Raw genomic sequence first — 115,343 nt, 5'->3', positions numbered from 1 at the left:
GTGGCTGGACACGCTGACGGCGGCGCAGGGCGAGACCTACGACCGCGAGTTCGCCAACATCGCGCGCCTCGCGCACGGCAAGGTCTTCTCCGTCGTCGCCCAGGTCCGGGCCACCACCCGCAACTCGCTGGTCCGTGACCTCGCCGAGGACGCCAACACCACCGTCCTGGACCACATCAAGGTGCTGGAGGCCACCGGGCTCGTCGACTACGACGCGATCGCCCGCGACGCCGCCTCGGCGAGCGCCCCGCCCCTCACCAACTCCCCCACACCGCCGACCCCGTTGAACGACCCCGGCTCCCCCGTCCCGGTGACCCCCTCGCCCGTCCCGTCACGACCGGACCCGTCACCGACCTACACCCTGCCGCCGGCCGCCAACGGCCCGGTGGACGACGGCTGAGCGGAACGGCCGCGGCCGCACCCCACGACGACCGCGCCCGCCCTTCGTCCGCCCTCGCCCTCCCCCGTCCGCGCCCGCCCACGCCCCCGGGTCCTGGCAATTGCGGACCGCGACGGCGAACAAACGGAAGAGAGCGGGCACCTTCCCCGCGGATTACGGACATCGCCCGGTGCGGCCCGGGGCCTGCGCATAGAAACGCGCCATGCTCTGGGTCCTCTTCCTCCTGCTGGCCTGGGCCGCCGCCGGCGTGTCCTGTGCCCGACTCTGTCTCACCTCGCTGCGCGCGGCGGCGGCCGACTCCGACGTCCACGCCGACCACGCCGACCACGCCGACCACGCCCACCACTGCCACCGGCTCACGCTGTACGAGGCCGCGTTCCTGTCCGGCGGCCCGGCCCGCGTCGCCGACCTCACCCTGGTCTCCATGGCCGGCCACCGCAGACTCCTGCTCGCGCACACCGGGTGGGTGACCGTGGTGGACCCGGACGGACGGGACGACATCGAGCGCTCCGTGATCGGCGCGATAGGCCCCGGCGGACAGTCCCGGATAGCGCCCGTACGACGGACCGCCGCGACCGCCGACTCCGTCCGCCGCCTCTCCGACCGGCTCGTCGCGGCGGGCCTGGCCGTGCCCGACGCCGCGCGCACGGGCATGGCCGACGCGGTCACCCAGGTACGGGGTGCCGCGCTGGGCGTCTGCGGACTCGGGGCACTGGCGTTGATGCTGCCCTCGCAGGGGTTCGAGGAGCACCGGGTGCTGGTCGCGCTGTGGTTCGCGTTGCCGCTGGTGCTGACGCTCAGCTGCCTGGTCATCGCACGGGTCGAGCGGCACCCGGGTACCCGCTGGGCGACACCGGAGGGGATGCGGGTGCTGCGGACCGTCGCCGGCCGGGGCGGTGGCGACCTGGCGGAACTCGTCTCCGTGGCCGTCTGGGGCGTGGGGGCGGTGGGATCTCCGGAACTGCGGGCGGCGTTCGAGCAGCGATAGCGACCGAGCAGCGACAGCGATAGCGATAGCGATAGCGACCGCGACACTCCCCGACAGTCCTTTACATTCGCCCTATTTAACGCCAAACATCCCTTTGTCGCTGTCGTGCTTCGGAGGGATTCGCCATGCGGGCTGCCGTTCTCTACGGGACCGTCGGGGCGGTGGTGCTGAGTGGCCTCGGTGCCGCGCCCGCCGAGGGGGACATGAGCCGAACGGCGGCGGAGTCGGTCGCCGTCGCGGCCGCGCGGGCCGCCGACGAGGGCATCCGGTTCGGGAAGTGCCCGGTGGCGGAGGGGCTGCCGGACGGCGTGCGGTGCGGGACGGTCAAGGTGCCGCTCGACTACGCGCGGCCCGACGGCCGGCAGATCTCACTGACCGTCAGCCGCGTCGAGGCCAAGGGCAAGGACGCCAAGGGGAGGAAGGTCGCCCGGCAGGGCGCGCTCGTGTTCAACCCGGGCGGACCCGGCGCCTCCGGAATGTACTTCCCCCTCGTCGGCTACCTCCCGGACTGGAAGCGCGTCGGCGCCGCCTACGACCTCGTCGGCTACGCCCCGCGCGGAGTCGGCCGCTCGGCACCGCTGTCCTGCCAGGACCCGAAGCGCCTGCACCGGGGGCCCGCCCCCGCGCCGACGCACCCCTCGGAGTCGTACAAGAAGGAACGCGTCGCGCGCGCCAAGGCCTACGCGCGGGACTGCGCGCGGCGGGGCGGGAGCGCGCTGCGGCACTACCACTCCCTCAACAACGCCCGTGACCTGGACGTCCTGCGGGCCGCGCTCGGCGAACCACGGCTGACGTTCATGGGGGCGTCGTACGGGACGTACTTCGGGGCGCTGTACGCCGCCCTGTTCCCCTCGCACGTACGCCGGATGGTGTTCGACTCGGTCGTGAACCCGGCGCCCGAGCAGATCTGGTACCGCAACAACCTCGACCAGTCCGCCGCGTTCGAGGGGCGCTGGGCGGACTTCCGGGCCTGGGCCGCCCGGCACCACCGGGTCTACGGGCTGGGCGACACCCCGGACCAGGTGCTGCGGAGCTACGAGCGGGCGGCGGCCCGGCTGGCCGCCCGACCCGCCGGCGGCACGGTGGGCCCGGGCCAGCTGCAGGGCGCGTTCCTCCAGGCCGCGTACTACGACGACCACTGGCCGCAGCGCGCCCTGGCGCTCTCCGCGTATCTGAAGGGCGACCCGAAGCCGCTGGTCCGGATCGCCGGTCCGTCCCCGGAGGCCGCCGTCGAGCAGGAGAACGCCAAAGCCGTCTACACGGCCGTCGAGTGCAACGACGCGCCCTGGCCGACGCGGTGGAGGGACTGGGACCGCGACAACACCCGGCTCGCCCGGACCGCGCCCTTCGAGACGTGGGACAACGTGTGGACGAACCTGCCCTGCGCCTACTGGAGCGGCCCGCGGCAACGGCCGCTCGACGTGCGGACCGGGCCCGGTGAGCTGCCGCCGACGCTGATCCTGGCGGCCGAGCGGGACGCGGCGGCACCCTACGACGGGGCGATCGAGCTGCACCGGCGGCTCTCGGGGGCGGTCCTGGTGACCGAGCGGGACGCGGGGAACCACGGGGTGGCGGGTGGGACGAACAGGTGCGTCAACGGATACCTGGAGGCGTACCTGTTGGAGGGGCGGGTGCCGGAGCGGCGGGCCGCGTGCGCGGGGCGGCCGGAGCCGAGGCCCGGCACTGCGCGATCAGGTCCCGCCGGGTCCCGCAGTCAGGCGGCTGCGGCGGCGGCCCGTCTTGGTTGATCGCGCAGTTCTCCCCGCGCCCCTCTGAGCCGCTTACGCCAGGCCCGCCACCAGCTCGGCCACCGACTTGCGGCGGCCCGTGTAGAACGGGACCTCCTCGCGGACGTGCATCCGGGCCTCCGAGGCACGCAGGTGCCGCATGAGGTCGACGATGCGGTACAGCTCGTCGGCCTCGAAGGCGAGGATCCACTCGTAGTCGCCGAGCGAGAAGGAGGCGACCGTGTTGGCCCGGACGTCGGGGTAGCCGCGGGCCATCTTGCCGTGGTCGGCGAGCATGCGGCGGCGGTCCTCGTCGGGCAGCAGGTACCAGTCGTAGGAGCGCACGAAGGGGTAGACGCTGACGTAGTCGCGGGGCGTCTCGTCGGCGAGGAACGCCGGGATGTGCGAGCGGTTGAACTCGGCGGGGCGGTGCAGCGCCATGTTCGACCACACCGGGGTGAGCGCGCGGCCCAGCCGGGTGCGGCGGAAGAGGTTGTACGCCTCCTGGAGCTGGTCGGCGGTCTCGGCGTGCCACCAGATCATGACGTCGGCGTCGGCGCGCAGACCCGACACGTCGTACGTACCGCGGATGGTCACGTCCTTGGCGGCGAGCTGGTCGAACAGCTCCTGGACCTCGTCGGCGTAACCGGCGCGGTCCTCCGGCAGTACGTCCTTCAGCTTGAAGACGGACCACAGCGTGTAACGGATGACCTCGTTGAGGTCCTTGGCCAGCTTGCCCTTGTTCGGGATGCGGCCGGACTCGGTGGTGGGGGCGTCGTCGCTCATGGCTCTCATTCTCCCGCTCCGCCGTGGAGGCTCTGCACCGGGTGGGCGGTGAGATGCCGCACCGCGCGCAGGTCACCGTGGATCTGGTCGACCGCGGCGGCGGCGCTCGCGACGCACGCCGGGATGCCGACGCCGTCGTAGGCGGCGCCGCAGACCGCGAGGCCCGGCAGTTTGCCGAGGTGCTCGCGGAGGCGGGCCACGCGCGCGTGGTGGCCGACCGGGTACTGGGGCAGGCCGTCGTCCCAGCGGGTGACGCGGGTCTCCAGGGGGGCGGCGGTCAGACCGGTGGCCTCGCGCAGGTCGGTTCTCGACACCTCCACCAGGTGGGCGTCGTCGTGCTCCAGGATCGCCGTCTCGCCGTACCGGCCGACCGACGTGCGCAGGACCAGCAGGTCCGGGTTCTCGTCGGCGATCCAGCCCCATTTCTGGGACGCGAACGTGGACGCCTTGATGGTGCGGCCGTCGACCGGCGGCACCAGGAACCCGCTGCCCTCGGGGAGGGTGACGTCGGCGCGGCGGTAGGCGAGGGTGACCAGGGCCATCGAGGCGTATTCGACGGCCGCGAGCTCGGTGGCGGCCGCGGGCGCCTCGGCCCGCAGCAGGCCGGCGGCGGCCGGGGCGGGGACGGCCACGACGACGGCGTCGGCGTGCAGGACCCGGGGGACCGCATCCCCGGCGCCCCCGCCGCCTCCGGCGACGACGCGCCAGCCGCCCGAGGCCGGGCGGCGCAGTTCCGTGACGGGGGTGCGGGTGAGGATCTCGGCGCCGCGCGCCCGCACCGACTCGGCGACGGCGAGCGGCAGTTGCCCCACGCCGCCCTCGATGCCCATGAACACCGGCCCCGTCTGCTGAGCGGCGGCCGCCCGCTGCTGGATGCCCCGGACGGCCTCGGTGAGGGAGGTGTGGGTCCGCGCGACCTCGAAGAGCTGCGGGACGGCCGAGCGCATCGAGATGCGGTACGCGTCACCGGCGTAGACCCCGCCGAGCAGCGGCTCCACCAGGCGGTCGACGACCTCGCGGCCGAGGCGTGCGGCCACGTACTCCCCCACCGCCACGTCGTCGCCGATCTCGGTGCGCGGCAGGTCGGCGTCGCGCTCGATGCGGGCCAGGCCCTCGTCGGACAGAACCCCGGCCAGGGCGGACGCGGTGCCGGGGACACCCATGACGTGTCCCTTGGGCATGGGCCGCAGGGCGCCCCGGGTCCACAGGGAGGCGGTGGCGGTGGCGGGCGGCTGGAGCCGGTCGGCGAGGCCGACCTCCCGGGCGAGGGCGACCGCCTCGGGCCGGCGGGCCAGGATCGACTCGGCGCCGAAGTCGACGCGGGCACCCGCGATCTCGCCCGGCAGCAGCTTGCCGCCGACCCGGTCCGAGGCCTCCAGGACGGTCACTCTCGCGCCCCGGTTCAGCAGTCCGTGCGCGGCGGCCAACCCCGCGACACCGGCCCCGATGACGACGACATGCCCGGCGTCGCGCCCGGCCTCCGTACCCGATCCGCTCATGGTTCCACCCTCTCAGACGTCACTGACAGTCATGGCGCCGGTCCCGCCCGCCCGGCGGCTCGGCCGTGGCCCGGCCGAGTCCCGACCGTGACCGCTTCGCGACTGCCTCCGCCCAACGTTCCGGTCCGCTCCGGCGTCAAAGGACCGTCAGCACGACAGACAGGCATTTCTCGACGCCCGGGGGGCACACAGCAATGGCCGACACACGCGTACGACGTTCCCGGCGGCCCGCAGGGGCCCTGGCGGCCCTGTTCCTCGCCGCCGCCCTGACGGTCACGGGCTGCACCGCTCGCGACTCCGGGGCCGACTCGGCCAAGAGCGGCACGAGCGACCGCAGCATGGCCCGGCAGGAGGGCGCCCTCGCCGACCAGAGCGGCAACAGCGACTCCTCCGGCGGGGGCAAGAACTCCGACGCGCCGCCGAGCGTCAGCCCGAGCCACATCATCCGCACCGCCACCCTGACCGTGCGGGTCAAGGACGTGCCGAAGGCCCTGGACGAGGCCCGCACCGCCGTCGAGGGCGTGGGCGGCTTCGTCGGCAGCGAGTCCACCACCCGGGACGGCAAGGACCGCGAGCGCACCCGGGTCGTCCTGCGGGTGCCCGCCGAGAAGTACGAGGAGGTCCTGACCGAGCTGGAGGGCACCGGCAAGCTGATCGAGCGGAAGACGAAGGCCGAGGACGTCACGGACCAGGTCGTCGACGTGGAGAGCCGCATCAAGACGCAGCGGGCGAGTGTGGCCCGCATCCGGGAGCTGATGGACCGGGCGACCAAGCTCGGCGACGTGGTCACCCTGGAGGGCGAGCTGAGCACGCGTCAGGCCGACCTGGAGTCCCTGCTCGCCCAGCAGAAGTCCCTGAAGGACCGCACCAGCCTGGCCACGATCACGCTCACCCTGTCCGAGACCGCGGTGAAGAAGGCTCCCGTGGACGACGACCCCGGCTTCGCGGACGCGCTCTCGGGCGGCTGGAACGCGTTCGTCGCCGTCTTCCGCTGGCTGGCCATGGCCCTCGCCGCGGTCCTCCCCTTCGCGGTGACGACGGCCGTGGTGCTGCTCGTGTGGTACCGCCTCACCCGCTCCCGCCGGCCCGCGCGGGCGACGGCGACGGCGGGAGCGGCCGCGTCGCTCCCGGCCGCCGGGCCGGACGAGAAGGAGCAGCGGGAGCCGGAGTCGCGGGAGGAGGGGCAGGGGCGGCAGGAGCGGGAGTGACGCCAGCCCGGCGGACGGCCCCCCGTAGCGTGTCCCCATGAACACGAGCCGCGCTGAAGCACGTTCGAGGGAACGCCTGGTGATCGTCGGGGGCGACGCGGCGGGCATGTCCGCCGCGTCGCAGGCCCGCCGGATGAAGGGCCCCGACGCCCTGGAGATCGTGGCGTTCGAGCGGGGCCACTTCACCTCCTTCTCGGCCTGCGGCATCCCCTACTGGGTGGGCGGCGACGTCCCCGAGCGGGACCACCTCATCGCCCGCTCGCCCGAGGAGCACCGGGCCCGGGACATCGACCTGCGGATGCGTACGGAGGTCGTGGAGATCGACGTCGAGGGCGCCAGCGTCCGTGCGCGGGACCTCGACGCGGGCACCGAGTCCTGGACCGCTTACGACAAGCTGGTCATCGCGACCGGCGCGCGCCCCATCCGCCCCGACCTGCCCGGCGTCGACGCGGCCGGGGTGCACGGTGTGCAGACCCTGGACGACGGCCAGGCCCTGTTGGACACGCTGACCGCGACGGAGGGCCGTCGCGCGGTGGTGGTCGGCGCGGGATACATCGGCGTGGAGATGGCCGAGGCGCTCATCAACCGGGGCTACGAGGTCACGGTCGTCAACCGCGGCAAGGAGCCGATGTCCACGCTGGACCCGGACATGGGCCGGCTGGTGCACAAGGCCATGGAGGGCATGGGCATCACCATGGTCGACGACGCCGAGGTCACCGCCCTGCGGACCGGCGACGACGGCCGCGTCCGCGCGGTCGCCACCGACGACGCCGAGTACCCGGCGGACGTGGTGGTGCTGGGCATCGGCGTCCGCCCGGAGACGGAGCTGGCGCGCGCGGCGGGGCTGCCCTTGGGCGACCACGGCGGCCTGCTCACCGATCTCGCGATGCGCGTGCGGGGCCACGCGAACATCTGGGCCGGCGGCGACTGCGTCGAGGTCCTCGACCTGGTCTCGGGCCGCGAGCGGCACATCCCGCTCGGCACCCACGCCAACAAGCACGGCCAGATCATCGGCGCCAACGTCGGCGGCGGCTACGCCACGTTCCCCGGTGTCGTCGGCACCGCCGTCAGCAAGGTCTGCGACCTGGAGATCGCCCGCACCGGCCTGCGCGAGAAGGACGCCGACCGGGCCGGCCTGCAGTACGTCACCGTCACCATCGAGTCCACGAGCCGCGCGGGCTACTACCCCGGCGCCGCCCCCATGACCGTGAAGATGCTCGCGGAGCGCCGTACCGGCCGTCTCCTCGGCGTCCAGATCGTCGGCCGGGAGGGCGCGGGCAAGCGTGTCGACATCGCGGCGGTGGCCCTCACCGCCGGCATGACGGTGGAACAGATGACCGCCCTCGACCTCGGCTACGCCCCACCCTTCTCCCCGGTCTGGGACCCGATCCTGGTGGCGGCGAGAAAGGCGACGGCAGCGGTGAGGTCGGGCGCTTCCTGAGCCGGGCGCCTGTCAACCCAGGGGCGCGGCCTCCAGGGGCGCGGGGAACCGCGCGACCAGCCACGACGCACCCGCACCCGCACCCGGCGAGGCACAGCACCCCCACGGCGCTCCCCCGGCGCTCCCCGTCACACGGCTGACGTACCGGTGATCCGATCGATGGCCTGCCGAGCCTGCTCCGTCGGCGGCCGCGAGGGCAGCGAGGACACCGACGCGGCTGACGGCATCGCGGACGTCACCGCGGGCGGCGTCGTAGGCGCGGCGGTCGGCTTCGCGTGGGCCGCCGCCGGCCGCGCCGACCGCAACCGGTGGCTCACGGCCTCGTCCAGGGTCACCGGCCGCTGCATCCGCGCGGCCAGCCGCCCCGCCTCCTGGCCGAGCGCGGCCACGTCCTCCCAGGGCAGCCGCACCACCAACGAGATCTCGGCCTCTCCATCCGGGGTGGCGTGCATCGCCGGGGCAACTCGGTCGTTCATCGCCTGTTCCTCACGTAGATACGTAGATCCGCGGTTGAGAAGTCATACGCACCACCCGCCCCGTACGTTCACCGGCCACCGACCCGCCTGATTCCGGCCCCGTATCGCGGGCACAAGTCCGGTGTGGTCATCCCCGTCCATGACGTGAACCCCGTGCGCCGCACGCCCTACGTGACCTACGCACTCATCGCCGCGAACGTCTTCGTCTTCGTCTTCATGCCGGGACTCGCCGGCTCCGTGCCGGGCGACAGCGCGGCGGTCCGGCTGTGCCACACACAGGCGTTCCTGGAGCAGTACGCGGCGATACCCCAGGAGTTGATCCGCCATCAGCTGCCGCGGCTGGTGCCCACCGGCGAACTCGCCCCGTCGGGCGGCTGCGCGCTGGGCCCGCCGGGCTACGACAAGTCGCCCGCGCTGTCCGTCCTCACCGCGCTGTTCCTGCACGGCGGCTGGCTGCACCTGCTGGGCAACATGCTGTTCCTGCTGATCTTCGGCAACAACATCGAGGACCGGCTGGGGCACGTACGGTTCGCGCTGTTCTACGCGGCCTGCGGGTACGCGGCGTCGTACGGCTACGCGTTCCTCAACGCCGACTCCGGGGAGCCCCTGATCGGCGCGTCCGGGGCGATCGCCGGCGTCCTCGGGGCGTATCTCGTCCTCTACCCGAAGGCCAGGGTCTGGATCCTCGTCCCGTTCCTGCTCTTCCTGCCGCTGAGACTGCCCGCCTGGCTGGTGCTGGGCTCCTGGTTCGTGCTCCAGGCCGTCTACTCGTCCGACGACGGCGTCTCCGACGTCGGCACGGTCGCGTACGCGGCCCACCTCGTCGGCTTCGTCGCCGGCATGCTCCTCGCCTGGCCCCTGCGCCCCGGCACCCCACCCCCACCCGAACCACGCGGCCTGCTGTTCGGCAGACGGGCGCGGGCGGGGTGGTGACCGGGAGCGTCTACCGCGCGGTCTGCGTGTGGACGTACTCCACGAGCCGGGTCAGGGCGTCCGGGTCGGTGCTGGGCATGACGCCGTGGCCGAGGTTGAAGACATGGCCCTCCAGACCGGCGGCGGAGTCGAGGACCTCGCGGGTCTTGGTCTCGACGGCCTGCGTGCCGGCGAACAGGACGGTCGGGTCGAGGTTGCCCTGGAGCGCCTTGCCTGGGCCGACGCGGCGCGCGGCCTCGTCGAGCGGGACGCGCCAGTCGACGCCGACGACGTCCGCGCCGGCCTCGCCCATGAGGCCCAGCAGCTCACCGGTGCCGACGCCGAAGTGGATGCGGGGGACGCCGTACCCGGCGACGGCGTCGAAGACCTTCGCGGAGGCGGGCAGCACCGAGCGGCGGTAGTCCGCGGGGGCCAGCGCTCCGGCCCAGGAGTCGAAGAGCTGGACGGCGGAGGCGCCCGCCTCGATCTGCACCTTGAGGAACGCGGACGTGATCCCGGCGAGGCGGTCGAGCAGGTCGGCCCAGAGCTCGGGGTCGCCGTACATCATCGCCTTGGCGTTCTCGTACGTGCGGGACGGGCCGCCCTCGACGAGGTAGCTGGCGAGGGTGAAGGGGGCGCCGGCGAAGCCGATGAGGGGGGTCTCGCCGAGTTCGGCGGTGAGCAGCCCGATGGCCTCGGTGACGTAGGAGACGTCGTCGGGGGTCAGGTCGCGCAGTTGGGCGAGGTCGGCGCGGCTGCGGATCGGCTTCTCGACGACGGGTCCGACGCCGGGCTTGATGTCGAGGTCGATGCCGATGGCCTTGAGCGGGACGACGATGTCGCTGAAGTAGATCGCCGCGTCCACCCGGTGCCGGCGGACCGGCTGGAGGGTGATCTCGGTGACCAGCTCGGGCCGCATGCACGACTCCAGCATGGGGATGCCCTCGCGCGCCTTCAGGTACTCGGGGAGCGAGCGCCCGGCCTGCCGCATGAACCACACCGGTGTGTGCGGCACGGGCTCGCGCCTGCACGCCTTCAGGAAGGCTGAGTTGTACGTGGCGGTCGGCTGGTGGCCCGAGGGGCTGGCGTTGGCACTCACGAGGCAAAGTCTCCCACGCCCACTTGACAGCGACGGCCCGGGTCGGGGACGGCCGGGGCCCGCGCCCTCCGGGGTCGGCTCCCGCGGCCGTCGGCGGGGCCCGCGTTCGCTCAGCGCGATCCGACCGTGACCCAGCGCACGGGTGTCTTGCCCTCCGCAGGGGCCCCGTTCCCCTTAATGTTCCGGCATGGCTGCGGCTCAGGGACGACTGTCGGACGGCGCTGGCGGGATGGACGACGCGAAGGAGGGGGAGCGCGATGCGAGGGAGACGGCACCGCTGCCGTTCCGCTCCGCCGTCGAAGCGCTGAAAGCCACACGGCTGCGGCCGGAGATCGAGATCGAGGCCACCAAGCCGCCCCAGCGGCTCGCCCCGTACGCGTACGCCCTGGAGGCCGCGGTCGTCGAGGGCGACGAGGATCTGGCCGACGGCCGGCTGGTGCTGCTGCACGACCCGGCGGGACACGACGCGTGGCAGGGCACGTTCCGGCTGGTGACGCTGGTCCGGGCGGAGCTGGAGCCCGAGATGGCGGCGGATCCGCTGCTGCCGGAGGTGTGCTGGTCGTGGCTGACCGGCGCGCTGCAGACCCGGGGGCTGTCGTACGGGGAGCCGAGCGGGACGGTGACGCGGGCCGGCTCGCACTACTTCGGCGGGCTGGCGTCGCGGCCGGCCGCGTCACAGATCGAGATCCGGGCGTCGTGGACCCCGCGCGAGGTCCTGGGCGGGGTTCCCGACACCGCCGCGCACCTCGCCTCGTGGTGCGACCTGCTCGCCCAGATCGCGGGCCTGCCGCCGGCGGTCGACCCCGGGGACGCGGCGGTGGTGTCGCTGCCGCAGCGGCGGGGGCCGCAGTCCCGCTGACCCCTCCCCCTGAAGGACCGTGTTCGTGAAGGACCGTGCTCGCCGAGCACGGTCCTTTTCACGTGCGAGCCACCACGCCGATCTCAACCATCTCTTTGTCGATACGGCCACTTTCGGCCGCGTATCGACATGATGCGACACCGTTCGATCTTCGAATGATCGAAGATTTGTCCGAATTGAACGTATTGTTACTCACCAAATCGTGATCATTCTCTAAAGGAGCAGAGGTTTGGTGCCGAAGACCTCTGTGACCTTGAAAGCACGGTTCGTCCCGGCTTCGACCCCACGAGCCCAGCGAGCCGGCCCCCGTCCCGCACCCAGGAGGCCTGGTGTCCGTTCTCCTCGAGCAGCCCGCAAGCCTGGTCGCCTACCGTCCGAACAAGCCGACCGCGATGGTGGTGGTGGCGGATCCCCGGGTCCGGTCCACCGTGACCCGCCACCTGTGGGCCCTCGGGGTCCGCGACGTGATCGAGGCCTCGTCCATCGCCGAGGCCCGTCCCCGCGTCGGCAACCCCCGTGACATCTGCGTCGCAGACGTCCACCTGCCGGACGGTTCCGGCCTCACCCTCCTCTCCGAGACCCGCGCGGCGGGGTGGCCCAACGGCCTCGCCCTCTCCGCCGCCGACGACATCGGCGCCGTACGCAACGCCCTCGCGGGCGGTGTGAAGGGATACGTCGTCACCGGCACCCGTACCAACATCGGGCTGCCCACCCGCCCCGGCGCCGCCCCCATCGGCTCCGCCGCCCGTATGCACCGCCGCCCCCCGGGCGCCCCGAGCCACCCGGGCGGCTACCGGGAACTGTCCGGCCGCGAGGTCGAGGTACTGCGCCTCGTCGCGGAGGGACAGTCGAACAAAGCGATCGGCGTCTCCATGGGCCTGTCCGCGCTCACGGTCAAGAGCCACTTGGCCCGAATCGCACGCAAGCTCGGCACCGGCGACCGCGCCGGAATGGTGGCGGTGGCCCTGCGCACCGGGATCATCCACTGACGCCCGGGAGGCCGGGACAGCGAAGAGGCCGGGATCGTCCCGGCGCGTCCGGCCTCTCCCGGTTCGCCGGGAACATTCACTGACACGTGTGACACGTGACTGGTTTACGACCCCACAAGGCCCGTCGGCGGAACGTTCCGTCGGCGGGCCATGTCCATACACGGATACCCTTGACAGGTGACCGACGCCCAAGAGACCGCAGCAGACAGGACCCTGCGAACCACCGGAGGCGCCCCTCCGGACGACGGCGGATCCTCTGAAGCGGGGGCGCCGATCCCTTTGCTGGAGCCGAGGGACGGCATTCCGGCCGTGATCGCCGACGAGTCCTCGCTCGCCGCGGTGATCGCCGCCTTCGCCGCCGGCTCCGGCCCCGTCGCCGTGGACGCCGAACGCGCGTCCGGCTACCGCTACGGTCAGCGGGCCTATCTGGTGCAGCTGCGCCGTGAGGGCGCCGGCACCGCGCTCATCGACCCCGTCGCCTGCCCCGACCTCTCCGGCCTCGGCGAGGCGCTCTCCGGCGTGGAGTGGGTGCTGCACGCGGCCACCCAGGATCTGCCCTGTCTGCGCGAGATAGACATGGTGCCGACGCGGATCTTCGACACCGAGCTGGCCGGACGCCTCGCCGGGTTCCCCCGGGTCGGCCTCGGCGCCATGGTCGAGGGCGTCCTCGGCTACGTGCTGGAGAAGGGCCACTCCGCGGTCGACTGGTCCACCCGCCCGCTGCCCGAGCCGTGGCTGCGCTACGCCGCGCTCGACGTGGAGCTCCTGGTGGACCTGCGGGACGCCCTCGAGAAGGAGCTGGACCGGCAGGGGAAGCTGGAGTGGGCGCGGCAGGAGTTCGACGCGATCGCGTCCGCGCCGCCCGCCGAACCGCGCAAGGACCCCTGGCGGCGTACGTCCGGGATGCACAAGGTGCGGCGGCGCCGGCAGATGGCGGTCGTGCGGGAGATGTGGGAGGCGCGGGACCGGATCGCGCAGCGGCGCGACGTGTCACCGGGCAAGGTGCTGAGCGACGCGGCGATCGTGGAGGCGGCGCTGGCCCTGCCGGTCAACGCGCACGCGCTGGCCGCGCTGACCGGGTTCGGCCACCGGATGGGACGGCGGCAGCTGGAACAGTGGCAGGCCGCGGTGGACCGGGCCAGGGCCCTGCCGGACTCCGCGCTGCCGGCGCACGGGCAGCCGATGACGGGGCCGCCGCCGCCGAAGGCGTGGGCCGACAAGGATCCGGCGGCGGCGGCACGGCTGTCCGCGGCGCGGGCGGGGGTGAGCGCTCTCGCCGAGCAGCTCGCCATGCCTCAGGAGAACCTGATCACGCCGGACACGGTGCGGCGGCTGTGCTGGGAGCCGCCGGTCACGGCCGACGCCGAGTCGATCTCCGCGGCGCTGGCCGGGTACGGGGCTCGGGCCTGGCAGGTGGAGCTGGTGACGCCGGTGTTGGTGGGGGCGATGCGGGCGGTGGCGAAGGTCAAGGGCGCCTAGTCGCCAGAGGGGCTGGTCAGTGCGGGCGGGTGCGGGTTGTGTGTGGTTGCTCGCGCAGTTCCCCGCGCCCCTGAAAAGCCTGCCGTTCCCTGCGGCGAGTAGGCGCCCTCACTTCGTCGCTCCCCTCGTGAAGCCGTTGTAGATGAATCTCTGGAGCAGCAGGAAGGCGATCAGGGTCGGCAGGATCACCAGGATCGCTCCTGCCGAGATCGTCTCCCAGTGGGCTCCGAAGGGGCCCTTGAAGCGGAAGAGGGACGTGGAGATGACGCCGCGGTCGTCGGAGGGCAGGTAGAGGAAGGGGATGTAGAAGTCGTTGTAGACGGTGATCCCCTTGACGATGACGACCGTGGCGACCGCCGGTCTGAGCAGCGGGAAGATGATCTTCCGGTAGATCGTGAAGGCGTTGGCGCCGTCCAGCCGGGCGGCCTCGTCGAGGGAGACCGGGATCGATCGCACGAACTGCAGGAAGATGTAGATCGAGACGATGTCGGTGCCCATGTAGAGCGCGATCGGCGCCCAGAGGGTGTCGAACATGCCGAAGCTGTCGACGATCTGGAAGGTCGCGACCTGGGTGGTGACGCCGGGGACGAGCGTGGCGACGAGGAAGAGGGCGACCACCAGTTTCCGGAAGCGGAAGGTGAAGCGGTCGATCGCGTAGGCCGCCATCGAGCCGATGAGGACCGTTCCGGTGATGGCGAAGAACAGGATGAAGGCCGTGTTGCCGAAGGCGGTGAGCATCTCGCCGTCGCGGAACGCCGTCGCGTAGTTCTCGAAGTTCAGGAGGCTGTCCGGCAGTGTGAGGGCGCCGCTGTCGTCCGCCATCTCCCGTTCGGTCTTGAGCGAGGTCAGCAGGACCACGAGCAGCGGCAGCAGCACCACGACCGACGCGCCGACCAGGGACAGATAGGTGAGCGTGCGGGCGACTCGCCCACGGGTCACCGGGGTGGGGGTCGTCAGCGTCGTCATACGAGGTCCACCCTGTCGTCGGGGACCAGTCGGCGTTGCAGCCACGTCACCGCCAGGATGATCAGCAGCAGGACGACCGCGGCGGCGGACGCGAGGCCCGTCTTGTTGAACTGGAAGGCGAGCTTCACGGTCTGGATCACGAAGGTCTCGGTGCCGGTGGCGCCGCCCGTCATGATGTACGGGATCTCGAAGACCGAGAGCGAGCCGGAGATCGAGAGGATCACGCTCAGGCTCAGGACGGGCCGGATGCCGGGCGCGATGATGTAGCGGAACCGGTGCCAGCGGTTCGCGCCGTCGAGTTCGGCCGCCTCGTACAACTCCCCCGGGATCGACTGGATCGCGCCGAGGAAGAGCACGAAGTTCAGGCCCATGTAGCGCCAGACCGAGACGCCGGCGAGGGAGACGTTCGCGGAGGTCTCCGTGCCGAGCCAGGCGCGGTCCGACTCGTGGCCGAACAGGGCGAGGACCGAGTCGAGGGTGCCGCCGTCCTGGAAGAAGTAGAGGAAGACGAAGCCGATGGCGACGCCGTTGATCAGGTACGGGAAGAAGAGGATGCCCTTGAAGAGGTTCCGGAAGCGGAGGTTGAAGCTGAGGACGGTCGCGAAGTAGAGGGCGAGCGCGATCTGCACGGCCGACGCGGCCAGGTAGTACCCGCTGACGAAGAAGACCCGGAACAGCTCGGGGCGGGTGAAGATCTCGACGTAGTTGTCCGTGCCGGTGTAGCTCAGCTCGGGGCTGACGCCGTCCCAGTCGGTGAAGCTGTACGCCAGCATGTTGGCGACCGGCGCGTAGGTGAAGGTGATCAGCAGGGCCAGCGGGACGGCCAGGAAGAGCCAGGGGGTGAGCCCGCGCCACAGGCGCACCCCGCGAGGGGCGCGCCGTGGCGTGGGAGGCCGGGGCGCGGCCGTCGAGGGCCGCGCCACCTTCTCCGTCGCGTGCGAGGGGGATGTCGTACGCGCGTGGGGCATCAGGACCCCACGGTCTTCGCTGCCTCGGTCCAGCGCTTGCCGAGGTCGTCGAGGAAGTCGTCGATGTCGCCGTCCTTGGCGCCCCGGGCGATGTCGACCAGCTCCTGGCGGTAGGCGGGCGCGTTGATGCCGACCTCCGAGGCGTTGTCGATCTCCTTGACCTTCGCGCCCTCGGCGTCGTCGAGTTCGATGAGTTCGACGCCCTTCTCCTCGTACGGCTTCAGGACCTCGGGCAGGGGGGCGTCCTTGAGCGTGGAGATCGAGAGGTTGTCCTGCGCGTAGCCCGACTTGTCGGTGAACCAGTCGACCCAGGCGCGCGCCGCCTCCTTGTGCTTGGAGTGGATGCTGACGGCCTGGTTGTAGTCGGGGTTGACGGTCGCGCAGGCCTTGCCGTCGACGCGGGCGGGGAACGGCATGAAACCGATGTCGTCGGGGTCGGCGCCGGCCTTCTCGGCGGCCTGCCGGAACTGGATGACCGCCCAACTGCCCAGCCAGGCCGTCGCGATCTCGCCCTTCGCCAACTGCGGCTTGGAGTTCTCCCAGTTGGTGGTCGTCGGGTCCTTCTCGATCAGCTTCTGGTGCACGATGTCGTACAACAGCTGGTCGGCGACGCGCAGTTCGCCGTCCTCGCCCCACGGGTTGCCCTCGGCGAGCCGGGTGGTGGCCTCGGTGTCGCAGCTGACCGAGCCGTTCACGGCGGTCCACTGGCTCAGCGGCCACTGGGCGGCGAAGTTGGTGTAGTACGGGACCGCGTCGGTCTTGGACTTGATGGCCTTCAGCGCGGTGAGGAACTCCGCCGGGGTGGTGGGCCAGTCGGTGACGCCGGCCTCGGCCCAGATCCGCTTGTTGTAGAGGAAGCCGGGGGCCGCGCCCATCGGGCTCTGGCCGTAGACCTTGCCGTCGACGGCGGTGAAGTCGGTGAAGCGGTACTTCTGGCTCAGCTCCTTCTGGGTGCCGAGCGAGGCGAAGAACTTCGGGTAGTCGTTCTTCTTGATGACGGCCGGGATCATGAGCACGTCGCCGTAGTTGTCCGTGTTCATCCGGATCTTGACTTCGGCCTCGTAGTCGGTGATCGCGTCGAACTTCACCTTCACCTTCGGATAGGTCTTGTTGAAGACGTCGGCGTACTTCTGCATCGTGCCGTCCTGCACGATGTCCGTCCGGTGGGTGAGGACCGTGATGGATCCGGACACCTGCGCCGGGTCGTCGGCCGCCTCGGCGTCGGCGCCCTTGGAGCTTCCGCCGCCGCCGGTGCAGCCCGACGCGAGAAGCGCGGCCGCCAGCAGTGTTCCGGTGAGCGTCTTCCGGTGGTTCATGTGCACCAGCTCCGTTCGGGACGGACGAGCACGGGTGGGATGGATGGTGGATGGCTGGTTCGGCACTCTGGCAGCCGTTCACTGAACCGGTAAAGTCCCTATTTCGCCAAGGCTGCCGAAAGATTTCGCGATCGTGTCGGACCACTGACTGGACCGGTTTAGGAGTGCGCATGCTGGACGCCACACCGCTCACCGAGGGCTGGATCCTCCGGCACGAGCGGGGACCGCTCGCCGCCGTGGTGCCCGGGTGCGTGCACACCGATCTGCTGGCGGCCGGGCTGATCCCCGACCCCTTCCTCGGGCGGAACGAGGACGAGGTGGCGTGGGTGGGGCGCCGGGAGTGGACGTACGAGGTCGAGCTGCCCGGGGGCGCGGCCGGCGGGCACGACCAGACCGATCTGGTCTTCGACGGGCTCGACACCGCCGCCGAGATCCGGCTCGACGGCCGACTGCTCGGCTCGGTACGGAACATGCACCGCTCGTACCGCTTCGACATCACCGGGACGAGCGGTCTGCTCTCGGTGCGCTTCGCCTCCGCGTACGCCGAGGCCGAGGCGGTGCGGAGACGGCTCGGCGACCGGCCGAACGCCTATCCGGAACCGTTCCAGTTCATCAGGAAGATGGCGTGCTCCTTCGGCTGGGACTGGGGGCCGACTCTCGTGACCGCCGGGATCTGGCGGCCCGTTCGGCTGGAGAGGTGGTCCACGGCCCGGATCGCCCGCGTACGGCCGCTGGTGACCGTCGAGGGGACGACGGGGCGGGTGGAGCTGCTCGTCGACGTGGAGCGGGCGGCCGTCGAGGCGGGGCTGCGGCTTCAGGCCCGGGTGGCCGGGGTCACCGCGGCCGCGGAGGTCGAGGGGACGAGCGGCACGGTCCGGCTGGAGGTGCCGGGCGTGGAGCTATGGTGGCCGCGCGGCTACGGTGAACAGCCCCTGTACGAGGTGGAGTTGACCCTGTACGGCGAGGGCGACGCGCTCGATGTGTGGCGTCGGCGGGTGGGGTTCCGGACCGTGGAGCTGGACCGGGGCGCCGACGAGCACGGGACCGGGTTCACCCTCGCGGTCAACGGGGAGCGGCTGTTCGCGCGCGGGGTGAACTGGATCCCGGACGACGTGTTCCCCTCCCGCGTCACCCGCGAGCGGTACCGGGAGCGGCTGCGCCAGGCGGCCGGGGCCGGGGTCGATCTCGTCCGGATCTGGGGCGGCGGGATCTATGAGAGCGAGGACTTCTACGACGTCTGCGACGAGCTGGGGCTGCTGGTCTGGCAGGACTTCCCGTTCGCGTGCGCGGCCTACCCGGAGGAACAGCCGCTGCGGGGCGAGGTGGAGGCCGAGGCGCGGGAGAACGTCGTCCGGCTGATGCCGCATCCGTCGCTGGTGCTGTGGAACGGCAACAACGAGAACCTGTGGGGGTTCCGGGACTGGGGCTGGGAGGAGCGGCTCGCCGGGGAGTCGTGGGGCGAGGGGTACTACCTGGGGCTGCTGCCGCGGGTGGTCGCGGAGCTGGACCCGACCCGGCCGTACACGGCGGGCAGTCCGTGGTCGGGGTCGTGGGACCGGCATCCGAACGACCCCGCGCACGGCACGCACCACTCCTGGGAGGTGTGGAACCGGGAGGACTACGCGGAGTACCGGGCGAACGTGCCGCGGTTCGTCGCCGAGTTCGGTTGGCAGGCGCCGCCCGCGTACGCGACCCTGCGGCGGGCGCTGCCCGGTGAGGAACTCGCGCCCGACTCCCCCGGCATGCTGCACCACCAGAAGGCCGAGGACGGCAACGGGAAGCTGGAGCGGGGGCTCGCGCGTCATTTCGTCGTGCCGGACGGGGACTTCGACCGCTGGCACTATCTGACGCAGGTCAACCAGGCACGGGCGATCGCCGCCGGGATCGAGCACTGGCGTTCGCACTGGCCGGTGTGCGCGGGCACGGTCGTGTGGCAGCTCAACGACTGCTGGCCGGTGACCTCGTGGGCGGCGGTCGACGGGGACGGCCGGGAGAAGCCGCTCTACCACGAGCTGCGCCGGCTGTACGCGGACCGGCTGCTGACGCTGCAAGTCCGGCGAGAGGGGCTGGTGTTGGCCGTCGTGAACCAGGCGGGTGAGCCCTGGGTCCCGGGTGGGCTGCGGTTGCGGCGGATGTCCGTGGAGGGGGTCGTCGTCGCCGAGGTGGCGGTGGAGGTGTCCGCCGGCGCGCGTACGGTGGCCGAGGTGCGGGTGCCGCGTGAGGTGGAGCCCGTGGGCGCGAAGGAGTTCCTGGTGGCCGACGGGCGGGACGGGATGGGGCCGCTGCGGGCGGTGTACTTCCCGGTGTCGGATCGTGAAGTGCCTTATCCGGTACCGGAGTTCGAGGTCGAGGTCGGGCCGGGTGCGGTGACCGTGACGGCGCGGACGCTGGTGCGGGACCTGCTGCTGCAGGCGGACCGGCTGGGGCCGGCGGCGCGGGCCGACACCGGGTTGGTCACCCTGCTGCCGGGTGAGCGGGTGACGATCGGCGTGGACGGGCTGGAGGGCGTGCCGGACGTGGAGGACGTGCGACGAGTGCTGTACTGCGTGGAGCCCGCCCGGTGAGCGCCTCACCGACTCCGCCACCGCCCTCGCCGTCGGGTCCGTCTTCGTCGTCGGGTCCGGTTCCGCCGTCGGGTCCGGCTTCGATCCCGCGCGTGACCATCAAGGACGTCGCCGCGCTGGCCGGGGTGTCCAAGGGGGCGGTGTCGCTCGCGTTCAACCGGAAGCCGGGGCTGGCCGACGCCACACGGGACCGGATCTTCGCGGCGGCACGGCAGCTCGGGTGGGCGCCGAACCTGGCGGCGCGGTCGTTGTCGAGTCAGCGGGTCGACGTGGTGGGGCTGGCGATCTGCCGGCCCGCCCGGCAGCTCGGGCTCGAACCGTTCTACATGGAGTTCATCTCCGGCGTGGAGAGCGTGCTGACCGAGCGGTCCTGTTCCCTGCTGCTGCGGCTGGTGCGGACCCTGGAGGAGGAGGTGGGGCTCCAGGACGCGTGGTGGCGGGGGCGGCAGGTCAGTGGGTCGATCCTCGTCGACTTCCGCGCGGACGATCCGAGAGTGGCCGCGGTGGGGCGGCTGGGGGTGCCGGTGGTGGCCGTCGGGCATCCGTCGCTGACCGGCGGGCTCACGTCCGTGTGGACGGACGACGCGACCGCCGTGACGGAGGCGGTGCGGTATCTGGCGGCGCTGGGGCATCGGCGGATCGCCCGGGTGGGGGGCGCTGCCGCGCTGGGGCACACGGCCATTCGTACGGCGGCGTTCGATCAGGTGGCGCGGGAGTTGCGGCTGGCCGGGGCGTGGCAGGTGGCGACCGATTTCTCGGGCGAGGCGGGGGCGCGGGCGACACGGTCGCTGCTGACCGGGGCGCGGGGTGACCGTCCTACGGCGATCGTCTACGACAACGACATCATGGCGGTGGCGGGGTTGTCGGTGGCGGCGGAGATGGGGGTGCGGGTGCCGGAGGAGGTGTCGTTGCTGGCGTGGGACGACTCGCAGTTGTGCCGGTTGACGCGGCCGACGTTGTCCGCGATGAGTCATGACGTGTACGGGTTCGGGGCGGATGTGGGGCGGACGTTGTTCGGGGTGATCGCGGGGGACGGTGAGGTCGGGGTGTCGCATCCGGTGGCCACGCCTGTGCTGGTTCCGAGAGGGTCCACTGCGACTGCTCCTTGAGGACCGTGGCGGACTGCGGGTTGGTTTCGACTGGTCGCCCCCACGCGGCGGAGCCGCATATCAGACACAGCCTCGCGCCCCTGAGGGCGATGCATGTAACCGGCGGTAACATGGGGAACGCGTGTGACCTTCGCCGCTCCCTCGCCCAGGGGTGGGCAGCACTGTTACTCGCAAGTAGCATGGGCCTGAGCGCGCGCTCAGCGGTTGCGCGTCGCAGCAGTGCCGTCCCGCACCTCTGGAGGAGAGCCATCGTGCCTCGTACCGTCAAGGAAGTCGTCTTCGTCGACGGCGTCCGCACCCCGTTCGGCAAGGCGGGCCCGAAGGGCATCTACCACGAGACCCGCGCCGACGACCTCGTCGTGAAGGCGATCCGGGAGCTGCTGCGCCGCAACCCCGGCCTGGAGCCCGCGAAGATCGACGAGGTCGCCATCGCCGCGACCACGCAGATCGGTGACCAGGGCCTCACCATCGGCCGCACGGCCGGCATCCTCGCCGGTCTGCCGCAGTCGGTGCCCGGTTACTCCATCGACCGGATGTGCGCCGGCGCCCTGACCGCCGTCACCTCGGTCGCCGGTTCCGTCGCCTTCGGCGCGTACGACGTCGCCATCGCCGGCGGTGTCGAGCACATGGGCCGCCACCCGATGGGTGAGGGCGTCGACCCGAACCCGCGGTTCGTCAGCGAGAAGCTGGTCGACGAGTCCGCCCTGTTCATGGGCATGACCGCCGAGAACCTGCACGACCGCTACCCGACGATCACCAAGCAGCGCGCCGACGAGTATGCCGTGCGCTCCCAGGAGAAGGCCGCCAAGGCGTACGCCAACGGCAAGATCCAGGCCGACCTGGTACCGATCTCGGTGCGCCGCACCAACGCCGAGGCCGGCGAGACGGGCTGGGGCCTGGTCACCGCCGACGAGCCGATGCGGCCGGGGACGACCCTGGAGAACCTGTCGGGCCTCAAGACCCCCTTCCGCGTGCACGGCCGGGTCACCGCCGGTAACGCGGCCGGGCTGAACGACGGCGCCACCGCCTCGCTCATCGCGTCCGAGGACTTCGCCCGCGAGAACGACCTCCCGGTGAAGATGCGCCTCGTCTCGTACTCCTTCGCGGGTGTCGAGCCGGAGGTCATGGGCTACGGCCCGATCCCGGCGACCGAGAAGGCGCTCGCCCAGGCGGGCCTGTCGATCTCCGACATCGGCCTGTTCGAGATCAACGAGGCCTTCGCCGTCCAGGTGCTCGCCTTCCTGGAGCACTACGGCATCGCCGACGACGACGCGCGCGTCAACCAGTACGGCGGCGCCATCGCCTTCGGTCACCCGCTGGCCTCCTCGGGCGTGCGTCTGATGACGCAGCTCGCCCGCCAGTTCGAGGAGCAGCCGGAGGTCCGCTACGGCCTCACCACCATGTGCGTCGGCTTCGGCATGGGCGCCACCGTCATCTGGGAGAACCCGCACCACAAGGACGCCGGAGGCGACAAGTGAGCACCACCGCTGAGCTTCTCAAGGGCGCGGCCGAGCTGTTCCCCGACGAGGTCGTGACGTCCGCGCACGTACGCCACCTCGACCTGCCGTTCGGCGCCGGGCGCTTCGCGCTCATCACGCTGGACAACGGCTTCGACCACACCAAGCCGACCACCTTCGGCCCGGCGTCGCTGGCGAACCTGAACACCGCCATCGACCAGGTCGAGAAGGAGGCCGCGGCCGGCGAGATCGTCGGTGTCGGTGTCACGGGCAAGCCGTTCATCTTCGCCGTCGGCGCCGACCTCAAGGGCGTCGAGCTGCTGAAGAACCACGACGACGCGCTCGCCATCGGCAAGGGCGGCCACGAGGTCTTCAAGCGGCTGTCCGCGCTCGCCGTCCCCACCTTCGCGTACTACAACGGTGCCGCGATGGGCGGTGGCGTCGAGGTCGGTCTGCACTGCTCCTACCGGACCGTCTCCGCGGCCCTCCCGGCGTTCTCGCTCCCCGAGGTCTTCCTGGGCCTGGTCCCGGGCTGGGGCGGCTGCACGATCCTGCCCAACCTGATCGGTGCGGACAAGGCCGTCTCGGTGATCATCGAGAACAGCCTCAACCAGAACAAGCAGCTCAAGGGCAAGCAGGTCTACGAGCTCGGGATCGCCGACGCGCTCTTCGAGGGCGCCGACTTCCTGGAGCAGTCGCTGCTCTGGACGGCGTCCGTCCTCAAGGGCGAGATCGTCGTCGACCGCCCGGTGATCGACCGCGGTGAGGCCTGGGACCAGGCCGTCGCCAAGGGCCGGTTCATCGCCGACAGCAAGGTGCACGGCGCGGCCCCGGCCGCCTACCGCGCGCTGGACATCATCGCCGCCTCGAAGAACGGCGACCTCCAGCAGGGCTTCGACGCCGAGGACGTCGCCCTCGCCGACCTGATCATGGGTGGCGAGCTGCGTGCCGGGATCTACGCCTTCAACCTGGTGCAGAAGCGCGGCAAGCGCCCCGCCGGTGCCCCGGACAAGAACCTGGCCCGCCCGGTCACCAAGGTCGGCGTCGTCGGCGCCGGTCTGATGGCCTCCCAGCTCGCGCTGCTCTTCCTGCGTCGCCTGGAGGTGCCGGTCGTACTGACCGACATCGACCAGGAGCGCGTCGACAAGGGTGTGGGCTACGTCCACGCCGAGATCGACAAGCTGCTGCTCAAGGGCCGGATCAACCAGGACAAGGCCAACCGCCTCAAGGCGCTGGTCACCGGTGTGTTGGACAAGGCTGAGGGCTTCTCCGACGCCGACTTCGTCATCGAGGCCGTCTTCGAGGAGATCGGCGTCAAGCAGCAGGTGTTCGCGGAGGTCGAGGCGGTCGCCCCGGCGCACGCGATCCTCGCCACCAACACCTCCTCGCTGTCGGTGACCGAGATGGCGTCGAAGCTGAAGAACCCCGAGCGGGTCGTGGGCTTCCACTTCTTCAACCCGGTCGCGATCCTGCCGCTGCTGGAGATCGTCCGGGGCGAGCAGACCGACGACGCCTCGCTGGCCACGGCCTTCGCCGTCGCCAAGAAGCTGAAGAAGACCGCGGTGCTGGTGAAGGACGCCCCGGCGTTCGTCGTCAACCGCATCCTCACCCGCTTCATGGGCGAGATCCAGAACGTCATCGACGAGGGCACGCCGGTCGAGGTCGCGGAGAAGGCGGTGGAGCCCCTGGGCCTGCCGATGTCTCCCCTCGTCCTGCTGGAGCTGGTCGGTCCCGCGATCGGTCTGCACGTCTCGGAGACCCTCAACCGGGCCTTCCCGGACCGCTTCACCGTCTCCGAGAACCTCGCCGCGGTCGTCAAGGCCGGCAAGCGCGGCTTCTACGTCTACGACTCCGGCAAGCCGGAGCTGGACCCCGAGGTCGCCGCGCTCCTCAAGCAGGGCGACTCCGTCCTGTCCGAGGAGCAGGTGCGGGCCCGGGTGCTCGACGCCGTCGCCCAGGAGATCGGGCTCATGCTCGACGAGGGTGTGGTCGCCGAGGCACAGGACATCGACCTCTGCCTGATCACGGGCGCCGGCTGGCCCTTCCACCTGGGCGGCATCACGCCGTACCTGGACCGCGAGGGTGTCAGCGAGCGCGTCAACGGCAAGAAGTTCCTGGAGGCCGGGGTGGCTTCGGTCCCCGCGTGACCGTATGAACCTCAAGAGGGCCTCCGCCTGCGGGCGGGGGCCCTCTTGACGTGGTCGCCCCGGCAGACGCGCAGGCGCACACGCACCGTCAGACAGCGACCGCCGGCGCCAACGCCAGTCCCGCCTCGTCGTTCTGCCGGGCCACGCGCAACGCGCCCCCCGCGTCGATCACCCCGAGCACGACCCGCCCGTACGCGTCACGGGCCAACGCCGGCGTCCCCACGCAGCGCTCACGGGTCGGCGACCACCACACCCCGGCCTGCTCGTTCTCGGTGCCGCAGGCGGCCAGCAGGACCCGTCCCTCGACGTCGCGACGGGCCAGCACCGTGCAGTCGTACCCGTCGAGCGGCACCCGCAGCACGGCCACCGGGCCCTCCGTCGGAGCCCCGCCCAGCGGGATCACCCCGCCGCCCGGCCGATGGGCGACGACGCCACCGGTCGCCGGGTCGGTCCAGTAGTACGTCGCCCGGTCCGGCGCGGTCTCCAGACCCACCGCGCTGCCGCGGGCCACCGACAACGGGACGGTGGGCTCCTGGGCGAAGGCCCCGTCGGGCTTCTCCTGCGTCCAGCGCATGATGAGGTCCTGACCACCGACCAGTGCCTCGACGCGCCCGGACGCGTACGCGACCACGGCCACCGGGTCCCGCACCAGGCTGCCCTTGAGGTCGGTCCACGCGCTCCACTTGCCGCCCGCCAGCTCCCGGCGCAGCATCACGCCGCCCCCGGCGTTGCGCGCGAAGACATGCACGTTTCCGCCGGCGCTCACCGCGCCGACGGGCATCCCGAAGCGCGCCGCCTTGGTGGCGTCCTTGTGCGGATTGCCCAGCGAACGCCACTCGGTGACCGGTCGGCCGGTCTGGTACTGGATGGCGTGCACGACGTCCACGGCGGGCGGGCCGTCGCCCTTGGCGACCTCACGGCGGCCGAGGAAGTGCACATAGGTGTTCGCGCCCTGCACGACGTGGAGGTCGGTCAGCCCCGCCACGGGGAAGAGGTCCGGACCGGCCCACTCGGCGCCGCCGGGCCGCGTCTGCGTCCAGCGCAACAGGCCCGCACGCGCGCGGGCGTACGCGGTGAGCCTGCCGTCCTTGCCGAGGACGAGCCAGGAGCCGGCGAGCGTGGTCTCGGCCCGGTGCCGCCCGCTCCCGCCGTCCGCCGCGCTGCCGGCCGCCGCCCCCTGAGCCGCGGTGCGCCCGGATCTGGTCCGCATGACGTGACCTGCCCTTTCCGCTGGTGCTCGGCGCGGCTCCCCGCCCGCCTCCGCGCACGGGACACGGAAGGCCGAGCGGGCCCCATCATAAGATGAACGTTTCACCCACCCGGCGGGACCACCGGGCCGGACCGCCCGGCGTGCGACCCTGTCCCCCATGGACGCTCCCCTGCTCGTGATCGTCGACGCCGCCAACGTCATCGGCTCCGTCCCCGACGGCTGGTGGCGCGACCGGCGCGGCGCGGCGGAACGCCTGCGCGACCGCCTGGCCCGCGACGGGGTCCCCGGCCTCGACGGGCCCGTCGAGCTGGTGATGGTGGTCGAGGGCGCGGCCCGGGGCGTGGAGCCGGTCCCCGGCGTACGGGTCGAGCCCGCACCCCGCAGCGGTGACGACCGCATCGTGGAACTCGTCACCGAGGAGGCTCCCGACCGCCCCTGCCTCGTGGTCACCGCCGACCGTGAACTACGGCGCAGGGTGGGCGAGTTGGGCGCCGAGGTGACCGGACCACGGACGGTGCGCGGCAGTTCGTGAACTGCCGCGCACCGTCCGGCGGCCGGCCTCAACCGCGCTGGTGCGCGGCCCCGCGAGGCAGCAGCAGGGCGAGCGCGAAGGGCACGAGGAGGAGGGCGGTCATCCACCAGAACGTGGCGGTGAACGCGGATCCGTCGAACTCCTCGCCCGACTCCGACAGCAGTTGCAGACTCACCGCGGCCATGGCCCCGCCCAACGCGCCCCCGACGCGCTGCGCGACGGCGCTGATCGTGGTGATGTGCGGGATCGCCTCGCGCGGCAGATCGCTCTTGTAGAGGGCGGCCGCCAACGGGATGGAGATGGAGGCGAGACCCGCGCCGCGCAGCACCAGCGCCGCGCCGAGCAGCAGGTCGTCGGGGCGCGTGCCGGAGAGGGCGAAGGGAAGGGTGCCCACGGTGGTGAGCACCAGACCCCACAGCACCATCGGCCGGGCGCCGAACCGATCGGTCAGCGAGCCGATGAAGAGCGCCGCCACCCCCATACCGGCGCCCTGGGGCGCGAGGAGCGTACCGGCGGCCGTCGCACTGAGGCCGACGATCTGCTGGTAGTAGAGGGGGACGAGGAAGAGCAGGCCGTACAGCAGGAACCCCACGACGAAGATGAGCACGACGGCGATCGAGAATCCTCTGTTGCCGAAGAGGGTCAGATCGATCAGGGCTCGCTCCCGGTTCCGCAGGGCGTGTCCGGCATACGCGGCCGTGAGAAGGACCCCCAGGAGCACGAGCCCCGCGTCCATGGCGACGCCGAGGGCGCCGGTGGACCCCTCGGCGCCGGCGATCTCGGCGAGGCCGTACACGAGCGCGGCGAGACCGGGGGTGACGAGGAACAGCCCCTTCACGTCGAGGCGCGCGGCGCGGTCCCCGATGTCCCGCGGCAGCACGACGACGGCGGCGCCCAGGGCGATGAGGAGCAGGGGCAGCTGCCCGAAGTAGAGCCATCTCCAACTGGCCGCGTCGATGACCGCGCCGCCCGCGATGGGGCCGAGGACCGGCGCGAGCGTGGAGGGCACGGCGATGGCGCTGAACGCCCGGCCGGCCCGCTCCGGTCCGGCCGCACGGGTCAGTACGACCGTGGCGACCGTCCCGATCAGGCCGCCGGAGAACCCCTGGAGCACCCGGAAGAAAATGAGACTCGCGGGCGACCAGGCGAGACCGCACAGCACCACGGACGCCAGAAAGGCGAGCAGCGACCAGAGCCATACCCTCCTGGCGCCGAACCGGTCGACCGCGTGTCCGGAGACCGGGATGGCCGCGCAGGTGGCCAGGAGATAGGCGCCGGTGACCCATTGCACGGCCTGTGCCGACGCCGAGAATTCCGTGCCGATCGCGTCGATGGCCACGACCATGAGGGTGCCGTCGATCGCGGCCACGACGGTTCCCAGCACGACGACGCACCCGAGCGCCGTCAGACCGGCTTCCTTCCGTGCCGTGGCGACGCCCTTCGAGGTGAGTTCCGGCGCCATGGTGTCTTGCATTCCTTTCCGTGGGGTCACGGTCGCGCGGGACGAAGGGGCGTCAGTCGACGGTGAGAACGAGCTTTCCGTGCCCGTGGCCGCTCTCCAGGTCCCGGTGCGCGTCGGCGGCCCGGTCTAGCGGATAGGCATTGCGGATGTGCAGGCGAATCTTGCCCTGCTCGTAGATCTCGATGAGTTCCAACAGTCGCTCGACCGACCGGCCGGGACCCAGAGCCGGCACACCGAGCTCCTCTGCGGCCTCGTCGGAGATCATGGTCCGGATGCGGTTCTTGTCCTTGACCAACTCGACGGAGGCACGGAGGGCCTCGGGGCCGGCGTTGTCCATCGCGGCGTCCACGCCGTCAGGAGCGAGGGCCCTGACCCGCTCGACGAGCCCCTCCCCGTAGGTCACGGGGACGGCGCCGATGGACCGCAGGTAATCGTGGTTGGCTTCGCTCGCGGTGCCGATGACGGTGTCGGCGCCCCAGGCCAGGGCCAGTTGGACCGCGAACGTGCCGAGGGCGCCGGCCGCCGCGTGGATCAGCACCGTGTCGCCGGGCCCCACCTTCATCTCCCGCAGGCACAGATGGGCGCCCTGGCCGTTGGCGGAGAACCCGCCGGCGATGTCCCAGGGCATGCCGGCCGGCTTGTGCACGATCTGGTCGGCGGGTGCCACGACGTACTCGGCGTAGGAGCCGAGCGTCGTGTACCCGAGGACCTCGGAACCCTCGGGTAAGCCGGTGACGCCCTCACCCACCCGGTCGACGACCCCGGCGAACTCGTTGCCGGGGACGACCGGGAAGCCGAGGTCGACGGAGGGGGGCGCCCACCCCTGCCGGATGCCGGCGTCGAAGTGCTGGACACCGGCCGCCTTCACGCGCACACGCACCTGGCCCGGGCCGGCGTGGGGCTCGTCGAGATCGGTGAGCGTCAGGACCTCGGGCCCGCCGAACGAGTACAACGCCGCTGCCTTCACGGGGATCACTTCACCTTCACCGGTCACGGAGATCAGCCGGACGGCCGACACAGGGAAGTCTCGAACCTCAACTGCTCTTGAGGTCAAGTGCCCTGATTCGCTCTCCCCTCCGGGTCAGGGGGTGCCGCGTCCCGGCCCCCCGACCTCGCCCGCCGGCGTCTCCTCGTGACGTGCGAGCCGGCTGTGTGTGCGGCCGTAGACGAAGTAGACGACGATGCCGAGGGCCATCCAGGCGGCGAAGCGGAGCCAGGTCTCGGTGGGCAGGTTGAGCATCAGCCACAGCGAGGCGCACACCGAGAGGATCGGGACGAGCGGCACCCACGGGGTGCGGAACGCCCGGTGCAGGTCGGGGCGGGTCCGGCGGAGGATGACGACGCCGATCGCGACGACCACGAACGCGAACAGCGTGCCGATGTTCACCAGTTCGGCCAGCTCGCTCAGCGGGGTGAAGCCCGCGACGATCGCGATGATCACCCCGAGCAGGATGGTCGGCCGGTGCGGGGTCTTGAACCGGGGGTGGACGTGGGAGAAGAAACGCGGCAGCAGTCCGTCGCGGCTCATCGCGAAGAACACCCGGGTCTGGCCGAGCAGCAGGATCATGCACACGGTCGTCAGACCGACGGCGGCGCCGAAGCTGATGAAGCCCGCGAACCACGGATGCCCGGTGGCCTTGAAGGCGTCGGCGAGCGGCGCGGTCACGGACAGGTCGGTGTAGTGCTGCATGCCGGTGACGACGATCGAGACCGCCACGTACAGCGTGGTGCAGATCAGGAGGGAGCCGAGGATGCCGCGGGGCATGTCGCGCTGCGGGTTCCGCGTCTCCTCGGCGGCCGTGGCGACGACGTCGAAGCCGATGAACGCGAAGAAGACGACGGAGGCGGCCGTGAAGATGCCCATCACGCCGAAGTTGGCGGGCGCCCAGCCGAACATCAGCTGGATCAGCGGGGACTGGAGGCTGTCACCCGCCGGCACCTCCTGCGCCTTCGGGATGAACGGGTCGTAGTTGTCGGCGGTGACGAAGAAGGCGCCCGCGATGATCACGGTGAGGACGACCGTCACCTTGATGGCGACGACGACCGAGGTGACCCGCGCGGAGAGCTTGGTGCCGGCCACCAGGATGGCGGTGAGGACCAGGACGAGCAGGGCGGCGAGGATGTCGAAGCCGAAGCCGTCGGCCCCGTCCCGCGTGCCGAGCGCGGCGGGCAGGTCCCAGCCCGCGTTGTCCATCAGCGAGTGGATGTAGCCGGACCAGCCGACGGCCACCACCGCCGTCCCCAGCGCGAACTCCAGCACCAGGTCCCAGCCGATGATCCAGGCGGGCAGCTCCCCGAGGGAGGCATAGCTGAAGGTGTACGCGGATCCGGCGACCGGGACCGTGGACGCGAACTCCGCGTAGCAGAGGGCGGCGAGCGCGCAGACGACGCCGGCCACGACGAAGGCGAGGGCCACGGCGGGACCGGCGTTGTTCTTGGCCACCGTGCCGGTGAGGACGAAGATGCCGGTGCCGATGATGACACCGACGCCGAAGACCGTCAGATCCAGCGCGGACAAGGATTTCTTGAGCGCGTGCTCGGGCTCCTCGGTATCAAGGATGGACTGCTCGACCTTCTTGGTCCGGAAGAGTGTGCTGCTCACGGGCGTACCTCCCACGCTGGGCGTCCTCGACATGATGGAGAGGGGGCGATGGGGGTCCCCTCGGTCGAGCGAAGCCGAGACTGGGGGAGCGTTTGCCCGGACGGGAGCGGTTTCACGCGAATGGGCCGGTATCACCACCGTAAAGAATGGCGACACCGGCCCGAACGGCCCACAGGGATACGTCAGTCGCGCGCGGGTTCCGCCTCGGCGGTGGCGTCGCCGAACCGGCCGTCGAGCTTGGAGACCAGCCCGGTGACCTGACGGGCGATGTCGGGCGCGGTGAGCCCGATCTCGGCCAGGACCTCGGCGCGGGTGGCGTGGTCGAGGAAGCGCGGCGGGATGCCGAAGTCACGCAGCGGGAGGTCCACCCCGGCGTCCCGCAGCGCCTGGGCGACGGCCGAGCCGACGCCGCCGACGCGGGAGTTGTCCTCGACGGTGACGACGACGCGGTGCTTGTCCGCGAGCGGCGCCATGTGCTCGTCGACGGGCTTGACCCAGCGGGGGTCGACGACGGTCGTGGTGATGCCCTGCTTGTCGAGCAGGTCGGCGATCTCCAGGCACATCGGCGCGAGGGCGCCGACGGAGACGAGGAGCACGTCCGGGGTGTCGGTGCCGGGCTCGCGCAGCACGTCCATGCCGCCGACCCGGCGCAGGGCGGGCACGGCGGGGCCGACGGCGCCCTTGGAGAAGCGCACCACGGTCGGCGCGTCGGTGACCTCGACGGCCTCGCGCAGCTGGGCGCGGACCTGGTCGGCGTCGCGCGGGGCGGCCAGCCGGAGCCCCGGGACGACCTGGAGGATCGACATGTCCCACATGCCGTTGTGCGAGGCGCCGTCGGTGCCGGTGACACCGGCCCGGTCCAGGACGAACGTCACACCGCACTTGTGCAGGGCGACGTCCATCAGGACCTGGTCGAAGGCCCGGTTGAGGAAGGTGGCGTACACCGCGAAGACGGGGTGCAGACCGCCGGTGGCGAGGCCCGCCGCCGAGACCGCGCCGTGCTGCTCGGCGATGCCGACGTCGTAGACCCGCTCGGGGAAGGCCTTGGCGAACCGGTCGAGCCCGACCGGCTGGAGCATGGCCGCCGTGATGGCGACGATGTCCTCGCGCTCCTTGCCGAGCTTCACCATCTCCTCGCCGAAGACGGAGGTCCAGTCGGCGCCGGAGGAGGCGATGGGCAGACCCGTGTCCGGGTGGATCTTGCCGACGGCGTGGAAGCGGTCGGCCTCGTCCTGGAGGGCGGGCTGGTAGCCGCGGCCCTTCTCGGTGAGGCAGTGCACGATGACCGGTCCGCCGAAGCGCTTGGCGCGGGCGAGCGCGGACTCCAGGGCCTCGATGTCGTGCCCGTCGATCGGGCCGACGTACTTGAGGCCGAGGTCCTCGAACATGCCCTGCGGGGCGATGAAGTCCTTCAGCCCCTTCTTGGCGCCGTGCAGCGTCTCGTAGAGCGGCCGGCCGACGACCGGGGTGCGCTCCAGCAGGTCCTTGCCGCGGGCGAGGAACCGCTCGTAGCCGTCGGTGGTCCGCAGCGTGGCGAGGTGGTTGGCGAGGCCGCCGATGGTCGGCGCGTACGAGCGCTCGTTGTCGTTGACGACGATGACCAGCGGGCGGTCCTTGGCGTCGGCGATGTTGTTGAGCGCCTCCCAGGCCATACCGCCGGTCAGCGCGCCGTCGCCGATGACCGCGACCACGTGGTCGTCGCGTTTCAGCACCTGGTTGGCCTTGGCGAGGCCGTCGGCCCAGCCCAGTACGGTGGAGGCGTGGCTGTTCTCGATGACGTCGTGCTCGGACTCACCTTGCGAGGGGTAGCCGGACAGGCCGCCCTTCATCTTCAGCCTGGAGAAGTCCTGGCGGCCGGTCAGCAGCTTGTGGACGTAGGACTGGTGGCCCGTGTCCCACAGCACCTTGTCCTTGGGCGAGTCGAAGACCCGGTGCAGGGCGATGGTGAGCTCGACCACGCCGAGGTTCGGGCCGAGGTGGCCGCCGGTCTTCGACACCGCCTCCACGAGGAAGGTCCGGATCTCCTCCGCCAGCTGGTCCAACTCCTCCAAGCTGAGCCGGTCCAGATCGCGCGGTCCCCTGATGCGGGTCAGCAGCGGCACCCGTGCCTCCTTGCGATAGTGCTGTTCGAGCGTTACCGGGCTCGACGAAGTCTAATCTTCCGCGCACCGGGCCGACGGCCGGGCGGTCGAGTCCCGTGTCACGCGAATGGCCGTAAACCATCCTGCGCAGACGTACCCGTACGAAACGTCCGACAACAAGCGGAAGTGCCCGGCACCTTGGAGGCACCGGGCACATCAGCGCCCTGAAGGGGCGCGGGGAACTGCGCGACCAGCCACGACGGACCAGCACTCGCGGGCCCACCGCACCCCGACGGCGTCTAGGCGCGGCCGGCGGCCTTCTGGCTCCGCCGGCTGACGGAGTCGATGACGACCGCACCCAACAGCACCGCACCCGTGATCATGTACTGGATCGACGTGTTCATGTTCAGCAGGTCGAGACCCGTCTGAATCGACTGGATCACCAGCATGCCCAGCAGCGCCGACCACACCGACCCGCGCCCACCGAAGAGGCTGGTGCCACCGATGACCGCCGCGGCGATCGCGAGCATCAGCGTGTTGCCGCCACCGGCGGACAGCGTCGCACTCGCGGTCTGGCCGGCGAAGAACATGCCGCCGACCGCCGCGAAGCCACCGGAGATGGCGAACACGGTGATCCGGATCATCGGCACGTTGATACCGGCACGGCGGGCGGCCTCGATGCCGCCGCCGACCGCGAACACCTGACGGCCGTAGGTCGTGCGGCGCAGGACGAAGTCCACGATCACCAGCGCCGCGAGGAAGATCACCAGCGCGTTCGAGACACCGGACGCGTTGTTGAGCACGGCGGCGGCGGCGAAGGAGACGAGGGCGAGCGCGCCGACACGCAGCAGGATCTCGCTGGTCGGCCGGAACGGCACACCCGCGGCCCGACGACGGCGCTGCTCGTTGAGGTTGCCCACGAGGGAGAGCACCACGGCGAGCCCGGCGAGGATGTACGCGCCGATGATGGCCTGGTCCATGAAGAAGGAGCTCTGGCCGAGCAGCCGGACCGGGCCCTCGTCGGAGGGGATGTTGATGGTGCCGCTCTCACCCAGCAGCCACAGCATCAGGCCGTTCCAGCCGAGGAAGCCGGCCAGGGTGACGACGAAGGCGGGTACGCCGATCTTGGCGAAGAACCAGCCGTGCAGCGCGCCGATGGCGAGACCGGTGATGACCGCGAGGACCAGCGCCAACCAGGAGTTCATGCCCTCGTTCACCGCGAACACGGCGAACAGGGTGGAGGCCAGGCCGCTGACCGAACCCACGGACAGGTCGATCTCGCCGAGCAGCAGCACGAACACCAGGCCGATGGCGAGCATGCCGGTGGCCGAGAGGAAGTAGCTGATGTTCGAGAGGTTGTCGGCGCTGAGGAAACGATCGTTCTGGAGCTGGAAGATCGTCCAGATGACGATCAGGCCGATGACCACCGGCAGCGAGCCCAGCTCGCCGCCCTTCACCTTGCGCTTGAACTCGGTGACGTAGCCCTTGAGGCCCTCTTCGCGGACCAGCAGACGCGGGTCGACGACGGTGACCGGCGCGGCCGTGGGGTCGTCGGCGGGGGCGACCGTGGTCTGGCCGTCGGCTGCGGAATCGCTCTTCACGGTCTTGGACGTGTCGCTCACTTTGCCGCCTCCGTGGTGCGCCGCCCCGCACGACGGGTCACGGCGTTGTCCGTGGCACCCGTGATCGCGGCGATGATCTCTTCGTGACTGGTGTCCTTCACGGAGAAGGAGCCGTTGTTCTTGCCCAGCCGCAGAACGGCCACGGTGTCCGCGACCGCCTTCACGTCGGCCATGTTGTGGCTGATGAGGATGACGGCGAGGTTGCGCTCGCGCAGCCGTTCGACCAGGTCGAGGACCTGCGCGGTCTGCTCGACACCGAGGGCGGCGGTGGGCTCGTCCAGGATGACGAGCTTGGGGTCACCGATGAGGGCGCGGGCGATGGCGACGACCTGGCGCTGACCGCCGGAGAGGCTCGCGATCGGGATCCGAACGCTCGGGATCCGGATGGAGAGCGTGGACAGCAGCTCCCGGGAGTTCTTCTCCATCGTCACCTCGTCGATGACGCCCCGGTGCAGCAGCTCGCGACCGAGGTAGAGGTTGCCGACGACGTCGAGGTTGTCGCAGAGCGCGAGGTCCTGGTAGACCGTCGCGACACCGAGGCCCTGGGCGTCGTGCGGCTTGTTGATCTTGACCGGGTCGCCCTGCCACTCGATGACGCCCTCATCGATGGGGTGGACACCCGCGATGGTCTTGACCAGGGTGGACTTTCCTGCGCCGTTGTCGCCCACCAGGGCGACCACTTCACCGGCGTGGACCTCCAGCTCGACGTCGGTGAGTGCCTGCACCGCACCGAATCGCTTGGAGACTCCGCGCAACGCCAGCACGGGCGTAGCGGACACGTGAACCATCTCCTTCGCCGCCTGACCGGCGGGGATGCCGCGCCGGAAACCGGGCGCGGAGGATGTGCCGGCCCCGGGGGTGAGGGGCCGTCGCACAAGGCTTACAAGGTGAACATGCGTATGGCCGCTGCTCACTCGGCAGCGGTTCCGTCCGGCGCCCGCCCCGGAAGCGGGGTCTGAGGTGGGGCGGGCGCCGGACAGGTTCAGGTGGGCCGTGGGCGGTCGTGACGCGGTGACCGCCCGCGGCCCGGGCCCGAGTGACTACTCGAGGCCGGCCTCCTTGCAGGCCTTGGCGAACTCGGGGGTGCAGATGTCGGTGACCTTGTAGAGGCCGTCCTTGACCACCGTGTCGCTGATGTTGTCCTTGGTCACGGAGACCGGGGTCAGCAGCTTCGCCGGGACCTTGTCGCCGGACCCGCTGGTCACCTCGGTGTCGGCCAGGGACTTGATGTCCTTGTCCTCCAGCAGGTTGACCGCGAGCTCGGCGGCCGTGTCGGCCTCCGGCTTGTAGGCCTTGTAGACCGTGGAGGACTGCGTGCCGGCGACGATCCGCTGGATGGCGGCGAGTTCGGCGTCCTGGCCCGTCAGCGGAATGCCGCTGATCTTCGCGCCCTTGAGGGTGTTGGCGATGCCACCGGCCATGCCGTCGTTGGCGGCGTAGACGCCCGCGATGTTCTTGGCGCCCAGCTGGGTGATGGCCGCGGACATCTTCTGGGCGGCGACCGTGTCCTTCCAGAGGCCGGACTGCTCGTAGGCGATGTCGACCTTGCCGTCGAGGGCCTTGTGCGCGCCCTCCTTGAACTGACCGGCGTTCGGGTCCGCGTCGTCGCCGTTGATCATGACGACCTTGGCCTTCGGGGTCGCCTTGTCGCCGAGCGCGGCGAGGAGGGCCTCGCCCTGCAGCTCGCCGACCTTGACGTTGTCGAAGGAGACGTAGGCCGAGACCGGGCCCTGGGCCAGACGGTCGTAGGCGACGACCTTGACGCCCTTGTCCACCGCGGACTGGATGGAGGACTTGATGGCGGCGGAGTCCTGGGCGGAGACGACGATGACCTTGACGCCCTTGGTCACCATGGTGCTCATCTGCTGAGCCTGCTTGGTGGGGTCGGCGGCAGCGTTCGCGTACTCGACCTTGCAGTCGTCGCAGAGCTCCTCGACCTTGTCCTCGAAGTACGGACGGTCGAACTTCTCGTAGCGCGCGGTGACGTTGTCGGGCAGGAGCAGACCGATCGTCTTGCTGTCGCCACCGCTGCTGCCGCTGTCCGAGTCGTTGTCGTCGCCGGCCTTGCCACAGGCGGCCACGGAGAGCGCCAGCGAAACCGCGGTGGCGCCGATCACGACTCTACGCATCGTTGCGTTCATTTTGGGTTGTGCCTCCCTGACACGGGCCGCAGCACTGCGGCCGAGGTGGCTGGAAGTCAACTCGGCCACACGTGCGACGTCAAGAAGTAAATCCTTAACGGGTTGGCAACGGCGTGTTTCGTTCTCTAAGTGAAGACAGGGGTTGCCGCGGTGAGGGTCCCGTCCAAAAGGGTGGAATCACCCATCTCGCTGAGGGCCAGCGCCAGGGCCCCGAGGACCTCGGCACGGCCGCCAAGTGCCCCTGGCAGCACTGAGAGTTGACGTGCGGCACTCGGGATCGCGTACCGGCCGACCGACTCCCTTATGGGTCCGAGAACCAGCTCTCCGGCCTCGGCGAGATCGCCACCGAGGACCACGCGGCTCGGGTTCAACAAGTTGCAGAGATTGGCGACTCCACTTCCGATGTGTCGGCCGACGTCGGCGATCACCCGACGGCAGCCCGGGTCCCCGTCCCTCGCCAACCGTACGACCCCTTCCATGGTCAGGTCGGTGCCGTGGCTGGACTGGAGGAGCGGCAGCACATAGCGCGCGGCAGCGAAGGTCTCCAGGCAGCCGCGGTTGCCGCAGCGGCAGACCGGGCCGGATTCATCAAGAGTAATATGCCCGATTTCTCCCGCTGTGCCACCCGGGCCCCGGTAGATCTTGCCATCGATCACCAGTCCGGCACCAACGCCGCTGGAGACCTTGATGTAGGCCAGGTCCCGCACCCCCCGGCCGCTGCCCCAGACCAGCTCACCGAGGGCGCCGAGGTTGGCGTCGTTGTCCACGTGCACCGGGACGCCCAGGCGGTGCTGCATCTCGGCGGCGGGCTTGGTGCCGGTCCAGCCCGGCAGGATCGCGGTGGAGCCGAGCGTCCCGGACTCGACGTCGATCGGGCCGGGCACGCCGAGGCCCACCCCCGCGATCTTCGTACGGTCCACCCCGGTGGCCTCGACCAGGCGGGTGACCAGCTGCTCCGCCCGGTCGAAACCCTGGGTCGAGGAGGCGTCCACATCCAGCGGCTCGGCCTCCTCGGCGAGCACCTGATGGGCCAGATTCCCGATCGCGACGCGCAAATGCGTGTGCCCGAAGTCGACGCCGATCACGATTCCGGCGTCCCCGCTCAGCGAGACCGCACGCGCCCGGCGGCCACCCGCCGACGTGGGTGTGACCTCGACGGTTCCCCCGTCCTTGAGCTCGCGCACGATGTTGGAGACCGTGGCCGCGGACAGGCCGGTGGTCCTGGCGATCTCCGCCTGCGTGAGCGACCCGGCGAGACGCACCGCCCGTACGACGCGCTCGAGATTTGCTCGGTGCAGCGACGACTGCGACCCCGGAGTCTCCATCGACTCATCCACTCCCGTCCCGGACCGGGCGGCCCGCACGCCGCCCGGGTGACCCGGGTCACAGCCATAAGACCCGGCCCACTTACAAGTTGTGAACTCCAAGCTCCGCCGAACGGGTTACCGCAGTCAAGTCCTTGAGGGAAACTGGGGTCGCCGAATGACCACTAAATGTCACTCTGCGGCTACTTGGGGTCCCGGGAAGGGCTACTTGAGGGTGGCCGAGGTGAGGCCCGCCTGCACCTGGCGCTGGAAGGAGAGATAGACCACCAGCATGGGGATCATGGCGATGGTGACACCGGCGAACAGGACGGGCAGGTCGGAGGCGTAGCCCTGCTGCTGCTGGAGCTGGATGAGGCCCTGGGTGAGGACGTAGCGCTCGGGATCGTCTCCGCTCTGCGGCTGCATGAGGACCGTCGGCAGGATGAACTGGTTCCACTGCCCCAAGGTGTTGAAGATCCCGACGCTGATCAGTCCGGGCTTCGCCATCGGCAGCATGACCTGGAAGAACGTCCGGGTGTGCGAGGCCCCGTCGAGGATGGCCGCCTCGAACACCGCGGTGGGCAGCGTCCGGAAGAACGCGTGCATGAAGAACACGGTGAACGGCAGCGAGTAGGCGACGTACACCAGGATCAGCCCCTGGTAGGTGTTCAGCATGTCCAGCCGTTTGACCATGAAGAACAACGGCACCAGGGCCAGGAACACGGGGAACATCGCGCCGGCGACGAAGAAGTAGTACAGCAGCCGGTTGCCCCGGAACGGGTAGCGGGCCAGGACGTACGCGGCCATCGAGCCGAACAGCATGGTCAGCGGCACGGAGAAGACCAGCACGATGACCGTGTTGACGAAGTAGTCGCCGATGCCCTTGTCCCAGGCCCGGGAGAAGACGTCCAGGGTCCAGTTCTCGGGCCAGCCGAAGGCCGAGCCGCCGATCTGGGCGTCGGTCTTGAAGGAGCTGAGCACCAGCCACAGCAGCGGCAGCACGATCAGCAGGGCCCACAGGGCGAGGAAGCCGTGCGAGAAGACGTTCAGGACGACGCCTTCGCCGCGCTCGTCGCCGGGTCCGGTCCGGCCCTTGTCCACCGTCGGGCCGGTGGGGACCGAGTCGCCGCGCGAGGCGGTCTTGAGGGGTGCACTCATCTTCTGTCGTCTCTCCCGCTCAGAACTCGACGCGCTCGCGACGGGTGGCGCGCAGCATGACCACCGACACGATCAGGGTGAGGAGCAGCATCACGACGCCCATCGCGCAGGCGTAGCCGCTCCTGCCGTACAGCAGGAAGTTCCGCATCATCACGGTCGCCATGACCTCGCTGTGGTGGTCGGGGCCGCCGCCGTACTCCCCCGCGGTCATGGTCGAGACCAGGATGAACATGTCCATGGCCGCGATGCCGAGGTAGACCCAGGCGGTCTGCACGGAGTCCCACAGCAGCGGCAGGGTGATGCGGAAGAAGGTGTGGGCGCGGCCCGCGCCGTCGATCAGCGCGGCCTCGTAGATGTCGCGTGGGATGGCCTGCATGGCGGCGGAGAACAGCACGAGGTAGAAGCCGACGCCGTGCCAGACGACGACCAGGATGAGGGCCCAGAGCACCATGTTCGGCTCGTTCAGCCACTCGACGGGAGCGCTCTCGTCGACCAGCCCCAGCTTCATCAGCAGGCCGTTGACCATGCCGCCGCTGTCGCTGCGGTACACGGCGCCGAACAGCACCGCGAGGATCGCCAGCGACAGCACCTGCGGGAAGAAGTACACGATCTTGTAGAAGCCCGAGCCGGCGACCCCCGACACCCCGCCGGCCCGGCCGCGCCCGCCCGCGTTCAGCATGAACGCGAAGAACAGCGCGAGCAGGATGGTGATGACCGGGATGAACACCAGGAACAGGATGTTGTGCCAGATCGCCTGCAGGAAGATGTCGTCCTCGAACAACGCGGTGTAGTTGTCGAGGCCGATGAAGGAGAAGGTCTGCGACTGCCCCTTCCAGTCCGTCAGCGAATAGCCGAACGTCTGGATGTAGGGCCAGATCACGAAGATCAGATAAAGCGCCACGGGGGCCAGGAGAAACCCCGCGACGAACCGGTTCTGCCCTTTACGCATTGGCGTTTCCTGCCTCGGGTTCCATGAGACGAAAGGCGCGCCCCGTCCTTTCCGGGGCGCGGGGAACTGCGCGGTGAGCCACGACGGACCCGCAGCTCACCATGGCGCGCAGCTCCCTCGGCGCTCCGACGCCCCGCTAGTCCCGACGGTTCTTCTTGGATTCGGGGTCCTTCGCCTGCTTGTCCACCGCGGCCTGTGCCCGCTTGAGCCACTCGGCCGGCTGGATGCGCTTCGCCATCAGTTCGTTCGAGGCGTTCTGGATCGCCGTGTCCATCTCGCTGTACCACTCGGTGTAGAGGTAACGGAACGTGTTGTCGCCGGCGGCCTTGGATGCCTCGACCGTCGACTGGGTGCCCGGGCGCAGTTGTACGCCGGCGTCGACGCCGTCCTTGAGGATGGTCAGCGAGTTGGCCTCCTTGGCGAACAGCGTCGACCATTCCTTGGAGAGCATCATCCGCATGAATTCCTTGGCGGCCGGCAGGTTCTTGGCCTTGGCCGGGATGATGAACGGCTCGCCGGAGCCCGCCCGGATCGCCTCGAACGGCATCACGCTGTCCGGCAGCAGCGGCATCGGCATGAACTTCATGTCGAAGTCGTCCGGTGTCTGCTTCAGCTGCTCGTTCTCCAGCCAGGAGCCGGAGGTGATGAACACGGCCTTGTACTGGTTCCAGCGGGTCTGGGACTCGGTGTGGGTGAGGCCGTTGGTGCCGGGCATCAGATAGCCCTTCTCGACGACCTCGTAGATCGCCTCGACCCCGGCCTTCGCGGCGTCGGAGCCGACGAACGCCTTCGGGTCGAGGTTGTCGATCGCCTTCATGGCGTCCAGTCCGCCCGTCTTGGCGATCAGGTCCATGATGGCGACGTTGATGTAGTACGGGTACTTGCCCTGGTGGGCGAGGCCGCCGATGTCCTTGGCCTTGGCCTCCTTGCAGATGGTCAGGAAGTCGGCCCAGGTCTTGGGCTCCTCCCAGCCGTTCTCCTTGAACAGCTTGCCGGAGTACCACAGGCCCCACACCGTGTAGATGTAGTTGAGCGCGACGATCTTGTCCTCCTGCATGCCCGCGTCGAGCGTGCCGGGGATGAGGGTGTCGCGGACCTTCTTGGCCGGGTCGTCGACCGAGGGGGCGTCCAGCACCGCGGCGAGGTCGAGGAGCTGGTCGTTCTTGTAGAGGACGTCGATCGGGATCTGCTGGGCGCCGGAGTCGTCGACGATGTCCGGGGGGTTGCCCGCGTTGAACCGCGGCTGGAGCTTGCCGGTGATCTCCTGGGTGCCGGTGTGGGTGGAGGTGACTCCCCACTTCTTCTGGAACGCGGCCTCCCAGGCCTTGGCGTAGGCGTCGCCGTAGCCGCCCTTGAAGATGACGACGTCGAGCTTGCTGCCCTTCTTCACGCCGAAGGGATTGGACTCGGAGGTCTTGCCCTGACTGTCCTCGGAGGTGTCGTCCCCGCCTCCCCCGCTGGCGCACGCGGACAGGAAGCTCATCGTGGGGACGGTGATCAGGCCCAGCGCGGCGGAACGCTTGATCAGATCGCGGCGGCCGACGCCCTCGGGGTGGGTGGTGTCGGCGCCTTCGGGGCCGTGGTCGTGCTCGGCGGTAGTGGATCCCATGCTCAAGTCCTCGCCTTCTCCAGGACTCAGGCGGTGAACCGGATCCTCCCGGCACCGCGGTCGGTTCAAGCTGGGGTCGTGCGTGAGGATTCAACAGGGGCAAGACGGCGGTCGGCGCGCGGACACGTCCGCGACCACCGGTAATTCCCCCCAGGTAGTGCGTCCGCGGCTGTGCGACCACTATGCGGACGCCGACAGGTATAGTCCACTTCCCGCCAGGGGGGCAAGATCGAATGCAAGGTTCGTCTTCGGTCTTTTCCGAGTTGAGACCTCTCGGAAATATGAGCGACCTTGCGCCACCTGACCGGAAAATCCCCGCCATTCGCCCGGGATGACGCAGCCAACACCCTTGACATCACTCGCCACTTCAACCCCTACTGGTCCCCGCGTTGCAGACTCGACAACGTTGTCCTCTTTCGATCACTTCTTGATCGGAAACAGTCCGCAGGACGTAGGGAGGGTGCTCGCTGATGCGGCACAGACGGAGTTCCACGGCGGTGCTCGGCGCCGTCGCGTTCGCTCTGGTGGTGGCCTCGCAGGGCGCGGCCGTCGCGTTACCGGACCGACCGGCGGCCGGTGCCCGGGAGTTCGGCTCCTCGTTCGAACCGGACGACCCGGACCCCGACTGGATCAGCACGGTCGACACCGCGCCGGACGGCTCCCCCCGGGCCTCGGGGGTCGACGGCGGCTACACCACCGGCATCCCGGGCAACATCACCGACCGGGTCACCGGGGTCCGGGCCAGCGGCGAGAACACCGACGGCGGCGAGGTGAAGGAGAACCTCGTCGACGGCGAACCCGGCACCAAGTGGCTCACCTTCCAGCCCACCGGCTGGGCCGAGTTCGACCTCGCCGCCCCGGCCGAGGTGGTGACCTACGCGTTGACGTCGGCAAACGACTTCGAGACGCGCGACCCGAAGGACTGGGCCCTCAAGGGTTCCACCGACGGCAAGGAGTGGAAGACCCTCGACACCCGCTCCGGCGAGAGCTTCGCCGAACGGTTCCAGACGAAGTCGTACGACATCCCCCGCGACGCGGTGGCCGGGTACCGGCACTTCCGGCTCGACATCACCCGGAACAACGGCGCGTCGATGATCACCCAGCTCGCCGATGTGCAGTTCTCCACGGGCGGCGGGCAGGCGCCCCCGCCGAAGGAGATGCTCTCGCTGGTCGACCGGGGCCCGAGCGGATCCGCGACCGCGAAGTCCGGCGCGGGCTTCACCGGCAAGCGGGCCCTGCGGTACGCGGGCCGCCACACGGCGGACGGACCGGCCCACTCGTACAACAAGATCTTCGACGTGCACGTGGCCGTCGAACGCGACACCGAGCTGGCCTACCGGATCTTCCCGTCGATGGCGGACGGCGATCTGGACTACGCCGCGACCCACGTCTCGGTCGACCTGGTCTTCACCGACGGCACCTCCCTCAGCGAGCTGGGTGCGGTGGACAGCCACGGCTTCCCGCTCTCGCCGCGCGGGCAGGGCGCGGCGAAGGTGCTGTATGTCAACCAGTGGAACGACGTGGTCGCGCGGATCGGGTCGGTCGCCGCCGGCCGGACCGTGGACCGGATCCTGGTGGCCTACGACTCGCCCGAGGGCCCGGCGCGGTTCCGCGGCTGGCTCGACGACGTGACCCTGCGGGTCCGGGCGCCCGAGCGGCCGAAGGCACACCTGTCCGACTACGCGGTGACCACCAGGGGAACGAACTCCAGCGGCGGTTTCTCCCGCGGCAACAACTTCCCGGCGACGGCGGTGCCCCATGGCTTCAACTTCTGGACGCCGGTCACCAACGCGGGTTCGCTGAGTTGGCTGTACGACTACGCGCGCGCCAACAACGCGGACAACCTGCCGACCGTTCAGGCCTTCAGCGCCAGCCATGAGCCGAGTCCCTGGATGGGCGACCGGCAGACCTTCCAGGTGATGCCCTCGGCAGCCGCCGGAACACCCGAACTGAGCCGCACCACACGGGCGTTGGCCTTCCGGCACGAGAACGAGACGGCCCGGCCGTACTACTACGGGGTGCGCTTCGAGAACGGCGTCAGGGCCGAGATGGCGCCCACCGACCACGCGGCGGCGCTGCGCTTCACCTACCCCGGCGACGACGCGAGCGTGATCTTCGACAACGTGACCGACCAGGCGGGGCTGACCCTGGACAAGGACAACGGGGTCGTCACAGGATTCTCGGATGTGAAGTCCGGCCTGTCGGCGGGAGCGACCCGGCTCTTCGTGTACGGGGTCTTCGACGCGCCCGTCACGGACGGCGGCTCGACCGGGGTGAAGGGCCACCTCCGCTTCGACGCGGGCGCGGACCGTACGGTGACCCTCCGCCTCGCGACCTCCCTCATCAGCCTGGACCAGGCGAAGGACAACCTGCGCCAGGAGATCCCGGAGGGCACGTCCTTCGGAGCCGTGAAGAACCGGGCACGGGCGCAGTGGGACCGCGTGCTGGGGAAGGTGGAGGTCGAGGGCGCCACCCCCGACCAGCTGACCACGCTGTACTCCAACCTCTACCGGCTCTACCTGTACCCCAACTCCGGCTTCGAGAAGGTGGGTTCGACGTACAAGTACGCCTCGCCGTTCTCGCCCATGACCGGTCCGGACACCCCGACCCACACCGGCGCGAAGATCGTCGACGGCAAGGTCTACGTCAACAACGGCTTCTGGGACACCTACCGGACCACCTGGCCCGCGTACGCGCTGCTGACGCCCGGCAAGGCGGGTGAGATGGTCGACGGCTTCGTGCAGCAGTACAAGGACGGCGGCTGGACCTCCCGGTGGTCCTCCCCCGGCTACGCGGACCTGATGACCGGCACCTCGTCGGACGTGGCGTTCGCGGACGCATACGTCAAGGGTGTCGACTTCGACGCGAAGTCGGCGTACGAGGCGGCCCTGAAGAACGCCACCGTCGTACCACCGTCGGCGGGCGTCGGCCGCAAGGGCATGGCCACCTCCCCCTTCCTCGGCTACACCTCCACCGACACCCACGAGGGCCTGTCCTGGGCCCTGGAGGGCTACCTCAACGACTACGGCATCGCGCGCATGGGTCAGGCGCTGTACCGGGAGACCGGCGAGAAGCGCTACCGGGAGGAGGCGGCGTACTTCCTCAACAGGGCCCGCAACTATGTCGAGTTGTTCGACACGAAGGCCGGCTTCTTCCAGGGCCGGGACGGCACCGGTGCCTGGCGGGTCGACTCCGCGGCCTACGACCCCCGGGTCTGGGGCCACGACTACACGGAGACCAACGGCTGGGGATACGCCTTCACCGCGCCGCAGGACAGCAAGGGCCTGGCCAACCTGTACGGCGGTCGCGGCGGGCTGGCGAAGAAGCTGGACACCTACTTCTCCACCCCGGAGACGGCCTCCCCCGACCTCATCGGCTCCTACCCCGGCGTCATCCACGAGATGACCGAGGCCCGGGACGTCCGGATGGGCATGTACGGCCACTCCAACCAGGTCGCCCACCACGCGATCTACATGTACGACGCCGCCGGGCAGCCGTGGAAGGCCCAGGAGAAGGTCCGCGAGGTGCTCTCCCGCCTCTACGTGGGCAGCGGCATCGGCCAGGGTTACCACGGCGACGAGGACAACGGAGAGCAGTCCGCCTGGTACCTCTTCTCCGCGCTCGGCTTCTACCCGCTGGTGATGGGCAGCGGCGAATACGCCGTCGGCTCCCCGCTGTTCACCAAGGCGACCGTCCACCTGGACAACGGCAGGGACCTGGTGGTCGAGGCCCCGAGGAACAGCGCCAGGAACGTGTACGTGCAGGGACTGAAGGTCAACGGCAAGGCCTGGACGTCGACTTCGCTGCCGCACTCGCTCATCTCGCGCGGCGGTGTGCTGACGTTCGACATGGGGCCGCGGCCCTCCCGCTGGGGCACGGGCGAGAGCGCCGCTCCGGTGTCGATCACGAAGGACGACAAGGTGCCCGCCCCTCGTGCGGACGCCATCGAGGGCGAGGGGGCGCTGTTCGACGACACGTCGTCGACGAAGGCCGCCGTGGGGACGGTGGCGCTGCCGACTCCCGCCCGGACCAAGGCGGTTCAGTACACGCTGACCTCCGCCGACCGCGCCGAGGCCCCGGACGGCTGGACCCTGCAGGCCTCCACGGACGGCACGACCTGGAAGACCCTCGACAGACGCTCCGGCGAGTCCTTCGCCTGGGACCGCCAGACCCGGGCCTTCTCCGTCCCGGCCCCGAGGGCGTACGACCACTACCGGCTCGTCCTCGACGGGACGGCGACGCTCGCGGAGGTGGAGCTGCTGTCCTGACCGTGGCCGGGGCCCCGGGCCAACCGGCTTGACTTGGTTGCCCGTTGGAACGATAGAGTCTTGTCCAGACCACTCGACAACGTTGTCCTGCCGAGGGGTCCCACAGCCGCACTCCCACCGCGCCCGGTCTCCCCCGTACCGGGTCGCGGCTCGCGGACCGGGTGGGCACGCACCGCCCGCCCACCCGGTCCGCCCCGAGCACGGCACCCGCCCCCGCACAGGGCCGGTGCCGCCGATCGGGCCGATCGCGCCGGGCTCAGCCCACCCGGCAGGGCAGCGTGGTCGCGGGATCACCTCCCGACCCCTGCACCACGTATCCGAAGTTCGCGGTTTCACCTGGATCCAGTGACCCGTTCCAGTTCGCGTTGTGCACCATCACGTTCTGCCCGGTGTAGGTCGCGCTGCCGCTCCACAGGCTGTCGACCTTCTGCCCGGCGGGCAGCGTCCAGTTGACCATCCAGCCGAGCATCGGCACGTCGCCGGTGTTGGTGACGACGACCTCGGACTGGTAGCCACCGTTCCAACTGCCCGTCGTACGGCGGGTCGCGGAGCACTCGCCCGGCACCGGCTCGGTGGGGTTGCCGGGCTCCTTGATGCCGGTCACCTCGCCGTTGCCGCCGTCGAAGACGACGTCGGAGCAGGAGTAGAAGGTCTCCTGGCTGTCCGAGCGCTGCCAGACCATGTAGATGAGGTGGCGGCCCGACTTGTTCGCGGGCAGCTGGCCCCGCCAGGAGTAGTTGGCCTCGACCGTGCCCGGGCTGCCGTTCAGCGGCGGGTGGTCGACACTCAGGAACGGCTGTGCCTCCATGTCGTTCCAGGTGAGTGTCTTCGTCGGGTCGAAGCCGTCCTTGGTGATGTAGACGTAGAACCAACCCGGGTGCGCCGCCCACGCGTTGTACGAGAAGTCGACGGTCGCGCCGGAGGTGAGGTGGGTCAACGGCCAGTCGGCGCTGGGGGTGTTGAACCCGGTGAAGTTGGTGTTGCCCCCGCTGCACAGCTGACCGTCCGGGACAAAGCCGCGGGTGCGGCCGGCGCCGTCCGAGCGGAGCACCGAGAACCAGTTGTAGAACGGGGTCGTGCCGCTGATCTGCTGCGCGGAACGACAGGCCGGGTTGATCGGTTTGATCTCCCCGGTGTCGGTCAGCCCGTCCTGCCAGCACAGGAACGTGCGACTGCCGGGCTTCATCGGGGTGCCGTGCGCCTCCGCCTTGCCGCTGCCGGCGGTGACGACGAGACCGAGCGCCGGGATCGTGGTGACGAGGGCGAGCAGGACGAGGAGGAGGGCTCTGTGGTGTCGGGGCAGCCTTAATCGTCGATTTGTTGCGTGCATGACAAGATCTCCTTGCGTGTACGGCTTGGAGGTGGGGGGAATGTGCGCGTACCGATGTGCCGGTGCCGATGTGAAGGTGGCGGTGCGGAGGTGCCCGTACGGAGGTGCCGGTGCGGAGGCGTCCCGTACGGATGGGTGGTGTGGGTGGGAGCGGATCCAGGGGTGACGGGTTCCGGTCCGCCACGCCACAGGTGGGAGCGCTCCCACCCCACCTGCTTCGGAAGCTAGCGCGCGCCGCCGTGCTTGTAAACGGCTGTCACGTACCCATGCGCGGGGCCTGTCCGAGTCCGGAGCCGGCGGGGTGCTGGTGGTGCTGGTGACTCACCCGGCCTTTCTCCAGGGGCGTTCGGCCTGGAGCCGGGCGGTCGTCAGCAGTCGGCGGGTGAGCTTCGCGTGCGTGCCGGTGCCCAGGGCGAGCAGGCGGTACAGGCCGCCGGCCGGGCCGGGGAAGACGGCACGGGTCTCGGCGCGGAGCCTGGTGTGGTCCGGTCCCGCCGCGTCGAGGTGGAAGGTCAGGGTGTAGGAGGAGAAGCGGTGGCGGCCCAGGAGGGTCAGTCGCTCGGCCGGGATCGCGGTCAGCGTGCGGAAGCCGGGGAACGTCGTCTCACCCTCGACGGGCGGGCGCGGACCGGCCGCCGTGCGGTCGGCGCAGCCCACGAGCCTGGCGTAACGGACCGCGGCGGGGCGGGAGAAGGCCCAGTCGAGCGCCTCGGCCAGGGCCCACCAGACCTCGTCGGCGTCCGCCTCGACGAGGATCGTGTGCTCGTCGACGTACGGGAGCGGGGTGCGGCGGCGCGTCGGTGCATCCATGGGTGCCAGTCTTGGCCCTCCGGCGCCCCGTTCGCCAGGGGTGCCGGGCGGCGAACGTGCGCGTCTGGTTCGGGGGTCGCGTGAACGTGGCTGTGCGTGTGAGCGGCTCTGCGTGTGTACGGCTGCGTGGGCTTCGCGTGTAGGGCGGGTCCGACCTGTCAGCCGGGTCAGTCGTCCGGGAGCTGGTCCCGGAGGGTCTTCGCGGTGTCGGTGACCTGTTGGAGTTGGCTCGCGGTGAGGCGGCGCAGTTCCCAGATGAGTTCGGCGATGCCGGGCGCGTCGAGCTTCGGTGTGCTGGGGGTGGTGGGCAGGGGGATGCCGGTCAGCGCGGAGAGGTCGTCGGCGGGGATGTCGAGCAGGGCCGCGTAGTCCGCCAACAGGTCCGGGGTGAGGGGTTTGCGGCCGTGGCCCACCTGGCCGAAGGTGGAGGCCGCCCAGTACCGGTCGGTGACCGTCCAGAAGGTCTTGGCCGTGGCAGGCCAGTCGAGATTCCGGTTCTCCAGCAGGCGCATGAGCAGGGCGCCGGGCCCCGGAGGGTAGCGGCGGGCCGGAGGGGTTTCCGGGACGGGCCGGGTGCGTTCCGCCTGGGGCAGGGCCACGACGAATCGGTGCAGCGTGTGGCACTGCGCCGGCGGGAGACCGGTGGCTTCGCGAAGGACACGGGGGACTTCACGTCCGGCCGTCGCGTCCGGAGGAGCGAGGTCGTCGGGGGCGTCGACACCGGCGATCGCGAAGACGTCCGCGGTGTGGAGGCCGAGGGCGGGTGCGAGGCGCCGTAGAAGGAGCGGCGCCGGTGCTTCGCCGCCGTGGAGGACGGCGGTCAGCTCTGCCCCGGGGGCATCGGCGAGCCGGGTCAAGGTGGCCGCTCGCAGCCCCCGGCGATCGAGCAGCCGCCGTAACCGCGCACCGAAGTCGTGTTCCCCCACCATCGCGCCAGCGTAGTCCGACGATCAGACGACCGGTGGCCTGGCTGGCCCTGGTCGAGCGGGGAGCGGGAGACCTCGACGGTGGTGACGGCGACACGGCCGAGGGGTCGCCGTCGGCGCCGGATGACGACCGCGCGCAGGCGCAGGCGGCCACGGTGAGGCCGACGCCCGCGACCACGGTCCGCACCTGGAGGCCGTCGTGGGCGGGCAGCATCCCGTCGGGAACGACGGCGTGCAGGGGGGCAGCCGCGTGCTGCGTGCGGCGTGCGGGGCGCTGTGCCCGTCGGGCACCCGACAGGCACAGCGGCGCACCTCCGGGGCCACGGCGAGCAGTTCGGTGAGCCCGGGTTCGTCGTCGGCGATGAGGACGCGGACTCGGCCGTTCGGGGTCGCGGAGGTGCCGGCCATGTCCTGATCCTGTCCCCGTCACCTGACGGAACCTTGCGTTCCGGCCGATCCGGAGCCGTGCGGTGCGGTCGGCGGGGCGGGGACGGTGCCCCCCACGGAGACGTACAGAAGCTTCCAACTGCCCTGACCGAAAGGGGCGTTGGCACGGATCGGCCACAGGAAGCCCTTGAGCCGCTCTCGGCGCGCCACTCACTCTGATCCCTGGCTTCCGGCCAGCAGGCCGGAGGCCTACGTCAGCGTTTCAGGGGAGGACGCACCACCCATGCGAAGACTCCACACCCTCGGTGCCGTCGCGGGAGCGGCCGGTCTGCTCGCGGCGGCGATCACGCCCGCGACGGCGGACCCCGGCACGAGCACAGCCACGAGCACGAGCACGAGTACCGGCACCTCAAGTGCCCCCACCACCCGGACCGTCACGCTCATCACCGGCGACACCGTCTCGCTCACCGCAGGACCGGACGGCAAGCACGCGGTCGACGTACGGCGCGGCGCGGGCCGGGAGGCCGCCACGTTCCTGTCGAGCGAACGGGACGGCGAGGTCAGCGTCCTGCCGACGGACGCCGTCCCGCTGGTACGGGCAGGCCGCCTCGACCCGGCACTCTTCAACGTCACCCGGCTGGTGAAGCAGGGGTACGACGACGACAGGACCCGCGCCACTCCGCTGATCGCGACGTACGCGAAGGGCAGGGCCACCCCCGAAGGCGCCCGTCGCACGCTGGCGTTGCCCGGGATCGACGGTGCGGCGCTGAGCGCGGAGAAGTCGACCGCGTTGTGGGCGGACATCGCCCCCGCCCTCGGCACCGAGCCCACCACGAAGGCCGCGCGGCAGTTCGGTGGCGGCATAGACAAGCTCTGGCTGGACGCCCAGGTGAAGGTGTCCCTGGAGACGAGCGTCCCGCAGATCGGCGCGCCCGAGGTGTGGCGGTCGGGCCACGACGGCAAGGGGGTCAAGGTCGCGGTCCTGGACACGGGCGTGGACACCGGGCACCCGGACCTCGCGGGCCGGGTCGCCGAGTCCCGGACGTTCGTCCCCGAGCAGTCGGTGCAGGACGGCCACGGGCACGGCACCCATGTGGCGTCCACGATCGCCGGCTCCGGCGCGGCCTCGGACGGCCTGCGCAAGGGCGTGGCGCCGGGCGCGGAGCTGCTGGTCGGCAAGGTGCTGGGCGACGACGGCCGGGGCCAGTCCTCCTGGATCATCGCGGGCATGGAGTGGGCCGCGAACTCCGGCGCGAAGATCGTCTCCATGTCGCTGGGCGGCACCGCGACCGGCCCCTCCGACGTGCTCAGCGAGACCGTCGACGAGCTGTCCGCGTCCACCGGCGCCCTGTTCGTGATCGCGTCGGGCAACTCGGGCCCCGGCGAGCAGACCGTGGGCACCCCGGGCATCGCCGACTCGGCGCTCACCGTGGGCGCGGTCGACAAGTCGGACCGGCTGGCCTCGTTCTCCGGACGTGGACCGCGCCCCGGTGACTTCGCGGTCAAGCCGGAGATCACCGCACCGGGCGTGGGCATCACCGCGGCCCGTGCCGCCGGCACCGCCATGGGGACGCCGGTCGACGACCACTACACGGCGGCCAACGGTACGTCGATGGCGACCCCGCATGTCGCGGGCGCGGCGGCGCTGGTCGCGCAGGCGCATCCGGACTGGACGGGCGAGCGGATCAAGCAGGCCCTGGCCAGCACGGCGAAGACGAACGCCGACGACTCCGTGTTCGAGCAGGGCGACGGACGGGTCGACGTCGTACGAGCCGTCGGACAGAACGTCTTCGCGACCCCGGCGCTGAGCTTCGGCAAATTCGAGGACGGCGACACGGAGACCGCGACCAAGGACATCACCTACACCAACACCACCGACAAAGCGGTGGAGTTGAAGATCTCGTCGTCGCTCGCCGACGTCACCCCGGCCGACGGTACGGTGACCGTGCCCGCGCGGGGCAGCGCCACACTCCCGGTCGGCGTCGACCCCGCGGAAAAGGCCGAAGGCCGGTACGCGGGCCACATCACGGCGACCGCCGACGACGGCGTACGGGTCACCACGGGCGTCGGCTTCGAGAAGGCACCGAAGACGCACGACCTCGCCGTCTCCCTCCTGGGCCGGGACGGCAAGGCGCCCACCGGCGGGTCGATCTACACGCTCATGGAGCTGAACGGCGCCCACCCCGACGAGTACGGCTTTATCGGCGCAGGTTGGACCTGGCAGGTCCCGGCCGGCACCTACTCCATGTCGACCTGGATCCCGGACCGCGACGCGGGCGGCACCGTCGTCGGCACCTCGGTGGTCGTCAGCCCCGAGATCAAGGTGAACGGGGACACCAAGGTCGTCCTGGACGCCCGCAAGGCGGTGGAGATCAAGCCGAAGACGAAACAGGACTCCGAGTTCCAGGGCTTCAGCACCAATGTGCACCGTGAAGGGCCGGGCGGCGGCTGGGGGCTGACGTACAGTCAGGGCTGGTGGACCGACCACGTCTATGTCACACCGACCGAGCGGGTCACCGAGGGCAGCCTGGAGTTCTCCGCCAAGTTCCGGCTGTACGCCAAGGAGTTGACGGCGAGCGTCACCAGCCCGGAGAAGACCGAACTGTCCTCGCTCTACTACTCGCAGACCTACGAGGACTTCCCGCTGAAGATCAGTGGTGAGCACAAGGTCCGTGCGGTGGACGCGGGCGGCGGCACCGAGGCCGACTTCGCGGGGCTCGACGTCAAGGGCAAGGTGGCGGTGGTCAGGGTCGGCGCGGCGGACCGCGCACAGAGCGCTCTGGACAACGCGACCAAGGCCGGTGCGGGTTACCTCATCGTGTACCGCGACAAGCCCGGCTTCTGGATCGAGGCCGTGGACCGCGCCACCACCGTCCCGCTGATGATCGCCACCGGTGAGGAGGGTGCCGGGCTCACCGCTCTGCTGAGGACCGGCAAGAAGGTCACGCTGAAGCTGGGCGGCACCCCGGTCAGCCCGTACGCCTACAACCTGCTCGCCGCGGACAGCGGCGCCATCTCCGCCGACCAGACGTACACGCTGGACACCTCCAACACGGTGAAGCGGAAGGCCCGTTACCACGGGGCCATGGCCGGCGAGATCGGCGCGGACGCCCTGTACACCTTCCGCCCCTGGCAGCTCTTCGGGGTCGAGACCAGCGACCACATGCAGCTGGGCACGGAACGCGACGAGTACTACTACGTCGACCCCGACACCCGTACCTGGCACGTCGTCTACCCGAACTGGGACACGCTCAGGGGCCAGTGGAGCCCGCTGCGGACCTTCACCGCACCGGGCAAGGAGCCCACGGAGAGCTGGCTGCGCCAGGTCGTCCGCCCCGGGACCAGCGCGGAGTACGGCCTCTCCACCCGCACCGGGGACAAACTCACCTTCTCCGTCGCGGAGTTGACCGACTCCACACCGGGCCACTACGGCTACATCGACGGCACCGACAACACCGGCAAGGGCAGGCTCTACGCGGACGGGAAACTGGTCGGCGACTCGACGCTCGGCGGCTACGGCGTCTTCGACGTGGCGGCGGACAAGGCCTCGTACCGCTTCGAGCTGGATGTGCAGCGCCGGGCGGCCTGGGCCAGGTACTCCACGAGCACGCACACCGAGTGGACCTTCGCCTCGGCGCACACCGCCGCCGAGACGGCCCTGCCGCTGCTCACGGTCGGCATCGCCCCGCAGGGCCTCGACCTCCTCAACCGGGCCCGGCGCGGGCAGGAGGTGCGGGTCGACCTGCCGCTCGCGAACCAGCTGGGGAGCGTGCAGGCGAGCGCTATGGAGGCCTGGGTCTCCTACGACGACGGCACGTCCTGGAAGAAGGTGAAGGTCAAGGGCGGCACGGCACGCTTCAAGCCGGCGAAGGGCGCCGAGTCGGTGTCGCTGCGGGTGCGGGCCACCGACCGTGACGGCAACGGCATCGACCAGACCGTGCTGCGCGCGTTCGGTCTGAGGTAGCCACCGGGTCCCTTCGGTTCCTCAGCCTTAACAGAGATCGTCTACCGTGCCGGGACATGGTGAACACGGCACACGAAACGGCACTGGAAACGGCGTACGACACCGCAGGACAGACCCCTGCCGCGAGCCCCTGGTCCGCGGTGGGGGTCTCCGCTTTCGACGAGCTGGTGTACCAGGCGATCCTGCACCAACCCGACGCGGGCGCGGCCGGCTGGGCGCTGCTGACCGGCGCCACCCCGGCCCGGGTCCGCGAGTCCTGCAACCGGCTGCTCGCGCTCGGTCTGCTGCAACCGCCGGACTCCCTGGGCGGGTTACGCGCGGTCGACCCCCGGGTGGCGATCCGCGCGCTGATCCGGCGCCGCGAGACCGAGTCCGAGCTGCTGGCCGCCGCCGCCGAGGACATGGCCACCGCGCACGAGGCCGGACTGCTGCGCGAGGAACCGTCCCGGCTGGTCGAGGTGGTCTCCGGCGAGGGCGCCAACGCGGCCCGGCTGGAAGAGCTGTACGCGCGCGCCGAGCACGAGGTGTGTGTCTTCGACACTCCCCCGTATCTGGCTCCGCGGACCCCGCAGTTGGACCTCCAGTCGGATCTGCTCAGCCGCGGGATCACCTACCGCACGGTGTACGCGGCGACCGCCCTGGAGGACCCGGACGTCCTCCACCACGCCTGGAGGATGGTCGAACTCGGCGAGCAGGCACGGGTGTTGTCCTCGGTACCGGTCAAGTTGCTGGTGGTCGACGGCCGTCGGGCGATGCTGCCGCTGACCTCGTCCGAGGCGGGCGGCTACTGCGCGGCGGTCGTACGGCACTCGGCGGTGACCGAGGCGCTGCAGAAGCTGTTCGACCTGGCCTGGCAGCAGGCGACGCCACTCGGTCAACCGGTCGGTGAAGGTGAACTCTCCGAGGGGGAGCGGACGTTGACCCGGCTGCTGGCGGCCGGGATGAAGGACGAGGCGGTGGCCCGGCATCTCGGGGTGAGCCTGCGGACCCTGCGGCGGCGGGTCAGCGAGCTGCAGGACCGGCTCGGCGCGGCCAGCCGCTTCCAGCTGGGGGCGCGGGCGGCGCAGCGCGGCTGGTTGTAGGGCGCGCGAAGGACCATGTGCGGAGGGCCGCACCCCCGTCGCCGGGGATGCGGCCCTCAACTGCCCTACCTGGCCGCTTACTTGCGGATCAGGCTGCGCAGCACGTACTGCATGATGCCGCCGTTGCGGTAGTAGTCGGCCTCACCGGGGGTGTCGATGCGGACGACCGCGTCGAACTCGACGCCGCTGTCGGTGGTCACCTTGACCGTGCGCGGGGTGGTGCCGTCGTTGAGCTCGGTGACGCCCGTGATGGAGAAGGTCTCCTCGCCGCTCAGACCGAGGGACTGCGCCGAGGCACCCTCCGGGAACTGCAGCGGGAGGACGCCCATGCCGATGAGGTTCGAGCGGTGGATGCGCTCGTAGGACTCGGCGATGACGGCCTTGACGCCGAGGAGGGCCGTGCCCTTGGCCGCCCAGTCACGGGACGAGCCGGAGCCGTATTCCTTGCCGGCCAGGATGACCAGCGGGATGCCCTGCTCGATGTAGTTGCGCGAGGCGTCGTAGATGAAGGAGACCGGACCGCCGTCCTGGGTGAAGTCGCGGGTGTAGCCGCCTTCGGTGCCCGGCGCGATCTGGTTGCGCAGGCGGATGTTGGCGAACGTGCCGCGGATCATGACCTCGTGGTTGCCTCGGCGCGAGCCGTAGCTGTTGAAGTCACGACGCTCGACACCGTGCTCCGTGAGGTACTTGCCTCCGGGGGTGTCGGCCTTGATCGCGCCGGCCGGGGAGATGTGGTCGGTGGTGACCGAGTCGCCCAGCTTGGCGAGGACGCGGGCGCCGGCGATGTCGGAGACCGGGGTGGTCTCCATCGTCATGCCCTCGAAGTACGGGGGCTTGCGGACGTAGGTCGACTGCGGGTCCCACTCGAAGGTGTTGCCCTCGGGGATCGGCAGCGCCTGCCACTGGGCGTCGCCCGCGAAGACGTCCTGGTAGGACTTGTTGAACATGTCCTCGCCGATGGCGTTGGCCACGACGTCGTTGACCTCGGCCTCGGAGGGCCAGATGTCGGACAGGTAGACCGGCTTGCCCTCCTGGTCCGTGCCGAGGGCGTCCTTGGTGATGTCCACCTTCATGGAGCCCGCGATGGCGTACGCGACGACCAGCGGCGGGGAGGCCAGGTAGTTCATCTTGACGTCGGGGTTGATCCGGCCCTCGAAGTTCCGGTTGCCGGAGAGGACCGAGGTGACCGCGAGGTCGTGGTCGTTGACGGCCTTGGAGACCTCCTCCGGCAGCGGGCCGGAGTTGCCGATGCAGGTGGTGCAGCCGTAGCCGACGAGGTTGAAGCCGACCTTGTCGAGGTAGGGGGTGAGCCCGGCCTTGTCGAAGTAGTCGGTGACGACCTTCGAACCCGGGGCGAGGGTGGTCTTGACCCACGGCTTGCGGGTCAGGCCCTTCTCCACGGCCTTCTTCGCGACGAGCGCGGCGGCGACCATGACGTACGGGTTGGAGGTGTTGGTGCAGGAGGTGATGGCCGCGACCGTCACCGCACCGTGGTCGATCTCGTACGTCGAGCCGTCGGGGGCGGTCACGGTGACCGGGTTGGACGGGGCGCCGTTCGGGGCGACGGCCGGGGAGTCGGAGGCGGGGAAGGACTCCTTGCCGGACTCGTCCACGCTGTCGACGTAGTTGAGGACGTCCGTCTTGAACTGCTCGGCGGCGTTCGCGAGGACGATGCGGTCCTGCGGGCGCTTCGGGCCGGCGATGGAGGGGACGACCGTGGAGAGGTCCAGCTCCAGCTTCTCGGAGAAGTCCGGCTCGGCGGCCGGGTCGAGCCAGAGGCCCTGCTCCTTGGCGTACGCCTCGACGAGCGCGAGCTGCTGCTCGGAGCGGCCGGTGAGCTTGAGGTACTTGATGGTCTCGCCGTCGATCGGGAAGACCGCCGCGGTGGAGCCGAACTCCGGCGACATGTTGCCGATGGTGGCGCGGTTGGCGAGGGAGGTGGCGGCCACGCCCTCACCGTAGAACTCGACGAACTTGCCGACGACACCGTGCTTGCGAAGCATCTCGGTGATCGTGAGCACGAGGTCGGTGGCGGTGGTGCCGGGGGTCAGCTCACCGGTCAGCTTGAAGCCGACGACGCGCGGGATGAGCATGGAGACCGGCTGACCGAGCATCGCGGCCTCGGCCTCGATGCCGCCGACGCCCCAGCCGAGGACGCCGAGGCCGTTGACCATGGTGGTGTGCGAGTCGGTGCCGACGAGGGTGTCGGGGTAGGCCTGGCCGTTACGGACCATGACCGTGCGCGCCAGGTGCTCGATGTTCACCTGGTGGACGATGCCGGTGCCGGGGGGTACGACCTTGAAGTCGTCGAAGGCGGTCTGGCCCCAGCGCAGGAACTGGTAGCGCTCCTTGTTGCGGCCGTACTCCAGCTCGACGTTCTGCGCGAAGGCGTCGTTCGTGCCGAACTTGTCGGCGATGACGGAGTGGTCGATGACCAGCTCGGCCGGGGAGAGCGGGTTGACCTTCGCCGGGTCGCCGCCGAGCTCCTTGACGGCCTCACGCATGGTCGCGAGGTCCACGACACAGGGCACGCCCGTGAAGTCCTGCATGATCACACGGGCCGGGGTGAACTGGATCTCCTGGCTGGGCTGGGCCTGCGAGTCCCAGCCGCCGAGGGCACGGATGTGGTCGGCGGTGATGTTCGCGCCGTCCTCCGTGCGGAGCAGGTTCTCCAGCAGGACCTTGAGGCTGTAGGGCAGGCGAGCCGAGCCCTCCACCTTGTCCAGCCGGAAGATCTCGTACGACTCGTCGCCCACCTGCAGCGTGCTGCGGGCGTCGAAGCTGTTCGCCGACACGACAGTCTCCTTCATTCCATGTGCGCGTACCACCGCATCCTGCCGCCACGCCTCCTTGGCCGATCCGCTAAGGTAAGGCTAAGTTAGGTACCCCTTACCGGGGTGGCGGCCGCAGTGCGCCTCGGCAGATATCTCGATGTCGAGATAACAGTAGTACATGGGGGCGGGCTGGTCATGCCCGGCCCGATGTGGCGTGCGCCAATCTCCGGGCGTCCGCCCCGCTCCCCCACGGCCGGGACCGGAAATCCCGCTTGATCCGAACTCCGGCGGATGAATACTGGCTGTCGTCCCCGTTGATGCGGTCCGGTCCGCGTTCGACGTCTTCGCACGGGACCGGGGAGGGCCCGCACGCATGACCATGCACGTCGACCAAGTGGACGTGACCACCGAGATCGTCGAGTCCCTGGTCCGGGAGCAGTTCCCCCGGTGGCGGGGGGAGACGATCCGGCGCGTGGCGTCGACCGGAACGGTCAACGCCATCTTCCGCATCGGTGACGGCCTCTCCGCGCGTCTCCCCCTGCGTCCGACCGATCCCGCCGAGGCGCTGGCGGTTCTGGAGCGGGAAGCCCGGGCGAGCGCGGAGCTGGCACGGGTGTCACGGTTCCCCGTCCCGGAGCCCGTCGCCCTGGGAGAGCCCGGGGCGGGTTACCCCATGCCGTGGTCGGTCCAGACATGGCTGCCGGGCACGGTGGCCTCCGAGGCCGACCCGAGCGGCTCGGACGCTTTCGCCGAGGACCTCGCCGCCTTCATCGCGGCCCTGCGGGCGGCCGGGACAGGGGGCCGGGTCTTCAGCGGCGACAATCGTGGCGGCGTGCTCACCGACCACGACGCGTGGATGGAGAGGTGCTTCGCGGAGAGCGAGGGGCTGCTCGACGTGCCCCGGCTGCGCCGGCTGTGGAGCCGCCTTCGGGAGCTGCCCCGCACGGGCGCCGACGTGATGAGCCACGGTGACCTGATCCCCGGCAACGTACTGGTCGCGGGAGGCCGGCTCAGCGGCGTACTCGACACCGGCGGGTTCGGCCCGGCCGACCCCGCGCTGGATCTGGTCGGCGCCTGGCATCTGCTGCGGACGGGCCCGCGGGAAGTGCTCCGGCGGGCACTGGCCTGTGACGATCTGGAGTGGGAGCGCGGCAAGGCGTGGGCGTTCGAACAGGCGGTGGGGCTCGTCTGGTACTACGTCGAGAGCAATCCGGCGATGAGCGGCCTGGGCCGCCGGACACTCGACCGGATTCAGGGCTCGTCGGACCGCACGAAAAGGCAGAACGGGTGACCCACCGGGTCGAACAGGACCCGCACATCGTCCTGAGGCTGGAAGTCCGCCACGGTCGCCCCCAGGGCGCGGGCGTGGTCGACGGCTGATGGCAGATCGTTCACCTCGATGTCCAGATGCATCATCATCTGCTGCTCGGCCGGCGTCGAAGGCCACCGCGGTCGGGTGAAGAACGGCTCCGTCTGGAACGACAACCCGGCACCGCCGTCGGGCGGGGCGATCTCGACCCACGCCGGGTCGTCCTTCCGCACCTGCCACCCGAGCAGGCCCTGATAGAAGCGCGCCAGCTCGCGAGCGTCCGGCGCGTCGAGCGTGGTCGCGGCCAACGTGAAGCGCGGTGGGGACGTCATGCGGTACTGCTGCCCGGTTTCGCCGCACAGCACCGAAGGCAGCGACGTCATACGCCGAAGGAAGCGACGTCTTATTGCGTTGCGGGGCGAATCCCGGGCTTCCTAGCATGGTTGTTCCTCATGGTCGTTCCCCATGGCCTTTGCCCATGGGCGGGGGACGAGCCCTGTCCGCGGCCGTGCCGACGGATCGGAGATCCCACGCGATGACGTCCCACCTCCACGCGCTCAGCTTCGACGCGAACGACCCCGCCGGCCTCGCGCACTTCTGGGCCGGCGTCCTGGACCGGGAGACCACCGAGGACCCCTACGGAGGCATCGCGCTCGCCCCGGACGACGACACCTCGCTCCGACTGCGCTTCCTGCCCAGCCAGGAGAAGAAGACCGTCCCCAACCAGATGCACTTCGACCTGACCAGCACCTCCCTCGACGACCAGCGGCGGATCGTGGAGCGGGCGCTGGAGCTCGGCGGCCGTCACATCGACATCGGCCAGCTCCCGGAGGAGACGCACGTGGTCCTCGCCGACCCCGAGGGCAACGAGTTCTGCGTGATCGAGCCGGGCAACAACTTCCTGGCCGGCTGCGGGCTCATCGGCGCGCTCGCGAGCGACGGCTCGCAGGAGGTCGGGTACTTCTGGAGCCGGGCGCTGGGCTGGCCCCTGGTCTGGGACCAGGACGAGGAGACGGCGATCCAGTCACCGCACGGCGGCACGAAGATCACCTGGGGTGGTCCCCCGCTGGCCCCGAAGGTCGGGAAGTACCGCCTCCACTTCGACCTCGTCCCGTCCGCCGACAGCGACCAGCAGAGCGAGATCGAGCGGCTCGTCCAGCTCGGCGCGGCCCCCGCCGACATCGGCCAGGGCGCGGTCGGCTGGGCGGTCCTGGTCGACCCCGACGGCCACGAGTTCTGCGTGCTGCCGCCGCGCTGAGGCAATCGCCCCCCGGACAGGCGCAGTTGTCGTACTCGGGGGGATGCGGACCGAAGAGCGGGGTACCCGTCGGGCATCGGGAAATCGGGAAGGAGGCAGACATGCCGCTCACGTTCCGCAAGAGCTTTCAGATCCTGCCGGGTGTGCGACTGAACATCAACAAGCGCTCCTGGTCCATCACCACCGGCGGCCGCAACGGCCCCCGCCACACCCACAGCAGCACGGGGCGTCGTACGACCTCGATGGACCTGCCCGGCCCCTTCGGCTGGCGCCGCACCCGTAACGCGCGGCGGCACTGAGCCGGGCTGACGCCCCATCAGCTGGCATCGGGTGACATCACGTGACATCACCTGAACGGGCCCGTGTCACACCCCTAACAGACCCCCCAAGAGGTGTCATCTCATATCTGAGATAACCTCTCCCTCATGGCAGACGACTACCTCGAACGCATCGGCAAGCTCATCCGTGACGCACGACAGCACCGTGGCTGGACGCAGTCACAGTTGGCGGAGGCGCTCGGTACGAGCCAGAGCGCGGTGAATCGTATCGAGCGCGGCAATCAAAACATCAGCCTTGAGATGATCGCCCGAATCGGTGAAGCGCTCGACAGCGAGATCGTCTCACTGGGCTACGCGGGTCCGATGCATCTGCGGGTGGTCGGCGGGCGTCGACTGTCGGGCGCCATCGACGTGAAGACCAGCAAGAACGCGTGTGTCGCGCTGCTGTGCGCCTCCTTGTTGAACAAGGGGCGCACAGTGCTGCGCAGGGTGGCCCGTATCGAGGAGGTGTACCGCCTTCTGGAGGTGCTCGGCTCCATCGGCGTCCGCACCCGGTGGATCAACGGCGGTGTCGACCTGGAGATCGCGCCGCCGGCCGAGGTGGACCTCGACGCGATCGACGCGGAGGCGGCGCGCCGCACCCGCTCGATCATCATGTTCCTCGGCCCACTGCTGCACCGCATGGACCACTTCAAGCTGCCGTACGCGGGCGGTTGCGACCTCGGGACGCGGACGATCGAGCCGCACATGATCGCGCTGCGCCGGTTCGGCCTCGACATCACGGCCACCGAGGGGCTGTACCACGCCGAGGTGGACCGCTCCGTCACCCCCGGCCGGCCGATCGTGCTGACCGAGCGCGGCGACACGGTGACCGAGAACGCGCTGCTCGCCGCCGCCCGCCATGACGGCGTCACCGTCATCCGCAACGCCTCGTCCAACTACATGGTCCAGGACCTCTGCTTCTTTCTGGAGGCCCTCGGCGTACGGGTGGAGGGCATCGGCACCACCACGCTCACCGTGCACGGTGTGCCGCACATCGACGTGGACGTCGACTACTCGCCCTCCGAGGACCCGGTCGAGGCGATGAGCCTGCTCGCCGCGGCAGTCGTCACCGAGTCCGAACTGACCGTGCGCCGGGTGCCGATCGAGTTCCTGGAGATCGAGCTGGCGGTCCTGGAGGAGATGGGGCTCGACCACGACCGCTCGGCGGAGTACTTCGCCGACAACGGCCGCACCCGCCTGGTGGACCTCACCGTCCGCCCCTCGAAACTCCAGGCCCCCATCGACAAGATCCACCCCATGCCGTTCCCCGGCCTGAACATCGACAACGTCCCGTTCTTCGCGGCCATCGCCGCCGCCGCGCAGGGCCAGACCCTCATCCACGACTGGGTCTACGACAACCGGGCGATCTACCTCACCGACCTCAACCGCCTCGGCGGCCGCCTCCAACTCCTCGACCCGCACCGGGTGTTGGTCGAGGGCCCCACCCGCTGGCGCGCGGCCGAGATGATGTGCCCACCCGCCCTGCGCCCCGCCGTGGTCGTCCTCCTCGCGATGATGGCCGCCGAGGGCACGTCGGTGCTCCGCAACGTCTACGTCATCAACCGCGGCTACGAGGACCTCGCGGAACGCCTCAACACGGTGGGGGCGCAGATCGAGATCTTCCGGGACATCTGATCGGCGCGGTGCCGTGCCCCTGTGAGGCTAGGGGCACGGCACCTCACATCGCCTGCTGACCTGGTCATACCGGTTCCTTGCTGCGTCGGGGGTCGGTTCCGCGGTTGCGTCGGATCGCCCGGGCCACCGGCAGCAGTGCGACGGCGAGGAGGAGCGCGAACAGCGTTCCCGAGATCGGGCGGGTGAGGAAGCCGCCGGGGTTGCCTTCGAAGAGCAGCAGTGAGCGGCGCAGTGAGCTTTCCAGGAGTGATCCGAGGACGAAGGCGAGGACGAGTGGGCCCGGGTCGAATCCGAGCTTCTTCATGAGGTATCCGAGCACGCCGAAGAAGACCACGAGTCCGATGTCGAAGACGCTGTTGTTGACGGTGTAGGCGCCGATGAGGGTGATGAGGACGGTGAGGGGGGCGAGGACGGTCGGGCGTACGCGCAGGATGCGTACGAACAGTCCTACGAGCGGGATGCTCATGATGAGCAGAAGGATGTTCCCGATGTACATCGAGTTCACCACGCCCCAGAACAACTCGGGGTTCTCGGTGACGAGTTGAGGGCCAGGGGTGATGCCCTGGATCAGGAGGGCACCGAAGATGACCGCCATGGTGGCGTTGGCGGGTATGCCGAGGGACAGCAGCGGGATGAACGAGGACGTGGCGGCCGCGTTGTTGGCGGTCTCGGGTGCGGCGACACCTTCGACGGCGCCGCGGCCGAAGCGCTCCGGGGTGCGTGATCGGCGTTTTTCCAGGGCGTAGGCGGCGAGCGAGGCGAGGACCGCGCCGCCACCGGGGAGAATGCCGAGGACGAAGCCGATGACGCCGCCTCTGCCGATCGCGCCGGAGGACTGGCGCAGGTCGGCGCGGCTGGGCCAGACGTTGGCGACCTCGGTGGGTGCGTGAGCTGCGCGGTGGCGTTCTTCCAGGGTGTGGAGGATCTCGCCCAGGCCGAAGAGGCCCATGGCGATGGGGACGAAGTCCAGGCCGTCCGCGAGCGACAGGCTGTCGAAGGTGAACCGTTCGGCGCTGGTGAAGCCGTCTCGGCCGACGGTGGCGAGCAGCAGGCCGAGGGCGGCGGCGATGAGGGCTTTGAGCATGCCGCCGCCCGAGACGGCGGCCACCAGCAGGATGCCGAGCAGCGCCAGCATCGTGTATTCGGGTGGGCCGAAGTCCAGGGCGAATTCGGCGACCAGGGGGGCGACCAGGCTGAGGGCGACGATGGCGAGGGTGCCGCCGACGAAGGAGCCGATGGCGGCGATGCCCAGGGCGGTGCCGGCCTTGCCCTGGCGGGCGAGGGCGTGGCCGTCGAAGACGGTGACGACGGAGGATGCTTCACCGGGCAGGCGCAGCAGTACGGAGGTGATGGTGCCGCCGTACTGGGCTCCGTAGAAGATGCCCGCCAGCATGATGATCGCGGTGACGGGTTCGAGGCCCAGGGTGATCGGAAGCAGAATGGCTATGGTGGCGGCCGGTCCCAGACCGGGCAGGACACCGATCAGCATGCCGATGACGACACCGACAAGGCAGTACAACAGGTTGGTCGGCTCGAGGACGACGCCGAAGCCGTCGAGCACGGGGGACACGTCCAACCATCCTCCCCGAGGTGTGGTGGTGTGCGGTCAGAACAGGTGCGGGATGGTGACCTTCAGCGCGCCGACGAACAGGGCGTAGAACACGCAGGTGGCGCCGAGGCTGACGACGATGGAGGTCCGCAGGCTCTCCCGGCCCAGGATCCGTAGCCAGAAGAAGGCCAGGAGGGCGGTGGGGATCTCGAAGCCGATCACGCCGATGACCGCGACGTAGGCCACCATGGTCCCGACCGCCACGATCACCAGGAGGCTGGTGCGGGTGAACCGCTCGGCGTCGTCCGTGCGCCGGGCAGCGGCGGCCAGGAGCACGCCGAGAACGATCAGTGCCGTGCTCACCAGGGCCGGCCAGGTGCCGGGTCCGGGTTTCGAGGGGCTGCCTGTGCCCAGGCTCAGTGCCCCGGCGAGCGCCGCGCCACCGAGAACCACGACGACCGCGGCCGTGACGAGGTTGGTCACCGGGCCCGCGGGCGGCGGCCGGGTGTCGTCGGAGGGGTCGTCGACGGTCGACGGGTTCTCGGTGGACATGGTCATCCGTTCCCGCTCATGTCGATCTGGTACTCGTCGACGAGGGCCCGGTACTTCTCCAGCGAACCGGTCCACTGCTTGACCAACTCGGCGCCCTCGACCTCGCTGGGTGTGAGGAGTCGCTGCGTGTTGAAGTCCTGGTACTTCTTGTCCTCGAACGCCTTGCGGAACGCCGTCCGCAGCCGGTCGACGACCTTCTTGGGAGTGCCCTTCGGGGCGACGACGGCACGCGACTGCTGCACCGGGACGTCGTAGCCGGCCTCGACCGCGGTGGGGATGTCGGCCATGTACGTGGGCCGCTTCTCCGCGAAGGTGACGAGGGGGGTGATCTTCCCCGCCTCGATCTGGGGCTGGGCCTCACCGAGTTGGATCGAGGCGACGTCGACCTGACCGCCCAGGAGGGCGGTGAGTGTGGGTGCTCCGCCGTCGAACGGCACGGCGGTCGCCTTCACCTTCGCCTGGGAGAACAGCAGCGCCTGGCTGAGGTGGCTGCCCGTGCCGACGCCGGTCGTGCCGTACTTGACCGAGCGGTCGGCGTCGACGATGTCCTTGACCGTCTTGAAACCGGACTTGGGGCCGGCGACCAGGACATAGTCGTCCTGGGAGAGGCCGGTGACGACTTCGTAGTCGTTGATGTCGACGGCTTCGTCGGCGGACACGGCCAAGGGCGTGATGTAGGCAAGCGAGCCCACGAAGAGCATGATGGTGTGGCCGTCGGCCTTGGCACCGGCCAGTTCCTTGGCGGCGACAGCGCCGTTGGCGCCGGGCTTGTTGACGACCGTGATGTTCTCTCCGAGGTCGGCGCCGGCGGGCTCGGCGGCCGCGCGGGCGATGAGGTCGGTGCTGCCGCCGGGGTCCTGACCGACGAGCAGGGTGATGGCTCTGTCCGGGAACGAGCTGTCGTCCTTGGACCCGTCATCTCCGACGTTGCCACCACAGCCGGGCAGCGCGATCACGGCGGCGACCGCGGCGACCGCGGCCATGCGGCGGTGAAGCCGAAGCCTGGTGTGCATGAGCGTCTCCCTCAAGCGAGTTGGGCGGAGATGTGACATGGGTCTCGGTTCCACGGTGTCGCGCAGCCTATGACCGCCCGTCATGCCTGTCCAACTCCGTTAGCGCATGGGGTGATACCTTTTTTGCATGACGTATACCTTGGGGCAACTACGGGGATTCGTCGCCGTCGCCGAGGAACTTCACTTCGGCCGGGCGGCGGCACGACTGCGCATGACCCAGCCGCCGTTGAGCCGTCAGATCCAGAAGCTCGAAGCGGCCGTCGACGTACAGCTCCTCGAGCGGGACAAGCAGCATGTGGCTCTCACGCCGGCCGGTGCGGCGTTCCTGGTCGAGGCCAGGCGCATCCTGGCGATCGCCGAGGCCGCCCCGGACCTGGCCCGCCGCATCCACTCGGGTTCCCGCGGCGTGGTGCGGCTCGGCTTCACCGCCGCGTCGACCTTCGGCACGCTCGGCCGCATCCTCGACCGGCTGGAGCAGAGCCTGCCGGAGGTCCGCATCGAGCTGTTCGAGATGGTGACGCGCGAGCAGATCGACGCCCTCGCCGGCGAGGACATCGACCTCGGGCTCGCCCGCCCGCCGTTCGACTCCGAGCTCTTCGACTCGCGCCTGATCCAGCAGGAGGCGCTGTTGCTCGCGGTGTCCGACGGGCACCGGCTGGCCGGCCTGGACCGGCCCGCTCGCGCCGACGACCTGGCCGGTGAACCGCTGATCTTCCACTCGCAGCGCAAGGCGCGGTACTTCTACGACCTGATGGTCAGCATGGTCCCGCTCGCCCAGGAACGGGTGGTGCACAGCGTGAGCCAGATCCTCACGATGCTGTGGCTGGTCTCCGCCGGGCGGGGTGTCGCCTTCGTGCCCGCCTCCGCCACCTTGCTCGGCATCCCCCATGTCGCTTTCGTCCCGCTGGCCACGCAGGTACCCCGACCGGTGGAGCTGCATCTGTTGTGGCCGCGGCAATCGCGCAATCCCGCCCTCGCGCAGGTGCTGGCCGCGCTCGAGGACCTGGAACCGCGGGAGCACCCGACCGGGCCCGTGGTGTCGCCCCGTACCGGCGAGGAGACTGATACCGAAGCGGCATCACACAATGCGTGAACACTCTTGGACAAGCATCATGGCCGCTCTTACCGTGGCGGCGTGACGCTGACTCCCCCTGCTGGACTCGCCCGTCAATTGACCACCGGCCTGCTCTCCTTCCCTGTGACGCACTTCGACGACCAGGGCGCCTTCGACGAGACCAGGTATCGCGACCATCTCGCATGGCAAGCCGACTTCGACGTCGCCGGACTGTTCGCCGCCGGCGGCACCGGCGAAGGTTTCTCGCTCACCTCGCAGGAGATCGACGCCGTCGTACGCAGCGCCGTCGACGAGGTCGGATCCCGTGTGCCGGTCATCGCCCCGGCCACCGGCGGCACCGCCCAGGCGACCGCGCAAGCCGTCGCCGCGCAGCACGCCGGCGCGGCCGGCATCCTGCTGATGCCGCCCTACCTCACCGAGGCCAGCCAGGCCGGACTCCTCGCGCACATCAGCGCCGTCTGCCGGGCGACCGACCTCGGCGTCATCGTCTACAGCCGGGCCAACGCGGTGCTGGAGGACGACACGGTCGCCGAACTCGCGGAGCGCAACCCCAACCTCATCGGCCTGAAGGACGGCGTCGGCGACATCGAGCGCATGACCCGCACGTACGCCAAGGTCGGCGACCGGCTCATCTACATCGGCGGCCTGCCGACGGCCGAGACCTTCGCCCTGCCCCTGCTGCAGCTGGGCGTGAACACCTACTCCTCGGCGATCTACAACTTCGTCCCGCAGTTCGCCCTGCGGTTCTTCGCGGCGGTCCGCGCCCAGGACAGGGACGCCGTCTACGGGATGATCAACGACTTCCTCATCCCCTACATCGACATCCGCAACCGCGCCCGAGGCTACGCGGTCTCCATCGTCAAAGCGGGCCTCACCGCCGTCGGGCGCGACGGCGGGCGGGTCAGACCGCCGCTGACCGACCTGACCGGCGAGGAACGCGAGGAACTCGCCGCGCTGATCGCCAAGATCGATCGACCGTCATGACCGCGAACCGCAGGCAGTACGGCGGAGCCGCTGCCGCGGATGCCGGCGCACCCCGTTCGATTCCGCGGCGGCGGCCGGCGCCGCGATCGCGGCGGTGAGGCCGGCCAGGACGGTCAGCGGGAGCAGTGTCCGGGTGGTGCCGTGGAGACATGTGCTCACGTTCCGTCAGGGATGGGGCTGGTGGATGCCGCGCAGGTGGTGGGCGCGGGCCAGGAGGAGGTAGCTGCTCGCGGTCCAGGTGTAGGCGCGGTCGCGCAGGCCGGTGCCGGTGAGGGCGTCGAAGTTCTCGGCGAATCCGTGGGTCTCGCACAGGGCGCGGAAGCGGGCGCTGATGTCGTCCGCGAGGCGTTCGTGGCCGGCGCGGCGCAGGCCGTCCTCGACGAGGACGGTGGCGGGGGCCCAGATCGGGCCGCGCCAGTAGCCGTCGGCCAAGTAGTGCGGAGACGTGGGCAGTTCGGTGGCGAGGCCGTACGGGGTCAGGTGGGCCTTGATGTGGTCGGCGAGCGCGCCGGCGACCTCGGCGGGCAGGTGCTCGCCCAGCGCGATGGGCATCAGGTCGAGGAGGCCGGCGCTGCTCCAGGTGTCCCCGGTGCGGGCCGAGCGGGCGACGAACCTCTCCCCGGTCCAGAGCTGGTCGAGCAGCGCGGTCCGGATCTCCTCGGCCGTCCGCGTCCACCGTACGGCCTCGTCCTGCTTACCCAACTCCCGTGCCAGGGAGGCGAGTTCGTGGAGCTGGAGGACGAGGAAGGCCGCGAGGTCGGCGGTGACGACCACCCGCTCGGGGTCGAAGGTGGTGGCGTTGTCCCAGCCGCTGTCGTTGCCGTGCTGGTAGTGCGGCAGGGCGGCGCCGGGGACGCGCCGGGCGGTGAGCCAGAAGTCGGTCCAGCGCTCCAGACGCTCGTACGTGAGGGCGAGTTCGGCCCGGTCGGGAGGTGTCGGCAGGGTGCGGCGCAGATGGCCGAAGGCCCAGCCGTGGATGGGCGGTTTGACGAAGTTGTACAGCACCTCGGAGTGGGTGACCGAGTCCGGCAGCGCGCCGCTCTCGTCCTGGTGGTCGAAGGGCAGGTGGAACTGGTCCCAGGCCAGCCCCGGCGAACCCTCGGCCAGGGCAAGGGCGTTGAAGCAGTGGTCCCAGCTCCAGACCTTGTCCATCCAGTGCTTGGACATCAGCACACCCGGCCGGGTGACCAGGCCCTTCGCGGCCACGGTCGCCGACCAGACGACGTAGGCGGCGAGTTCGGCGGCCGGGGTGGCGTCCGAGCGCCAGGGGGCCACGGCGTCGACGAAGTCCGCGAAGGCGGCGCGCGCGGCGGCCACGACGGCGTCGAAGGGCGCCGAGGACACGTAGGGGGCACGGGCGGTGTCGTACTCCTCGATCGCGATCTCCCAGCCGCCGTCCCCCCTCCCGGACACGGTGACGCCTCGGTCGGCGCCGCCCAGGGCCTGGTCCCCCCCATCCGTGTCGGCGAGGACGCCGGACAGCAGGGTGACGCGGTAGCGGCGGCCGGTCTCGTACGAGGTGAACACGTGCGCGTCCGCCGCCGGGTCGTGGAAGAAGTACGTGCCGCTGAACGGGGTCAGGGTCCGCGCGGCTGCGAGGACGGCGAAGTCCGGGCCGCTGCCCCGCAGGCGTACGGTGTCCGGTCGCTCGTAGGCGAGTTCGACCCGTCCGCTCCCGGCGGTCCAGGTGAGCAGGCCCGGTGTGGCCTCGACGCGGGTCTCGGCCCGCGCGCCCGTCGCCGGGTCGAGGGGGAGCAGGCGCAGCACGCCGTGCATGCCGTTCTGGTGCGAGACGAGGTGGAGATCCTCGGCGTAGGTCTTCTCCGCGACGACGGGGGAGATGTCGAACCAGGATCCGTGCGCGCTGAACGGGATGTCGTGGACGGAGAAGGCCGGGCCGGATCGGGCGGCGGTCATGTGACGTGACTCGTTTCTGGAGCAGGGGGTGCCGACCGGCCGGCGCGCGAGGGCGCCGGCCGTGGTGGCGGGTCAGGGCAATCCTTGGCGGGGCTCAGTCCTTGACGGGGCTCAGTCCTTGACGGCGCCGGTGGTGACACCGGCCGCCACATAGCGCTGGGCGAGGACGAGGATGACCGCCGCGGGCAGGGAGGCCACGACGGCGGTGGCCATGATGGCGTTCCACTCCTGGTTGTTGTTGCCGATGTAGTGGTAGACGCCGAGGGTGATCGGTTCGTGGGCCCCGCCGTTGACCAGGGTGTTGGCGAAGACGAAGTCGGACCAGGACCACAGGAACGCGAACAGCGAGACCGTGACGACGGCGTTGCGGCTCATCGGCAGGACGATCGACCAGAAGGTGCGCAGCGCCCGCGCCCCGTCCATCTGCGCGGCCTGGAGCAGTTCGCCGGGGATGCCGGACATGAACGCGGTGAAGATGAGCACCGCGAAGGGGACGGCGAGGGTGGAGTCGGCGACTATCAGGCCGGGGACGGTCTGGAGCAGGCCGAGCTGGAGGTAGATGGCGTAGAAGCCCATCGCCATGATGATGCCGGGGACCATCTGGGCGGCCAGGAGCAGGAAGCTCAGTACGCCGCCGCCGCGCGGGCGCAGCTTGGCCAGGGCGTAGCCGGCGGGCGCGGCCAGGGCCACGGTCAGGACGACGGTGCCGAGGGCGACGACGAGGCTGGTGGCGAGGTAGGGCAGTTGCTCGTCGAGCACGGTGCGGTAGCCGGCCAGGGTGCCGTGGGCCGGGAACAGGTCCGGCGGGCTCTTGCGCATGTCCTGGTCGCGAGTGAAGGAGACGTTGACCATCCAGTAGACCGGGAAGAGCATGACCCCGGTGAGCAGCAGGCCGACGGCCGTCTTCCACCAGCTGCGGGAGGTGCTTCGGTTCATGACAGTGCCTGCTTCCGCTGGGCCCGGACGTACACCAGACCGAAGACCAGGGCGGCGACCACGAGCAGGTTGCCGACGGCCGCGCCGGGGCCGAAGGCGGGCAGCAGGTTGCCGAAGCCGAGCTGGTAGGACCAGGTGGCGAAGGTGGTGGACGAGTCAGCCGGGCCGCCCTTGGTCATGATCCAGATGATGTCGAAGACCTTGAGCGTGTAGACGAGGCCCAGCAGCAGGGTGATGGCGGAGACCGGGCGCAGCAGGGGGAAGGTGATGCGCCAGAACCGCTGCCAGGCGTTCGCCCCGTCGAGGGCCGCGGCCTCGTACAGCGATCCGGGGACGGACTGCAGACCGCTGTGCAGAACGACCAGGTTGAAGGGGACCCCGATCCAGATGTTCGCGATGATCACCGAGGTCAGCGACCAGTCCGGTGAGGTCAGCCAGTTCACCGGCCCGACGCCGACGGCGTGCAGGGCGGCGTTGACGATGCCGGAGTCGCTGTTGAACATCCACGACCAGGTGGAGGCGGACACGATCAGCGGCAGCAGCCAGGGCACCAGGAACAGGGCCCGCAGGGTGGTGGAGAGCCGGAAGTGCTGGTGGAAGAAGACCGCGAGCGCCAGGCCGATGGCGTACTGGAAGACCAGGCACACGGCGGTGAAGACGACGGTGTGCAGCAGGGCGGGCGCGAAGGTCGGGTCGTCGAAGACCTTCTGATAGTTCGCCAGGCCGATGAAGGGCGCGTCGCCCTCGACGAAGGAGCGGACGGTGTAGTCGCGCAGGCTCAGGTCGAGGTTGCGGTAGAGGGGATAGGCGTAGAAGAGGGCGAGGTAGAGGGTGACCGGGGCGAGGAAGGCCCAGGCGGCCCACTGTGAGGAGGCCGGACGGCGGCGGACGCGCGCGGGGCCCCGGGGCGGGGCGGTGGTGGCCGCCCCGTTCCGGTCGTGCGCGGACCGGCGGTCCGGGAGCTGTTTCGTGTCGTTCATCGGCGGACCGGGCATCCCTGGCTACTTGACGGCCGACTGGGCCTTGACCAGCGCGTCCTTCGGCGACTCGGCGCCGCTGAGCGCGGACTGGACGGCCTTCCACAACTGCTCGGAGATCTTGGGGTACTTGGTGCCCAGGTCGTCGCTGGTCCGGCCCTTGGCCGCCTTGACCGCCTCGACCCACGGCTTCAGCTCGGCGTTCGCCGCGACCTGCTTGTCCTGGACCTCGCCGGTGGGAGCGACGTAGGACAGGGTGGTGTCGGTGTCGTTGAGGTTGTCGGTGCTGGTGAGGCAGGTGACGAGCTTCTGCGAGGTGGCGTAGCGGGCGGCGTCCTTCTGGACCGGGACGGTCACGAACTCGCCACCGGTTGGGGCCGCCGCGTTGCCGCCCTCGGCGGCCGGGACGGGTATCACGCCGTAGTCGAAGCCGGCCTTCTCGGCGCCCGCGAGCTGCCAGGTGCCGTTCTCGCTGAACGCGTAGTCGCCGGTGGCGAACTCCTGCCAGCTGGTGGTCTGGGTGTTGTTGATGACCGAGTTGGGGGCGTAGCCCTTGTCTAGCCAGCCCTTCCACAGGGACAGCGCGGAGACGGCCTCGGCGGAGTCGAGTGCGGTGAGCTGGGCGCCCGCGCCCCAGAACCAGGGCAGGAACTGGAAGCTGCCCTCCTCCGTGCCGATCGCCGAGAAGGTGATCCCCTTCTTGCCGGCCTTCTCGACCTTCGCCAGCGCCGCCGTCAGCGACGTCCAGTCCTTGACCGAGGCGATGTCGACGCCGGCCTCCTTCAGTACCTCCTTGTTGTAGTAGAGGGCGAGGGTGTTGGCGCCGATCGGGGTGCCGTAGGTCTTGCCGCCGGACTGGCCGGCCGCGAGCAGGTTGGGGTCCACCGCCGAGGTGTCGAGCTTGTTGTCGTCGGTCGTGGTGAGCACGCCCGCCTCGGCCAGGGTGGAGACCACCGGGTTGTCGACGATGAGGACGTCCGGGGAGTTGCCCTGCTGAGCCGCCAGCAGGGTCTTGTTGGGCAGGTCGCTGGTGTCGAAGCCGGTCCGCTTGATCTTCACGCCCGCGTCGGTGCCGCACTTGTCCAGCAGCTTCGTCCACGCCGAGCCCTTGGCGAACTGCGGGTACGGGTCCCAGACGGTGTACGTGCCGCTGTCCGCGTCCTTGGCGCCGGTGCTGCCCGAGCCGGAGGAGCATGCGGTGGAGCCGGCGGTCACGGCCAGGGCCGTCAGGGCTGCGACGGTCAGACGGCGCTGTCTGGAGGTGCTGTGCATGGCGGATTCCTTAGCTTCAGGCATGGGTGTGCCGTGAGAGGGAGGGATGAGGGAGGAAGCCGGGCACGCCGAACGACGGCGAGGAGGGATTCGGGTGCCGAGGCCGTCATCAGGCAGAAGGGCGAGGCTGGAGTCAGGTCGGGCGAGGCCGTGGTCAGGGCAGGGGCCGGGGCGGTCGTCAGGGCAGGGGCCGGGCTGTCGTCGGAGCGGCCGGGGCTGTCGTCGGGTCAGGGGCCGGGGCTGTCGTCGGGTCAGCGGGCCGAGGCTGTCGTCAGGGCAGGGGCCGAAGCTGTCGTCAGGTCAGGGTGCGTGCTGTAGTCGGGTCAGCGGGCCGGGGCCTTCGGGGTCAGGTGGCCCCGAAGGCCGGACCGGTGCTGGCGCGCAGGGAGATCGGCGGTACGAGGAGGTGGTTCCGGGGCGTCGCGTCGGGGTCGTCCAGCCGTTCGACGAGGAGGTCGACGGCGAGACGGCCCAGCTCCTCCGCCGGTACGTCCGCCGCGGTGAGCTGCGGTGTCACCGTCTCCGCCCAGCGGGCGGCCACCACCCCGGTGACGGAGAAGTCGCGCGGCACATGGCGGCCGGCCCGGGCCAGCCCCCGGTAGAGGCCGCCCAGCGCCGCCTCGTTCAGGGTGACCAGGGCCGTGGTCGCCGGGTCGTCCCGAAGGATCCGCTCCAGGCACGCCTGCCCGGAGCCGGCGTCGTCCCCGCAGGTGTACGACCGCACGGTCAGGCCCCGCTCGGCGGCGGCCTTGGTGAAGCCGTCGAGGCCCCGGTGCGCTGACTCGTACCCGGCCCGCAGCAGCTGCTCGGGCCGGTTGACGAAGGCGACCCTGCGGTGGCCGAGGTCCGCGAGGTGGTGGACGCACGCCGCCGCCAGCGCGGTGTGGTCCAGGCCCACCCACCAGCCGCCCTCCGGCCGGGCGGTGCGGCCGATGGCGACGGAGGGGAAGTCCAGGGCGGCCAGGTGATCGACCCGGTCGTCCTCCAGTCTGATCTCCATCAGGATCGCGCCGTCGACCCGCCGCTCCCCCAGCAGCCGCTGGAAGGAACGGTCGCTGTCGACGCCGCTGGGCGACAGCAGCACGTCGTAGTCGTGGGCGGCGGCGGCCTCCACCACACTTCCGATGAAGTCCAGCTGCATGCCCGTGTAGTGGTTGCCGGCCGGCGGGAAGACCAGACCGATCGTGTTGGTCCGCCCGTTGGCCAGGGCGCGGGCGCTGGCGTTGGGCCGGTAGTCCAGCTCGTCGATGACCCGCTGGATCTTCCGGCGGGTGTCGTCCGACACGGGGCGTTTGCCGCTCAGCGCGTAGGACACGGTGCTCCGCGAGACACCGGCTCGCCGGGCGATCTCACCGATGTTCACGGAGGGCTCCTTGCTCGAACCGGTTCGGCGCTCCACGGTAGCGGAGCGTCCGAGCCGCGTGGACGGGTGGGCCGATGAGGGTGCGTTCTCCGGTTGTCGAACCGGTTCGCGTGAAGTGAAGGTAGGAACACGGCGGACGGCTGTCAACACCCCGCACGGCACTTCTCGTCACAGCATGGCAATCCGGACGTTTCACGGCCTTCATCGGCTCCGCTCACGTCCGGGGTATTGCTGCCTGAATTCCCCGGTGCTAGCTTCCTGCGAACCGGTTCGACGAAGTGATCCTTCCGGTGGCCGGCCCCGGTTCCGCGCACATCCTGGTCCGCGGAGCCCGTCACGGCCGCCCGGATCCGCCGCCCCGGCTCCGGAGCGCGGCCGATCGAACCGATTCCGCATCGCTGCCACCCGTACCCCCCGCACCCCCCTCGGACCCGCCCCGCGCCCCGGCACACGGACGCGCGGCCGGGGCCCGGGCGGGCCGACCGGCACCCGTTACTCAAGGATCGAGGACGCACCCCATGTCATCCGCTGACAGATCAGCCCGGCGCCGGGCCCCGGCCGCCGTGGCGCTGGCCCTCAGCGCGGGCGCGCTGGTCGCGCCGGCCGCCCCCGCCCAGGCGGCCGACGCGCCCCGGCCCACGGCCCGCTACACCTTCGACGAGGACGACCTCGCGTCCGGGAGGATCACGGACGTCTCCGGCAACGGTCTGACGGCGAGCCTGGTCAACGGCTCCACCGCGCGGTCCGTCGAGGGCACGGGCGGCGGCAGGGCGCTCGCCCTGCCCGGCGGCGCGCCCACCTCCGACGGCGCGTACGTCCGCCTGCCCCGGGCGGTGGTCGGCGACGCGACCGACCTGACGGTGTCGGCCCGTCTGAAGTGGGACGGCGACAAGGCGTCCTGGCAGCGGATCTTCGACCTGGGCACCGACACCACGAGGTACCTCTTCACCACCCCGTCCAACAACGGCGGGGTGCTGCGCACCGCCGTGACCACCGGCGGCGGGGGCGCGGAGTCCCAGGTCTCCGGGTACGCGGCGCTCCCCGCCGACGCCTGGCGGACGGTCACGGTCACCCTCGACACCGCCGCCGGACGGGTCACCACCTACCTGGACGGCGTGGCCGTCTCCTCCGCGAAGACCGGGGTGAAGGCCAAGGAGCTGCTGGACGCCTCGGCCACGGCCGCCGGTTACATCGGCAAGTCGTTCTGGCCGGACCCGCTGCTCAAGGGCGCGATCGACGACTTCACGGTGTGGCACTCGGCGCTGAGCGCCGAGCAGGTGGCGCAGATGGTCGGCGACACCCCCACCCTCCGGACGCTGTCGCGGACGTCCTTCGACGTGCGCACCACCACCGGGACCGCCCCGACCCTGCCCACGTCGGTCCGCTCCTCCTGGTCCGACGGCTACGACCGTGACACGCCGGTCGTCTGGGACGCCGTACCGGAGGAGAAGTACGCCCGGCCCGGCACGTTCACGGTGGCCGGGCGCGCGGCCGGACAGGACGTGCAGGCGACCGTCGCCGTGGTCCGGGAGGGGCAGCTCACCGTCGACCTCACCTCGGACACCGGCGCGTTCCACGGCGGTGCCTCCGGCACCCTCTACGGCGTGTACGGGCCGGACGTGCCCACCAACAACCTCATCGAGGGCATGGGGCTGCGCACGGTCTCCACCAAGGCGCAGGACGGTCCGCAGCACCCGGGGGCCGACGCGCTGGAGGTGGTGAAGCCGCTGGCGGACTCCACCGACGGCGATGTGTACATCTACATGACCGACATCCACCGCGGCTTCCCGTACCAGTGGCCGGGCGACACCCCGGCGGAGAAGGTCGAGCAGTACGAGGAGAAGATCGCCAAGCAGGTCGACCAGGTCCTGAAGCTGCCGAAGGAGTACCAGGACAACATCGTCTTCGTGCCGTTCAACGAGCCCGAGGGCAACATGTTCGGCACCGGCGAGTGGAGCTACGACAAGGTCAGCTGGCTCGACGACCCCGACGCCTTCTTCGCCGCCTGGGACTCCGCGTACCGGCTGATCAAGAAGAGGATGCCGGACGCCCGGATCGCCGGCCCCAACACCAGTGTCCTGTACGACCAGGTGAAGGGCTTCCTCTCGCACACCCTGGCCGCGGGCACCCTCCCCGAGGTGATCACCTGGCACGAGCTGAGCCACCCGGAGGCGGTGCGCGACAGCGTCGCCAAATACCGGGGCTGGGAGAAGGAGCTGTTCAAGGGCACCTCGCGTGAGGGCTCCCAACTGCCCGTCAACATCAACGAGTACGCCTTCAACTACCACACCTCGGTCCCCGGCCAGATGATCCAGTGGGTGTCCGCGATCGAGGAGTCCAAGGTGGACGCCGACATCGCGTACTGGAACATCGACGGCAACCTCTCCGACTCGGCCGTGCAGTCGGGCCGCGGCAACGGGCAGTGGTGGCTGCTGAACGCGTACGCCTCGATGAGCGGGCACACGGTGGAGGTGGGCCCGCCGTTCCCGGGCGAGAGCTACACCATGCAGGGCGTGGCCACGCTCGACGAGAGGAAGAAGCAGGCCCGGCTGATCTTCGGCGGCTCCACCGGCAAGGGACACATCACCTTCGCCGGCGTCCCGAAGAAGGTCTTCGGCAGATACGTCCACGCCTGGGTCCGCGAGATCGAGTGGAGCGGACAGCTCGGCGACAGCGCCGGCCCGAGGCTGCTCACGGAGACGAACCTGAAGGTCTCCGACGACGACACGGTCTCCGTCGACTTCGGCGACGGCACCCTGCCGACGCTGAAGGAGTCCTCGGCGTACGAGATCGTGCTCAGCCCCGCCGGGAAGGCCAGGGCCACGCAGGACGCGCCCGCGCGCTGGCAGCAGTCGTACGAGGCGGAGGACGCCGCCCACACCGGGTCCGGCTACTCGAAGAACGGACCCGAGGGCTCCCCGCGTGACGTGTCGAAGTTCTACACATCCGGCGGCTACAACGTCGGCGGCCTGCGCACCGGTTCGGACATGACGCTCGACTTCACCGTGGACGTGCCCGAGGACGGCACCTACGACCTGAGCGTCTTCGCCAACTCCCTCAACACGTTCGACAAGGTGAAGGACCAGGGCCCGACCAACGTCTTCCTCCGCGTCGACGGCGAGGCGGACAGCGAGCAGGAGCTGTATCTCCCGCTGGGCTACAAGTGGGTGGTGTGGGACCACACCGACACCACGGTGAAGCTCACCAAGGGCAGGCACACCCTGACGCTCGCCGCGAGCAGCGCCGACGGCAAGCGGGTCACCAAGGGCGACGCCATCGTCGACCGCCTCACCCTCACCCTGCCGGACGCCTCCGCCCGCACCCAGGTGTACGAGGGTGAACTCGCCTGGCTGGGCGGCGGGGCACGGCCCGTCTACGACCTGCCGAAGCGGGCGGCCACCGGCTCGGGCGCGGCGCGGCTCCCGAAGAAGGGCACCGCCACGTTCTGGGTCTACTCCCCCGCCGACCGCGAGGCCACTCTGCGGTTCGACACCCTGGAGGGGTCGGGCGCCCGCGTCTCGGTCAACGGCCAGGACGTGCTGCGGCTGGACAAGGGTGGGAACGGCGTCGCGGTCTCCCTCTCCGGTGGCGTCAACAAGGTGACGGTGACCGGGGGTTCGTCCACCACCCTCGTCGACCGCCTGACGGTCACCTCCACCGAGGGCACGCTCCCGACGCGTATGTACGAGGGCAAGGACGCCGAGCTCGCCGGTTCGGCCGCGCTCAGCCCCCTGTCCCTGGCCACGGGCGGCACCGCGATCACCGGGATCGGCGGCGACCCGGGCAACGGCAACACCGCCACGTTCACCGTCACCGCGGACCGGGCGGGCACCCACGCGCTGCGCATCCGCTACTCCAACCCCGAGCAGTCGCCGGCCACGCACTACAACCCGGACCCGCTCGCCCGCCACGCCGACCTGACCGTCAACGGCGGCGGGACACGGCGGGTGACCTTCCCGCACACCTTCCACCAGAACAACTTCTGGGAGCTGACCGTCCCCGTGGAGCTGAGGAAGGGACAGAACACGCTCACCTTCCGCTCCGAGGAACTCCCGAACTTCGACGGCACGACGTACGCCTCGGACACCTTCCCCGGCGTGCTGCTCCGCTCCCGCCACGCCCCGCTGATCGACCGGATCACGGTCGCGCCGTACGCGAAGGAGGTGCGCTGAGCCGAGCGGGCGCCCGGATCCGTCCGAACGGATCCGGGCGCTTCGCCGTCCGGCCCTTCACCGTCCGGCGGTTCTCCCGGCCGCGCGGGCGGCGGGCGGGTCAGGCGCCGGGGTGCAGGCCGGGCCAGCCCGGCGTCGGGTCGCCCTTGACCTCGCCGAAGTAGAGGGCGAACGTCTGCTTCCACCGCTCGACGGCGGCACGGTCCTCCATGAAGCGGGGGAAGCCGTCCAGGTTGGCCTCGGGGTACTCCCAGATCGGCTTCAGCCCGGCGGGCGGGGCGATGTCCGTGCGTACCGACCAGGCGTTGGAGGTCTGGCGCTCGGTGGAGATCTGCCAGCTCAGGAAGAGCTTGGCCGCCGTCGGGTGGGCGGCCTGCCGGAGAATCGCGATGCGCTGGCCCCACGCCATGAACGGGTGCCCTTCGGGCCGCCCCATGCGGATCGGGCCGGTGCTGGTCGGGCTGGCGCCCGTACCGATCCCCACGACCGCCCGCTTCTCGTTGATCGCCGTGCTGGGCGAGAACGAGCCCCTGGCGAACTGCGGCTGCTGGGCGGCGAGTGCGGCCACCCAGTCCCAGCCGTAGGTCTGCGCGTAGAGGGCGTAGAGGTAGAGCACCGCGTCGTCGTCGTGCGGGTAGGAGGAGGCGACCGCGTTCTTCCAGCGCGGGTCGACCAGGTCCAGCGGAGATTTGGGCGCGTTCGCGCCGGCCGCCGCCACGTCGTAGACGTAGCTGAAGGCGATGACCGCGCCGGCGACCCAGGCGCCGTCGGGGTCACGGAACTTCTTGTACAGCTTGCCGAACCCGGCGGGCTTGTAGCGCAGCAGCCGTCCCTCGCGCTTCCAGCGGGTGAAGTCGTGCAGGGTCTGGAGCTGTACGACGTCGGGGACCAGGGTGTCGGTGGCCAACTGGTTGTCCACGCGGACGTCGTGGTACTTGCTGTAGTCGACGATCAGTTTGAGGTCGATCTCGGGGAAACGCTGGCGGAAGGCGGCCCGGGCGCCTGCGCCGCTGCCCGAGTCGGCGAGATCGCCGCCCGCGTAGACGACGAGCTTGCCGCCCTCGGCTATCGCGTCCCGGTACAGCTCGTCGAGGGTCCTGGTGTCCTCGGCCACGGAGCCGCGCGACGACTCGGCGGGGGCGGCCGAGGCCGGCGACGCGGTGACGCCGAGCGCGCCGAGACCGAGCGCGGTGCCCGCTCCGGTCACCAGGAGACGTCGTCGGCTGGGGAGGCTGGTCACGGGGGTGCCCTTTCTCTGTGGGGGTGGAGGCTCGATGTACGCGGGCCGGACGGGCACGGGGATCTGCCTGAGCGGCCGGAACATCTGACGAAACAGTATCTGCTTCCTCAGATGAATTCGCCCACGACAGCCATGTGATAGCGACGTGACAGCCGTGCGACAGGTGGTTCCCCTGTGCGTGCGGGGCGAATTCCGACGAAGGTGACGGACGGCCACCGCCGCCCCCCGCCGGCGGAACAGGCGTCCCTAGGGTGTCGTCTCCGTCGAACTCAGGGGTCTGGCCGGCCAGTCGAGGAGGCGGGCGCCGATGACCGCGGTCTGGAGGGTGTAGCGGTCGACGGGGTCGGTCGGGTCGGTGCCGGTGAGAGTGCGGACGCGGGCCAGCCGGTAGGTGAGGGCGCGCACGCTGAGGGAGAGCCGCCGGGCGGTCGAGGCGGCCACACAGCCGGTGTCGAAGTACGCCGTGAGCGTGTCGAGCAGGGGGCGCGCGCCGCCGCGCGCCTGCTCCAGCGGGCCGAGCGTGCTGCTCACCAGGTCGACGAGGGCCTGCCGGTCCCGCGCCAGCACGGGGAAGACCAGCAGGTCGGAGGCGCGCAGCAGGGGCTCGTCGAGGCCCATGCGCTGGGCCACGTCCAGGGCGTTGAGGGCCTCCTCGTAGCTGTGGCCGATGCCGACGGTGCCGGGCCGGGAGCGACCGATGGCGACCTGGGCGCGGCCGGTGGCGGCGTAGGAGCGCTTGGCGAAGTGGGTGAGGACGTCGTCCTGGTCGCCGGGCGCGACGCAGACCATGCGGCCGTCCTTGGTGGTGAACAGGATGCGGCGGTTCTCGAAACGGGCGAACAGGTCGCTCGCCACCTGCCGGGGCACCGGGTCGGTCTCGTCGTACTTCTCCGGGCCCTCGGCCACGGCGACCGCGTGGGCGCGGGACAGGCGCAGGCCGAACCGTTCGGAACGGGCCGCGAGTTGGCCCGGGTCGCCGCGGCCGTGCAGGAGGTCGTCGATGAACTCCCGGCGGGCGGCCTCCTCCTTGCGCACCACGAGCCGCTGGGCGCGCTCGTAGCCGTCGGCGAAGGCGTCCACGGCCTGTTCGACGACCGCGAGGACGCGGTCCGGGTCGGCGCCCCGGGGCCAGTGTTCCCGGCCGGCCACGAGGTGCGCCCGCACCAACGAACGCCACCCGTGCCCGGCCTCCGCCGCCCGCGCCCCGAGCGCCCGCCGCGACTCGATCTCGTCCCGCGTCAGCCGCCGACCGGTCACCGCGGCATCCCCGAGAATCCGCTCGAACCCATCGAGGAAACTCCGGCCCGGGTCACTGTCGGTGGGGCCAGGGCCGTTCGGGGTGCGGTCGGTTGGGGTTCGGTCGGTTGGGGTTCGGTCCGTTGGGCCGCGGTCAGTGGGGGTGCGGTCAGTGGGGGTGCGGTCAGTTGCGCCACGGTGAGTCGGGCTGCGGTCGGTTGGGCCACGGCCAGTGGGGGCGCGGTCTGTTGGGGAGCGGTCGGTGGGGGCACGGTCGGTTGCGCCGCGATCAGTCGGGCTGCGGTCAGTTGAGGCTCGGTCAGTTGGGCCACGGTCAGTTGCGTCACGGCCGCTCGCGGCCCGGTCGGCCGGGGCGCGGTCCCTCGCGGCGCGGTCGGCCGGGGCGCGGTCCCCCGGGACGCTATCGGTCAGGCCGTGGTCGGCCGGCGTGTCGTCGGTCGGGGCGCCGGGCGTCGCGGTCCGGTCGCTCAGGTGGTCACCAACCGCGTTCCGCCCGCCCGCGCCGCTCCGGTCATTCACCACGCTCCCCGCCCCCCTGCCGTCCACCGTTCTCCCCCCCCGCCCCACCCTGCCGTCCACGATGCTCCCTTGCACACCCCTGTCGCTCACGTGCCCGCTGCTCATGCTCTCCCCCCGTTCTCTCCACCGTCCGGTTCGAGGGCGACCGGATGCCGCTGGTGTCGGCGCCGGGTCGCCTGGCCTCCGGTCGGTCCCCGTGCGCGGCCGCGGCCCACCTTCCCCTCAGGCGTTCGCGTGCACCGCCTCGGTCGTGGGTTCGGCCTCAGCCGTCGGCGTCTCCCCGGCCGCGACCGCCCGGCGGCGGCGCGTGAGCCGGGTGGCGAGGGGTTCGGTCCAGCGGGCGGTGAGGGGGCCGAGGACGACGAGGAGGAGCACGTACGCGGTCGCGAGCGGACCGACGCGGGGCTCGACCCCGACGGCCAGGCCGGCGATGACGATGGAGAACTCGCCCCGCGCGACCAGGGTTCCGCCCGCGCGCCACCGGCCCTTGGCCGAGATCCCGGCCCGACGCGCGGCCCAGTACCCGGTGGCGATCTTCGTCAGGGTGGTGACGGCGGCCAGCGCGAGGGCGGGGAGGAGGACGGGCGGGATGTCGGCGGGGTCGGTGTGCAGGCCGAAGAAGACGAAGAAGACGGCGGCGAAGAGGTCCCGCAGCGGGGTCAGGATGCTGCTGGCCCCCTCGGCGACCTCACCGGACAGCGCGATGCCGACGAGGAACGCGCCCACGGCGGCCGACACCTGGAGGTGCTGGGCGATCCCGGCGACGACGAGGGTGAGACCGAGCACGACCAGCAGGAGCATCTCGGCGTTGTCGGAGGAGACCGCCCGGCTGATCAACCGGCCGTGACGGAGGGCGACATAGAGGACGGCGCCGACCGTGCCCAGCGCGATCAGCAGCGTCAGGGTGCCGCCCGCGAGGCTCACCCCGGCGAGCAGGGCGGTGAGGATCGGCAGGTAGACGGCCATCGAGAGGTCTTCGAGGACCAGGATGCTCAGCACGACCGGGGTCTCGCGGTTGCCGAGGCGGCGCAGATCGCCGAGGACCTTGGCGATGACGCCGGAGGAGGAGATCCAGGTGACGCCGGCCAGGGCGACCGCAGCAACCGGGCCCCAGCCCAGCAGCAGCGCCATCGCGGCGCCCGGCGCCGCGTTGAGGACGAAGTCGACCGCGCCGGAGGGGTATTGGGACTTGAGGTTGGTGACGAGTTCGGAGGCGCTGTACTCCAGGCCGAGCAGGAGCAGCAGCAGGATGACGCCTATCTCGGCGCCGGTGGCGACGAACTCCTCGCTCGCCTGCAGGGGGAGGATGCCGCCGTGACCGAAGGCGAGGCCGGCGAGCAGGTAGAGGGGTATGGGCGAGAAGCCCACCCGTCCGGCGAGGCGGCCCAGTATTCCCAGGGCGAGGATGATCGCCCCGAGCTCGATGAGCATGGCTGTGGTGTGATGCACGGGCGTCTGTCCTCCGTTGACGAGTGCGGTGACGGCGTCTGTGCCTGAGGGAAGTCCGGCCGCGCGCAGGAGTGCGCGGGCACGCGAGACCTGCCGGACAGACTCCTCCGCGTGCGGCGGAAGGGGCGTCAGTACGCGGGGTGTTCGCTCGGACCCGCGGCGCGGCCGGTATCGGGAACGGCGTCGCGAGCGGCGTTCACGACGCGTACGCGGATGACTCGACCCATGTCACGCCCCCCACACGCCGTCGGCACTGCCGCCGACCACCACTCGAACGAATGAGCAAATAAGCGCTCAACAGAGCATCGACGCCCGGGAAGGGAGTCTAGCGCAATCCGAAAAGGTAAAATCACACAATCGGTAAAGCGCTGCCCATTTCCCTCAGCAGCTCAGCGAGGTCGACTCCCGTGGTGGAGCCGAGGAGTTCGAGCCCGTGAGCGACGTTGTCGGCGACCGCGCGCGGAAATACGGGCGGCGCCGTGGGCGGAGACGACCGTCATCCCGCCCACCGCCGCGAGCGGTTCGGACGCCATGGCGACGACCTGCGGCAGCACCTCGACGAGCATCTCTGACGGCGCGTCAGGGCCCGGCCGAAGCCGTACGTCAGCCAGGCCGTGCCGGCCCCGAGGACCGCGCCGCACCCGCCGACGACGGGCCCCGCGTCGAGCAGTTCGGTCGCGAGGACGCCGCCGGAACCGGTCGCCGCCAGGAATCCGGCGACGACCGGCAACGACAGCCGTCCCTCCAGGACGCCGGCCGGCACGCCGTCGAACGCGCCCTCCGACACCCCGTCGAGACCGGCGACGGGACGAGCAGCACGACCCCCGTGATGCCGGGTCCGAAGAACCAGGCCATACGCGCCGTCCCCCTTCCCGTCCCGCCGCCGGTCTCCGGCTTGACGGAATCCTCACACGGACGGGGGGACCGGTTCATTGCCGTGTTCCGGCAATGAACCGATGCCTTTCCCTGCCGCCACGGGCAGGCTCGGGACGGCTCAGGCGGCGGCCTGCCGTACGACCTCCGCGACCTCGTAGCCCGCCTCGACGATCGCCGCGCGCACCGCCGCGTCGTCGACCGTCTCCCCGCGTACGGTCACCAGGCCGGCCCGTACGTCGACATCGACCTCGACGACACCGGGCACCGCGACGACCTCCTCGGTCACGCTCGCGGCACAGTGGCCGCAGCTCATGCCGGACACGGTGAAGTACTTCTCGGCCATGGGTCGCTCCTGTCCTCGGTCGGCCCGGTGACCGCGCCGCGGGGGCGCACGGGCCGCGTGGCACGAGGTACGACGGGCGGCCCCACGACGTTCACCGCCGGCCGACAAGTGACCGGCAGGTAACCCGCCCGATTTCAAGGTCGTCCCGGAGAGGGCAAGGTCACAGCCGCGCCCCCTCCTGCTCCTTTGCGCCTCTGGCCTAGCATCCGAGCATGACGGTCCTGCCTGACGACGGGCTTGAGCTGGCCGCCGAGTTCCCTGACGCAACCCACGAGCAGTGGCAGCGCCTCGTTGCGGGCGTGCTGCGCAAGTCGGGCAAGGACGTCGAGGGCGCTCAGGCCGAGGAAGCCCTGTCCACCGCGCTGGAGGACGGGCTGCGCACCCGTCCTCTCTACACCGCGCGCGACACCGCGCCCCCCTCCGGCCACCCCGGCTTCGCGCCCTTCGTACGAGGAGGCCGGGCCACGGGCAACACCGCCGCCGGCTGGGACGTACGCCAGCGCCACACGGCGGCGGACGGCGACGCGGTGCTCGCGGATCTGGAGAACGGCGTCACCTCCCTGTGGCTGGTGCTCGGCGAGGGCGGCGCCCCGGTGGCGTCGCTCGGCCGGATCCTCGACGGCGTCCACCTCGACCTCGCCCCCGTCGTCCTCGACGCGGGCGCCGAAGTGGAGCCCGCCGCACGGGAGTTGCTGCGGCTGTACGCCGAGCGGGGCGTCACCGGGGCGGCAGCGCGCGGCAACCTGGGCGCGGATCCCCTCGGCCACGAGGCCCGCACCGGACAGACCTACGACACCGCACCCGTCGTCGACCTCGCGCGGCGGTGCGCCGAGGAGTACCCGGGGCTGCGGGCCCTGACCGTGGACGCCCTGCCGTACCACGAGGCCGGCGGCTCGGCGGCGCAGGAGCTGGGCGCCTCCCTCGCCACCGGTGTCGCGTATCTGCGGGAGCTGACCGGCGCCGGGTTGAGCGTCGAACAGGCCTGCGCGCAGCTGGAGTTCCGCTACGCGGCCACCGCCGACCAGTTCCTGACGATCGCCAAGCTGCGCGCCGCGCGCCGGCTCTGGGCCCGGGTCGCCGAGGTGTGCGGGGCACCCGCCGCCGGGGCACAGACCCAGCACGCGGTGACCTCGACGGTGATGATGACGCGCCGCGACCCGTGGGTGAACATGCTGCGCACGACCATCGCCACGCTGGCCGCAGGCGCGGGCGGCGCCGACTCCGTCACCGTGCTGCCGTTCGACCACGCGCTGGGCCTGCCGGACGCGTTCGCGCGACGCATCGCCCGCAACACCTCCACGATCCTCATCGAGGAGTCCCACCTCGCCCGGGTGATCGACCCGGCGGGCGGCTCCTGGTACGTGGAGCGCCTCACCGACGAACTCGCCCACGCGGGCTGGGAGTTCTTCCAGCGGATCGAGCGACTCGGCGGCCAGGCGGCCGCGTTGCGCTCGGGGGACCTCGGCCGCGACCTCGCCGACACCTGGGAGGCCCGGACCGGCAGGCTCGCCAAGCGCCGCGAACCCATCACCGGCGTCAGCGAGTTCCCGCACCTGGCGGAGAAGCCGGTCGTCCGCCGACCCGCGCCCGAGCCGCCGTCCGGCGGTCTGCCGCGCGTCACCCGCGACGAGACGTACGAGGCGCTGCGGGCCCGCTCGGACGCCCACCTCGCCGCGACGGGCTCCCGCCCCCGGATCTACCTGGCCGCCCTCGGCCCGGCCGCCGCCCACACCGCCCGGCTCACCTTCGCCGCGAACCTCTTCCAGGCGGGCGGCATCGAGCCCGTCACCGAGGGCACGTTCGAGGAGAGCGGCGCCGGCGAGGCGTGCCTGTGCTCCAGCGACGCCCTGTACGAGGAGCGGGCCGCGACCGAGGCCGCCGGGCTGAAGGCCGCAGGCGCCTCGCACGTCTTCCTCGCCGGGCGCCCCGGGCAGTACGCCGACGTCGACGCGTACGTCTTCGCGGGCTGCGACGCCGTGGCCGTCCTGACCGCCGCCCTCGACCGCATGGGAGTGTCCTGATGACCGCCCCTTCCGGCCCCTCCGTCCCCGACTTCACCGGGATCGAGCTGGGCTCCCCGTCCGTCGACGGCGGCGCCGACGAGTGGCGTACGGCGGTCGAGAAGGCGGCCGGCGGTGACCATCCGCTGTGGGAGACCCCGGAGGGCATCCCGGTCAAGCCGCTCTACACCGGGCAGGACCTGGAGGGCCTGGACTTCCTGGGCACCTACCCGGGCATGGCTCCGTATCTGCGCGGCCCGTACCCGACGATGTACGTCAACCAGCCCTGGACGATCCGCCAGTACGCGGGTTTCTCGACCGCGGAGGAGTCCAACGCCTTCTACCGCCGCAACCTGGCGGCCGGGCAGAAGGGCCTGTCCGTCGCCTTCGACCTGCCCACCCACCGGGGCTACGACAGCGACCACCCGCGCGTGACCGGTGACGTCGGCATGGCGGGCGTGGCGATCGACTCGATCCTCGACATGCGGCAGCTCTTCGACGGCATCCCGCTGGACAGGATGACCGTGTCGATGACGATGAACGGCGCGGTGCTGCCCGTGCTCGCGCTCTACATCGTGGCGGCCGAGGAACAGGGCGTGCCGCCCGAGAAGCTGGCCGGGACCATCCAGAACGACATCCTCAAGGAGTTCATGGTCCGCAACACCTACATCTACCCGCCGAAGCCGTCGATGCGGATCATCTCCGACATCTTCGCCTTCACCTCGCAGAGGATGCCGCGCTACAACTCCATCTCGATCTCCGGCTACCACATCCAGGAGGCGGGTGCGACGGCCGACCTGGAGCTGGCGTACACGCTCGCGGACGGGGTGGAGTACATCCGTGCGGGCCGGGAGGCCGGCCTGGACGTGGACGCGTTCGCGCCCCGCCTGTCGTTCTTCTGGGCGATCGGCATGAACTTCTTCATGGAGGTCGCCAAGCTGCGCGCGGCCCGCCTGCTGTGGGCGAAGCTGGTGAAGCAGTTCGACCCGCAGAACGCCAAGTCGCTGTCCCTGCGCACCCATTCGCAGACCTCGGGCTGGTCGCTGACCGCGCAGGACGTCTTCAACAACGTCACGCGTACGTGCGTCGAGGCGATGGCGGCCACCCAGGGCCACACCCAGTCGCTGCACACCAACGCGCTCGACGAGGCGCTCGCGCTGCCCACCGACTTCTCCGCGCGCATCGCCCGCAACACCCAGCTCCTCATCCAGCAGGAGTCCGGCACCACCCGGGTCATCGACCCGTGGGGCGGCAGCGCCTACGTGGAGAAGCTGACGTACGACCTCGCCCGCCGGGCCTGGCAGCACATCCAGGAGGTCGAGCAGGCGGGCGGCATGGCGAAGGCCATCGACGCGGGCATCCCCAAGCTGCGCATCGAGGAGGCGGCGGCCCGCACCCAGGCCCGCATCGACTCCGGGCGCCAGCCCGTCATCGGCGTCAACAAGTACCGGGTCGACAGCGACGAGCAGATCGACGTGCTCAAGGTTGACAACTCCTCCGTGCGGACCCAGCAGATCGAGAAGCTGCGGCGGCTGCGCGCGGAGCGCGACGAGACCGCCTGTCGGGACGCCCTCGACGCCCTCACCCGGGCGGCCGGCGGCGAGGGCAACCTGCTGGAGCTGGCGGTGCGCGCGGCCCGCGCCAAGGCCACCGTCGGCGAGATCTCCGACGCCCTGGAGAAGGTCTACGGCCGGCACGCGAGCCAGATCCGTACGATCTCCGGCGTGTACCGCAACGAAGCAGGTGAGTCCCCGAACGTGGAGCGCACCCGGAGCCTGGTGGAGTCCTTCGCGGAGGCCGAGGGCCGCCGGCCGCGCATCCTGGTCGCCAAGATGGGCCAGGACGGCCACGACCGGGGCCAGAAGGTCATCGCCACCGCCTTCGCCGACCTCGGCTTCGACGTCGACGTCGGCCCGCTGTTCCAGACCCCGGCCGAGGTCGCCCGTCAGGCCGTCGAGGCGGACGTGCACATCGTCGGGGTGTCGTCGCTGGCCGCGGGCCACCTCACCCTCGTACCGGCGCTCAAGGAGCAGCTGGCCGAGGAGGGCCGCGAGGACATCATGATCGTGGTCGGCGGGGTGATCCCGCCCCAGGACGTGCCCACGCTCCTGGAGATGGGCGCGGCGGCCGTCTTCCCGCCCGGCACGGTCATCCCGGACGCGGCGTACGACCTGGTGAAGGGGCTGTCGGACGAGCTCGGGCTCGACCTGTGATCGATGTCGACACCTACGCCAAGGGTGTGCTCGACGGGAAGCGGGCGATCGTGGCCCGTGCGATCACCCTCGTCGAGTCCACCCGGCCGCAGCACCGGGCCCTGGCCCAGGAGCTGCTGACGACACTGCTGCCGCACAGCGGCCGGGCCCGGCGGATCGGGGTCAGCGGGGTGCCGGGCGTCGGCAAGTCCACGTTCATCGACGCGTTCGGCACGATGCTGACCTCGCTGGGGCACCGGGTGGCGGTGCTGGCGGTGGACCCGTCGTCGAGCCGTACGGGTGGCTCGATCCTCGGTGACAAGACCCGGATGGAGCGGCTGGCCGTCGACCCGGCGGCCTTCGTCCGGCCCTCCCCCACGGCCGGCACGCTCGGCGGCGTGGCCAAGGCGACCCGCGAGTCGATCGTGGTGATGGAGGCGGCCGGCTACGACGTGGTGCTGGTGGAGACGGTGGGGGTCGGCCAGTCCGAGACGGCCGTCGCGAACATGGTCGACTCCTTCCTGCTCCTCACTCTCGCCCGCACCGGCGACCAGCTCCAGGGCATCAAGAAGGGGGTCCTGGAGCTGGCCGACGTGCTCGCCGTCAACAAGGCGGACGGCCCGCACGAGCGGGACGCCCGCACGGCGGCACGGGAGCTGGCGGGTGCCCTGCGGCTGATGCACGGCAAGGACGCGGCCTGGACGCCGCCGGTGCTGAGCTGCAGCGCCCGCGAGTCGACCGGCCTGGACGCCGTCTGGGAGCGTCTGGAGCAGCACCGCACGCTCCTGGACTCCACCGGCCGCCTCACCGCCAAGCGCCGGGAGCAGCAGATCGACTGGACGTGGTCGATGGTCCGCGACGAACTCCTCGACCGGCTGCGCACCCACCCCGGCGTGCGTTCTCTGGCGCCCGGCCTCGAACAGCGGGTCAGGGACGGCGAGTTGACGGCGACACTGGCCGCCGAACGCATTCTGGAGGCCTTCGGGGACCCGGCCCCCGGTTCACCCGGCTGAGCGCCCTGAGTGGTGGTGGAGTGCGATCCGGCTGACGGTGGATCACGTCGGAGTCGGGTCAAGTCAGCTGACGAAGCACCAGCTGCCCGGCTGCCGGCGGAAGGACCATCAGATGCGTTCTGCCCGCATGCTGCTCGTCACCGGGGCGGCGGCCGCCGTCCTCGCCGTCACCGCTCCCGGCGCCTACGCCGACGGTGACGAGTGGGAGCACAAGGACAATGGCTACAGCAAGGAACACGGCAAGGACAGCAGCCACGACGGCCCGCGCGGCGGGGTTCACACGGGTGGCGGTGCGCTGACCGCTCCGGGCGACACGGGGCAGTGGGACTCCGAGCGGGCCGGCAAGCCCGGCGCCGGGGGCTACGACAAGGAGGAGGAGTCCACCAAGGAGTCCTGGAACGGCGACCACGCCAAGGACTCGTGGAAGGGCGGGAACGACAAGGAGTCCTGGAAGGACGAGCACGAGAAGGGCTCCTGGAAGGACGGCGAGGACGCGGGAGCCTGGAAGGGCGACCACGACAAGCCGCGCGGCGGGATGCACACCGGTGGCGGCGCGCTCGCCTCGCCGGCGGTGACCGCGGGCGGGATGGCGGTCCTCGCGGTGGCCGGTACGGGCATGTACGCCCTGCGCCGCAAGAAGACCGCCGGAAGCGTGGCCTGAGCCCATGCCGGGCGCGATACCTGGCGCGATAGCGAGCCGCGGCCGCCACACCGTGTGTCGTGTGGCGGCCCGGCCGGCGTTCCGGCGTGCGCCCCGGCCGGCGTTCCGGCGTGCGGTCACCGCGCGCCGCCCTTCCGTCTGTTCCGCTCTGCTGCCGTACCTGTGAGGTGGTTCCCCATGGCAGCCCACCCCTCTCCCCCCGGCACCCGCGTCAATCTGACCGTGCTGAGCGCCGTGGTCCTGCTGATCCTGGCGGTGAGCCTGTTCGGCGGCGAGGACTCCTCGTCCGACATCTCCCGCCCGCCGGACGCGCGGCACGCCCCGCAGGCCGCGCCCGCCTCCCCCGACGAGGAGGCCGCGCCCGTCGAAAGCCCGGCGGACCGGCGCCGGCAGTCGCCCCGGGTCAGACCGGTCCGGCTGCTCATCCCCGAGATCCGGGTGAGCGCCCCCTTCGTGCCCCTCGCCGTCGGCCGCTCCGGGCAGCTCGACGCCCCGCCCGCCGACGACGTGAACCTCGTCGGCTGGCACGCCGAGGGTGCCGTCCCCGGGGAGACGGGCACCTCGATCATCGCCGGGCACGTCGACACGGCGACCTCACCGGCGGTCTTCGCGGAACTCAGCGAACTGGAGAAGGGCGACGTCTTCCACGTCGTGCGCTCCGACCGGACCAGGGTGTCCTTCGTGGTCGACGCCCTGGAGACGTTCGCGAAGGACGACTTCCCCGACAAGCGGGTGTACGCCGACGCCAACCGACCCGAGGTCCGGCTGATCACCTGCGCGGGCGCCTACGACCGCACGGTCATGGACTACACGGAGAACCTGGTGGTCTTCGCGCACCGGACCTGAGGGCGTAGTCGAACACCAGAAGACGGGCTGTCCAAAAACCCTTCTTGAAGTGGCCAAGAGCGATTCAAGGGACGGCCATGATTGATCAACGCACGTCCATGATTCGACAACTTGAACACTTGAGCGTTTAGGCCGGACGTACGTTCCTGCCCGTGAACTCTGACGCAACACCCCACAGAGGCGACGGCGCCGAGGCGACCGCCACCAGCGCGGACGCCCCGATAACCCACGCCAAGCCGCGCGGCCGACGCTCACTCCTGCGCGCCGCGCTGGCCGGTACCGCCGTACTCGGCGGCGGTCTCGCGGTCGGTGCCTTCCCCGCCGACGCCGAGCCCGTGTCCCGCTCCTCCCGCCCCACCCCCTCGCCCTCCGCCGCCACCCGTACGCGGCCGAAGACGGCGGACGAGGCGCTGAAGGAGCTGTCGAAGGGCAACCGCCGCTGGCGGACCTTCCACGAGCGGCACCCCGACGAGGACTACGCCGTACGCAAGGCCCTGACGACCGGTCAGCAGCCCTTCGCGCTCGTCCTCGGCTGTATCGACTCCCGGGTCCCCCCGGAGCTGGTCTTCGACCAGGGCCTCGGCGACCTGATGACCGTGCGCAGCGCGGGCGAGGTGCTGGACCAGTCCGTGCTCGGCAGCGTCAAGTACGGCGTCCTCGAACTGAAGATCCCGCTGGTCGTGGTGCTCGGTCACCAGTCCTGCGGCGCCGTGAAGGCGGCCATCGCGGTGGACGAGAGCGGTGAGGAACTGCCGAGCGGCATCCAGTACCTCGCCGACGAGATCGCTCCGGCCATCGACCACAGCGTGACCGGCGACGCCCGGGTCGCGGCGACCATCGACGCGAACGTCCGGCTCGTCCGCTCCAAGCTGACGGCCGACGCCGACATCGCCGCGAAGCTGAAGGCGGGCGAGGTGGCCGTCGTCGGCGCCCGCTACGACCTGACGACCCAGCGGGTCCACCTGCTCAAGTAGCGGGCCCTGGCAGGGAGAAGGCGGCTCCGGTGCACCACCCACCACCGGGGCCGCCTTCGCGTCCGTCGTGGCTCCGCCGGTCGCGTGGCGTCGCCGACCACGCCGGCCCGCGGCTCAGCCCTCGACGAGGGTGATGTCCTGGTGCCGGACGGCGTGGAATCTGGGCAGGGGCAGGCCGCTGCCCGAGAGTTCCATGACGGTGGCCTCCACCCGGGCGGGGCCCGGCCGGTAGCGGCCCGGGTCGGCCTTGTCGCTGTTGGTCCATGCGTGGTCGGCCCCGTCGCACACCGCCGAGGTGCCGCCGACGCCCTTGCGGACCTGGCTCTCGCCCTGCTGGAGCGAGGACGAGACGAAGACGGGACCGTTGCCGCCGAGACAGCGGTAGGTGCCGGACAGGGTGAGGGTGCCGTCCGGGGCGACGAGCCCGGTGGGGTCGATGGTCACCGTCTCGGACGGCTCGATCGTGGCACCGGCGGACGGGGCGGCGGCGAGCAGCAGCAGCGCGGCGCCGCCGGCCGCGCCGAGCAGCCGGGGGACGCGCGCGAGGAGAGAGGACACGGGCATGGGGGGTACCTCCTTGGACGGGGTTCCAGCGAGGTTCCAGAGGTACCGGCCGCCCCCGTGCGATCTTGTGATCATCACCCTTCGGTCGGCGCGCCGTTCCGCCGAACCAACCACCGCGTTTGTGCCGTGCGGGCGTGCTTATGTCCGCGTCCTGTCACGGCACGTCCGGGTGCTGTCACGTCTCCCGCCGGGCTCTGGCGATGAGTTCCGGGCGCGGGCATGGTCTCTAGTGCGAGGCGGTGACGCACCGCCGGTACTCGACAACGACGTGGAGGCGCGCCATGTGTTCACACCAGCCCCTGTGCCCCTCGGCCGACAGCTCCGACCGCGATGCCGCGCGCGTCGTCGCCTTCCACCCCGAGCAGGGCTGGAACCTGCTCTGCAACGGGGCGATCGTGTTCGACGACACCGGGGAGATCCTGCCCGACGGCAGCATCGTCGCGCCGAGCCGCCTCGCGGTCGCGGCCTGACACCCACCGCGCGCCGGGACTACGGCAGGACGGCGAAACCGTCCAGTTCCACCAGCGCCCGTTCGTCCCAGAGCCGTACGACGCCGACGACCGCCATCGCGGGATAGTCGCGGCCCGCCAACCTCCGCCAGATACCGCCCAGTTGGGGAGCCCGGCGCCGGTAGTCGGCGACATCCGTCGCGTAGACCGTGACCCGGGCGAGGTCGGCCGGTGTGCCGCCGGCGGCCTCCAGCGCGGTCAGCAGATTGCCGAGGGCCCGTTCGAACTGCTCCTCCAGCGTCTCCCCCACCACCTTGCCGTCCGCGTCGAGCGCGGTCTGGCCCGCCAGGAACACGACCCGGCTTCCGGTGGCGACGACGGCGTGGGAGAACCCGGTGGGGGGCGACAGGTCGGCCGGGTTCACCCGTTCGACGCTCATGACGGCCTCCCCTCCGGCACCGTCCGCCGGTACAACTCCTTGGCGATGACCGTCCGTTGCACCTCGCTCGCCCCCTCGTAGATGCGGGGCGCCCGCACCTCCCGGTAGAGGTGTTCGAGCAGATGGCCGCGCCGCAGCGCCCGCGCCCCGTGCAACTGGACGGCCGCGTCGACGACGTACTGCGCGGTCTCCGTGGCCAGCAGCTTCGCCATCGCGGCCCGGCGCGGCACGTCCGGGTCCCCCGCGTCGTACGCCGTCGCCGCCGCGTAGACCATGAGGCGGGCCGCCTCCGTGCGCAGCGCCATCTCGGCGACCTGGTGGGAGACGGTCTGGAGGTCCCGCAGCTTGCCGCCGAAGGCGTCCCGGCGGGCGGTGTGCGCGAGGGTGGCGTCCAGGGCGGCCTCGGCCATGCCGACCGCGAAGGCGCCGACGCTCGGGCGGAAGAGGTTGAGGGTGGCCATGGCGACCCGGAAGCCGTGGTCGGGTGTGCCGAGGACGTCGTCGGCGGTGACGGGGACGGCGTCGAGGGCGAGGGCGCCGATGGGGTGCGGCGAGAGCATGTCGAGGGGGGTGCCGGTGAGGCCGGGGCGGTCGGCCGGGAGCAGGAAGGCGGTCACCCCGCGGGAGCCGGCGTCCGGGGTGGTGCGGGCGAAGACGGTGTAGAGGTCGGCCTCGGGGGCGTTGGAGATCCAGCACTTCTCGCCGGTGAGCCGCCAGCGGCCGGGGCCGTCGGGTTCCGCGCGCAGGGAGAGGGCGGCGGCGTCCGAACCGGCGCCCGGCTCGCTGAGCGCGAAGGCCGCGACCGCGTCGCCGTCGCTCACCCGGGGCAGCCAGCGGGCCCGCTGCGCCTCGGTGCCGTGGGCGTGCACCGGGTGGGCGCCCAGCCCCTGGAGGGCCAGCGCCGTCTCGGCCTCGGTGCAGACGTACGCCAGGGACTCGCGCATCAGGCACAGGTCGAGCGCGCCCGAGGTGAACAGCCGGGAGAGCAGCCCGAGTCGGCCGAGTTCGGCGACGAGGGGGCGGTTGACGTGGCCGGGCTCGCCCTTGTCGGCCAGGGGGCGCAGCCGTTCGACGGCCAGGGCGCGCAGTTCGGCGCGCCAGGCGAGCCGTTCCGGTTCGAGCGAGAATGCGGTCATTGCCCGTCCCTTCTCCCCCAGGGGGCCACTGCCGAGGTTATCGCGAACTGTTGACTGCCGTCACCAAGGCGATACGCTCGCTGGTGCGAGCCCACCCACGCCGGGCCGGTCCGGCACTCCGTGCGAGCCCATTTCGGCAGGGACCACAGCAGGGGGCGAACGTCATGAATTCCAGGGTCACCGCCCATTTCGACACCTTCGCCCGGGACTGTCTCCCGCCGCCGGACCAGTGGCCCGAGCTGTCCTTCGACCTCCCTGAACTGCGCTATCCGGGCCGGCTGAACGCCGCCGCCGAGCTGCTCGCCGGGGGCGAGCCCGAGCGGCCGGTGTTCCGCACGCCCGCCGGGGAGACCTGGACCTACGGCGAACTCGGGGCCCGTGTCGACCGGATCGCCCACGCCCTCACGTCGTCCCTCGGGGTGGTGCCCGGCAACCGGGTGCTGCTGCGCGGGCCCAGCACGCCCCTGCTGGCCGCGTGCTGGCTGGCGGTGCTCAAGGCGGGGGCGGTCGCGGTGACGGTCCTGGCGCAGCAGCGGCCCCAGGAGCTGGCGACCGTCTGCGAGCTGGCGCGGGTGTCCTTCGCGCTGTGCGACCTGCGGTACGTCGACGACCTCGTGAAGGCGGATGTCCCGGGCTTGAGGATCACCACGTTCGGCGGGGACGGGCCCGACGACCTGTTCGGGCTGCCGTCGGCGGACGGGGCGCACGGCCCGTACGCGGCGGTGGACACGGCGGCCGACGACGTGGCGCTCATCGCTTTCACCTCCGGGACGACCGGGCGGCCCAAGGGGTGTGTCCACTTCCACCGGGATCTGCTGGCGGTCGCGGACACCTTCTCCGCCCATGTGCTGCGGCCCCGGGCGGACGACGTGTTCACGGGCTCTCCGCCGCTCGGCTTCACGTTCGGCCTCGGCGGTCTCGTCGTCTTCCCGATGCGGGCCGGCGCCAGCGCCTTGCTGCTCGAACAGGCGGGCCCGAAGCAGTTGCTGCCGGCGATCGCCGAACACGGGGTGTCGGTGCTGTTCACCGCGCCGACCGCCTACCGGGCGATGCTGGGCGAGCTGAACGGGTCGGCCGGTGCGGAAGGGGCGGGCGGGTCGAACCCGTACGACATCTCGTCGCTCCGGCGGTGCGTGTCGGCGGGCGAGAACCTGCCGGAGGCCACCTGGCGGGCCTGGCACGAGCGGACAGGGCTCCGAATCATCAACGGCATCGGCGCGACCGAGCTGCTGCACATCTTCATCTCGGCGGCCGACGACGCCGTACGGCCGGGGACGACGGGTGTGCCCGTACCGGGTTGGCGGGCGCGGGTGCAGGACGCGGAGGGGAAGCCGGTGCCCGACGGGCAGCGGGGGCTGCTCGCGGTCCGCGGCCCGGTCGGGTGCCGCTACCTGGCGGACGAGCGGCAGCGGGAGTACGTGCGCGACGGCTGGAACATCACGGGGGACACCTACATCCGTGAGCCGGACGGCTACTTCCGCTATGTGGCGCGCGCCGACGACATGATCATCTCGGCCGGGTACAACATCGCGGGCCCCGAGGTCGAGGAGGCGCTGATGCGCCATCCGGACGTGGTGGAGACGGCGGTGGTGGGGCGGCCGGACGAGGCGCGCGGCCAGGTCGTCGTCGCCCATGTGGTGGTCGCGGCGGGCGCGCGCCGGGACGGCGAGGCGCTGCGCGCGTTCCTCAAGGCGCGGCTGGCGCCGTACAAATGTCCGCGCGAGTTCGTGTTCCTGGACGCGCTGCCGCGCACGGCGACCGGCAAACTCCAGCGGTTCCGGCTGCGCACCCAAGGTGACCAGCAGTGATACCGAAGACCTAAAATGATCAACGTGTCCGAACAGCACGCACCACGTTCGCTCATCGTCACCTTCTACGGCGCCTACGGCCGTTCGGTGCCGGGCCCCGTGCCCGTCTCCGAGCTGATCCGCCTGCTCGCCGCGGTCGGTGTCGACGCGCCCTCCGTCCGCTCCTCGGTGTCCCGGCTGAAGCGGCGCGGCCTGCTGCTGCCGGCCCGCACCACGGCGGGGGCGGCCGGGTACGCGCTGTCGGACGACGCGCGGCAGCTCCTGGAGGACGGCGACCGGCGGATCTACGCGACGGCGCCCGAGCGGGACGAGGGCTGGGTGCTGGCCGTATTCTCGGTGCCCGAGTCGGAGCGGCAGAAGCGGCACGTGCTGCGCTCCCGGCTGGCCGGACTGGGCTTCGGCACGGCGGCGCCGGGCGTGTGGATCGCGCCGGCCCGGCTGTACGAGGAGACTCGCCACACCCTGACCCGGCTGCGGCTCGACCCGTACGTGGACCTGTTCCGGGGCGAGCACCTGGGGTTCGCGGCGACCGCCGAGGCGGTGGCGCGGTGGTGGGACCTGGCCGGGATCGCCAAGCAGCACGAGGCGTTCCTCGACCGGCACGCGCCCGTGCTGCACGCCTGGGAGCGGCACGAGGAGACCGGACCGGAGGAGGCGTACCGCGACTATCTGCTGGCTCTCGACTCCTGGCGCCACCTGCCGTACGTGGACCCCGGGCTGCCCGCCGAACTGCTGCCCGCGGACTGGCCGGGGGCACGCTCGGCGGCTGTGTTCCGGGCGCTGCACGCGCGGCTGAGGGACGCGGGAGCCAGGTTCGTGGACGTCGGAGCGTAAAGACCTGGAACGTTTTCGTTCACTCAGGGAACCCTCAGGTTCCTGCTTCGGTCTTCTCAGAATCTTTACTTACCATCCTGACGCATGAGCCTCATGCGCACCCTGAACCGTGCCCTCGCCGCCACCACCGGTCTGCACGTACGCAAGGCCGCCCCGGTCGCGTCCGCCGCGCCCAAGGCCACGGCGCCGAAGCGGGCCGCGAAGAAGCCCACGGCGGTGTACCGATGTCCGGCTCCCGAGGACCTCGCCACGGACCGGCTGCTCAGGCGGCCGGTCTTCATCATGTCGCCCGTGCGCTCGGGCTCCACCCTGCTGCGGATGCTCCTGAACGCGCACCCGCGCCTGCACTCCCCCCACGAACTGCACATACGCCGCCTGGAGGTCGGCTACGGCAGCACGCTCTCCCGGAAGGCGATGAGCGCACTCGATCTGGAACGCGGTGACCTGGAGCATCTGCTGTGGGACCGGGTCATGCACCGCGAACTGGTCAGATCGGGCAAGGACTTCATCGTCGAGAAGACCCCGAGCAACGCCTTCGTGTACGAGCGCATCCGGGACTGCTGGCCGGACGCCCGCTTCGTGTTCCTGCTGCGCCACCCGGTCTCCATCGCCCAGTCCTGGCACGAGGGCGACCCCGACAAGCGCACCTACGACGAGGCCGCCGCGGACGCGCTGCGCTACATGAAGGCCGTCGAGAGGGCACGCGAGGGCACCACCGGCGGGTACACCGTGCGGTACGAGGACCTCACCGCCGACGCGGAGAAGGAACTGCGGCGGCTGTGCGCGTACCTCGACATCGACTTCGAGCCCTCCATGCTCGACTACGGCAGGAAGGACGACGCCCAGGTCGTCAAGGGCCTCGGCGACTGGCGGGACAAGATCAGGACCGGTCAGGTGCAGGCCGGGCGGGCGCTGCCCGCCGAGGAGGACGTCCCCGATCTCCTGCGGCCGATGTGCGAAGCGTGGGGCTACACCCAGTGAAGCCGCACGCCGAGATGGCCGAGGTCTGGCCGCGCGACGGACACATCAGACTGGTCGGACGCCTCCACGGGGTCCCGGCGGACGGGACCTGGCGCCTCGTCCTCACCCGCCGGGCGCACCCCGGCCGGACGCTGCGCTACGCCGCCGACGTCGAGGGCGACCGTTTCGAGACCGAGCTGCCCGTGGGCGACCTCGCCGCCGCCGACTACGCGGCCGTCGAGGAGTGGGACATCCATCTGACCGACGGCGCGGTCGAACTGCGCGCCGGGAAGCACCTCGACGACGTGCGCGGCAAGAAGAAGATCTTCGTGTATCCGGAGCAGCGCAGCGGAGACCTCCGGGTGCGGCCCTACTTCACGATCAAGGACAACCTGTCTCTGGAGTGCCGCACGGGAGGCTCCGCATGACCGACCGTCGACCGCTCCCCCGGCGTCCCCGCATCCGCTATCTGCTGCTGCACGCGTACGGCCGGGGCGGCACCATCCGCACGGTGATGAACCAGGCCAACTCCCTGGTCGCGGCGGGCTGGACCGTGGAGATCGTCAGCGCCGTGCGCCGCCGCGACGACCTCCAGTTCCCGCTGGACCCCCGGGTGCGGGTCTCCACCGTCGTCGACCTGCGCGAGGGGGCCCACACCCCGCCGACCGGGCTGCTCGGCCGCTGGCGCGACCGCAGGCGCGGCGAACGGCTGGAGACACCCGCCCGGCACATCCCCAAGGGCGAGTTCGGCTACCGCTACTTCAACCGGTACGTCGAGGACCGGCTCATCGCGTACCTGCGGTCGTTGACCGACGGCGTCCTCGTCACCACCCGGCCCGCGCTGAACTTCCTGGCAGCGGAACACGCCACCGGCGGTGTGGTGCGCGTGGCCCAGGAGCACATGAACCTCGGCACCCACAAGCCTGACGTCCAGCGGCGCATCCAGGAGACGTACCCGCGCTTCGCGGCGGTCGCCGTGCTCACCGAGCGCGACCGCGACGAGTACGCCGCGCTGCTGCCCGGGACCAGGGTCGTCCGCATCCCCAACGCCGTGCACTCCCTCGACCAGATCCCCGCCGACCCCAGGTCGAAGATCGCGGTGGCGGCCGGCCGGCTCTTCCCGCAGAAGGGCTTCGACCTGCTGATACCGGCGTGGGCGAAGCTCGTCGAGACCTACCCCGACTGGCAGCTGAGAATTTACGGCAGCGGCGAGAAGAAGTCGGAACTTCGTCATCTCATCGAAGAACACCATCTCTACAATCACGTGTTCCTCATGGGACACACCGACCGCTTGGACGACGAACTCGCCAAGGCCTCCTTCTACGTGCTCAGTTCACGCTTCGAGGGACTGCCGATGGTGATGATCGAGGCGATGAGCCACGCCCTCCCCGTGGTGAGCTTCGACTGCCCGACCGGCCCCGCCGACGTGCTGACGCACGGCGTGGACGGGCTGCTCGTCGCACCCGAGGACCCCGACGCGCTCGCCGACGCCATGGCCAGGCTGATGGCGGACGAGGTGCTGCGCGCCGACATGGGCGTGGCCGCGGTCCTCACGGCCGCCTCGTACGGCCCGGACTCCGTCCACCACCGCTGGGAGTCCCTCTTCACCTCCCTCCACGAGCAACGGCACGGCATCGCCGCCGGCGCCGCGAAAGGAACCCACGCATGACCACCTCGTCCAGGGCCTCCCAGGCCCAGGGAGCCACGGTCTGGCTCACCGGACTGCCGAGCGCGGGCAAGACCACGATCGCCCGCGTCCTCGCCGGCCGGCTGCGTGCCGAGGGGCGCCGGGTGGAGGTCCTCGACGGTGACGAGATCCGCCGCTTCCTCTCCGCCGGCCTCGGCTTCTCCCGCGCGGACCGCAACACCAACGTGCAGCGCATCGGCCTGGTCGCCGAGGTCCTCGCCCGCAACGGGGTGCTGGCGCTGGTGCCGGTCATCGCGCCGTACGCCGACAGCCGGGAGGCCGTCCGCAAGCGCCACGACGTCAGCGGGACCCCGTACGTCGAGGTGCATGTCGCCACGCCGGTCGAGGTGTGCAGCGAGCGCGACGTGAAGGGGCTGTACGCCCGGCAGGCCGCGGGCCGGCTCAAGGGCCTGACGGGTGTCGACGACCCGTACGAGCCGCCGGTCGACCCCGCGCTCCACCTCACCACCGAGGACCAGACGCCCGACGAGTCGGCCGCCGCCGTGTACGCGCTGCTGGCGGAGCGGGGCCTCGTATGACCGGCAACGGCACCCCGTACGCGCTGTCGCACCTGGACGCGCCCGAGTCCGAGGCGGTGCCCCCGGCCTAGGACAGGGTGAGCCGGGGTTTGGGGGCGTCGGTGCGGCCTGTGTGGGGGCGGCGGCTGCCGGCGCGGTAGGGGGCGGGCCAGGGCGCGCCCGGTCCCTCGTAGCCCTGTTCGGCGGCCGCGTGGAGCGTCCAGTGGGGGTCGTAGAGGTGCGGGCGGGCCAGGGCGCAGAGGTCGGTGCGGCCGGCCAGGATCAGGGAGTTGACGTCGTCCCAGGAGGAGATGGCGCCGACGGCGATCACCGGCACCCCCACCTCGTGCCGGATGCGGTCCGCGTACGGGGTCTGGTACGAGCGGCCGTACTCGGGCCGCTCGTCCGCGACGACCTGCCCCGTCGAGACGTCGATCGCGTCGGCGCCGTGCGCGGCGAAGGCGCGGGCGATCGCGACGGCGTCCTCGGCGGTGGTGCCTCCGTCCGCCCAGTCGGTCGCGGAGATACGGACGGTCATGGGCCGCTCCTCCGGCCACACCGCCCGTACGGCGTCGAAGACTTCGAGCGGGAAGCGGAGCCGGTGGTCGAGGGAGCCGCCGTAGCGGTCGGTGCGGCGGTTCGTCAGCGGCGAGAGGAAGCCGGAGAGCAAGTAGCCGTGGGCGCAGTGGAGTTCGAGGAGGTCGAAACCACTGCGGGCCGCTCTGAGCGCGGCCGACGTGAACTGCTCCCGGATGTCGGTGAGTTGGGCGCGGAAGAGCGCGCGTGGCGTCTGGCTGCCCGGCTTGTACGGGAGCGGGGAGGCCGCCACCAGGGGCCAGTTGCCGGTGTCCAGCGGCTCGTCGATGCCCTCCCACATCAGCTTGGTCGAGCCCTTGCGGCCGGAGTGCCCGAGCTGCACGCCGACGGCCGTGCCCGGTGCGTGCTCGTGCACGAAGGACACGGTGCGCCGCCAGGCCTCAGCCTGCCGGGTGTTCCAGAGCCCGGCGCAGCCCGGGGTGATCCGCCCCTCGGGGCTGACGCACACCATCTCGGTCATCACGAGGCCGGCGCCGCCGAGGGCCCGGGCGCCCAGGTGGACGAGGTGGAAGTCGCCGGGGACGCCGTCGGTCGCCGAGTACATGTCCATCGGGGAGACGACGACCCGGTTGCGCAGGGTCAGCCCGCGCAGCCGGAAGGGGGTGAACATCGGGGGTGTGCCGGGAGGGCAGCCGAACTCCCGCTCCACCGCGCCGGTGAAGTGCGCGTCGCGCAGGCGGAGGTTGTCGTGGGTGACGCGGCGGCTGCGGGTGAGGAGGTTGAAGGCGAACTGCCGGGAGGGCTGGTCGAGATGGAGCCCGATGTTCTCGAACCACTCCAGGCTGGCCCGCGCCGCGCGCTGGGTGGAGGCGACCACCGGGCGCCGCTCCTCCTCGTACGCCCTCAACGCCCGTTCCTGGTCGGGCTGTTCCTCCAGGCAGGCGACCAGCGCGAGCGCGTCCTCGACGGCCAGCTTGGTGCCTGAGCCGATGGAGAAGTGCGCGGTGTGCGCGGCGTCGCCGAGCAGGACCAGGTTGCCGTGCGACCAGCGCTCGTTGACGACCGTGCGGAAGGTCGTCCAGGTGGAGTTGTTGGAGCGCAGGGGCCGTCCGCCGAGCGCGTCCGCGAAGAGTTTCGCGCACCGTTCGACCGACTCCCGCTCGTCGGCCCGGTCCAGCCCGGCGGCCCGCCACGCCTCCTCGCGCATCTCCACGATGACGGTGGACGCGTCCGGCGCGTACGGGTAGCCGTGCAGTTGCGCCACGCCGTGCTCGGTCTCGGCGATCTCGAAACGGAACGCCTCGAAGGCGAAGTCGGCGGCAAGCCAGATGTAGCGGCAGCGGTGCGTCTCGACGGTCGGCCGGAAGACCTGCGCGTACGCCTCGCGGGTCGCGCTGTGCACGCCGTCCGCCGCGATGACCAGGTCGTACGTCTCGCAGAGCCAGGACGGGTACGGGGCCTCGGTGCCGAAGCGGAGGTCCACGCCGAGGGCGCGGCAGCGGGTGTGCAGGATCTGGAGGAGGGTGCGGCGGCCCAGGGCGGCGAAGCCGTGTCCTCCGGAGGTGTGGCGGGTGCCTCGGTGGACGATGTCGATGTCGTCCCAGCGGGTGAAGTGGGCTTGCAGGGCCTCGTGGACGGCTGGGTCGGCGTGTTCTATGCCGCCGAGGGTCTCGTCGGAGAGGACTACGCCGAAGCCGAAGGTGTCGTCGGGGGCGTTGCGTTCCCAGACGGTGATGTCGCGGGTGGGGTCCAGGCGTTTGAGGAGGGCGGCGGCGTAGAGGCCGGCTGGGCCACCGCCGATGATCGCTATTCGGGTGGGGTGGGTGGGGTTTCTTGGCGGCTGCGAGTGGGTGGGGGCTGGTCGCGCAGTTCCCCGCGCCCCTGCTGCCCCCGAGGCCGGCATCAGCGGCCCTGCCATTTCGGGGGGCGCTTTTCCGTGAACGCCGCGTGGAATTCCCTGTAGTCCTCGCCGGTCATCAGGAGGGCCTGGGTCGACGCGTCCAGTTCCACGGCGGCCGACAGGGGCATGTCCAGCTCGGCCGTCAGCAGGGCCTTCGTCTGGGCCTGGGCCAGGGCCGGGCCCTCGGCCAGGCGGCGGGCCAGGGTGTGCGCGGCCTCGTCGGCGCTGCCCTCGTCGGTGAGCTGGCTGAGGAGGCCGATGCGCTCGGCCTCGGCGGCGCGGACCGGCTCGCCGAGCATGAGGAGGCGAGTGGCGTGGCCGAGGCCGACGACGCGGGGCAGGAGGTAGGCGGCGCCCATGTCGCCGCCGGAGAGCCCCACGCGGGTGAAGAGGAAGGAGAAGCGGGCGGTGGGATCGGCCACCCGGAAGTCGGCGGCCAGGGCCAGCACCGCGCCGGCGCCCGCCGCCACGCCGTGCACCGCGGCGATCACGGGGAAGGGGCACTCGCGGACGGCCCGGACGACCTGCCCGGTCATCCGGTTGAAGTCGAGCAGCTGGGCGGTGTCCATGGCGAGGGTGGCGCCGATGATCTCGTCGACGTCGCCGCCGGAGCAGAAGCCGCGGCCGGCGCCGGCCAGCACCAGGGCCCGTACGGACCTCTCCCGGGAGAGTTCGGCGAGCAGGTCGCGCAGGTCGGCGTAGGCGCCGAAGGTGAGGGCGTTCAGCTTCTCGGGGCGGGCGAGGGTGACGGTGGCGACGCCGTCGGTGATCTCGCACCGCAGATGCCGCCACTCGGAGGTGCGGGCGGCGGAGCCGGTGAAGGGACTCATACGGGAGGCCTCCTCGGGGGCTGCTGCGGTGACGCGGCGGTGTCGCGGCGGTCCTTCCCCACCTCACGAAGTTATCACCGTTATCTGACTGTCGTCATGAGTGCGCGATAGGTCGATCGGGCCGGGGGGGGAAGGGGTCGAGGGGGTCCGTCACTCGGTCACGGACGTTCGACAAGCCCGTAACGGCGGGCTCGGTCGGGCGCGGCCGGGCGTTGGCGTGGGTAGACCGCCGTCAACGGGGCCGACGGTCCCCCGCGGTGCCCGCCGAGCGGCTTCGCCGGTCCGCGCCGTACCATTCGTCACGTTGAAAGCAGGACGAGCCATGACCTGCTCCATGAACGGATCAGCCACCTTGCAAGAGCCCTCCGCCCCCGCCTCCTGGCGCATCGCGCTGCCGCACACCGCCGCGGCCGTGCCCGTGGCCCGCGCGCTGGTGCGGACGGCGCTGACCGAGCTGGAGCACGGGGCGGACTGCGACACGGCGGAGCTGCTCACCGCGGAACTGGTCGCGAACGCGGTCGAGCACGCCGCCGGGGAGGGCCCGATAGAGCTGGTCGTCGAGCTGGTGCCGAGCGGCTGCAAGGTGGAGGTCCACGACCCCGACCCCGCTCCCCCGGGTGACCTGACCACCCCGGGGCACCTCGACCCCGATCCCTGGCAGGAGCACGGCCGCGGTCTGCTGCTGATCCGGGCCCTCAGCTCCGCGTGCGGCCACCGCCCCACGGACTCCGGCAAGGCGGTGTGGTTCCGGCTGCCGACGGTGCCGCCGCAGCGCCGCCACGCGTAGCCGTCGGCCCGGACGCCGGTCCGGCGTGGTGGGGCGTCGGGCTCACGCCAGGGTCGCCACCAGGACCGCCTTGATCGTGTGCAGCCGGTTCTCCGCCTCGTCGAAGACGACCGAGTGCGACGACTCGAACACCTCGTCCGTGACCTCCAGCGAGTCCAGTCCGTGCAGCTCGTGGATCTCGCGCCCCACCTTGGTGCCGAGGTCGTGGAAGGCCGGCAGGCAGTGCAGGAACTTGACGTCGGCGTTGCCGGTGGACCGCAGCACGTCCATGGTCACGGCGTACGGGGAGAGCGCGCCGATCCGCTCGTCCCAGACCTCCTTGGGCTCGCCCATGGAGACCCACACGTCGGTGGCGACGAAGTCGGCGCCCTCGACCCCGTCGTGGATGTGCTCGGTGAGGGTGATCCGCGCGCCGCTGATCTCGGCGAGCTTGCGGGCGTGGGTGACGATCTCCTCGGCCGGCCAGTAGGCCTGCGGGGCGACGATCCGCACGTCCATGCCGAGCAGGGCCCCGGTCACCAGGTACGAGTTGCCCATGTTGAAGCGGGCGTCGCCGAGGTAGGCGAGGACCATCCCGTCCAGCGGCTTGTCGCTGTGCTCGGTCATGGTCATCACGTCGGCCAGCATCTGGGTGGGGTGCCAGTCGTCGGTGAGGCCGTTGTAGACCGGCACTCCGGCGTACGCCGCCAACTCCTCGACGTTCGCCTGGCTGTCGCCCCGGTACTCGATCGCGTCGAACATCCGGCCGAGCACCCGTGCGGTGTCCTTGACGGACTCCTTGTGGCCCATCTGGGAGCCGGACGGGTCCAGGTAGACGGTACGGGCGCCCTGGTCGGCCGCGGCGACCTCGAACGCGCAGCGGGTGCGCGTCGAGGTCTTCTCGAAGATGAGCGCGATGTTCTTCCCCCGCAGGTGCCGGGTCTCCGTCCCGGCCTTCTTGGCCGCCTTCAGTTCCACGGCCAGCTCGATCAGCCCGCGGAACTCCTCCGCGGTGAAGTCCAGCTCCTTGAGGAAGTGGCGCCCGGCGAGGGCGTGGGGAACGGTCGCCATGGGGCGCTCCTGGGTCGACGGGACAGGGGACAGCGATAGGAAGACTGGAAGTCTATACGATGTTCCACATTTCTATACGGCCCGGCTCCGCCGCGGACCCGCGGGTTCTACACCGCCGATCTCTCGACCGGGCAGCTCATGCAGCGCGGCCCGCCCCTCCCCCGCCCCAGCTCGCTGCCCGGGATCTCGATCACCTCGATGCCCTGCTTGCGCAGGTGCGTGTTGGTGGTGGCGTTGCGCTCGTAGGCGACGACGACGCCGGGCTCGACGGCGAGGACGTTGCAGCCGTCGTCCCACTGCTCGCGTTCGGCGGCGTGGACGTCCTGGGTGGCGGTGAGCACCCGGATCGCGTCGAGACCGAGCGCGGCGGCGATCGCGCGGTGCATGTGCTCCGGCGGGTGGTCGGTGACCTTCAGCTCCTTCTCGCCGACGCCCGGTTCGATGGTGTACGAGCGGAGCATGCCGAGGCCGGCGTACTGGGTGAAGGTGTCGCCGTCGACCATGGTCATGACGGTGTCGAGGTGCATGAAGGCCCGGCGCTTGGGCATGTCGAGGGCCACGATGGTCTGCGCGGAACCGGCGGCGAAGAGCTTGTGCGCGAGCATCTCGACGGCCTGCGGGGTGGTGCGCTCGCTCATGCCGATGAGGACGGCCCCGTTGCCGATGACGAGGACGTCGCCGCCCTCGATGGTGGACGGGTAGTCGGCCTGCCCCTCCGACCAGGTGTGGAACGTCTCGGCGCGGAACAGCGGATGGTGCCGGTAGATCGCCTCGAAGTGGACGGTCTCGCGCTGCCGGGCCGGCCAGCGCATGGCGTTGATGGAGACCCCGTCGTAGATCCAGGCGGAGGTGTCGCGGGTGAAGAGGTGGTTGGGGAGCGGGTCGAGAAGGAATTCGTCCAGCTCCATGACGTGGAAGCGGACGGAGGCCGGCTCCATGTGCGCGTCGAGGAACTCGCGTTTGGTCATGCCGCCGATCAGCGCCTCGACCAGCTCGGTCACGGGCAGCGACTCGAAGGCGGCCCTGAGGTGGTCCGTGGCGAGCGGGCCGTACTCCTTCTCGTCGAAGACGCGGTCGAGGACGAGTTGCCGGGCCTCGGGAATCCGCATGACATCGGTGAGGAGGTCGCCGAAGAGGTGGACGGCGACGCCTCGGTCACGCAGCACGTCGGCGAATCCGTCGTGCTCGGCGCGCGCCCGGCGCACCCACAGCACGTCGTCGAAGAGCAGCGCGGTCTTGTTGCTGGGGGTGAGCCTTTTGAGCTCAAGATCCGGCCGGTGCAGGATGACGCGGCGCAGGCGCCCGGCCTCGGAGTCGACATGGAATCCCATGCCCTCATCCTGACCATTCGGGCGCGTGTTCACCCTCCGGTCGGCCGAATCGGAATCCTTCCGCCGCTTCCATTGCGTCCTCTTGACGATAAGCAGGTCCCGCCATTATCGTCTAAGTGACATTAACCGCAGGAGGGGGATCATCCATGGCCGACATCACCAGACGGCTCGGCTGGCGGCATCTGCGCGGGGCGCCCACCGCGCACATCCGTCACCACCGCTCCGGGCAGCTCGCGCACGACGGCCCGGGGCTGAGCTTCTGGTACCGGTCGCTGAGCGCCGCGCTCTCCGAGATCCCGGTGGACGACCGGGAGCTGGCGATGACCTTCCACGCCCGTACGTCCGACTTCCAGGACGTGGCGGTGCAGGCGACGGTGACGTACCGGGTGAGCGACCCGGCGACCGCCGCCGCTCGGCTCGACTTCTCCATCGACCCCGACACGGGGGTCTGGCGCGGCGCTCCCCTGGAGCAGTTGTCGACCCTGCTGACGGAGACGGCCCAGCAGCACGCGCTGGACGTCCTGGCCCGTACGACGCTGGCCTCGGCCCTCGTCGACGGGGTCGCGGCGGTCCGGGAGCGGGTGGCGAGCGGACTGGCGGCCGAGCCCCGGCTGCCGGCCACCGGGATCGAGATCGTGGCCGTTCGCGTGGTGGCGCTGCGGCCCGAGCCCGAGGTGGAGCGGGCGCTGCGCACGCCGGCCCGGGAACAGATCCAGCAGGAGGCCGACCGGGCGACGTACGAGCGCCGGGCCGTGGCCGTCGAGCGGGAGCGGGCCATCGCCGAGAACGAGCTGGCCAGCCAGATCGAACTCGCCCGGCGCGAGGAGCAGTTGGTCGAACAGCGGGGCACCAATGCACGGCGGGAGGCGGAGGAGAAGGCCGCGGCCGACGCGGTGAAGGCGGGTGCGGAGGCGGCGCGGACGGTACGGCTGACGGAGGCGGAGGCCGAACGGACCGTGAAGCTCGCGGAGGCGGAGGCCGAACGGACCGTGAAGCTCGCGGAGGCGGAGGCGGCGCGGAGCGTGCGACTGGCCGACGCCGAGGCGGCGCGGAGTGTGAAGCTCGCGGAGGCCGAGGCGGTGCGGCAGGTGAAGCTGGCCGAGGCGGAGGCGCGGGCCGCGCGGGCGGTGGGCGCGGCGCGGGCCGAGGCGCAGGCGGCGTGGCTGCGGGTGCACGCCGAGGTGGACGCGGCGACGCTGCACGCGCTGACCGGGACCCGGCTCGCGGAGAACCTGCCGCGGATCGAGAGCGTGACGGTGTCGCCGGACGTGCTGACCGGACTGCTGGCCAGGCTCGGCGGCGGGGCCGGTAGCGGCGGCGGGTCGGGCAGCGGCGGCGAGGGCTCGGTGTGAGTCTCGCGCCACGGGTGGTGCTCGTCCATCGCACCACCGAGTACGAGGAGTTGGTGGCCCGGCACGGTACGCACGGGCAGGCCGCCTTCTTCCTGCGCTCCCGGGGGCGGGACATCGAGGACGTGGCCGAGCGGCACCGGCGGGAGCGCGGGGCGCTGGCCGAGGTCACCGCCTCCGTGCCACTGACTTGGCGTCAGGCCAAGGTGGAACGGAGTGACTTGGACCGGTTCCTGTTCGCCCCCGAGGACGTGGTCGTCGTGGTCGGGCAGGACGGGCTGGTGGCCAACGCGGCGAAGTACCTCGCGGGGCAGCCGGTGGTGGGGATCAACCCCGATCCCCGGCGCAATCCGGGGGTGCTGGTGCGGCACCGGCCCTCGCACGCGGGGAAGTTGCTGGCCGCCTCGCTCCAAAGCGACTGCTCGGTGGACGAGTTGACGATGGTCGAGGCCGTCGCGGACGACACGCAGCGGCTGGTGGCGCTCAACGAGATCTATCTCGGCGCGGCGGGGCACCAGACCGCCCGATACCGGCTGGGGCTCGACGGCGACAGGGGTGTCGTCGAGCCCCAGGCCTCGTCCGGGGTGCTCGTGGGGACGGGGACCGGGGCGACTGGGTGGATTCGGTCCGTCTGGCAGGAACGGGGTGGTGCGTTGCCCCTTCCGGGGGCGGACGAGGCTCGGCTGGTGTGGTTCGTGCGGGAGGCGTGGCCGTCTCCGGCCACCGGGACGTCGTTGGTGGCCGGGGAGTTGGGGGCGGGGGCGCGGCTGCGGCTGACGGTGGAGTCGGATCGGTTGATCGTGTTCGGGGATGGGATGGAGGGGGATGCGTTGGAGTTGATGTGGGGGCAGACGGTGCGGGTGGGGGTGGCGGGGGTTCGGTTGCGGTTGGTGGGCTGACGCGGGTTTGCGCCCCCGCCGCCCCTACCCGTCCCATCCTCAAGGGGCTGCGCCCCTTCGACCCCCAGGCGTCCGTCCGGTGGGGGCTGATCGCGCAGTTCCCCGCGCCCCTGAAAGGCCTACGGCCATTTCGGGGCGAAAAAGCCGGGGCGCAGCCCCGCTTTTTCAGGGGCGCGGGGAACTGCGCGAGAAGCCCCACCGGAGCCGCACCCGACAACCCACCCGCGGCCCCGAGCTCCTACTCGGCCCCCTCCGGCGGAGTCGGCGCCGCGCCCTTGCGGCGTTTGCGGTGGGTGTAGGCGGTCACCGCCTCCCACAGGTCGCGGCGGTCCACGTCGGGCCAGGGCTGGTCGGTGAAGTGGAGTTCGGCGTAGTGGGCGTGCCAGGGGAGGAAGTTGGAGGTGCGGATCTCGCCGCTGGTGCGCCAGAGGAGGTCCACGTCGGGCAGGGCGTGATGGGGCAGGTGGGCGGCGAAGAGCTGCTCGGAGATCCGGGCGGGGTCGACGTCACCGGCGAGTGCGGCGCGGGCCAACGACGCGCCGGCCTGGGTGAGTTCGGCGCGGCCGCCGTAGTTGACGCAGACGTTGAGGGTGAGGCCGGTGCGGTGGCGGGTGGCGTGCTCCTGGGCGCGGAGGACTTCCACCACGTCCTCCGGGAGGCCGTCGGGGGACCCCACCCAGCGCAGACGTACGTCGTGGTCGAGCAGTTCGCCGTCGAGGAGTTCGGCGCGCATGATCGCGAAGAGCTTGGAGACCTCGTCGGGCGACCGTTTCCAGTTCTCGGTGGAGAAGGCGTAGACCGTCAGATGGGCGAGGCCGATCTCCAGCGCGCCCTGGACGACGTCGCGCAGGGCGACCGCTCCGGCGCGGTGCCCCTCGTCGCGGGGCAGCCCGAGCCCGGTGGCCCAGCGTCCGTTGCCGTCCATGACGATCGCCACGTGCTGGGGCAGGAGCCCTTCGGCTATGGCCGGTGGGCGGGCTCCGTCGCGGTGCGGGCGCGGGGGCAGCGGCGGCTCGGCGATGCGGGTGACGGGCCGTTCGGGGCCGGTGAGGAGGTTCGGTGCCGAGTCGTCTTGGGTGCCGCCGCGCGGCGACGCGCCGCCGGCCGGCCGCACCGGGGCGTCGTCCCTGCCGGGCGGCAGCGTCAGCCGCCACACCAGGGCGGCCCGTGCCCGGGCCGGGCCGACGATCCGCCACTCGATGTGCCGGGGGACGCGTACCGGGCGGTGCAGCACGGCCGAGCCGGAGCGCGCGATCGCGTCCAGCTCCGCGCCGAAGAGTTCGACCGCGGTGTCGAGCACGATGGCGGGGCCCAGCGGCAGCGTGTTCCGCAGCGCCCGGCGGGAGCTCTCCAGCCACTGCCGGGCCTGGTCGACGAGGTGGCCGATCAGCCGGCGGACGGCTGGGGTCCAGTCGCGGGAGATCAGGTCGGCCGGGGTGACGCCGAAGCGGTCGAGGACCTCGGTGGGGAACCACACGTGTCCGCCGTCGAGGTCCTCGGGGAGGTCACGGAGCATGTCGGCGAGGAACAGACCGTCCACGAACCGGGTGAAGCCCGGCAGGTCGCGGAGCCGCACGGGGACGGGCAGTCCGGAGCGGACCAGCATGCGCATCAGCTGTTCGGGCCAGCTGACGTTCTGGGCGTGGGCCCGCTCCCGCCACTCCTGCCAGGTCGCGACACCCTCGCGGGCCTCGTCGCCCTGGACGGCGTCCAGGGCGCCCAGCAGGTCTCCGAGGTCGAGCCCCCAGTGCCAGACCGCGTCGGTCAGCGCGTGCCGTACCGGGTCGTCGCTGGTCCCGGCGGCCAGGTCCGCCTCCAGCGCGGTCCGCCACTCCTGGAGCCGCCTGCTCCGCTCCTGCGGGGTGCCCTCGGTGGAGTCGAGGAGGTCGTCGGCGGAGGCGAGGGCGGCGTACAGGGCCCAGCACGCGGGGCGCACCGTCGGCGGCATGAGCTGCATCAGGGCGTATTCGGTGGGCCGGGTCGTGCGGACCAGGCGGCGGCACGCGTCGTACGCGGCGTCGAGGGCCGAGCGCTCTCGCCCGGACCGCGTTCCGGATCCGGCTGCGGACCGCGTTCCGAACCGCGTGGTGGTGCGACGCATGGGAAACCCCACATACCTTCGACTGGGACCGATGGGACCGACTCGGGTGACAGCGGTCGCCTGCGATCGGCTGCGATCGCTGTCCCCCCGAGCACCGCCGGAACCTCTCGAACGCGGAACACGGCCACGCCTGCTCGCGACATTATCAGCCGCAATGTCACGTCACGGGCACGGGTCCGCCCGCCGCGCACGAGGGTCGTGCGCGGCGGGCGTCGGGTTCACAGTCGGGGGTCGACGGGCTCCGACTCCAGGGCCAGTACCCCGAACACCGCCTCGTGCACCCGCCAGAGCGGCTCGCCCTCGGCGAGCCGGTCCAGGGCCTCCAGACCCAGGGCGTACTCGCGCAGGGCGAGGGACCGCTTGTGGTTGAGGAACCGGCCGCGGAGCCGGGCGAGGTTCTCCGGGCGGGTGTACTCCGGGCCGTAGATGATCCGCAGGTACTCCCGGCCCCGGCACTTGATGCCCGGCTGGACCAGCCGCCCCTGGGTGCTGCGGACGACCGCCCCGACGGGCTTGACGACCATGCCCTCGCCGCCCCGGCCGGTCATCTCCAGCCACCAGTCGATGCCCGCCCGCACCGAGGCCTCGTCCCCGGTGTCGACGAAGAGGCGCCGGGTGGTCTGCAGCAGGCCGCTGACGTCGTACTCGACGAGCCGGTCCAGGAGGGCCAGCTGCTCGTCGTGCGGGAGCGCGGCGAGGCTGCGGCCCTGGACAGCGAGGATCTGGAAGGGGGCGAGCCGGACGCCGTCCAGGCCCTCGGTGGGCCAGCAGTAGCGCCGGTAGGCCTCCGTGAACGCGGCCGCGTCGGCGGCCCGCTCGCGCTGCCTGCCCAGCAGGTCGCCCACGTCGACACCGCGTGCCGCCGCGCCCTCCAGGGCGGCCAGCGCGCCCGGGAACACCGCGCCGGAGGCGGCGCCCACGGCCGCGTACTGGGTGCGCAGCAGCCCGGACGCCTTCAGCGACCAGGGCATCAGCTCGGCGTCCAGCAGCAGCCAGTCGGTGTCGAGTTCGTCCCAGAGGCCCGCCGCCGTGACGGCCTCGCGGATGCGGGCGAGGACCAGCTCGGTGCGCGCCTCGTCGTCGAAGAACGGGCGACCGGTACGGGTGTAGAGGGACCCGGTGGGCCCTTCGACGCCGAAGCGGGCGCGGGCCGCGTCCGCGTCACGGCAGACCAGGACGACCGCCCGCGACCCCATGTGCTTCTCCTCGCACACGACCCGCGCGACACCGTCCTCCTTGTACTGCGCGAACGCCTCCGCCGGGTGCTCCAGGTAGCCCTCGATGTGCGAGGTCGCGGTGGGCGCCATGGTCGGCGGCAGGTACGGCAGCAGCCGCGGGTCGACCGCGAAGCGGCTCATGACCTCCAGGGCCGCGGCCGCGTTCTCCTCGCGGACCGACACCCGGCCCGCGTGCCGGGTCTCGACGACCCGGCGGCCGTGCACGTCCGCCAGGTCCAGCGGACGGCCCTCGTGCCCGCCGGGCGCCTCGGTGGCCAGCGGCCTGGCCGGCTCGTACCAGACCTTCTCGGCCGGTACGTCGACGAGTTCGCGCTCCGGCCAGCGCAGCGCGGTGAGCCTGCCGCCGAAGACGGCGCCCGTGTCGAGGCAGATGGTGTTGTTCAGCCAGGTGGCGGTGGGCACCGGGGTGTGGCCGTAGACCACGGCCGCGCGGCCCCGGTAGTCCTCCGCCCACGGGTAGCGCACGGGCAGGCCGAACTCGTCGGTCTCGCCGGTGGTGTCGCCGTACAGGGCGTGGCTGCGGACCCGGCCGGAGGTGCGGCCGTGGTACTTCTCCGGCAGACCGGCGTGACAGACGACCAGCTTGCCGCCGTCGAGGACGTAGTGGCTGACGAGTCCGTCGATGAACTCGCGTACCTGCTTCTTGAACTCCTCGCTCTCGCCCTCCATCTGCTCGATGGTCTCGGCGAGGCCGTGGGTGTGCTGGACGTTGCGGCCCTTCAGGTGACGGCCGTACTTGTTCTCGTGGTTGCCGGGCACACAGAGCGCGTTGCCGGAGCCGACCATCGACATCACGCGGCGCAGCACGCCCGGGCTGTCCGGGCCCCGGTCGACGAGGTCGCCGACGAAGACGGCCGTACGGCCCTCCGGGTGGACGCCGTCGACGTAGCCCAGCTTGCCGAGCAGCGCCTCCAGTTCGTTCGCGCAGCCGTGGATGTCGCCGACGATGTCGAACGGGCCGGTGAGGTGGGTGAGGTCGTTGAAGCGCTTCTCGGTGACGATCGTGGCGCGGTCGACCTCCTCGACGCCCCGCAGGACGTGCACCTTGCGGAAGCCCTCGCGTTCCAGGTGCCTGAGGGAGCGGCGGAGTTCGCGGGTGTGGCGCTGGATGACGCGGCGCGGCATGTCGGCGCGGTCGGTGCGGGCCGCGTTGCGCTCGGCGCACACCTCCTCCGGTACGTCGAGCACGATGGCGATCGGCAGCACGTCGTGGGCGCGGGCCAGTTCGATCAGCTGCCTGCGGGACTCCTGCTGCACGCTGGTCGCGTCGACCACGGTGCGGCGACCGGCCGCGAGGCGCTTGCCGGCGATGTAGTGGAGGACGTCGAAGGCGTCCTTCGTCGCGCTCTGGTCGTTCTCGTCGTCCGAGACGAGGCCCCGGCAGAAGTCGGAGGAGATGATCTCGGTGGGCTTGAAGTGCCGTCGTGCGAAGGTGGACTTGCCCGATCCGGAGGCGCCGATCAGGACGATGAGGGAGAGGTCGGTGACGGGCAGGGTGCGCCCCTTGCCGGTCTGCTGGGTGGTCTCGCTCATGCTGCCTTCGCCTCCTTCTCGTCGGTCCTGTCGGTGTCGCGCTGCTTGAACACAGCCATCTGGGTGGGCGGCCCCACCTCGGGGTCGTCGGGTCCGATGGGCACGAACTCGACGTCGTAGCCGTGCCGTTCGGCGACCGTGGTCGCCCAGGTGCGGAACTCCTCACGGGTCCACTCGAAGCGGTGGTCGCCGTGCCGGGCGTGTCCGGCGGGCAGGGACTCCCAGCGGACGTTGTACTCGACGTTCGGGGTGGTCACAAGGACGGTGCGGGGGCGGGCCGAGCCGAACACCGCGTACTCCAGGGCCGGCAGCCGGGGCAGGTCGAGGTGTTCGATGACCTCGGAGAGCACGGCGGCGTCATAGCCCTTGAGGCGCTTGTCGGTGTAGGCGAGGGAGCTCTGGAAGAGCTGGACGCGCGAGGCCTGGCGCTCGCCCATGCGGTCGAGCTTGAGGCGGCGGGAGGCGATGGTGAGCGCGCGCATCGACACGTCCGTCCCGACGATCTCGGTGAAGCGGACGTCCTTGAGCAGCGCCTGCACCAACTGGCCCTGGCCGCAGCCGAGGTCGAGGACGCGGGCGGCCCCGGAGTCCTTGAGCGCGGCGATGATCGCGTCCCGGCGCTGCACGACGAGCGGCGTCGGCTTCTCCTCGGCCTCGTCGTCCGCGGGCTCCTCGACGGCGTTGTCGATGTCCTCGACCTCGCTGTCGTCGGCCTCGGCCAGCCGTACGAGTTCCAGGCGCTCCATGGCCTGCCGGGTCAGCGACCAGCGGCGGGACAGATAGCGGCTGGTGATCAGCTGGTGCTCCGGGTGGGCCGGGAGCCAGCCCTCGCCCGCCCGCAGCAGCTTGTCGACCTCGTCGGACGACACCCAGTAGTGCTTGGCGTCGTCGAGGACCGGCAGCAGGACGTAGAGGTGGCGCAGCGCCTCGGCGAGGGTCAGCGATTCCGACTCCAGGACGAGCCGCACGTAGCGGGAGGCGCCCCACTCGGGGAACTGGGTGTCCAGCGGTACCGCCTCGGCGGTGACGGTCCAGCCGAGCGGCGCGAAGAGCTTGGCGACGAGGCCCGGGCCGCCGCGGGCGGGCAGGGCCGGTATCTCGACGCGCAGCGGGCGGACCTGTGCCGGGAGGTCGGGGCGGGCCTTGCACTGGCCGCGCACGGCGCTGGAGAAGACGTCGTTCAGCGCGACCGCGAGCAGCGAGGAGGCCGCGTACGGGCGGTCGTTGACGTACTGGGCGAGCGCCGCGTCGGGGGCGCCGCCGCGGCCCTTGCCCTTGCCCCGGCGGACCAGTGCCACCGCGTCCACCTCCAGCAGCAGCGCGGCCGTGCACCGCTCGACGTCCGCCTCGGGATAGAGGACGTGCGCCTTGCCGTAGGAGGTGGAGAACGCCTGCGATTTGTCGGGATGCTTGTGCAGCAGGAAACCGAGATCGGTCGCGGGGCGCTCTGGGGTGCCGGTGGTACTGATCGTCAGGAACACAGTGGGGTTGCCTCGTCGTGGGTGTCTGGATGGACGCCCAACGTACAGCGAAGGATCCGGGCGCACTCAGGCATTTTCCCCACGTCGTGGCCGCGGCCGGCCCCGCGGCCACGACGTCGGCCCGGTCGTCAGGGCAGTTCGGTGACCCGGTCGGTGCCCGGCGGGGCGACGGGACTGCGTGCGGTGAGGTAGTCGGTGAGGGCGGTGATGTCGTCGCCGCCGCCGACCGTGTTGGTGCCCTCGGCGAAGGTGGTGAACCCGTCGCCGCCCGCCGCGAGGAAGGTGTTGGCGGTCACCCGGTAGGTGGCGTCCGGGTCCAGCCGCTCGCCGTCGAGTTCGATCGACGACGGGTCGATGCGGTCGCCGACGGGGGCGCTGCGGGAGAAGGAGTACGTCAGGCCCTTGGAGACACCCAGCATCAGGGTGGGCGCGCGGGTCCCGGAGTCGTTGAACTGTTCCTCCAGGATCTGCTCGATCTGCGCTCCGGTGAGGTCCACCGACACCAGGGACCCGGCGAAGGGCTGTACGGCGAAGGCCTCGGCGTAGGTGATCTGGCCGGGTGCCTCGCCGCCCGTCGAGGAGGCGTGGACGAGGTCGGCCCGTACGCCGCCGGGGTTCATCAACGCGATCCGCGCGCCGCCCCGTTCGGGCGCCGAGGTCGCCGCGAGCTGTGCGTCGGCGACGAGGTTCGCGAGGTCCGACTCGGCGTCGCGGGTCTCGGAGCGGGTGATGTCGGCGGTGACGCTGCCGACGACCTTGTTGGCCAAGGGCGCCGAGAGGGCCTTCCACTTGTCGATGACGGCGGTCTGGTCGATGTCCTTGGCGGCGGTGCGGGTGACGAGGTGGTTCATGGCGGCGACCCGGTCCCGTACGACGTCGCCGGTGCGGCGGTCCACGGGCAGGCGCGTCTCGGTGACGACCCGGCCGAAGGAGGAGGCCGAGGTGACCGTACGGGGGTGACCGGCCGGGTCGGGCAGGGTGCAGACGTAGGGCTGGTGGGTGTGGCCGGTGACGACGGCGTCGATGGCCGGGTCCAGGTGCTCCGCGATGTCGACGATCGGACCGGATATGCCGTCGCACTGCCCGTACGAGCCGGCCTGGACGCCGCCCTCGTGGAGCAGGACCACGATCGCCTCGACGCCCTGGCGGCGCAGCGCGCGGGCGGCGGCGTCGGCGGTCTCGACCTCGTCGGCGAAGCGGACCGACGTGATGCCGGACTGGCCGGTGACCGCCGGGGTGCCCTCCAGGGTCATGCCGATGAAGCCGACCTTGACGCCGTCGACCTTCTTGACCCAGGTGGGCGCGAGGAGCGGCTTGCCGGTGGTGCGGTCGAGGACGTTGGCCGCGAGCCACGGGAAGGCGGAGCCGTCGTACGGTTCGCCCTCGATGTAGCAGCCGTCCTCGGGGTGGCAGCCGCCGTGCTGGATGCGCAGCAATTCCTCGGTGCCCTCGTCGAACTCGTGGTTGCCGACGCCGGTGACGTCCAGGTGGAGTTTCTCCATGGCCTCGACGGTCGGTTCGTCGTGGAAGAGGCCGGAGAGGAAGGGGCTGGCGCCGATGATGTCGCCGGCGGCGACGGTCAGGGAGGCGTCGGTGCCCTCGCGGAGCT

At 71.1% G+C, this 115,343-nt stretch carries 88 protein-coding genes and 1 pseudogene (2 of these 89 cut by a window edge); 40 read left to right on the top strand and 49 right to left on the bottom strand.

The window, feature by feature from the left end; all coding sequences use genetic code 11:
* The 3 genes from L3078_RS35230 to L3078_RS35220 form a co-directional block, all read left to right on the top strand.
* Positions 1-400, top strand: the 3' portion of a protein-coding gene (locus tag L3078_RS35230) for a DUF4142 domain-containing protein (RefSeq protein ID WP_239757972.1). It extends 392 nt beyond the left edge of the window; 400 of the gene's 792 nt are visible here — the last part of the coding sequence; its start codon lies beyond the left edge, outside the window; the stop codon is at positions 398-400.
* A 202-nt stretch (positions 401-602) separates the two neighbouring features.
* Positions 603-1,388 (top strand): TIGR04222 domain-containing membrane protein, encoded by a 786-nt coding sequence (locus tag L3078_RS35225; RefSeq protein ID WP_239757971.1) that lies wholly within the window; start codon positions 603-605, stop codon positions 1,386-1,388.
* Positions 1,389-1,513: 125 nt separating this feature from the next.
* Positions 1,514-3,136: an alpha/beta hydrolase gene (locus L3078_RS35220; protein WP_239757970.1), complete on the top strand. Its 1,623-nt coding sequence runs from the start codon at positions 1,514-1,516 to the stop codon at positions 3,134-3,136.
* Positions 3,137-3,169: 33 nt separating this feature from the next.
* Here L3078_RS35220 and hemQ read toward each other — a convergent pair whose 3' ends face one another.
* Together hemQ and hemG are read right to left on the bottom strand one after the other, a co-directional pair.
* Positions 3,170-3,901 (bottom strand): hydrogen peroxide-dependent heme synthase, encoded by a 732-nt coding sequence (hemQ, locus tag L3078_RS35215; protein ID WP_239757969.1) that lies wholly within the window; start codon positions 3,899-3,901, stop codon positions 3,170-3,172.
* A gap of 5 nt (positions 3,902-3,906) precedes the next feature.
* Positions 3,907-5,400, bottom strand: coding sequence for a protoporphyrinogen oxidase (hemG, locus tag L3078_RS35210; protein WP_239757968.1), 1,494 nt, complete (start codon positions 5,398-5,400; stop codon positions 3,907-3,909).
* 194 nt (positions 5,401-5,594) lie between these two features.
* Here hemG and L3078_RS35205 point away from each other — a divergent pair, with 194 nt between their 5' ends.
* Together L3078_RS35205 and L3078_RS35200 are read left to right on the top strand one after the other, a co-directional pair.
* A complete protein-coding gene (locus L3078_RS35205; protein ID WP_239757967.1) occupies positions 5,595-6,608 on the top strand; it encodes a DUF4349 domain-containing protein in 1,014 nt (337 codons plus the stop codon).
* 37 nt (positions 6,609-6,645) lie between these two features.
* Entirely contained in the window at positions 6,646-8,049 is a 1,404-nt protein-coding gene (locus L3078_RS35200; protein ID WP_239757966.1) for an FAD-dependent oxidoreductase, read from the top strand.
* A 128-nt stretch (positions 8,050-8,177) separates the two neighbouring features.
* On the opposite strand, the gene L3078_RS35195 is transcribed toward L3078_RS35200, so the two are convergent.
* Complete coding sequence (locus L3078_RS35195) at positions 8,178-8,525, bottom strand: hypothetical protein (protein ID WP_239757965.1); 348 nt, start codon at positions 8,523-8,525, stop codon at positions 8,178-8,180.
* A gap of 123 nt (positions 8,526-8,648) precedes the next feature.
* On the opposite strand from L3078_RS35195, the gene L3078_RS35190 reads away from it, so the two are divergent.
* Positions 8,649-9,458 (top strand): rhomboid family intramembrane serine protease, encoded by an 810-nt coding sequence (locus tag L3078_RS35190; RefSeq protein WP_239757964.1) that lies wholly within the window; start codon positions 8,649-8,651, stop codon positions 9,456-9,458.
* Positions 9,459-9,468: 10 nt separating this feature from the next.
* Here L3078_RS35190 and hemE read toward each other — a convergent pair whose 3' ends face one another.
* The gene (gene hemE / locus L3078_RS35185) at positions 9,469-10,536 is read right to left on the bottom strand and encodes a uroporphyrinogen decarboxylase (RefSeq protein ID WP_239757963.1); all 1,068 of its coding nucleotides are present in this window, start codon (positions 10,534-10,536) and stop codon (positions 9,469-9,471) included.
* A gap of 187 nt (positions 10,537-10,723) precedes the next feature.
* Between hemE and L3078_RS35180 the strand changes: the two genes are divergently transcribed.
* From L3078_RS35180 to L3078_RS35170, 3 genes are all read left to right on the top strand, one after another.
* Positions 10,724-11,395 (top strand): DUF3000 domain-containing protein, encoded by a 672-nt coding sequence (locus L3078_RS35180; RefSeq protein ID WP_239757962.1) that lies wholly within the window; start codon positions 10,724-10,726, stop codon positions 11,393-11,395.
* Between the two features lie 329 nt (positions 11,396-11,724).
* Complete coding sequence (locus tag L3078_RS35175) at positions 11,725-12,384, top strand: helix-turn-helix transcriptional regulator (protein WP_033529424.1); 660 nt, start codon at positions 11,725-11,727, stop codon at positions 12,382-12,384.
* Between the two features lie 177 nt (positions 12,385-12,561).
* Positions 12,562-13,863 carry an HRDC domain-containing protein gene (locus L3078_RS35170; RefSeq protein ID WP_239757961.1) on the top strand — a complete coding sequence of 434 codons (1,302 nt, stop codon included), beginning with the start codon at positions 12,562-12,564 and terminating at the stop codon, positions 13,861-13,863.
* 108 nt (positions 13,864-13,971) lie between these two features.
* Here the strand turns inward: L3078_RS35170 and L3078_RS35165 are convergent, their stop codons facing one another.
* From L3078_RS35165 to L3078_RS35155, 3 genes are read right to left on the bottom strand one after another with little or no spacing between them, the layout of a single operon-like run.
* Complete coding sequence (locus L3078_RS35165) at positions 13,972-14,829, bottom strand: carbohydrate ABC transporter permease (protein WP_239757960.1); 858 nt, start codon at positions 14,827-14,829, stop codon at positions 13,972-13,974.
* The gene (locus tag L3078_RS35160; protein WP_239757959.1) at positions 14,826-15,797 is read right to left on the bottom strand and encodes a carbohydrate ABC transporter permease; all 972 of its coding nucleotides are present in this window, start codon (positions 15,795-15,797) and stop codon (positions 14,826-14,828) included. The genes L3078_RS35165 and L3078_RS35160 overlap by 4 nt, the downstream gene beginning before the upstream one ends.
* On the bottom strand, positions 15,797-17,113 hold the full coding sequence (locus L3078_RS35155; RefSeq protein ID WP_239757958.1) for an ABC transporter substrate-binding protein: 1,317 nt from the start codon (positions 17,111-17,113) through the stop codon (positions 15,797-15,799). The genes L3078_RS35160 and L3078_RS35155 overlap by 1 nt, the downstream gene beginning before the upstream one ends.
* Positions 17,114-17,283: 170 nt before the next feature.
* Between L3078_RS35155 and L3078_RS35150 the strand changes: the two genes are divergently transcribed.
* The 4 genes from L3078_RS35150 (at position 17,284) to L3078_RS35135 (ending at position 24,390) form a co-directional block, all read left to right on the top strand.
* Positions 17,284-19,677 (top strand): glycoside hydrolase family 2 protein, encoded by a 2,394-nt coding sequence (locus L3078_RS35150; protein ID WP_239757957.1) that lies wholly within the window; start codon positions 17,284-17,286, stop codon positions 19,675-19,677.
* Between the two features lie 83 nt (positions 19,678-19,760).
* Positions 19,761-20,786 (top strand): LacI family DNA-binding transcriptional regulator, encoded by a 1,026-nt coding sequence (locus L3078_RS35145; protein ID WP_239760582.1) that lies wholly within the window; start codon positions 19,761-19,763, stop codon positions 20,784-20,786.
* Between the two features lie 251 nt (positions 20,787-21,037).
* A complete protein-coding gene (locus tag L3078_RS35140; RefSeq protein ID WP_239757956.1) occupies positions 21,038-22,264 on the top strand; it encodes a thiolase family protein in 1,227 nt (408 codons plus the stop codon).
* Positions 22,261-24,390, top strand: a complete 2,130-nt coding sequence (locus tag L3078_RS35135) for a 3-hydroxyacyl-CoA dehydrogenase NAD-binding domain-containing protein (protein WP_239757955.1) — start codon at positions 22,261-22,263, stop codon at positions 24,388-24,390. Before L3078_RS35140 ends, L3078_RS35135 begins: the two co-directional genes overlap by 4 nt.
* A gap of 88 nt (positions 24,391-24,478) precedes the next feature.
* Here the strand turns inward: L3078_RS35135 and L3078_RS35130 are convergent, their stop codons facing one another.
* Positions 24,479-25,600 carry a PLL family lectin gene (locus L3078_RS35130; RefSeq protein WP_239757954.1) on the bottom strand — a complete coding sequence of 374 codons (1,122 nt, stop codon included), beginning with the start codon at positions 25,598-25,600 and terminating at the stop codon, positions 24,479-24,481.
* Positions 25,601-25,757: 157 nt separating this feature from the next.
* Between L3078_RS35130 and L3078_RS35125 the strand changes: the two genes are divergently transcribed.
* Positions 25,758-26,132 carry an NYN domain-containing protein gene (locus tag L3078_RS35125; protein WP_239757953.1) on the top strand — a complete coding sequence of 125 codons (375 nt, stop codon included), beginning with the start codon at positions 25,758-25,760 and terminating at the stop codon, positions 26,130-26,132.
* 28 nt (positions 26,133-26,160) lie between these two features.
* On the opposite strand, the gene L3078_RS35120 is transcribed toward L3078_RS35125, so the two are convergent.
* From L3078_RS35120 to ngcE, 11 genes are all read right to left on the bottom strand, one after another.
* The gene (locus tag L3078_RS35120) at positions 26,161-27,594 is read right to left on the bottom strand and encodes a DHA2 family efflux MFS transporter permease subunit (protein WP_239757952.1); all 1,434 of its coding nucleotides are present in this window, start codon (positions 27,592-27,594) and stop codon (positions 26,161-26,163) included.
* A 52-nt stretch (positions 27,595-27,646) separates the two neighbouring features.
* A complete protein-coding gene (locus L3078_RS35115; protein ID WP_239757951.1) occupies positions 27,647-28,561 on the bottom strand; it encodes an NADP-dependent oxidoreductase in 915 nt (304 codons plus the stop codon).
* 114 nt (positions 28,562-28,675) lie between these two features.
* Positions 28,676-30,196 (bottom strand): amino acid permease, encoded by a 1,521-nt coding sequence (locus L3078_RS35110; RefSeq protein WP_239757950.1) that lies wholly within the window; start codon positions 30,194-30,196, stop codon positions 28,676-28,678.
* A 182-nt stretch (positions 30,197-30,378) separates the two neighbouring features.
* Positions 30,379-32,298 (bottom strand): 1-deoxy-D-xylulose-5-phosphate synthase, encoded by a 1,920-nt coding sequence (gene dxs, locus L3078_RS35105; RefSeq protein ID WP_239757949.1) that lies wholly within the window; start codon positions 32,296-32,298, stop codon positions 30,379-30,381.
* A gap of 278 nt (positions 32,299-32,576) precedes the next feature.
* Entirely contained in the window at positions 32,577-33,899 is a 1,323-nt protein-coding gene (locus L3078_RS35100) for a sugar ABC transporter permease (protein ID WP_239757948.1), read from the bottom strand.
* The gene (locus tag L3078_RS35095; RefSeq protein ID WP_078853670.1) at positions 33,896-34,687 is read right to left on the bottom strand and encodes an ATP-binding cassette domain-containing protein; all 792 of its coding nucleotides are present in this window, start codon (positions 34,685-34,687) and stop codon (positions 33,896-33,898) included. The genes L3078_RS35100 and L3078_RS35095 overlap by 4 nt, the downstream gene beginning before the upstream one ends.
* A gap of 252 nt (positions 34,688-34,939) precedes the next feature.
* Positions 34,940-36,028, bottom strand: a complete 1,089-nt coding sequence (locus L3078_RS35090) for a sugar ABC transporter substrate-binding protein (RefSeq protein ID WP_239757947.1) — start codon at positions 36,026-36,028, stop codon at positions 34,940-34,942.
* A 137-nt stretch (positions 36,029-36,165) separates the two neighbouring features.
* Positions 36,166-37,365 (bottom strand): ROK family transcriptional regulator, encoded by a 1,200-nt coding sequence (locus tag L3078_RS35085; RefSeq protein WP_239757946.1) that lies wholly within the window; start codon positions 37,363-37,365, stop codon positions 36,166-36,168.
* 204 nt (positions 37,366-37,569) lie between these two features.
* On the bottom strand, positions 37,570-38,502 hold the full coding sequence (locus tag L3078_RS35080; protein WP_239757945.1) for a carbohydrate ABC transporter permease: 933 nt from the start codon (positions 38,500-38,502) through the stop codon (positions 37,570-37,572).
* A 19-nt stretch (positions 38,503-38,521) separates the two neighbouring features.
* Positions 38,522-39,451: a carbohydrate ABC transporter permease gene (locus L3078_RS35075; RefSeq protein ID WP_239757944.1), complete on the bottom strand. Its 930-nt coding sequence runs from the start codon at positions 39,449-39,451 to the stop codon at positions 38,522-38,524.
* Between the two features lie 136 nt (positions 39,452-39,587).
* Positions 39,588-41,060 (bottom strand): N-acetylglucosamine/diacetylchitobiose ABC transporter substrate-binding protein, encoded by a 1,473-nt coding sequence (gene ngcE / locus L3078_RS35070; RefSeq protein WP_239757943.1) that lies wholly within the window; start codon positions 41,058-41,060, stop codon positions 39,588-39,590.
* Between the two features lie 470 nt (positions 41,061-41,530).
* Here ngcE and L3078_RS35065 point away from each other — a divergent pair, with 470 nt between their 5' ends.
* On the top strand, positions 41,531-45,328 hold the full coding sequence (locus L3078_RS35065) for a GH92 family glycosyl hydrolase (protein WP_239757942.1): 3,798 nt from the start codon (positions 41,531-41,533) through the stop codon (positions 45,326-45,328).
* Positions 45,329-45,584: 256 nt separating this feature from the next.
* Here the strand turns inward: L3078_RS35065 and L3078_RS35060 are convergent, their stop codons facing one another.
* The 3 genes from L3078_RS35060 to L3078_RS35050 form a co-directional block, all read right to left on the bottom strand.
* A complete protein-coding gene (locus tag L3078_RS35060) occupies positions 45,585-46,658 on the bottom strand; it encodes a lytic polysaccharide monooxygenase auxiliary activity family 9 protein (RefSeq protein WP_239757941.1) in 1,074 nt (357 codons plus the stop codon).
* A gap of 321 nt (positions 46,659-46,979) precedes the next feature.
* Entirely contained in the window at positions 46,980-47,468 is a 489-nt protein-coding gene (locus tag L3078_RS35055) for a hypothetical protein (RefSeq protein ID WP_239757940.1), read from the bottom strand.
* Between the two features lie 167 nt (positions 47,469-47,635).
* Positions 47,636-48,397 carry a hypothetical protein gene (locus L3078_RS35050; protein ID WP_239757939.1) on the bottom strand — a complete coding sequence of 254 codons (762 nt, stop codon included), beginning with the start codon at positions 48,395-48,397 and terminating at the stop codon, positions 47,636-47,638.
* A 667-nt stretch (positions 48,398-49,064) separates the two neighbouring features.
* Between L3078_RS35050 and L3078_RS35045 the strand changes: the two genes are divergently transcribed.
* On the top strand, positions 49,065-52,745 hold the full coding sequence (locus L3078_RS35045; RefSeq protein ID WP_239757938.1) for a S8 family serine peptidase: 3,681 nt from the start codon (positions 49,065-49,067) through the stop codon (positions 52,743-52,745).
* A 56-nt stretch (positions 52,746-52,801) separates the two neighbouring features.
* Positions 52,802-53,827 (top strand): helix-turn-helix transcriptional regulator, encoded by a 1,026-nt coding sequence (locus tag L3078_RS35040; RefSeq protein WP_239757937.1) that lies wholly within the window; start codon positions 52,802-52,804, stop codon positions 53,825-53,827.
* 77 nt (positions 53,828-53,904) lie between these two features.
* Here L3078_RS35040 and acnA read toward each other — a convergent pair whose 3' ends face one another.
* Positions 53,905-56,622, bottom strand: coding sequence for an aconitate hydratase AcnA (acnA, locus tag L3078_RS35035; protein WP_275593192.1), 2,718 nt, complete (start codon positions 56,620-56,622; stop codon positions 53,905-53,907).
* A 352-nt stretch (positions 56,623-56,974) separates the two neighbouring features.
* Here acnA and L3078_RS35030 point away from each other — a divergent pair, with 352 nt between their 5' ends.
* A complete protein-coding gene (locus L3078_RS35030; protein ID WP_239757935.1) occupies positions 56,975-57,892 on the top strand; it encodes an aminoglycoside phosphotransferase family protein in 918 nt (305 codons plus the stop codon).
* On the opposite strand, the gene L3078_RS35025 is transcribed toward L3078_RS35030, so the two are convergent.
* Positions 57,853-58,293 (bottom strand): VOC family protein, encoded by a 441-nt coding sequence (locus tag L3078_RS35025; RefSeq protein ID WP_239757934.1) that lies wholly within the window; start codon positions 58,291-58,293, stop codon positions 57,853-57,855. The genes L3078_RS35030 and L3078_RS35025 overlap by 40 nt on opposite strands.
* Positions 58,294-58,445: 152 nt before the next feature.
* Here L3078_RS35025 and L3078_RS35020 point away from each other — a divergent pair, with 152 nt between their 5' ends.
* The 3 genes from L3078_RS35020 (at position 58,446) to L3078_RS35010 (ending at position 61,123) form a co-directional block, all read left to right on the top strand.
* Positions 58,446-59,168 (top strand): VOC family protein, encoded by a 723-nt coding sequence (locus L3078_RS35020; protein ID WP_239757933.1) that lies wholly within the window; start codon positions 58,446-58,448, stop codon positions 59,166-59,168.
* Positions 59,169-59,269: 101 nt separating this feature from the next.
* A complete protein-coding gene (locus tag L3078_RS35015) occupies positions 59,270-59,467 on the top strand; it encodes a DUF4236 domain-containing protein (protein ID WP_239757932.1) in 198 nt (65 codons plus the stop codon).
* A 126-nt stretch (positions 59,468-59,593) separates the two neighbouring features.
* On the top strand, positions 59,594-61,123 hold the full coding sequence (locus tag L3078_RS35010; protein ID WP_239757931.1) for a helix-turn-helix domain-containing protein: 1,530 nt from the start codon (positions 59,594-59,596) through the stop codon (positions 61,121-61,123).
* 64 nt (positions 61,124-61,187) lie between these two features.
* On the opposite strand, the gene L3078_RS35005 is transcribed toward L3078_RS35010, so the two are convergent.
* Genes L3078_RS35005 through L3078_RS34995 form a run of 3 tightly spaced genes read right to left on the bottom strand, consistent with a single transcriptional unit; the run spans position 61,188 to position 64,237 of the window.
* Positions 61,188-62,693, bottom strand: a complete 1,506-nt coding sequence (locus L3078_RS35005) for a tripartite tricarboxylate transporter permease (protein WP_239760581.1) — start codon at positions 62,691-62,693, stop codon at positions 61,188-61,190.
* A 36-nt stretch (positions 62,694-62,729) separates the two neighbouring features.
* The gene (locus L3078_RS35000; RefSeq protein ID WP_239757930.1) at positions 62,730-63,230 is read right to left on the bottom strand and encodes a tripartite tricarboxylate transporter TctB family protein; all 501 of its coding nucleotides are present in this window, start codon (positions 63,228-63,230) and stop codon (positions 62,730-62,732) included.
* Positions 63,227-64,237: a tripartite tricarboxylate transporter substrate binding protein gene (locus L3078_RS34995; RefSeq protein ID WP_239757929.1), complete on the bottom strand. Its 1,011-nt coding sequence runs from the start codon at positions 64,235-64,237 to the stop codon at positions 63,227-63,229. The genes L3078_RS35000 and L3078_RS34995 overlap by 4 nt, the downstream gene beginning before the upstream one ends.
* Positions 64,238-64,364: 127 nt before the next feature.
* On the opposite strand from L3078_RS34995, the gene L3078_RS34990 reads away from it, so the two are divergent.
* Both L3078_RS34990 and kdgD read left to right on the top strand, forming a co-directional pair.
* The gene (locus L3078_RS34990) at positions 64,365-65,330 is read left to right on the top strand and encodes a LysR family transcriptional regulator (protein ID WP_239757928.1); all 966 of its coding nucleotides are present in this window, start codon (positions 64,365-64,367) and stop codon (positions 65,328-65,330) included.
* Between the two features lie 42 nt (positions 65,331-65,372).
* Positions 65,373-66,296 (top strand): 5-dehydro-4-deoxyglucarate dehydratase, encoded by a 924-nt coding sequence (gene kdgD / locus L3078_RS34985; protein ID WP_239757927.1) that lies wholly within the window; start codon positions 65,373-65,375, stop codon positions 66,294-66,296.
* Between the two features lie 165 nt (positions 66,297-66,461).
* On the opposite strand, the gene L3078_RS34980 is transcribed toward kdgD, so the two are convergent.
* The 5 genes from L3078_RS34980 to L3078_RS34960 form a co-directional block, all read right to left on the bottom strand.
* Positions 66,462-68,213 (bottom strand): MGH1-like glycoside hydrolase domain-containing protein, encoded by a 1,752-nt coding sequence (locus L3078_RS34980; RefSeq protein ID WP_239757926.1) that lies wholly within the window; start codon positions 68,211-68,213, stop codon positions 66,462-66,464.
* Positions 68,214-68,324: 111 nt separating this feature from the next.
* On the bottom strand, positions 68,325-69,149 hold the full coding sequence (locus L3078_RS34975) for a carbohydrate ABC transporter permease (protein WP_239757925.1): 825 nt from the start codon (positions 69,147-69,149) through the stop codon (positions 68,325-68,327).
* Positions 69,146-70,129, bottom strand: coding sequence for a carbohydrate ABC transporter permease (locus L3078_RS34970; protein WP_239757924.1), 984 nt, complete (start codon positions 70,127-70,129; stop codon positions 69,146-69,148). Before L3078_RS34970 ends, L3078_RS34975 begins: the two co-directional genes overlap by 4 nt.
* A 21-nt stretch (positions 70,130-70,150) precedes the next feature.
* Positions 70,151-71,398, bottom strand: coding sequence for a sugar ABC transporter substrate-binding protein (locus tag L3078_RS34965; protein WP_239757923.1), 1,248 nt, complete (start codon positions 71,396-71,398; stop codon positions 70,151-70,153).
* A 346-nt stretch (positions 71,399-71,744) separates the two neighbouring features.
* Positions 71,745-72,761 (bottom strand): LacI family DNA-binding transcriptional regulator, encoded by a 1,017-nt coding sequence (locus L3078_RS34960; RefSeq protein ID WP_239757922.1) that lies wholly within the window; start codon positions 72,759-72,761, stop codon positions 71,745-71,747.
* A 518-nt stretch (positions 72,762-73,279) separates the two neighbouring features.
* Here L3078_RS34960 and L3078_RS34955 point away from each other — a divergent pair.
* A complete protein-coding gene (locus L3078_RS34955) occupies positions 73,280-76,933 on the top strand; it encodes a LamG-like jellyroll fold domain-containing protein (RefSeq protein ID WP_239757921.1) in 3,654 nt (1,217 codons plus the stop codon).
* A 100-nt stretch (positions 76,934-77,033) separates the two neighbouring features.
* On the opposite strand, the gene L3078_RS34950 is transcribed toward L3078_RS34955, so the two are convergent.
* The 6 genes and pseudogenes from L3078_RS34950 to L3078_RS34925 form a co-directional block, all read right to left on the bottom strand.
* On the bottom strand, positions 77,034-78,173 hold the full coding sequence (locus L3078_RS34950; protein WP_239757920.1) for an ABC transporter substrate-binding protein: 1,140 nt from the start codon (positions 78,171-78,173) through the stop codon (positions 77,034-77,036).
* Between the two features lie 246 nt (positions 78,174-78,419).
* Positions 78,420-79,448, bottom strand: a complete 1,029-nt coding sequence (locus tag L3078_RS34945) for a PucR family transcriptional regulator (RefSeq protein WP_239760579.1) — start codon at positions 79,446-79,448, stop codon at positions 78,420-78,422.
* A gap of 723 nt (positions 79,449-80,171) precedes the next feature.
* On the bottom strand, positions 80,172-81,398 hold the full coding sequence (locus L3078_RS34940; RefSeq protein WP_239757919.1) for a cation:proton antiporter: 1,227 nt from the start codon (positions 81,396-81,398) through the stop codon (positions 80,172-80,174).
* Between the two features lie 349 nt (positions 81,399-81,747).
* A pseudogene (locus tag L3078_RS34935) lies at positions 81,748-81,970 on the bottom strand (flotillin family protein); the annotation flags it as partial.
* The gene (locus L3078_RS34930; RefSeq protein ID WP_239760768.1) at positions 81,895-82,185 is read right to left on the bottom strand and encodes a hypothetical protein; all 291 of its coding nucleotides are present in this window, start codon (positions 82,183-82,185) and stop codon (positions 81,895-81,897) included. The gene L3078_RS34930 and the pseudogene L3078_RS34935, both read right to left, overlap by 76 nt.
* Before the next feature lie 207 nt (positions 82,186-82,392).
* Positions 82,393-82,617 (bottom strand): heavy-metal-associated domain-containing protein, encoded by a 225-nt coding sequence (locus L3078_RS34925; RefSeq protein ID WP_239757918.1) that lies wholly within the window; start codon positions 82,615-82,617, stop codon positions 82,393-82,395.
* A gap of 212 nt (positions 82,618-82,829) precedes the next feature.
* Between L3078_RS34925 and L3078_RS34920 the strand changes: the two genes are divergently transcribed.
* The 6 genes from L3078_RS34920 to L3078_RS34895 all read left to right on the top strand — a co-directional run bounded on the left by L3078_RS34920 (position 82,830) and on the right by L3078_RS34895 (position 90,303).
* The gene (locus L3078_RS34920) at positions 82,830-84,638 is read left to right on the top strand and encodes a methylmalonyl-CoA mutase subunit beta (RefSeq protein WP_239757917.1); all 1,809 of its coding nucleotides are present in this window, start codon (positions 82,830-82,832) and stop codon (positions 84,636-84,638) included.
* A complete protein-coding gene (gene scpA / locus L3078_RS34915) occupies positions 84,638-86,830 on the top strand; it encodes a methylmalonyl-CoA mutase (protein WP_239757916.1) in 2,193 nt (730 codons plus the stop codon). The genes L3078_RS34920 and scpA overlap by 1 nt, the downstream gene beginning before the upstream one ends.
* Entirely contained in the window at positions 86,827-87,822 is a 996-nt protein-coding gene (meaB, locus tag L3078_RS34910) for a methylmalonyl Co-A mutase-associated GTPase MeaB (RefSeq protein WP_239757915.1), read from the top strand. The genes scpA and meaB overlap by 4 nt, the downstream gene beginning before the upstream one ends.
* A gap of 112 nt (positions 87,823-87,934) precedes the next feature.
* Entirely contained in the window at positions 87,935-88,483 is a 549-nt protein-coding gene (locus L3078_RS34905) for a hypothetical protein (RefSeq protein WP_239757914.1), read from the top strand.
* Positions 88,484-88,660: 177 nt separating this feature from the next.
* Positions 88,661-89,329, top strand: coding sequence for a class F sortase (locus L3078_RS34900; RefSeq protein ID WP_239757913.1), 669 nt, complete (start codon positions 88,661-88,663; stop codon positions 89,327-89,329).
* Positions 89,330-89,481: 152 nt separating this feature from the next.
* Positions 89,482-90,303 (top strand): carbonic anhydrase, encoded by an 822-nt coding sequence (locus tag L3078_RS34895; RefSeq protein WP_239757912.1) that lies wholly within the window; start codon positions 89,482-89,484, stop codon positions 90,301-90,303.
* A gap of 114 nt (positions 90,304-90,417) precedes the next feature.
* On the opposite strand, the gene L3078_RS34890 is transcribed toward L3078_RS34895, so the two are convergent.
* Complete coding sequence (locus tag L3078_RS34890) at positions 90,418-90,867, bottom strand: DUF6299 family protein (RefSeq protein ID WP_239757911.1); 450 nt, start codon at positions 90,865-90,867, stop codon at positions 90,418-90,420.
* Between the two features lie 281 nt (positions 90,868-91,148).
* On the opposite strand from L3078_RS34890, the gene L3078_RS34885 reads away from it, so the two are divergent.
* Entirely contained in the window at positions 91,149-91,337 is a 189-nt protein-coding gene (locus L3078_RS34885) for a DUF5999 family protein (RefSeq protein ID WP_239757910.1), read from the top strand.
* 19 nt (positions 91,338-91,356) lie between these two features.
* Here L3078_RS34885 and L3078_RS34880 read toward each other — a convergent pair whose 3' ends face one another.
* Complete coding sequence (locus tag L3078_RS34880) at positions 91,357-91,755, bottom strand: RidA family protein (protein ID WP_239757909.1); 399 nt, start codon at positions 91,753-91,755, stop codon at positions 91,357-91,359.
* Positions 91,752-92,891 carry an acyl-CoA dehydrogenase family protein gene (locus L3078_RS34875; protein ID WP_239757908.1) on the bottom strand — a complete coding sequence of 380 codons (1,140 nt, stop codon included), beginning with the start codon at positions 92,889-92,891 and terminating at the stop codon, positions 91,752-91,754. The genes L3078_RS34880 and L3078_RS34875 overlap by 4 nt, the downstream gene beginning before the upstream one ends.
* Before the next feature lie 164 nt (positions 92,892-93,055).
* Here L3078_RS34875 and L3078_RS34870 point away from each other — a divergent pair, with 164 nt between their 5' ends.
* The 6 genes from L3078_RS34870 (at position 93,056) to cysC (ending at position 98,719) form a co-directional block, all read left to right on the top strand.
* The gene (locus tag L3078_RS34870; protein WP_239757907.1) at positions 93,056-94,699 is read left to right on the top strand and encodes an AMP-binding protein; all 1,644 of its coding nucleotides are present in this window, start codon (positions 93,056-93,058) and stop codon (positions 94,697-94,699) included.
* Positions 94,700-94,714: 15 nt separating this feature from the next.
* A complete protein-coding gene (locus L3078_RS34865) occupies positions 94,715-95,533 on the top strand; it encodes a PaaX family transcriptional regulator (protein ID WP_239757906.1) in 819 nt (272 codons plus the stop codon).
* Positions 95,534-95,617: 84 nt separating this feature from the next.
* Positions 95,618-96,514, top strand: a complete 897-nt coding sequence (locus L3078_RS34860) for a sulfotransferase family protein (RefSeq protein ID WP_239757905.1) — start codon at positions 95,618-95,620, stop codon at positions 96,512-96,514.
* Positions 96,496-96,921 (top strand): hypothetical protein, encoded by a 426-nt coding sequence (locus tag L3078_RS34855; protein WP_239757904.1) that lies wholly within the window; start codon positions 96,496-96,498, stop codon positions 96,919-96,921. Before L3078_RS34860 ends, L3078_RS34855 begins: the two co-directional genes overlap by 19 nt.
* A complete protein-coding gene (locus L3078_RS34850; RefSeq protein WP_239757903.1) occupies positions 96,918-98,162 on the top strand; it encodes a glycosyltransferase family 4 protein in 1,245 nt (414 codons plus the stop codon). Before L3078_RS34855 ends, L3078_RS34850 begins: the two co-directional genes overlap by 4 nt.
* A complete protein-coding gene (cysC, locus tag L3078_RS34845) occupies positions 98,159-98,719 on the top strand; it encodes an adenylyl-sulfate kinase (RefSeq protein WP_239757902.1) in 561 nt (186 codons plus the stop codon). The genes L3078_RS34850 and cysC overlap by 4 nt, the downstream gene beginning before the upstream one ends.
* A 67-nt stretch (positions 98,720-98,786) precedes the next feature.
* Here the strand turns inward: cysC and L3078_RS34840 are convergent, their stop codons facing one another.
* Both L3078_RS34840 and L3078_RS34835 read right to left on the bottom strand, forming a co-directional pair.
* Positions 98,787-101,153 (bottom strand): bifunctional salicylyl-CoA 5-hydroxylase/oxidoreductase, encoded by a 2,367-nt coding sequence (locus L3078_RS34840; protein ID WP_239757901.1) that lies wholly within the window; start codon positions 101,151-101,153, stop codon positions 98,787-98,789.
* Positions 101,138-101,965: an enoyl-CoA hydratase family protein gene (locus tag L3078_RS34835; protein WP_239757900.1), complete on the bottom strand. Its 828-nt coding sequence runs from the start codon at positions 101,963-101,965 to the stop codon at positions 101,138-101,140. Before L3078_RS34835 ends, L3078_RS34840 begins: the two co-directional genes overlap by 16 nt.
* A 334-nt stretch (positions 101,966-102,299) precedes the next feature.
* On the opposite strand from L3078_RS34835, the gene L3078_RS34830 reads away from it, so the two are divergent.
* The gene (locus L3078_RS34830; protein ID WP_392312246.1) at positions 102,300-102,752 is read left to right on the top strand and encodes an ATP-binding protein; all 453 of its coding nucleotides are present in this window, start codon (positions 102,300-102,302) and stop codon (positions 102,750-102,752) included.
* A gap of 42 nt (positions 102,753-102,794) precedes the next feature.
* On the opposite strand, the gene argF is transcribed toward L3078_RS34830, so the two are convergent.
* Positions 102,795-103,802 carry an ornithine carbamoyltransferase gene (argF, locus tag L3078_RS34825; protein ID WP_239757898.1) on the bottom strand — a complete coding sequence of 336 codons (1,008 nt, stop codon included), beginning with the start codon at positions 103,800-103,802 and terminating at the stop codon, positions 102,795-102,797.
* Positions 103,803-103,909: 107 nt separating this feature from the next.
* Positions 103,910-105,133, bottom strand: a complete 1,224-nt coding sequence (locus tag L3078_RS34820) for an arginine deiminase (protein WP_239757897.1) — start codon at positions 105,131-105,133, stop codon at positions 103,910-103,912.
* A 146-nt stretch (positions 105,134-105,279) separates the two neighbouring features.
* On the opposite strand from L3078_RS34820, the gene L3078_RS34815 reads away from it, so the two are divergent.
* Together L3078_RS34815 and L3078_RS34810 are read left to right on the top strand one after the other, a co-directional pair.
* Positions 105,280-106,485, top strand: a complete 1,206-nt coding sequence (locus L3078_RS34815; RefSeq protein ID WP_239757896.1) for an SPFH domain-containing protein — start codon at positions 105,280-105,282, stop codon at positions 106,483-106,485.
* Complete coding sequence (locus tag L3078_RS34810; RefSeq protein ID WP_239757895.1) at positions 106,482-107,381, top strand: NAD(+)/NADH kinase; 900 nt, start codon at positions 106,482-106,484, stop codon at positions 107,379-107,381. The genes L3078_RS34815 and L3078_RS34810 overlap by 4 nt, the downstream gene beginning before the upstream one ends.
* A gap of 238 nt (positions 107,382-107,619) precedes the next feature.
* Here L3078_RS34810 and uppS read toward each other — a convergent pair whose 3' ends face one another.
* From uppS to L3078_RS34790, 4 genes are all read right to left on the bottom strand, one after another.
* A complete protein-coding gene (gene uppS, locus L3078_RS34805) occupies positions 107,620-109,482 on the bottom strand; it encodes a polyprenyl diphosphate synthase (RefSeq protein WP_239757894.1) in 1,863 nt (620 codons plus the stop codon).
* A 218-nt stretch (positions 109,483-109,700) separates the two neighbouring features.
* On the bottom strand, positions 109,701-112,253 hold the full coding sequence (locus tag L3078_RS34800) for a polynucleotide kinase-phosphatase (protein ID WP_239757893.1): 2,553 nt from the start codon (positions 112,251-112,253) through the stop codon (positions 109,701-109,703).
* Positions 112,250-113,734: a 3' terminal RNA ribose 2'-O-methyltransferase Hen1 gene (locus L3078_RS34795; protein WP_239757892.1), complete on the bottom strand. Its 1,485-nt coding sequence runs from the start codon at positions 113,732-113,734 to the stop codon at positions 112,250-112,252. Before L3078_RS34795 ends, L3078_RS34800 begins: the two co-directional genes overlap by 4 nt.
* A gap of 128 nt (positions 113,735-113,862) precedes the next feature.
* Positions 113,863-115,343, bottom strand: partial view of an esterase-like activity of phytase family protein gene (locus L3078_RS34790; protein ID WP_239757891.1) — the 3' portion only. It continues 1,384 nt past the right edge of the window; 1,481 of the gene's 2,865 nt are visible here — the last part of the coding sequence; its start codon lies off the right edge, out of view; its stop codon occupies positions 113,863-113,865.

Source organism: Streptomyces deccanensis (assembly GCF_022385335.1).
Classification (GTDB): domain Bacteria; phylum Actinomycetota; class Actinomycetes; order Streptomycetales; family Streptomycetaceae; genus Streptomyces; species Streptomyces deccanensis.
The sequence above is the reverse complement of the archived record's forward strand: the minus strand, read 5'-3'. Positions and strand labels throughout refer to the sequence as shown.

Coding starts and splice junctions, on each gene's coding strand:
- L3078_RS35225 (WP_239757971.1), top strand. CDS start 603: ATGCTCTGGGTCCTCTTCCTCCTGCTGGCCTGGGCCGCCGCCGGCGTG.
- L3078_RS35220 (WP_239757970.1), top strand. CDS start 1,514: ATGCGGGCTGCCGTTCTCTACGGGACCGTCGGGGCGGTGGTGCTGAGT.
- hemQ (WP_239757969.1), bottom strand. CDS start 3,901: ATGAGCGACGACGCCCCCACCACCGAGTCCGGCCGCATCCCGAACAAG.
- hemG (WP_239757968.1), bottom strand. CDS start 5,400: ATGAGCGGATCGGGTACGGAGGCCGGGCGCGACGCCGGGCATGTCGTC.
- L3078_RS35205 (WP_239757967.1), top strand. CDS start 5,595: ATGGCCGACACACGCGTACGACGTTCCCGGCGGCCCGCAGGGGCCCTG.
- L3078_RS35200 (WP_239757966.1), top strand. CDS start 6,646: ATGAACACGAGCCGCGCTGAAGCACGTTCGAGGGAACGCCTGGTGATC.
- L3078_RS35195 (WP_239757965.1), bottom strand. CDS start 8,525: ATGAACGACCGAGTTGCCCCGGCGATGCACGCCACCCCGGATGGAGAG.
- L3078_RS35180 (WP_239757962.1), top strand. CDS start 10,724: ATGGCTGCGGCTCAGGGACGACTGTCGGACGGCGCTGGCGGGATGGAC.
- L3078_RS35165 (WP_239757960.1), bottom strand. CDS start 14,829: ATGACGACGCTGACGACCCCCACCCCGGTGACCCGTGGGCGAGTCGCC.
- L3078_RS35160 (WP_239757959.1), bottom strand. CDS start 15,797: ATGCCCCACGCGCGTACGACATCCCCCTCGCACGCGACGGAGAAGGTG.
- L3078_RS35155 (WP_239757958.1), bottom strand. CDS start 17,113: ATGAACCACCGGAAGACGCTCACCGGAACACTGCTGGCGGCCGCGCTT.
- L3078_RS35150 (WP_239757957.1), top strand. CDS start 17,284: ATGCTGGACGCCACACCGCTCACCGAGGGCTGGATCCTCCGGCACGAG.
- L3078_RS35130 (WP_239757954.1), bottom strand. CDS start 25,600: ATGCGGACCAGATCCGGGCGCACCGCGGCTCAGGGGGCGGCGGCCGGC.
- L3078_RS35125 (WP_239757953.1), top strand. CDS start 25,758: ATGGACGCTCCCCTGCTCGTGATCGTCGACGCCGCCAACGTCATCGGC.
- L3078_RS35120 (WP_239757952.1), bottom strand. CDS start 27,594: ATGGCGCCGGAACTCACCTCGAAGGGCGTCGCCACGGCACGGAAGGAA.
- L3078_RS35095 (WP_078853670.1), bottom strand. CDS start 34,687: ATGGTTCACGTGTCCGCTACGCCCGTGCTGGCGTTGCGCGGAGTCTCC.
- L3078_RS35090 (WP_239757947.1), bottom strand. CDS start 36,028: ATGCGTAGAGTCGTGATCGGCGCCACCGCGGTTTCGCTGGCGCTCTCC.
- L3078_RS35085 (WP_239757946.1), bottom strand. CDS start 37,365: ATGGAGACTCCGGGGTCGCAGTCGTCGCTGCACCGAGCAAATCTCGAG.
- L3078_RS35080 (WP_239757945.1), bottom strand. CDS start 38,502: ATGAGTGCACCCCTCAAGACCGCCTCGCGCGGCGACTCGGTCCCCACC.
- L3078_RS35075 (WP_239757944.1), bottom strand. CDS start 39,451: ATGCGTAAAGGGCAGAACCGGTTCGTCGCGGGGTTTCTCCTGGCCCCC.
- ngcE (WP_239757943.1), bottom strand. CDS start 41,060: ATGGGATCCACTACCGCCGAGCACGACCACGGCCCCGAAGGCGCCGAC.
- L3078_RS35065 (WP_239757942.1), top strand. CDS start 41,531: ATGCGGCACAGACGGAGTTCCACGGCGGTGCTCGGCGCCGTCGCGTTC.
- L3078_RS35060 (WP_239757941.1), bottom strand. CDS start 46,658: ATGCACGCAACAAATCGACGATTAAGGCTGCCCCGACACCACAGAGCC.
- L3078_RS35055 (WP_239757940.1), bottom strand. CDS start 47,468: ATGGATGCACCGACGCGCCGCCGCACCCCGCTCCCGTACGTCGACGAG.
- L3078_RS35050 (WP_239757939.1), bottom strand. CDS start 48,397: ATGGTGGGGGAACACGACTTCGGTGCGCGGTTACGGCGGCTGCTCGAT.
- L3078_RS35045 (WP_239757938.1), top strand. CDS start 49,065: ATGCGAAGACTCCACACCCTCGGTGCCGTCGCGGGAGCGGCCGGTCTG.
- L3078_RS35040 (WP_239757937.1), top strand. CDS start 52,802: ATGGTGAACACGGCACACGAAACGGCACTGGAAACGGCGTACGACACC.
- L3078_RS35030 (WP_239757935.1), top strand. CDS start 56,975: ATGACCATGCACGTCGACCAAGTGGACGTGACCACCGAGATCGTCGAG.
- L3078_RS35025 (WP_239757934.1), bottom strand. CDS start 58,293: ATGACGTCGCTGCCTTCGGTGCTGTGCGGCGAAACCGGGCAGCAGTAC.
- L3078_RS35020 (WP_239757933.1), top strand. CDS start 58,446: ATGACGTCCCACCTCCACGCGCTCAGCTTCGACGCGAACGACCCCGCC.
- L3078_RS35015 (WP_239757932.1), top strand. CDS start 59,270: ATGCCGCTCACGTTCCGCAAGAGCTTTCAGATCCTGCCGGGTGTGCGA.
- L3078_RS35010 (WP_239757931.1), top strand. CDS start 59,594: ATGGCAGACGACTACCTCGAACGCATCGGCAAGCTCATCCGTGACGCA.
- L3078_RS35000 (WP_239757930.1), bottom strand. CDS start 63,230: ATGACCATGTCCACCGAGAACCCGTCGACCGTCGACGACCCCTCCGAC.
- L3078_RS34995 (WP_239757929.1), bottom strand. CDS start 64,237: ATGCACACCAGGCTTCGGCTTCACCGCCGCATGGCCGCGGTCGCCGCG.
- L3078_RS34990 (WP_239757928.1), top strand. CDS start 64,365: ATGACGTATACCTTGGGGCAACTACGGGGATTCGTCGCCGTCGCCGAG.
- L3078_RS34980 (WP_239757926.1), bottom strand. CDS start 68,213: ATGACCGCCGCCCGATCCGGCCCGGCCTTCTCCGTCCACGACATCCCG.
- L3078_RS34975 (WP_239757925.1), bottom strand. CDS start 69,149: ATGAACCGAAGCACCTCCCGCAGCTGGTGGAAGACGGCCGTCGGCCTG.
- L3078_RS34970 (WP_239757924.1), bottom strand. CDS start 70,129: ATGAACGACACGAAACAGCTCCCGGACCGCCGGTCCGCGCACGACCGG.
- L3078_RS34965 (WP_239757923.1), bottom strand. CDS start 71,398: ATGCACAGCACCTCCAGACAGCGCCGTCTGACCGTCGCAGCCCTGACG.
- L3078_RS34955 (WP_239757921.1), top strand. CDS start 73,280: ATGTCATCCGCTGACAGATCAGCCCGGCGCCGGGCCCCGGCCGCCGTG.
- L3078_RS34925 (WP_239757918.1), bottom strand. CDS start 82,617: ATGGCCGAGAAGTACTTCACCGTGTCCGGCATGAGCTGCGGCCACTGT.
- L3078_RS34920 (WP_239757917.1), top strand. CDS start 82,830: ATGACGGTCCTGCCTGACGACGGGCTTGAGCTGGCCGCCGAGTTCCCT.
- scpA (WP_239757916.1), top strand. CDS start 84,638: ATGACCGCCCCTTCCGGCCCCTCCGTCCCCGACTTCACCGGGATCGAG.
- L3078_RS34905 (WP_239757914.1), top strand. CDS start 87,935: ATGCGTTCTGCCCGCATGCTGCTCGTCACCGGGGCGGCGGCCGCCGTC.
- L3078_RS34900 (WP_239757913.1), top strand. CDS start 88,661: ATGGCAGCCCACCCCTCTCCCCCCGGCACCCGCGTCAATCTGACCGTG.
- L3078_RS34890 (WP_239757911.1), bottom strand. CDS start 90,867: ATGCCCGTGTCCTCTCTCCTCGCGCGCGTCCCCCGGCTGCTCGGCGCG.
- L3078_RS34885 (WP_239757910.1), top strand. CDS start 91,149: ATGTGTTCACACCAGCCCCTGTGCCCCTCGGCCGACAGCTCCGACCGC.
- L3078_RS34880 (WP_239757909.1), bottom strand. CDS start 91,755: ATGAGCGTCGAACGGGTGAACCCGGCCGACCTGTCGCCCCCCACCGGG.
- L3078_RS34875 (WP_239757908.1), bottom strand. CDS start 92,891: ATGACCGCATTCTCGCTCGAACCGGAACGGCTCGCCTGGCGCGCCGAA.
- L3078_RS34870 (WP_239757907.1), top strand. CDS start 93,056: ATGAATTCCAGGGTCACCGCCCATTTCGACACCTTCGCCCGGGACTGT.
- L3078_RS34865 (WP_239757906.1), top strand. CDS start 94,715: ATGATCAACGTGTCCGAACAGCACGCACCACGTTCGCTCATCGTCACC.
- L3078_RS34860 (WP_239757905.1), top strand. CDS start 95,618: ATGAGCCTCATGCGCACCCTGAACCGTGCCCTCGCCGCCACCACCGGT.
- L3078_RS34850 (WP_239757903.1), top strand. CDS start 96,918: ATGACCGACCGTCGACCGCTCCCCCGGCGTCCCCGCATCCGCTATCTG.
- cysC (WP_239757902.1), top strand. CDS start 98,159: ATGACCACCTCGTCCAGGGCCTCCCAGGCCCAGGGAGCCACGGTCTGG.
- L3078_RS34840 (WP_239757901.1), bottom strand. CDS start 101,153: ATGGCAGGGCCGCTGATGCCGGCCTCGGGGGCAGCAGGGGCGCGGGGA.
- L3078_RS34835 (WP_239757900.1), bottom strand. CDS start 101,965: ATGAGTCCCTTCACCGGCTCCGCCGCCCGCACCTCCGAGTGGCGGCAT.
- L3078_RS34830 (WP_392312246.1), top strand. CDS start 102,300: ATGAACGGATCAGCCACCTTGCAAGAGCCCTCCGCCCCCGCCTCCTGG.
- argF (WP_239757898.1), bottom strand. CDS start 103,802: ATGGCGACCGTTCCCCACGCCCTCGCCGGGCGCCACTTCCTCAAGGAG.
- L3078_RS34820 (WP_239757897.1), bottom strand. CDS start 105,133: ATGGGATTCCATGTCGACTCCGAGGCCGGGCGCCTGCGCCGCGTCATC.
- L3078_RS34815 (WP_239757896.1), top strand. CDS start 105,280: ATGGCCGACATCACCAGACGGCTCGGCTGGCGGCATCTGCGCGGGGCG.
- uppS (WP_239757894.1), bottom strand. CDS start 109,482: ATGCGTCGCACCACCACGCGGTTCGGAACGCGGTCCGCAGCCGGATCC.
- L3078_RS34800 (WP_239757893.1), bottom strand. CDS start 112,253: ATGAGCGAGACCACCCAGCAGACCGGCAAGGGGCGCACCCTGCCCGTC.